The organism is Streptomyces sp. NPDC001292, from assembly GCF_042896465.1.
Taxonomy (GTDB): Bacteria; Actinomycetota; Actinomycetes; order Streptomycetales; family Streptomycetaceae; genus Streptomyces.
Map to the genome: position 1 here is coordinate 1 of NZ_JBIAXG010000008.1, position 114936 is coordinate 114936.

Sequence of the window (114936 nt, forward strand, 5' to 3'; positions counted from 1 at the left end):
TCGAACAACCCATCGCCACCACCCATACCAACATCATCCTGCATGAATGATCACGAACCGCAGGCGGGTTGCCGGTTACTGAGACACGCTCCTAGCCCGGCCCGCCGGACGAGTCGCCGGTCACCGGATGTGCGGATCATGGGAGACTCGCCCCCATGAGCGGCAAGGCGGACCCCCGGACGCCGGGGGAAGGGAGCACCTCCAGGACACGGCTGGACCGGGGGCGCGGCGCGCTCGGGCCCGCGTTGGAACTCGTGCACACCGGGCGCGCCCCGACCCGCGCGGTCCTCACCGCCGAGCTGGGGGTGACCCGGGCGACGGCCGGCGCGGTGGCCGCCGAACTGGAGGCACTGGGCCTGATCCGGGTGGACCCGCGGCCCGGCGCGGCGGCCGGTTCCCAGGGGCGCCCCTCGCACCGCCTGGCGGTCGCCGAGGACGGGCCCGTCGCCCTCGCCGCGCAGGTGCACGCCGACGGATTCCGCGCCGCTCTGGTGGGCCTCGGCGGCCGGATCGTGGCGACCGCGCCCGGCTGCGGGACCGTCGACGCCGACCCGGCCAAAGTGCTCGGCTCCGTCGTCGAGGCCGGCGCCGAGCTGCTGCGCGCGACCGGACGGCGCTGCGTCGGCGCCGGACTCGCCGTGCCGTCCGCGGTCGCCGAGCCGGAGGGCCTGGCCCTCAACCCGCTCCATCTGGACTGGCCCGCCGGAGCGCCGGTCCGCCGTATCTTCGCGCAGTGCGTGCGCACGGCCGGGATCACCGGACCGGCCTTCGCCGCCAACGACGTCAACCTCGCCGCGCTCGCCGAGCACCGGCACGGCGCCGGGCGCGGCGCGCGCGACCTGCTGTGCGTGGCGACCGGGCACCGGGGTGTGGGCGGCGCGCTGGTCCTGGACGGGCGGCTGCACACGGGCAGTTCGGGACTGGCGCTCGAGGTCGGCCACCTCACCGTCAACCCCGAGGGCCGCCCCTGCCACTGCGGCAGCCGCGGCTGCCTGGACGTCGAGACGGACCCGCTGGCGTTCCTCACCGCCGCGAGCCGGGAACCGGGCCCCGAGGTGTCCCTGCTGCGACAGGCCGAGGACCTGATCCGCCACCACTACGACGACCCGGCCGTCCGCGGAGCCGTCGAAGCCCTCGTCGACCGCCTGGGCCTGGGGCTGGCCGGCCTGGTGAACATCCTCAACCCGGACCGGATCATCCTCGGCGGACTGCACCGCACCCTGCTCGACGCCGCGCCCGACCGCCTGCGCGCCGTCGTGGCCGACCGCAGCCTGTGGGGCCAGAGCGGCGTCGTCCCGATCCTCTCCTGCACCCTCGACCACAACAGCCTGGTCGGCGCGGCCGAACTGGCCTGGCAGCCGGTCCTGGACGACCCGCTGGCAGCCCTGACCTGACCCGGCCCCGGCGCCCTGGAGCCGCGCGGACGCGGCCCCGTGCACGGCGGCCGGCGACCACGAGCGCGCGCCCCCGCGCCGCCGCGCGCCCCGACCTGTTCCCAGGGCGTGGCCGGGCCGCCCGGTACTTCCCGCGCGGTAGGCCGCACCTCCCCGCCCGTCAGCCGGAGAGCGGCCCGCGCCGGATCCGCCCCGGAAGCCGAGGCCGCACGGAGCAGTCGCGGTCCCGCGCCCGTACTCCCCGGGAGGTAGCCGCACTGCCGCTGGCCGTACGACGACTCGGAGCCCCTCCCCGAGCCACTGTCGACACAGCACCGGAGAACCCTCCGCAGCCCTTCGGCAGACCCTCAAGGGAGATGAACCAAGATGCAGACCCTGGCGAACTGGGACGGCGGCCCCGGGCCGTGGATCCTCTTCTTCCCGCTGTTCTGGACGGCCGCCGTCGTCGGCGCCGTCACCCTCCTGCGCCGCACCGCCCGGCGCGGCCGCGGCACACCCTGGCGCGGCATGGACACCGGGCCCTGGCGCGGCCCGGACGGGCGTCCCGCCGCCGACTCGCCGCTCGCCGTCCTCGGCCGCCGCTTCGCCTCCGGCGAGATCGACGAGGACGAGTACTGGCGCCGGCTGTCGGTGCTGGAGGAGCAGTTCGGCCGCGCCGGCGAGGGCGGTGCCCGGTGACCACCACGCCCGCCTCCACCGCCTCAACCTCTTCGAACACCCCCACCACGTCCGCCATCAGGACGGCCGCGCGGGTCGTCGACGCCGTGAAGGTCCACGGCGCCGGCGACACCGCCGTACGGGCCCTCGACGGCGTGAGCGTCGGCTTCCCGGCCGGACGCTTCACCGCGATCATGGGGCCCTCGGGCTCCGGCAAGTCGACCCTGATGCACTGCGCGGCCGGGCTCGACACGCTGACCTCCGGCACCGCGTACATCGGCGACACCGAACTGGGAGGCCTCGACGACCGCCGGCTGACCCTGCTGCGCCGCGACCGCGTCGGCTTCGTCTTCCAGGCGTTCAACCTGGTGCCGACCCTGACCGTCGCCGAGAACATCACGCTGCCCCTCGACCTGGCGGGCCGACGGGGCGATCCCGAGTGGATCGACGCGCTCGTCGAGGTCGTCGGCCTGCGCGACCGCCTGCACCACCGGCCCGCCGAACTCTCCGGCGGACAGCAGCAACGCGTCGCGGTGGCCCGCGCGTTCGCCGGCCGCCCGGACGTCGTCTTCGCCGACGAGCCCACCGGCAACCTCGACTCCCGCTCCGGCCAGGAGGTACTCGGCCTGCTCGACCGCGCCGTGAAGCAGACGGACCGCACGGTCGTCATGGTCACCCACGACCCGGTCGCCGCCGCCCACGCCGACGAGGTGCTCTTCCTCGCTGACGGACGCCTGGTCGACCGTATGGAGTCCCCGACCGCCGACCGGGTCCTGGACCGTATGAAGGCCTTCGAGGTGCGGACATGAACGCCTCCCTCCGCCTGAGCCTCTCCTCCCTGCGCGCCCACCGACGGCGCTTCGCCGGCACCTTCCTCGCCGTGTTCCTCGGCGTCGCCTTCCTGGCCGGGACCCTGGTCATGGGCGACACCCTGCGCGCCAGTTTCGACTCCATGTTCGGCAAGGCCACCGGCGGCACGGACGCCGTCGTCCGCAGCGCCGACGTCATCACCGCGCCCGGCGAGGGCCAGGGCGTGCGCCGGCCGGTGGACACCGGGCTGGTGAAGACCATCGAGCGGCTCCCGGGTGTCGCGGCCGCCGCCCCGGACATCCAGGGCGCGGGCCAGCTCCTGGGCCGCGGCGGCGAGCCCATCGGCGGCCAGGGCCCGCCCACCCTCGCCGGCAACTGGATCACCGACCCGCGGCTCAACCCGTACCGGCTCGCCGAGGGCCGTGCCCCCGCGAAGTCCGGCGAGGCCGTCGTCAACCGCGGCGCCGCGAAGAAGGGCGGCCTGGGGATCGGCGACACCACGACGCTGCGCACCCCCGACCCGGTCAAGGTGACGATCGTGGGACTGGCGACCTTCGGCGGCGAGGACGGCATGGCGCAGGTGACCTTCACCGGCCTGACCCAGGCCGACGCCGAGAAGTACCTGACCGCCCGGCCCGGGGAGGCGGCGGGCATCCAGGTGCGGGCCGGGCCCGGGGTGAGCCAGGCCGAACTGGTGCACCGGCTGACACCCGTGCTGCCCAAGGGCGTCGAGGCGCTCACCGGACAGGAGTCCGCGCGGGAGAACACCGACATGATCTCCAGCCAGTTCCTGACCGTTTTCACCACGTTCCTGCTGGTGTTCTCCGGCGTCGCGCTGCTGGTGGCGACCTTCTCCATCCACAACACGTTCGCGATCGTCGTGGCCCAGCGCACCCGCGAGAACGCGCTGCTGCGCGCGCTGGGCGCCTCCCGCCGCCAGGTCACCGCCGCCACCCTCGTCGAGGCGAGCGCCGTCGCCCTGACCGCGTCCGCCGCCGGGCTGGCGGGCGGCATCGGGATAGCCGCCGGGCTCCAGGCGCTGTTCCCGGCGATCGGATTCCCCTTCCCGGAGGGCAGCCTGGTCGTCGAGCCGCTGTCGATGGCACTGCCGCCTGTGGTCGGTGTCGTGGTCTGCCTCGGCTCCGCGCTGACGCCCGCCGTACGGGCCGGCCGCACCGCTCCCATGGCCGCGTTGCGCGAGACGGCCGTCGACACCTCCGGCGCCTCCCGTCCGCGCGCCGTGGCCGGAGCGGTCCTCGCCGCGACGGCCGTCGCGGTCACCCTCGCCGGGGTCCTGGTCTCCCCGTCCGTATGGGCGGCCGGACTCGGTGCCGTCCTCGCCCTGGCCGCCTTCGTGGTGCTCGGCCCGGTCGCCTCCGCCACCTCCGTACGCCTGCTCGGCAGCCCCCTCGACCGGCTGCGCGGCATCACCGGCGGCCTGGCCCGGCGCAACGCGCTGCGCAGCCCGAAGCGCACCGCGGCCACCGCGAGCGCGCTGATGATCGGGGTCGCCGTGGTGTCGCTGTTCACGGTCTTCGGCGCCTCGCTCAAGGCCACCATGGACCAGACCGTCTCCCGGTCCTTCGCGGGCGATCTCGCCGTGAGCACCCCCTCCTTCGGGGCCGGCGGCAGCGGTCTGAGCCCCCGGCTGGCCGGGGCGATCCGGCGGCTGCCCGAGGTGGACACGGCGGTCGGACTCGGCCGGGGGGTCGCCGAGGTCGACGGCGAGGGGCGGGCCCTGACCGTCACCGACCCGGTCGCGCTCGCCCGCACCTTCGACCTCGGCACCGTGCGCGGCTCCCTGAACGGCCTGGGCACCGACGGCATCGCCGTCACCCGCGACGAGGCCGACCGGCGGGGCCTGACGACCGGGGACCGGGCACGGCTCGCCTTCACCGACGGCACCACGAGGACCTTCACCGTCCGGGCGGTCTACGGCCGGTCCGAACTCGCCGGCGACTACGTCGTCAGCCGCTCCGCCTGGGCCCCGCACCGCACCCAGGACTCCGACAGGCTCGTCGCGGTCTCCCTCCGGCCCGGCGTGAGCGCGGAGGCGGGCAAGGCAGCCGTCGAAGGGGTCACCGCCCGGTACGGCGACCCGCAGGTGCAGACCCGCGACGAGTACGCGCGGTCCTCGGCGGGCGGCATTGACATGATGCTCACGCTGGTCTACGCGCTGCTCGCCCTCGCGGTGTTCATCGCGCTCCTCGGCATCGCCAACACGCTCACCCTGGCGATCCACGAGCGGACCCGCGAACTCGGTTTGCTCAGGGCCGTCGGCCAGACGCGGTCCCAGCTGCGGGCCATGGTCCGCTGGGAGTCGGTCCTGGTGGCCGCGTTCGGCACGGCGGGCGGGCTCGCCCTGGGCGCCTTCCTCGGCTGGGTGCTGGTGAGGGCGTCCGACGGCGAGAGCGGTACCGCGTTCGCCTTCGCGGTGCCGCCGGCGCAGCTGCTCGTGGTGGCGCTGGTGGGGATCGCGGCAGGCGGGCTCGCGGGGCTGCGCCCGGCCCGGCGCGCCGCCCGGCTGGACGTGCTGAGGGCCATCGCCACCGAGTGAGCGCCGGAGCCGGGGGCACGCGGTGACGCCGGCCCCGGCGGTCACCGCGTGACTCCGGCACACCACCGGGCGGTGACCGGGCCGCGCCCCGGTCACCGCCCGCGGTCCGTCACGGCCCCGGCCGCCGCCAGGTCGACGATGGCGGACGCGGTCAGCCGACCACGGCGGACGCGGTCAGCCGACGACGGCGGACCCGGCCGGTGCGTGGAGGGGCCGGACGCCGTCGAGCGCGGAGGCGGCCTCGGCCAAGCGGCGCGCGGAGTGCTCCGGGGTCACGAGCGCCGGCACCCGGGCCGGTACCGCGATCGAGGGGGCGGCGGTCGGCAGGGTGAACCAGACGACCTTGCCCCGCTCGCCGTCCGGCCGCGCGCCCCAGCTCTCGCTCATCGCGGCCACCATCGCCAGCCCCCGTCCTTCGGTGGCCAGCGGCGCGATGGCACCCATCTCCTCCACCACGGGAAGGCGCGGGTCGTGGTCGCGCACGGAGACCGTGAGCCGGTCGAGCAGCAGTTCGAGCTCCACGGTGCACAGCTTGTCCGGTCGGGCGTGCTGGTGGACGTTGGTCAACAGCTCCGTCACACCGAGCGCGGCCCGGTCTATCAGAGGGTCCAGATGCCAGTAGCGCAGGTGCGCCGATACGATTCTGCGGACCTGGCCGATCCGCGACGGCAGGGCTTGGAGCTCCACCGTGCAGTGCCTGCTTGGGTGACTGATCACGGCTGCGACTCCCCGACGTTGAGGTCCGGAAGAACACGACGTTTCGGATGCAGCAGGACGCCTGCGTGACATTGCCGCCTGCTGTCTGGCCGGCGGGCTGGTTCGCAGCGTTATCGCCGGTAAACCCTGAGTGACGTGAGACCAGCGTGACCCACGGGGTGGGGTCACGCAACTCGCCTCGCTCAGCCGCCGCGCCGAGCCGCCCGGCGCACGGCCTCGACGAACCGGCGGGCCGCGGGCGGCCCCGGCTCGCCCGGTGCGGGGTCGTGGTCGCCCAGGGTCAGCAGGTACCGATTGCCGCCCAGGTCGGCCAGCGCCCGGTCGTCCGGGGCGTACCAGGGCTGGGACGCGCGCACCGACTGCACCGGCGCGCTGTCGATCTCACTGCCGTAGCTGGTCAGCAGCTCCAGCCTGCCGTCGCGGATCCGGACCCGTCCGGCCCGGGTGAGTGAGCGAAGTCGCTTGTCGATCCGTACGCCCGTGGCCGTGAACTCCGGTTCGGCCATCTCCCCGCCCCTTCGTGCGTGTCGCCTTCGTACGTGTCGCCGGCTCCCGCCTGGTCCATGAGCCGGCCCGGCTCGTTCGAGATCCCCTGTGCCCCCGTCGGGCCCTTCTTTCCGCCGCGGTGCAGTCTGCACGCCTTCGGCACGGAGCACCAGTGCGCGGGGAGCGCTCGCGGGCGGCGCCCGGAGCACTCGCGAATGCGCCCCCACCCGCGCGCCCCCTCGCCGCGGACCGGCCCCGGCGAGGCGTGCTCCCAAGCCTGTCCTTGAGCCGCTCAAAGATGCGTTTATGCAGGTGAGAAGCGCGTTGAAGGTGTCTATGATCGAGGGCGTCCGGCCGCGCGGGACGCCGCCGGCGCACAGTGTAAGGAGCCCCGCCGTGAGCACCACCGAGCAGCGCCGGACCGGCGACACCCTTGACGTCGACCGCAGCGACGGCGGATACCGGGACTGGCTGAAAGAAGCCGTCCGCAAGGTGCAGGCCGACGCCAACCGCTCGGCCGACACCCATCTGCTGCGCTTCCCGCTGCCCGAGGAGTGGGGCATCGACCTGTACCTGAAGGACGAGTCGACGCATCCGACCGGCAGCCTCAAGCACCGGCTGGCGCGGTCGCTGTTCCTGTACGGCCTGTGCAATGGCTGGATCCGCCCGGGCCGCCCGGTCATCGAGGCCTCCAGCGGCTCGACGGCCGTCTCGGAGGCGTACTTCGCGAAGCTGATCGGCGTGCCCTTCATCGCGGTGATGCCGCGCACGACCAGCGCCGAGAAGTGCCGCCTGATCGAATTCCACGGCGGGCGGTGCCATTTCGTGGACGACCCGCGCACGATGTACGAGGCCTCCGCCGCCCTCGCGGACGAGACCGGAGGCCACTACATGGACCAGTTCACCTACGCCGAGCGGGCCACGGACTGGCGCGGCAACAACAACATCGCCGAATCCATCTTCCGGCAGCTGGAGTTGGAGCGCTTTCCGGAACCGGCGTGGATCGTCGCCACCGCGGGCACGGGCGGCACCTCCGCGACCATCGCCCGCTACGTCCACTACATGCAGTACGACACCCGTATCTGCGTCGCCGATCCCGACAACTCGTGCTTCTTCGAGGGCTGGACCACCGGCGATCCGGACGTCACCTGCGACAGCGGCTCGCGCATCGAGGGCATCGGGCGGCCGCGCATGGAACCGAGCTTCGTCCCCGGGGCCATCGACCGCATGATGAAGGTGCCGGACGCCGCCGCCGTGGCGGCCGTACGCGCCCTGGAGCGGGCCATCGGCCGCAAGGCGGGCGGCTCCACGGGGACGGGCCTGTGGAGCGCCCTGAAGATCGTCGCCGAAATGCTTCAGGAGCGCCGCCGCGGCAGCGTCGTGACCCTCCTGTGCGACCCGGGTGACCGCTACCTCGACAAGTACTACTCCGACGCCTGGCTGACCGAACAGGGCCTCGACAGCGCCCCGTACACGCGGGCGCTGGAATCGTTCCTGGCGACCGGGGTGTGGCCGGGCTGAGAGGGCCCGCACGGCCGTACGGGCCAGGCCCTCGGACCGGCCGGACTCGCGATGGGCACGGACGGCCTTCGCCGACGGGCCCTCAGATGTCGGCCTCGTCCCCGGGCTCGCCCGCCACCACCAGCCGCAGGTGCTCCGAGACCTCGGCGCGTGCTTCCGCGGGCAGCCCGGCATCCGTCACCAGCGTGTCGATCCGGTCCAGCGCGGCGAACGAACTCAGACCCACCACACCCCACTTGGTGTGGTCGGCGACCACCACCACCCGGCGCGCCGAGTGCACCAGCCGCCGGTTGGTCTCGGCCTCCGCCAGGTTCGGCGTGGACAGGCCCGCCTCGGCCGATATCCCGTGCACACCCAGGAACAGCACGTCGAAGTGGAGCGCGGCGATCGCCTGGTCGGCCACCGGACCCACCAGCGAGTCGGACGGCGTGCGCACCCCGCCGGTCAGCACGACCGTCGCCGCACCCTGCCGCTGACCGGAGGTGCGCTGCGCCGAGTGGAAGACGTCGGCGACCCGGACCGAGTTGGTGACCACCGTCAGATCGGGCACGTCGAGCAGGTGCTGGGCCAGCGCGTACGTCGTCGTACCGCCCGAGAGGGCGATCGCCGTGCCCGGCACGGCCAGCCGGGCCGCCGCACGCGCGATGTCCTCCTTGGCGGTCAGCTCCAGGCCCGACTTGGCCTCGAAGCCCGGCTCGTGCGTACTGGCCTCCACCACCGGTACCGCGCCGCCGTGCACCTTCTCCAGCACTCCCTGCCGGGCCAGCGCGTCCAGGTCGCGGCGCACCGTCATGTCCGACACGCCGAGCTTCCGGGTCAGCTCGTTCACCCGAACACCGCCGCGGCGCCGGACCTCGTCCAGGATCAGGGCGCGCCGCTGCTCCGCGAGGAGGCTCTGATTCTCACTCACGTGGGCTCCGGTTCCTTTCGCGTCAAGCCGTCCGACCCGCCCCGCGCACCCGCCGGCGACGAGAAGGTCCGTCATGTCCTCCGGTGCGCGGAAGTCCCATCCTTTCACGGGGCGGTCCCCACCGCGCCATCACCCGACCGACGCGCACATGCCACCTTTGTCCTCCCCGTGCGCGGCTATCGTCACCCGGATCGGGGAGATTCGGTGACGAGGGGTGTGCCGCGTGCCGCGGGAGGCGATCCTGGTGTCCGCACGCACACAGACCGACGGACGCGGCACGGGGGAAGTGCGAACAGTGAAACGTGCGCAGCGGCATCCGGAGACCGCCGGGGCGGACGGCCCCGCCGCGCCCGCCGAGCCGACCGGATGCGCCCTGGAGCTCATGGTCCACGGTGTCGGCGGCACCACGCCCGAGAAGATGCTGGACGCCCCGCGCACGGTGCGGATCACCGGCGACGACACCGCGGCCGTCTTCCGGCGCGCCGAGGACGTCGACGCCGAGAGCCGGCCGGAGGAGCACCGTGGCACACCGGTGCCCGAGGCGTACGTCTGGAGCAACCTCACCTCCGGCAACGGCGCCCGCGCCCTGTGGCTGTTGCTGCTGCCGTTCATGGTCGTCAACCTCGCCCACTGGATGCGCCCCGGCGCACCCGGCCGCCCGCGCGTCGTGAGCCTGTACGGACTGCTGGTGCGGCTGGCGGGTCTGACCCTGACGGTGCTGCTCGTCGCCGCCGCCTGCGAGGTCGCCCTCGACCTCACGGCCTGGCAGTGCGCGGGCACGCACGCGTGTGCCGCACGGCACTCCTGGCTGGGCTTCCTGTCGCCCGCGGCCGGCGGCTGGTGGAGCACGCCCGGCCGCCGCCTCGCCCTGGCCGCCCTGGTGCCCGCCGCGCTCACCGGGCTGCTGTGGTACCTGGCGCACCGCACCTGGAGCGCCTACGAGTCCCAGCAGCCGATCTCCCGCGACCCGGAGCCCGAGGACGACACCGGCAACGGATCCCTGAGCCGTCCCGGCTTCTGGTACGGGCGCCGTCTGGTGGCACGGCTGCGCGCCGCGCACACCGCCGCGGGCCTGCTGACGGTGGCCGCGACGATCGCCGTGCCCACGGCGGCCCTCGACCGCGGCCCCGGTGGTCCCCAGATCCTCGACACAGCGGGCCGGCTCCTGCTCACCGTCCTGCTCGTCTGGTCCGCCGCCGTGGTCTGGGTGGTCTGCCGCCGGGGCCGCACGGAGCACCTGCTCGACCGGCAACTGGACCGCCACCTCGTCCGGCGGCTGCCGCTCGGCGCGCTTCTGCTGCTCCTGCTCACCGCCCTGTACGCCGGATGGTCGCGCCCGGGCTGGCAGTCCACCGGCCGGCTGGCGGGCGACACCGCCTTCGGCGGCATCGCGCTGGGCCAGGGCCTCCTGGTCGTCGCCCTCGCAGCCGTCGCCCACGTGCTGTACCGCACCCGCCCCGACGCCCGGGCCGCGCTGCGGGGCCTGGGCGGTCCCGCGGTCGCGATGCTGGCCTGCGCGCTCGGCGGCGTGATGTCCGGCGGGGTCTGCCAGCGCGTGGCCGACTGGCTGGACGGCACCGGCACCTCGATCCCGGGCCCACCGGTCATGCTCACCTGGCAGGCGTCCGTCATCCCGCCGCTGCTCGTCGTGCTGCTGGTGCTCTGCGGCCGGATGGCCCGGCGCGCCCGGCGGCTGGCCCGGGCCGAGCGCCCCGCGGTGGAACGCGACCACCCCGGCGAGCCGGCCGACCCCGAGCGCACCCGCCGGATCGCCCGCACCCGGGCGATGGCCACCCTCACCGACGACGGACCCATCGTGGTCGGCGCCACCTCCGCCGTCACCCTCCTCCTGGGCGCCGCCGCACTCGTCGGCGCCCTCGGCACCGACCGGACACCGGCCGGGGCCGCGGCCGGAACCCACCCCGTCCTGCACGGCGCGGCCCAGACCGCGCAGGCACTGGGCTCCTGGCTCATCGGACTGGGCTTCATACTCTTCGTCACCTGGGGCCGGCGCGCCTACAAGGACGCCTCGGCCCGGCGCACCATCGGCATCCTGTGGGACGTCGGCACCTTCTGGCCGCGCGCCGCCCACCCCTTCGCCCCACCCTGCTACGCCGAACGCGCCGTGCCCGACCTCACCTGGCGGATGGCGACCTGGATCCGGGCCACCGGCGGACGGCTGGTGCTGTCCGGGCACTCCCAGGGCAGTGTGCTGGCCGCCGCCGCGGCCTGGCAGCTCACCCCGCAGGTCCGCAAGCGGGTCGCCCTGCTGACCTACGGATCCCCCCTGGAACGGCTCTACGGCCGCTGGTTCCCGGCCCACTTCGGCCCGGCCGCGCTCGGCGCCCTGCACCGGGACGTGGACTGCTGGCGCAACCTGTACCGGCTCACCGACCCCATCGGCGGCCCGGTCCGGCTGCCCGGCGACTGCGGCCCCGAGGTGGACCGCGCCCCGCTCTCGGACCCGCTCGCCTACGGCCGCACCGCACGCCATCCGCTGCCCGCCCCGATCCTGGGCCACTCCGACTACCAGGCGGACCCGGCCTTCGACGAGGAACGCCGGTGGCTGCTGGCCCGGCTGCGCCCGGACCTGCCGGCGCCTCGCCAGGGGCAGCCCGACGTCCCGGCCGGTGAACCGCACACCGGACCGGAGCCGCCGGGCGGGCCCGGCTCTCAGGGCAGCGCGGGCAGGTCCTCGGCGTAGAGCAGCGTCAGATCGTCCGTGCTCGGTTCGGCGAGCTGGGCGACCCGGCCGGCGTGCCGCTCCACCATCGCCTCGAAGGTCTGCCGCGCCGTGCGGCCGTTGCCGAACGCGGGGCCCTTGGGGACCGCGGTGAAGTACGCCAGCAGGGCCTCGGTCGTGTCCGGAGCCAGCCGGTACTCGTGCTCCTCGGCCTGCTGTTCCACGATCCGCAGCAGTTCGTCGGGGCCGTAGTCGCTGAAGGTGATGGTGCGGGAGAAGCGGGAGGCCACACCCGGGTTGACGGACAGGAAGCGCTCCATCTCCGCCGTGTAGCCGGCGACGATCACCACCACCGCCTCCCGCTGGTCCTCCATCAGCTTCACCAGCGTGTCGATGGCCTCCTTGCCGAAGTCACGCCCGGCGTCCTCCGGGGAGAGCGCGTACGCCTCGTCGATGAACAGCACTCCGCCGCGGGCCCGTTCGAAAGCCTCCTGGGTGCGGATCGCGGTGGATCCGATGTGCTCGCCGACCAGGTCGACGCGGGACACCTCCACGAGATGGCCCTTCTCCAGGACACCGAGGGCGGCCAGGATCTCGCCGTACAGGCGGGCGACCGTGGTCTTGCCGGTGCCGGGGGAGCCGGTGAAGACCAGATGTCTCTTGACCGAGGCGGCCTTCAGCCCGGCCTGCTGACGGCGTCGGCCCACCTCGATCATGTCGGTCAGGGCACGCACCTCCCGTTTGACACTGTCCAGGCCGACCAGCGTGTCGAGTTCGCCGAGGACGTCCTTCGCGGTCCGCGTGGGCGGCTCCGGTTCACCGGCGGTCACCAGCGGCTCCTGCTCGGTGGTGCGCTGCCCGGGGATCGCGCCCAGCAGACCGGAGGACGGGGGCGCGGTCTGCACGGCCGTCTCCCGGGCCACGAGCGGGCGCACGCCGCCGCTCTCGTCGCTGGTGCAGTCCTCGACCACGGGGCCCGACCCGGCGCCGGTGTCCGGTCCGCCGTCCGCGAACTCGTAACCCCCGCGGGCGCACCGCTCCGTACGGCACTTCCTCAGCGTCGTACGGCAGCCGTCGATCACGTGGAAGCCGTAGCCGCCGCTGCCCGTCACCCGGCAGTCCAGGAAGCTGCCGCGGCCCCCGGCGGAGACGTAGAAACCGGCCTCGGCGGGGGAGGCGACCGTGCACCGCTCGATGGTGGGGTCGGCGCCCTTGGTGACGATCACCCCGGTCTGGGTGTCGTCCAGGGTGCAGTTGTTGAGCGTGCCGCCGCTGCCGTGGTCGCGGAACCAGGCGCCCGTGGCCGCGTCCTTGATCCGGCAGTCGTCGAGCTGCGCGGTGGCGCCGTCGCTCACCGACACCGCCGTGTTGCGCACCTGGTACAGGTCGCTGTCGACGACGTCCGCGCGGGAGCCGCGGTCCAGCACGAACAGCGCGTCGGGCACGTCGTGCACCCGGCAGGAGTCGAGCACCGCGGTGGCACCGTCGCTGACCCACACAGCGGGGTAGTCGCCGGTGCTGTCGAAGATCTCGCACTGGTTGGCGTCCACGCGCGTGCCCGGGTCCCACACCGACAGTCCGTTGCGCCCGAACTGACGCACCGTCGTCCGCGTCAGCGTCAGCACGGACCGGGAGCGCAGGTCCACCGCGTTCTCCGGGATGTCGTGGATACGGCAGTCGGCCAGCGTCAGCACGGCGTCGGTGTCGAGCGTGACACCGTCCGCGGCGGTGCGGTGCACATCGCAGTCGGTGAGGTGCCCGGTGGCCCGGCCGGTGATCTGGACGCCGCTGCCCCGTACCTCGTAGACCTCGCAACCCACCGCCTCAAGGGCGGAGTTGTCGCCCGTCGCCGTCAGACCCGCGCCCGAGGTGTGGTGGACACGGCAGTTCTCCAGCCGGGGGTGCCCGCCACCACGGACCGCCACGCCCGACTGCCCGGCCGCGACGACCTCGCACTCCTCGAACACCCCACCGCCGCCGTCGAGTACGGCGATGCCGATACCGGCCGGGTTGTCGACCGTGCAGCGCCGCACGGTGGGCCGGGCGCCGCCGCGCACCTCGATGCCGGCCGCGGACCGGGTCACGATCCGCACGTCCCTGAGTTCCGGCGCGCCCTCCTCCACCAACAGGGCGGGCGCGGCGGCGTCCTGGCCCTCGACGTGCAGGTCCTGGACGACCGCGGAGGCGCGCACGGTCAGGGGCACCCCCTCCGTGGGGGCGATGCGCACCGAGCCGGGGGCGCCCTCGGGGCCTCGCAGGGTCACCGCCCGCTGTACGACGAGGTTCTCCCGGTAGGTGCCCGGGGCGACGGTGAGCACGTCACCGTCGGCCGCGGCCTCCAGGGCGGCGGCGAGCGATGTGTACTCACCCGTGCGGCGCCGCCACCGCGATGTGCCGGTGTGCGTCACCTGGACCGTGCCCTGTGCCATGGCGCTGCTGTGCCCCCACCTCGTCGTACGCGGGTTGGTTGATGCCGAGTGCGTCGGCCGGTCCACCGTAGCGTGCGCGCGGACGCTCGGTTGACCAGAGCCCACAGGCCGTCAGCTGCCGGTGCCGGTACGGCCCCAGTCCGGGCCCGCGCGGTCCCAGGCCTGGTCCCAGCGCGCGTACCGGTGGCGGACCAGGCGCCAGACGATCAGCCGGCGTATCCCCTCCACCAGGCCCGCGGCCAGCATGGCCGCGCCGCATCCGGCCAGCACGGCGTGGGCCGTGGCCGTCGTGGAGTCCAGGGGGCGGGTCACCGTGCGGCCGTGCTCGTCCGTCCACAGCGTGAAGTGGTCGCCGGGACGGGGGGACCTCAGGCTCGTCGTGACCGGACCGTGCTGCCGGGTGCCGTCCGGTGCCGTCCAGTTGGCGAGGACGCGGCTGCGCAGGTCCCGTCCCGTGGAGATCTCCGGGTCGGGATCCAGCCGGTTGAGTCTCTGCACCACCGTGGCCGTCACCGGGTGCCGGGACTGGCGCTGCTCGCGCACGGATTGCTGAAGGGCGTCCTGGGCGACGGAACCGACGAGGAAGCCGATCACGGGGGCGGCGACCAGGACGAGCAGCAGCGCGGCCAGGGCCACCCAGGCCTCGACGAGGTCGGTCCTGCGCCGCAGCGGGTTGTGCCGCCAGCGCCACAGTCCGCTGATCGCTCGCACGGTTGCCGCACCCCCTTCCCCTCCGTGATAACTCCGGCTGGAACAGTTCGCCCCCTCGCCGGCCGAAGAGAGAGGGAAATCACCTCGGGCGGGGGATTCTCACGAACTCCTCACGAAAACCCAACGACCGGGCCCCGCTCCGGGGTTCCCGCCCGTGGCCGGAGGTCATTCGAGGACGGTGACCGGGTCGCCGAGCCGGATGGTGCCGGTGGACTCGGGCACCAGGTTCTGGCCGAAGACGAGTTCGCCGCCGAAGCGGCGGTGGCGGCCGAGGGTGCGCAGCGGCTCCTTGCCGCGGGTGCCGGTGTCCTGGTCGGTGGTGGTCACCACGCACCGTCCGCACATCTTGACGACCCGGAAGGAGACCTCGCCGATCGCGATGCGCGACCAGTCGTCCTCGGCCCAGGCGGGGGTGTCGGCCACCACCACGTTGGGCCGGAAGCGGTCCATGGGCAGCGGGCCCTCGCCGGCGTGATCCCCCTCGGCGATCAGGGAGTTGAGGGAGGCGAGGGAGGAGAGCGTGGTGAGCAGCAGCGGGAAGGCGTCGGCGAAGCTCACCGTCTCGCCCGGCAGGGCGTAGTCCGGGTCGACGGGCCGGCGTGTGGCGGGGTCGTCCAGGTGGACCAGGCGGACGTCCTCCCCGGCGAGGCCGCTGCACCAGGCGTGGGCGGCCTCCTCCGCCGGGACGGCCTCCACCTTCTCGCCGAAGATTTCCACGGTCACCGTGTCGCCCGGCGGGGGGACGGGGACCGTGACCGGGGCGCGTCCGGGCGCGGAAAGGCGGAGGCCGCCGCCGGGCTCGGGCTCGGCGGCGGCCAACGCGAGGTGTGGCTGCTGGCGTTGCGTGACGACCTTTCCCCCGTCGTCGATCAGCGCCCAGCGCCGGTCCCCGGCCAGCCCCCAGGGCTGGACGACGGCTTCCGCGAGCGTGACGGCTCGCAGCGCCTTGATCGGGTGGATGTGCAGCGCGTGCAGTTCCGCGTTCCCCATGACCTCATCCTGCCAGGGGGCGGGGACAGCCGGGGAGCGGATCAGTAACCGCGGTACTGCTGGTTCCCGTACGGGTCCTGGTAGGGCGCCGGGGCGGGACGCGGGGTGGCGGGACGCATGGCCTCGTAGCCGGTGCCGTTCGCCATCGGACGCGGTGGCTGCGGCTGCTGCGGGCCGGGATACCCGCGCGGCGCTGCGGCCTGTTGCGGGATGTAGGCCGTGGGCGCCGGCTGCGGGGGAACGGGTTGAGGCGCCTGCGGGTAGCCGTAGGACGGCTGGGACGGGGCCGCCGGGAGGGCGGGCAGCGCAGAGGGCAGCGCGGGCAGGTGGCTGCCGGTGCTCAGCGGGCTGCCCGTGGACAGGTGGCTGCCCGTGTCGTACGGCGCCGGAACACGGATGGGGGCGATCTGAGGGGTACCTCGCTCGGCCACGAGCGAGTCGTAGATCGGGGTGTCCGGGAAGGAGGCGGAGTAGTAGCCGCCGCCATAACTGGAGCGGGGGGAGGTCATGGCCATAAGTAAAGCCCACGATGTGCTGGTTGGGGAGACCGATAAGAGGGTTGTTTTCCGTGTCGGCGGTGACGTGAGGTCCCCAATATGAGCGAACTTGGCTAAAAAGGGGCGCCGGGCAGGGATCGGATGGTGTATAAGCCGATCCTCAGGCCGGGTTACCGGCGGTCGGCCAGGCGTGTTCCGGTGCTTCTCATGGGAGTTCGGCGTCACCGGGCTTAGGTTGGTCGGGTAGCGAGCCGACGGACTGCCGGGGCACGGCCGGTCCGACACGTGATGGGGGCGAAGAGATGTCCATGCCGAAGGGGTCGAACACGCCGGTGCCCGCCACCGCCCTGCGCGTCGAGGTGGGCTGGCGCCGCGGTCCGGGCGTCCCCGACGCGGACGTCTCGGCGCTGCTGCTGGCGGGCGGAAAGGTCCGCTCCGACGCGGACTTCGTCTTCTACAACCAGCCGGCCCACCCCTCCGGCGCGGTCAGGCACGAGGGCAAGAACACCCTCGATGGCCAGGTGACCGACACCCTGCTCGTCGACCTCGCGCGCGTGGAGCCCTCGGTCGAGAAGGTGGTGCTCGCCGCCTCCGCGGACGGCGGCTCCTTCGGACAGGTGCCCGGCCTCTACATCGAGGTCCGGGACACCGCTCGGGGCACGGTGGCCGCGCGGTTCGACAGCACCGGCGCGAGTGTCGAGACGGCGTTCGTGCTCGGCGAGTTCTACCGTCGGCAGGGCGCCTGGAAGTTCCGGGCCGTGGGCCAGGGCTACGGCAGCGGACTCGAGGGCCTGGCCACGGACTTCGGCATCACCGTGGACGAGCCGCAGCACACGCCGCCGCCCCCGGCGCCGGCCCCGCCGGCACCCGGCACGCGGACACCCGGCATGGCGCCGCCGCCCGCGCCGGCCCCCTTCCCGTCGACGCCCCCGCCGCCGGTGGGCCCGCCGGTTCCCCTCCCGCCGCCGGCCGCACCCCCGGTCACCAGGCCGCAGTCCGGCACACCCGCGTCCCCGTACGGCACACCCGCGTCCGTCACGCCCGCGCCCGCCGCGGCCCCGGTCCGGCTGAGCAAGGTGACGCTCACCAAGGCGGCCCCCTCGGTGTCGCTGACCAAGCAGGGCGGAACCGGGGGCGCCATGCGCGTGAACCTCAACTGGCAGGTACGCAAACAGTTCTCCGGCTGGGGCAGCAAGCGCGGCCGGGCGGCGGCCATGCACAGCGACCTCGACCTCGACCTGTGCGCCCTCTACGAACTGTCGGACGGCCGCAAGGGCGTGGTCCAGGCCCTCGGGAACGCCTTCGGCGCGCTGCACCGGCCGCCGTACATCCACCTGGACGGCGACGACCGCACCGGCGCCGTCGCGGACGGCGAGAACCTCACCATCAACCTCGACCACAGTGGCGACTTCCGCCGCATCCTCGTCTTCGTGACCATCTACGAAGGCGCCCGCTCCTTCGCCGATCTGCACGCCACGGTCACCCTCCAGCCGCAGCATGGCGCTCCCGTCGACTTCTCCCTCGACGAGTGCACGGTGCCCTCCACGGTGTGCGCACTCGCCCTGATCAGCAACATCGGCGGCGATCTCGTGGTCCAGCGGGAGGCCCGCTACCTGGTGCCCGAACGCGGGGTGAGTCCGCAGCGCACCATCGACCGCGCCTACGGCTGGGGCATGAACTGGACCCCCGGCCGCAAGTGAACGGTCACCCGCTCACCCCTCGTCGGGCACGGCGTCCGGACGTGCGTAGGTGCGGCCTTTCCAGGCCGCACCGCGGCCCCGGTAGTGCTGCACCGCCGAGTCGACCGTCATCAGCAGATAGAGGAACGCGGTGAACGGCAGCAGGGGAGCGAGCCACAAGGGCTGCCGGTAGTGACGGAGCATCGGGACGTACGTAGCCGTCATCACCAGCCAGGCCGGACCACCGGCGAGCGCCGCGCCCGCGTCGCCCGCCACCAGGCCCACGGCCAGCGCCACCGGCGGCACCAGGTACACCAGCGCCAGCCCGGCGACCGTGCCGAGCAGCAGCAGCGGGTTGTGACGCAGCTGCGCGTAGGCGCTGCGCGAGACCATCCGCCACAGGTCGCGCAGTCGCGGATAGGGGCGCACGCTGTCCACCCGCTCGGCGAGCCCGAGCCAGATGTGGCCGCCGCCGGCCTTGACGGCCCGGGCGAGGGCCACGTCGTCGATCACCGCCTGCCGGATCGCGTCCGGGATCCGCGCCCGCTCGGCGGCCTCGGCGCGCAGCAGCACGCAGCCGCCCGCGGCCGCCGCCGTCCGCGCGCCCCGGCGGCCGATCCGCCGGAAGGGGTACAGCTGCGCGAAGAAATAGACGAAGGCCGGTACGACGAGCCGCTCCCACCGGCTCTCCGCGCGCAACCGGGCCATCTGCGAGACGACGTCGAAGCCTCCGGTGCGCGCCGCCGCCACCAGATGGCGCAGGCTGTCCGGGGCATGGGCGATGTCGGCGTCCGTCAGCAGCAGGTAGGCGGGGTCGCGCGCGCGTGCCAGGCCGATGCCGTGCCGTACCGCCCACAGCTTGCCCGTCCAGCCGGCGGGCGGCTCGCCCGGTGAGGCCACGGTGAGCGGCAGCCCGCCGTGCCGCCGCGCCAGTTCGCGGGCCGACTCCCCGGTGCCGTCGCGGCTGCCGTCGTCGATCAGGAAGACCTCCGCCCGCCCCGGATAGTCCTGGGCGAGCAGGGAGGGAAGGGTCTCCGGCAGGACGGCGGCCTCGTCCCGCGCGGGGACGACGACGCACACCGACGGCCAGTCGTCCGGGGCCGGGTCCTCGCGGGGCGGAAGCCTGACGTCCGTACGCCAGAAGAAGCCCTGGCCGAGCAGCAGCCACAGCCAGGCGGCGAGTGATCCGACGGCACTCCACTCGATCACGCTCACCCGCGCAGTCTGCCCCACCCAGGGCGGCCGGTTCGAGGGCATCGACTATCGTGGCCGGGTGAAGATCGCGCTCATGGACTCCGGGATCGGGTTGCTGGCGGCCACCGCCGCGGTACGGCGGCTGCGTCCCGACGCAGATCTCGTGCTCTCCCTGGACCCCGCGGGCATGCCGTGGGGTCCGCGCACGCCGGAGGACCTCACCGCGCGCGCCCTGGCCGTCGCCGAGGCCGCCGCCGCGTATCGCCCGGACGCCCTGATCGTCGGCTGCAACACCGCGACCGTGCACGCGCTCACCGCCCTGCGGGCCGCTCTCGAACCGGACCTGCCGGTCATCGGCACGGTGCCGGCGATCAAACCGGCCGCGGCCGGCGGCGGGCCCGTCGCCATCTGGGCGACGCCCGCCACCACCGGCAGCCCTTACCAGCAGGGCCTCATCCGCGACTTCGCCGGCGGTGTGCCGGTCACCGAGGTGCCCTGTTGGGGCCTCGCCGAGGCCGTGGAGCACGCGGACCAGACGGCGATCGACGAGGCCGTCGCAGCGGCCGCCGAGCTCACCCCGGCGGGCGTGACCGTCGTCCTGGGCTGCACCCACTACGAACTGGTGGCCGACCGCATCCGGGCCGCGGTCCGGCACCCGGACGGCCCGCCGCCGGCCCTGCACGGCTCGGCGGGCGCCGTCGCCGCCCAGGCACTGCGCCGGATCGGGGCCCGGCCCGAACCGGAGGGCCCGGCCGAGGGCGACGTGACCGTGCTGCTGAACGGACGGGAGGGCGTCCTGCCCACCCCGGCCCTGACCTACGCGGAAGGCCGCCTCCTCCAGCAGGTCGCCCCCGTCCGCTGACCCGGGGCCTGCCACCGGACGAGTCCCGTCCGGGGGCGGCCGCCCGGTCCCGTCACCCTGTGCTACGCGCTACCCGCGCAGGGAAACCTGAGTAACCTCGTGGGTATGAGGGACGACCTCCACCCCGAGAACACTTCCCATCCCGAGGTGTGGACCGGACGGGCCACCAACCGGATGCAGTGGCTGCTGGCGCTCGCGGGCGCCGCCTGCATGGCACTGGGCATCGAGCTGGCCGTCGACTCCGCCTGGACCTCCGGCATCGCCCCGCTGGTGATGTCCGTCGTGGGCTGCATCGCGGCCGGGCTGCTGGTCCTCTTCGGCACCCTCGCCTTCGTGCACGTCGCCGTGCGGGTCGATCACGAGTCGCTGGAGGTGCGCTGCGGACACATCGGCCTCCCGCGCCGCCGCATCCCGCTCGCCCATGTCGCGGGCGCCGAGTTCGCCCCCCACGTCACCCCGCGCCACTGGGGCGGCTGGGGCTACCGGTGGCGGCCCGAGAAGGGAACCGCGGTCGTCGTACGGCGCGGCGAGGGCCTCGTGCTGCGCCTGTGGGACGGCCATACGTTCACGATCACGATCGACAACGCAGAGACGGCGGTGCACGTGATCAGGGACCGCCTCCACCCGTCGGCCCCCGGTCGGGCCTGACCGGCCCGACCAGCCCGTGGAAGACGACCGGCCTGATCGTCCGTGGAAGACGACCGGCCGTACACTCCCGGAGTGACCGTCACCGCAACTTCCGTCGACGAGTCGGACCGGCTGCGACCGCAGGCCGCGCCCGCGCCCTGGAGTGCGAGACTCCTCCGGCTCGTGCCCGCCGCCGCGGCGGCCCTGTCGGGCGTCCTCCTCTATCTGAGCTTCCCCCCGCGCCCCCTGTGGTGGCTGGCCCTGCCCGCCTTCGCGATCTTCGGCGGGGTGCTGCGCGGGCGCACCTGGAAGGCGGCCCTCGGTCTCGGCTATCTCTTCGGCCTCGGATTCCTGCTGCCGCTGCTGGTGTGGACCGGCGTGGAGGTCGGCGCCGGTCCGTGGCTGGCGCTCGTCGCCGTGGAGGCGGTCTTCGTCGCGCTGGTGGGCGCCGGTGTCGCGGCGGTGTCCCGGCTGCCCGTCTGGCCGCTGTGGGCGGCGGCCGTGTGGATCGCCGGCGAGGCGGTACGCGCACGCGTGCCGTTCCACGGCTTCCCCTGGGGCAAGATCGCCTTCGGGCAGGCCGACGGCGTGTTCCTGCCGCTGGCCGCGGTGGGCGGCACCCCGGTGCTGGGCTTCGCGGTCGTCCTGTGCGGCTTCGGCCTGTGCGAGGCCGTGCGCCTGGTGGTGCGAGCGCGGCGCGGAGGAGCGGTACGGCGTCCTGCCGCGGCGGCGGCCCTGCTGAGCGTCGCCGTACCGGTGGTGGGCGCGGTGGCCGCCCGGCCCCTGGTGAGCGAAAAGGCCGAGAACGGCACCGCGACCGTCGCCGTCGTCCAGGGAAACGTCCCCCGGGCAGGCCTGGAGTTCAACGCCCAGCGGCGTGCGGTCCTCGACTATCACGCGCGTGAGACGGAGCGGCTGGCTCAGGCGGTGAAGGCGGGCAAGGCCGCCAAGCCGGACTTCGTGCTCTGGCCGGAGAACTCCTCCGACATCGACCCCTTCGTCAACCCCGACGCGCGTGCCGTCATCGGCATGGCCACCAGGGCGGTCGGGGTGCCGGTCTCCGTCGGCGGCGTCGTGGACCGGGACGGCGGACTGTTCAACGAGCAGATCCTGTGGGACCCGCTCCAGGGGCCCACCCAGACGTACGACAAACGGCAGATCCAGCCGTTCGGCGAGTACCTGCCGCTGCGCCCGCTGCTCGGGGCGATCAACAAGGACTGGACCTCGATGGTCCGGCAGGACTTCAGCCGCGGCGACAAGCCGGGCGTGTTCACCGTCGACGGTGCCAAAGTGGGCCTGGCCACCTGCTACGAGGCGGCCTTCGACTGGGCCGTGCGCGACACCGTCACATCCGGCGCGCAGATGATCTCCGTACCGAGCAACAACGCGACCTTCGACCGCAGCGAGATGACCTACCAGCAGCTCGCCATGTCGCGGATCCGCGCGGTCGAACACAGCCGTACCGTCACCGTCCCGGTGACCAGCGGCGTCAGCGCGATCATCATGCCCGACGGGCGGATCACGCAGAAGACCGGCATGTTCGTGCCCGGCTACCTGGTCCAGAAGGTGCCGCTGCGCTCCTCCGAGACGCCCGCCACCCGGCTGGGCACCCTGCCGGAGATCGCCCTGGTCCTGGTCGCGGCCGGCGGCCTGGGCTGGGCCGTCGGTGCCGGACTGCGCGGGCGACGCGCCCGGAACGTGTAACCGTACGCCGGACGTACGCCCCCCGGACGCCCCGGACCGCGCCATAGCCGGGGCACCAGCCCGTTAGGGTCGGCTCCATGGCCACTCCCGACTTCATCCGTACCATCCGGGCCTCGGCCGGCAGCCAGCTGCTGTGGCTGCCCGGGGTCACCGCCATCGTCTTCGACGACGACGGCAGAGTGCTGCTGGGCCGCCGTTCCGACACCGGCAGGTGGTCGGTGATCGGCGGCATCCCGGATCCGGGCGAACAGCCGGCCGCCTGCGCCGTGCGGGAGGTCCACGAGGAGACCGCGGTGCACTGCGTCGCCGAGCGGGTGGTACTCGTCCAGGCGCTGGACCCCGTCACCTACGGCAACGGCGACATCTGTCAGTACATGGACATCACCTTCCGCTGCCGTGCCGTGGGCGGCGAGGCACGGGTCAACGACGACGAGTCGCTGGAAGTGGGCTGGTTCGCGGTGGACGCGCTGCCCGACCTGAACGAGTTCGGCCTGTTCCGGATCAAGCAGGCCATGTCCGATGCACCCACGTGGTTCAACCCCACGGAATTGAACTGAAGTATGGGCCCTGCCCATATGTGGTGCGGTGGGCGGCCTGCCTAGGGTCACCCCATGACCTCGCCGCTCCCCGCTCCGCACACCCCCTCGCTCGACCTCGGCGGCCGCACCGCGCTCGTCACCGGCGCCGCCGGCGGCATCGGCCGCGCCTGCGCGCTGCGGCTGGCCGCCGCCGGGGCCAGGGTCAGAGCCGTCGACCGGGACGCGCCGGGACTGGACGCGCTCGCCGAGCGGGCGGGCGCACTGGCCGGCTCCCTCGAACCGCTGGTGCTCGACCTCACCGATCTCGACGCCGCCGAGCGGGCGGCCGCCGGGACCGACGTGCTCGTCAACAACGCCGGGCTGCAACTGGTGCGCCCCATCGAGGAGTTCCCGCCCGAGGTCTTCCACACCGTGCTCACCGTGATGCTGGAGGCACCCTTCCGGCTCATCCGCGGCGCCCTGCCGCACATGTACGGGCAGCGGTGGGGCCGGATCGTCAACGTCTCCTCGGTGCACGGCCTGCGCGCCTCCGCCTACAAGTCGGCCTACGTGGCCGCCAAGCACGGCCTGGAGGGGCTGTCCAAGACCACCGCGCTCGAAGGCGCCCCGCACGGAGTCACCTCCAACTGCGTCAACCCCGGCTACGTGCGCACGCCCCTGGTCGAGGCGCAGCTCACCGACCAGGCGCGGGCCCACGGCATCTCCGAGGAGCGCGTGCTGTCCGAGGTGCTGCTCAAGGACAGCGCGGTCAAACGGCTGCTCGAACCGGAGGAGGTCGCCGAGGCCGTGGCGTACCTGTGCGGCCCGCAGGCCTCCTTCGTCACCGGCACCTCGCTGGTCCTGGACGGTGGCTGGACCGCGCACTGACCGACCGCCCCGGTCCCTGTCCGCATCCAGGTTTTCCACAGGCTCCACGAGAGGACCGGCCGATGGGTGATCCTGTGGGCATGTCCAGCGATCACGTGCAGTCCGCCCGGCGCCCCGCCGCCAGGACTCCGGCCGGCAGTGCCGAGACGCCCTTTCTCGAGCTGCTGGCCCGGGGCGCGCCCACCGCCGCCTACGAACAGCCGGTGCTGCTCGCCCGCGCCGAGGGCCGGCCGGCCGAGTGGATCGACGCGCTCGAACAAGCCAGACTGCTCGCCCTGCGCGTGCGCGCGGAACTGGAGGGCCGACGGCGCCGCGAGGCGGAGCTGTCGGCGCTGTTCGAGACCGCGCACGACCTGGCCGGCCTGCGCGACCTGGACGCGGTGCTCCAGGCCATCGTGCAGCGAGCCCGCTCGCTGCTCGGCACGGACGTGGCCTACCTCACCCTCAACGACCCCGCCCGCGGCGACACCTACATGCGCGTCACCGAGGGCTCGGTGGCCGCCCGCTTCCAGCAACTGCGCCTGGGCATGGGGGAGGGGCTGGGAGGTCTGGTCGCGCAGACGGCCCGCCCCTACGTCACCGACGACTACTTCAAGGACGCCCGCTTCCAGCACACCGGAACCATCGACGCGGGCGTGCGGGACGAGGGCCTGGTCGCGATCCTCGGCGTGCCGCTCATGCTCGGACCACAGGTGATCGGCGTGCTGTTCGCTGCCGACCGGCGGGCCCGCGTCTTCGAACGGGAGCAGATCGCCCTGCTCGGCTCGTTCGCCGCCCTCGCCGCGGCGGCCATCGACAGTGCCAACCTGCTCACCGAGACCCGCTCGGCCCTCGCCGGCCTGGAGCGGGCCAATGAGATCATCCGCGACCGCAGCGGCGTCATCGAGCGCGCCTCGGACGTCCACGACCGGCTCGCCGAACTGGTCCTGCGCGGCGGCGGAGTGCACGACGTGGCCGCCGCCGTCTCCCAAGTGCTCGACGGCACCGTCGAGTTCACCGAGGCCGCCGCAGCACCCGCCGACGCCCTGGAGGCCTCCCGGGCCGAGGGACACGCGGTACCGCACGGCCCGGACTGGATCGCCGCCGTCGCCGCGGGCGGCGAGCTGCTCGGCGCGCTCGTGCTGCGCGGCCACCCCGGCCTCGACCCCGTCGACCAGCGCACGCTGGAGCGGGCCGCGATGGTCACCTCGCTGCTGCTGCTCGCCAGACGGTCCGCCGCCGAGGCCGAACAGCGCGTCCGCGGCGAACTGCTCGACGACCTCCTGGACGCCCGCGACCGCGATCCCCGCCTGCTGCGCGACCGCGCAGCCCGGCTGCATGCCGACCTCGACGCCACGCACGTCGTGCTCGCCGCCCGCCTCGACGCCCCGTCCGCCGACGCCGAGCAGGAGGCCGCCGCCCGCCACCGCCTGTGGTCGGCGGCCTTTCACCTGGCCGCCACCCGGCACGGCCTGGCCGCCGCCCGCGACGGCGGCACGGTCCTGCTGCTGCCGCTGCGCCGCGGGGACAGCGCGACCCAGTTGGCCCGCCGCACCGCCCGTCACCTCGGCACCGGGGTGCACGAGGCGGTCACCGTGGGCGCCTCCGCCCCCGTCGAGAACCTGGCCGCCCGCCCCGAAACCGTCGCCGCCGCCTACGAGGAGGCGCGGCGCTGCCTCGACGCCCTGCGGCTGCTCGGCCGCACCGGCGACGGCGCCGCCGCCCAGGACTTCGGCTTCCTCGGCCTGCTGCTGGCCGGCGACCGGGACATCGCCGGCTTCGTCGACCGCACCGTCGGCCCGGTCGTCGCCTACGACGAGCGGCGCGGCACGGAACTCATACGCACCCTGGAGGCGTACTTCGCCTGCGGCACGAGCCCGGCCCGCACCAAGGACGCACTGCACGTCCATGTGAACACCGTCGCCCAGCGCCTGGAGCGCGTCGGCCGGCTGCTCGGCCAGGACTGGCAGACCCCGGCCCGCGCCCTGGAGATCCAACTCGCCCTGCGCCTGCACCGCTTGTCGGCACGGGCGCGGAGCTGACCCCCGTACGCGAGCGGGCGTACGGGGGCCGGCCGGACCAGGGGAGCGGGCGGGGATCAGACGGTACGCGCGCCGGCGGCGCGGGCGGACGTTGTCTTGGCGCCCGCGGAGGCCTCGACGTCGGCGAGGTCGCGGTGCCGGGTCTCCTTGGCCACTCCCACGGCGATCAGTGTCAGTACGGCCGCAGCGATCACGTACAAGGCGATCGGGGTGGAGCTGCCGTAGTCGGACAGCAGAGCGGTGGCGATCAGCGGAGCGGGCGCGCCCGCGGCGACGGAGGCGAACTGGGCGCCGATGGAGGCGCCGGAGTAGCGCATCCGGGTCGCGAACATCTCGGCGAAGAAGGCCGCCTGCGGGGCGTACATGGCCCCGTGCAGTACCAGGCCCACAGTGACCGCGAGGATGAGGTAGCCGAAGCCGCCGGTGTCGGTGAGCCAGAAGAACGGGAACATCCACAGGCCGACCCCGGCGGCCCCCAGCAGGTACACCGGCCGGCGCCCGATCCGGTCCGACAGGGCACCCCAGGCCGGGATCACCGCGAAGTGCACCGCGGAGGCGATCAGCACGGCGTTGAGCGCGGTCTGCTTGGAGACTCCGGCGGAGGTGGTGGCGTAGACGAGGATGAACGCGGTGATCACGTAGTAGCTGATGTTCTCCGCCATACGCGCCCCCATCGCCACCAGCACATCACGCCAGTGATGCCGCAGCACGGACACCAGCGGCAGCTTCTCGGTCCGGTCCCCGGCCGCTTCCGCCGCCTTGCGGCCCTCGGCCTGCGCCAACGCCTGCTGGAACACGGGCGACTCATCGACGGAGAGACGAATCCACAAACCGACGACGACGAGTAGACCGGAGAGCAGGAACGGAATGCGCCATCCCCAGCTGCCGAAGGCGCTGTCGGAGAGCACGGCGGTCAGCAGCGACAGCACACCGGTGGCCAGCAACTGCCCCGCGGGCGCCCCGGTCTGCGGCCAGGAGGCCCAGAACCCGCGCCGCCGCGCGTCCCCGTGCTCGGACACCAGCAGCACGGCCCCGCCCCACTCACCGCCCAACGCGAAGCCCTGGACCAGACGCAGCACGGTGAGCAGCACCGGAGCCGCGGAGCCCACCGTCGCGTGGGTGGGCAGCAACCCGATCGCGAAGGTGGCCCCGCCCATCATGAGCAGGCTCAGGACCAGCAGCTTCTTGCGACCCAGCCGGTCACCGTAGTGCCCGAACACCAGCGCGCCCAGCGGCCGCGCCGCGAACCCGACCGCATACGTCAGGAACGAGAGCAGCGTCCCCACCAGCGGATCCGAGTCCGGGAAGAACAGCTTGTTGAACACGAGCGCGGCAGCCGAGCCGTACAGGAAGAAGTCGTACCACTCGATGGTCGTGCCGATGAGGCTGGCGGCGACGATGCGGGGGAGGTTCGCCGGGGGTGGGGGAGAGGTGGTCGGGGAGGCCATGTACGCCACTTCCTCGTGTGCGGTGGGGACGGTACGTGTCGGCACACGGTAGGAAAGCGCACGTCAGGCGCACATGTGGCGAACCAACATAGTCTGGCGAGTGGCTATGCGTGCGGCCACCATGCCCGCCCGTGGAGCGGTGGTTCTGGGGCTCGAAGAGAGCCGAACCGAGCACCGTCCGGTAAGCGTAGTTAGAGGTGATTTGGTGGCCTTGCTGACCCCGTGCCGACTTGGTGCTGACTACGGTGCGTTGAACTCGGACATCTCCCGCAACCTCGGCGCGTTCGCCGTGGTTTCCGAGCTTCCGCACGCGCGGACCCTGAGCGGCTACAGGGCCTGGCCCGCCGCCCAGGACTGGCCGCCGTGCTGGTGGTGTGCCTGCTCGGCCTGGTCGGCACCCGCCGATTCCGGCTCCTCGGCGAGCGGCTGCCCGACGGGCAGCCGGCCGTGACCGTCGGTTTGGCGCCTCGTTGCTCGGCGACCGATTCGGGCTGGCCGCCCGCAAACCCCGGCGCCTGACCAACATGCCCGCCTTCCGTTCGCGCTGCCCGGCGTACGGGATGCCACGGACTGGTACGGGCGCGCCCTGCTTGCCTGAGCCTGCCTGAACAACTCGGCAGTCACCTGGGTCAATACACGGTCAAGGTTTGACGGGGCTTTTCTGACCGCCTGTTCACTCCTGGGCCATTGCGGCTCCGCCGGGCCGCCCGCTGTCCGGCCGAGCATCCCGAACCGTACGCGCATCACCATCTGTGTTTCGGAGGAGAACTGGCATGTCCGACAACGGAAGAAAAGCAACGATCCGGCGCCTGGGGGCGATCGCGGGCGCGGCCGCGCTCGCGGTGCTGGGCAGCAGCGCGCCGACATGGGCGGCCGCCCCACCCGCCGGCCACTCCTCGACCGCCACGCCGATCAAGCACATGGTCGTGCTCTTCGACGAGAACGTCTCTTTCGACCACTACTTCGCCACATACCCGAAAGCCGCCAACTCCGACGGCACGAAGTTCACCGCGTCGAAGAAGACGCCGAAGAACATCGACACCCTGGCGAAAGCCGGGCTCCTGACGAAGAACCCCAACCAGTACCTGCCCAGGCGACTCGCTCCGGCGCAGGCGATGACTTGTGACCAGAGCCACTCCTACGGACCCGAGCAGTACGCCGCGAACGGCGGCAAGGCCGACCAGTACGTCCAGAACACCGAGGTCAACAAGTGCTCCGGGGGCCTGTTCGGCGAGCCCGGGCTGGTGATGGACTACTACGACGGCAACACCGTCACCGCACTGTGGAACTACGCCCAGAACTACGCGATGAGCGACCGCTCCTACAGTTCGGTCTACGGTCCCTCCACGCCCGGCGCCCTCAACCTGATCTCCGGCCAGACGCACGGCGTCGTGTCCGTGGACCCCTCCACCGGCAGCGAGAACCCCAGGCAGACCCGGACCCCAGACGCTTACACCGTCAAGTCGCCGGACGCGAACGGCGTCGGCACGGTCATCAACGACCCCGATCCGGCCTACGACGACTGCTCCGGCAAGGACCACACCAGCACCAACGCGCTGGCGGCCATGCACGGCAAGAACATCGGAGACGTCCTCAACGCCAAGCACGTCACCTGGGGCTGGTTCCAGGGCGGCTTCCGTCCCTCGACCGCGTGGGACGGGCAGCAGGACCACTATGCCAAGTGCGACACCACGCACACCAACATCGGTGGCGCCTCCGTCGTCGACTACAGCCCGCACCACTCGCCGTTCGAGTACTACAAGTCGACGTCCAACCCGCACCACCTGCCGCCCGAGAACGTCGACGAGATCGGCCACAACGGTCAGGCCAACCACAACTACGACCTGACCGACTTCGACGCCGCCCTGAAGGCGGGGAAGCTGCCGTCCGTCAGCTTCGTCAAGGCCCCCGAGTACCAGGACGGCCACGCTGCCTACTCCGACCCGATCGACGAGCAGCACTTCCTCGTCGACCAGATCAACGCCATCCAGAGCTCTCCGCAGTGGAAGTCGACGGCGATCGTGATCGCGTACGACGACTCCGACGGCTGGTACGACCACGCCTACGTCCCCCCGCGCAACGGCTCCACCGACACCGCCCTCGGCTCCAACGGCAAGGCCACCGACAGCCCCGCCTGCCAGGCCGGCCCGAAAGCGTCCGGCGGCTACGCCGACCGCTGCGGCCCCGGGCAGCGCCAACCGCTGCTGATCGTCTCTCCCTACAGCAAGGTCAACAAGGTCGATCACACCCTCACCGACCAAGCGTCGATCATCCGGTTCATCGAGGACAACTGGCACACCGGCCGCGTCGGTGACCACTCCTTCGATGCCACCGCCGGCTCCCTCAAGGGCATGCTCGACTTCCGGCACCCCAACAACAAGCAGGTGCTGCTGAACACGGACGGCTCGGTCAAGTCGGTCGGCCCCATCCACCAGGTGGCGCCCGTCTCCACGAGCATCACCCCGGGCCCGGCGATGCAGAACACCGCCGCGACCGCCGGCACCTCGCAGTTCCCCACCCTCCCGGTGGGCCTCGCCACGGGTGCCCTGCTCGCCGCAGGCGCCACGGGCACCCACCTCACCCTGCGCCGCAGGCAGCGCGGCAGCCTCTGACGCCGGCGGCATGACCGGCTCGGTGCGGTCCTCCGAAGGCAGCGAGCTCAGCTCGACGTCACCGCGGACGGCCGGTTCGTGGCCGACGGCGACGGACCGAAGGCAGTGAACGGCTACTTCCTGGTGCGCACCCCGACCGGGGACGCACCGAACCCCGCTCTGGCAGTTCGACGGCGACGTCGAGTTGCTTTCCACCACCCCGAAGGGATGACTCAATGCAGGTAATACGGCAGCGTCGGATCAACGAGAAGGAGCAGACCGGCCTTTTCGGCAGACGCGTCGGCCGCCGGACCACTCTGGTAACGGCGGGTATCGCTGTCGCCCTCGCCGTCACGGGCACCGCTGTTGCCCAGACGCACCAGTTCGGCACCCAGCAGGTCGGCCAGGTCACCGCTGACGGCCAGGTCATCTCCAGCGACCAGTACCTGGCCCCGTACGGCAGCCGTACCGTCATCAACGACGGCAAGATCATGTCGTCCTCGGTCAGCCCGGACGGCACCCACCTCGCGGCCTCGGTCGCCGACGGTGATGCGGCGCTGGTCGTCATGGACCTCAAGACCGGGCAGGTGAAGCAGCGCGTTGGCACCGCCTCGAACGACGACCTACGCATCAAGAGCAACGCCGTCGGGCAGGAGGGCCCGACGTACTCGCCCGACGGTTCGCAGCTGTGGCTGGGCCAGGCCGACGGTTACACCAAGTTCACCGTGAACCCGGACGGCACCCTCTCCGACCCGGCGACCATCTCGATCCCGGCCGACGGCTCCAAGCGCGCACTGGTGGGTGCGGCGGTGTTCTCGGCCGACGGCTCCACCGTGTACTCCGCGGTCAACGGCCAGAACCGGGTGGTCGCCATCGACGCGGCGACCGGGACCATCAAGCAGAGCTGGACCGTGGGCAACGCCCCCCGTGGCATCGCCATGGTCGGCGACAAGCTCTACGTGAGCAACGAGGGCGGGCGTCCGGCCAAGGCCGGCGACACCACGTTGAACTCCTACGGCACCCAGGTGCCGGCCGACCCGGACACCGGTGCCACCACCACCGGCACGGTCAGCGTCATCGACCTGGCGGACCCGGCCGCCGCCGTCGGGAGCATCGACGTCGGTCTGCACCCGACCGCGGTGTACGCCAAGAAGGGGGCGGTGTTCGTCACCAACACCGCCGACAACAACGTGTCGGTCATCGACACCGCCAACGACAAGGTCGTGCAGACCATCGCCACCCAGCCGTGGCCGGAGGCGTCGGTCGGCTACGAGCCCAACGCGGTGACGCTCACCGACGACGGGCACCTGCTGGTGACCCTCGGCCGCGCCAACGCGGTCGCCGTCTACCGGTACACGTCCCCGCAGGAGCCGGCCAGTTACGTCGGTCTGCTTCCGACGGACTACTTCCCCGCGGAGATCGCCACCGTGGGCAAGAGCGTGGTCGTCTCCAACACCCGGGGTATCGACGCCCGCCGCCCCAGCAAGGCTGGGCACGGTACTCACGACACGACGTCGAGCCTGACGCAGTTCACGCTGCCGGACGACAGCGTCATCAGGTCCGAGACGGGCAAGGTCTTCAAGCAGAACGGCTGGAACGGCGGCTCGGTCACGCTGGGCGAGGGCAAGGGCGACGCGAAGCCGGTGCCGGTCCCGCTGCGGCTCGGCGACCCTTCGACGATCAAGCACGTCTTCCTGATCGTGAAGGAGAACCGGACCTACGACCAGGTCTTCGGTGACATGCCGCAGGGCAACGGCGACCCGTCGCTGACGCAGTTCGGCGAGAACGTGACGCCGAACCAGCACGCGCTGGCCAAGCAGTTCGGTCTCTATGACAACACGTACGACATCGGCACGAACTCCGCCGAGGGTCACAACTGGCTGATGCAGGCCGACGACCCGGAGTACACCGAGTCCTCGGCGGGCGAGTACGCGCGCAGCTACGACACCGAGGACGACGCCCTCGGCCACCAGAAGTCCGGCTTCGTCTGGACCGGTGCGCAGGCGGCGGGCAAGTCCGTCAAGGACTACGGTGAGTTCCAGTCGATCGAGAGCAAGCCGTCCGGCGCGAGCTGGCAGAACCTGTACTGCGACACCAAGAACATGCAGGCAACCGGTCAGAAGACCGCCTACCCCATTCAAACGGGTTCGGCGATCCCGTCGCTCAACGATGTGTCGGTGCCCGGCTTCCCGAAGTTCGACACCAGCGTCCCGGACATCTACAAGGAGGAGATCTGGAAGCAGGACTTCGAGAAGAACGGTCCGGCGAACCTGAACATGTTCTGGCTCTCCAACGACCACACCGGTGGTCCGGCGAACGCGGCCGCCCAGGTCGCCGACAACGACCTCGCGGTCGGCCGAATGGTTGACGAGATCTCGCACAGCAAGTACTGGAAGGACTCGGCGATCTTCGTCGTCGAGGACGACTCCCAGGCCGGCCTCGACCACGTCGACGGCCACCGTGCCCCGATCCAGATCATCAGCCCCTGGGCCCAGCACGGCAAGGTCGACAGCCACTACTACTCGCAGATCACGATGATCCGCACCATCGAGCAGATCCTCGGGATCCACCCGATGAACCAGAAGGACAGCGCGGCCACCCCGATGTTCGGGGCGTTCACCCAGAACGCGAACAACACGCCGTTCACCGCGCTGGCCAACCGGACCTCGCTGACCGATGGTCTGAAGACGTCGCCCTCCTGCGGCCTGGACACCCCGGCGCCGCAGAACCCCAGTGCGGCGGCCGCGCCATCGACGAAGGTGCCGGCGGACGAGCAGGCGCTCGCGGCGAAGTGGGATGCCTGGAAGTCCAAGCAGCGGCTGACCGGACCCAACGCGGTGCCCGACTTCGCCAACCCGGCGCAGATGAACCACTTCACCTGGTACCAGACGCACAACTGGACCAGGCCGTACCCCGGCGAGAACAAGATCTACGCGCCGAACGACGTACCCGGCGCCTACATCCCGTCGTCGGAGTCCGACGGCTGACGCAGGCTCATCGCGTCAAGGGCCCCTGGCCGGCATCATCGCCGGCCAGGGGTCTCTTCTGCCTGAGGACAGCGAGAAACCAGGGAGTGTCCAACCAACGGCTCGCGCCGTGAGGCGCTGTGGTTCGGGCGGAGGTGAGAGACCGCCGCCTGGGGCCTGTCGCAGCAGGTCATTGGAGCTGGGGCCACCTGATCCGGGTGGTGCCGGGGAGGGCGGGAGCGGCCCTGACGAAGTCGGGATGCCTCAGAGCAGTCCGGGGCGGGTCCGTCTGCTGCCCTACGGCGCACCCGTCCAGGACGCGCGACGACTCCACTCGTTGAAGGGGCGGTCCGGTAACTGGCGCTGCATCCCGGCCGAGGTGGTGCCCTTTTTGACGAAGCCGGTGTCGTCGATGCAGTGGGGCTAATCGTTCACGATGAGAGGCAGACGCAATCGAGACCGCCAGAGGGCCTCGCTTGGATGTGGTTGGCTCAAGCTCTGCCGGACGGCTCGAGCCCTCGAGGACGCCGGCGACGAAAACCGCACGAATCAGACATGAACCAAGTACTTCAGGAGCCAGCTTGTCCGGGATCCACCCTCGCAAGTTCTCTCGTTCTGAGACCACACGGGCTGAGGCCTTCAGCGATGGTGTCTTCGCCATTGCCGTCACGCTTCTGGCCCTCAATCTCGCTGATCCGCCGCACAAGCCGGGCGGCCTTGGCCAGGCTTTGCTGGCTCAGTGGCCTGCCTACCTCGGCTACCTGGCGTCCTTCGGCTATGTTTCGGTGATCTGGCTCAACCACCATCAGGCCTTCGTGCGCATCAGGGCCATGGACCGCGGACTACATGCTGCCAACCTGTTTCTACTGCTCACCACGGCGGCGCTTTCCTTCCCCACCGCAGTGGTCGCGAACGCACTGCAGACCGACCCTACTGACTCCGACGCGCGGGTGGCCGTCGCTCTCTACGCCGGCCTCGCCGCAGCGATGTGCCTGAGCTGGGTGGCCTTCTACCAACAGATCGCCCGCCGACCCGAGTTGCTGGACCCTGACGTGGAGGACACGTACGTACGGCACGGACAGGTTCGTTCCTGGGCTGGAGCCGTTGCCTACACCGTCGCCGGCCTCCTTGGGGTGTTCGTCGCACCGTTGCTGGCGATCGCGGTGTTCGTCATGCTCCCTGTCTTCTACTTCGTCACCAGCGAAGGTCTGCCCGGTGGCCGGGACGGCTCTCCTGATCCAGGGACCCATGCCGACGAGGGAGGTCGTGGCGGTGCGGTCTAACGCGTCCTGACCCTCTCCCAGGGTCTGGCGCCTCCAGGGACGCGTAGGATGGGCCACTCGGAGGCAGAGTGGCCGTAGAAGCCGCGAAACACCCGGCAGGGATGATGCGGTAGCCAGCAACTCCTTGACACGCTCCCGCAGACGGACCGCCAGGCGCCTGCACCGCTTGGGGGCCTGAGCCGGGCCGGGGGCCCACCTGAGCCCGGAAGTGATCGTCGACATCGTCCCTCAGGTTATGACGGACGACACCACAGCGGTGTGGCGATGCCCCGTCATCAAGGCGGCCCCTGTGGCCTGCCAGTCATTCGGCCGGAACAGTTCTTCGGCCCCGGCGACGGAGGACTCGGCTTCGGCATGTCCGCCGCCATCGGCGTCCAACTAGTGCCCCAACAGGCAACGTTCGCCCCGTCGCGACGCCCGGCACGCACTCTCGCCGCACCGCCCGAAAGCCCAAGTACGCCCAGTACGAGGACTTCCGGTCGGCACGCCGAGAGCACGCACCGGACGCCGCTCCTCAACGGGCAAACGTTGCCTGCCGGGGCACTAGGGTGCCCCGGCACACCGGTCCTGGGCATCGTCGGCGACGGTTCCTTCCCGTATACCGTTGTGAACGGCCCCTGACCAGGCGAAACGGTCAGGGGCCCTTGGGTTGCGCGATGCCCGCCAGCCACCGTGGTTCCCTTCGGCTCCCCGCACGATCGGGCACGGATGGGGCACGGACGACATCTGATCCGTAGCTATAGCCGGATCGGTCAGCGACGGCCACACCGGCCGCTGCACGGCCCCGGGGGACGCTACCGGACGGGGGTGGTTGCTGGGGTTGCGGTACGGCGCTGCTGTTCCACCCCAAGCGGGGCCAGGCTCAGCGACGGCCGACTCAGTTGTGATCGATCCACTCGCTGAGTCTGATCCTCATCTGGTGTGCTGTGCGATGGTCCTGGTCGGCGCGTAGCGCTTCCTCCAAGTCGCGCTCCGCGGCACGTACACGCTCGCGCCCTACCGCGATCTCTCGGGTCTCGCGCGGCGCTCAAGTCCACGAGGAGGAATTCCGTAGACCCCACGCAGGGCGGGAAGCACGCGCGTCGGCGCCCGGCGATAGGCCGGTCGCGCCTCAGCCGCAGCACGAGGGCTTGTTCCATGAGCCGGACTGGACGCCGGTCGACGAAGACGCCGAGGGCGATGTCTGAACCGTCTGTGGCCTCGCCGGGCCCCGACAGCGTGATGTCAGGGCTGTGACACTGCGGACGCCCCCGCTTCCCTGCCTGGTGGCAGGGAAGCGGGGGCGTTTCGCGGTTTGTGGTCAGGCATGTGCGACGGCTTCGAGGGCAAAAAACAGTCCCCGGTAGTGCTGCACGTGTCCTGAAGCTTCAGTCGTCACTGTCGCCTCGGTATCGCGCCGGCTTGCCGGGGGCCTAGACCATATCCTGTCGAAGTCACTCCGCCGACTAGACGTCCTGATCGACTTTGTAACCTTTTCGGTGTTATGGCGTATAAACAACCAATCGCACTCCGTGTTCCGAGTCAATAGGTTTTAGGTAAATTTTTGGGCGGCTGGTGGGTGAAGGCGCCGTAGGCTGGATTGACCTGCTGGGTTGCCATGTCAGGGTGATTGCATACAGCCTCAAGATCATCGATCTTCGGAAACGGGGCACTCGCGCGTCTTCACCACATGGTCATCCCCCTCGCCGCCGCCACGGCAGCGCTCTCTCTCACCCCGCGGCGCCGGGCCGACCGAGCCGTCCCGGCGGGCGTCACCTGTTCTCCTCCGAGCACGACTCGAAGGCCGCCAACACGATGAGCGCCGCGAACGGCATCAACTGAACCTTCTGGAACTGACCGAATCAAGGCGAGGCAGGTCCAGCGGCGAATCGTTCACACGTTCGATTCTACGCGAGCTGAGGCCGCACTCCACCGGGCAACGGTAGTCGCGTGACAACGACGTTGATCGTTGTCACCGAAAGCTTCACTCCCTGCCTGGCGGATTGGTCCCTTTCCCCGCGGCGTCGATCCGGCTGATCCTGCCGCATGCAGCGTGTTCCGGGATCTGCGGGTGGGGGCGCCGGGCCGGCGTAGGCGGCCAGGTGCCCTGCGCCGGCGAAGCCGCTGCCGTCACCGACATCGATGAGGATCCTGGCTGCGGTCCTGACCCCGATGCCGGGCCTGGAGGTCAGGACCGCGGCAAGTCAGTCCCTGAGGGCACCTCCCGGAAACGACGGAACGCCCGCCTGGGGAGCCAGGTGGGCGTTCGTCGAATGCACTGAAGCCGTCAGGGAATCAGACGGACGATCTGGGGGTCGTGGTCGCTGGCCTTGTCGGCGAACTCGGCGTTGATGTGGGCGATGTCGTAGTCGTACGAGGACAGCGAGGGGCTGGTCAGGATGTGGTCCAGGACCTGGGAGTTGCCCTGGTACACATAGGTGTAGCGCTCCCCGGCCGGGAGCGTGGCGGGCAGGTCGGTGAGGCCGGTGCCCGAGGTCAGGGTGGACAGGGTGCCGGAGAACTCGAAGTCGTTCAGGTCGCCGAGGACCACCACCCGGGCGCTGGGCTGGACGGCCAGGACCTGCTTCACGAAGCTGTTGACCTGGGTGGCCTGCTGGGCGCGCTGGGTCTCCGAGCTGCGGGTGGGCGGCTGGACGCGGGCGTCGAGTGGCTGGTCGCCACCCTTGGACGTGAAGTGGTTGGCGATCACGAAGACCGTCTTGCCCTGGAAGGTGAACTCACCGACCAGAGGCTTGCGGCTGCTGCTCCACGCGGAGTCGGTGGGGTTGATCCGGCCGGGCGAGAACGACAGCGCGGCGGTGCCGCCGTTGTTGACCACGGACACCGCGTTGGTGGAGGTGCCGCCGGAGCGGTCCGTGAAGCCCACGCGGGCGGGGTTATAGAGGAAGCCGACGCGGATGTTGCCGCCGGGCTCGCCGCCGTCCCGGTCGTCGACCGGGTTGATCTGGCGGTAGGCGTACGTCGGGCCGCCAGCCGCGGTGATCGCGTTGATCAGCTTGGTGTAGGTCTCGTCGGCGGCCACGACACTGTCGTTGATGGGGCCGTTGTTGTCCTGGATCTCCTCCAGGGCCACGATGTCGGGCGAGGAGAGGTTGGTGACGATGCCGGCCGCGAGCCGGTCGAACTTGGACTGCGGATCGGTCGGGTCCAGGTTCTCCACGTTGTAGGTGGCGACGGCCAGCTCGCCCGCGGTCTTGGCCCGGGTCGTCTCACGGGCGAGGTTGTTGTCGGTGAGCATGCCCAGCGTGGTGGCCTGGATGGTGTAGCCGCCGAAGTTGTCGTAGTCGAGCGGGCCCGCGGTGCTGCCACCCAGCACATCGCCGACGTCGGCGGTCGGGAAGGCACCGGTCAGCGACATGATCTTGACGCGTCCGGTGTTCTGCGAGGTGTACGAACCGTAGACGGTGCCGCCGCGGGGACTGGGGTTTTCGTCCGGCTTGGTGGTGACGAAGAGCTCGTTGTACTGGCTGCTGGCCCCGACGACACGGGCGTTGTCGACTTGGACGCGCATGCCCTCCAGCGACTCGTACAGGTCGAGGGCGTAGCTGGAGGGGGCCAGCGTGAGGCTCTCGAGGTTGCCGCTGGGGGCGTAGACGGCGGGGATCGATGCGGCGTTGAGCACCATGGGGGCGGGCAGGGGGTTGCCGGTGGAGGCGGTCGACTGGATCTGGGGCTGGGTCAGCTCGGTAAGGGACTGTCCGCCGGCCGAGGAACCGCCCGGGTAGTACTCGGAGACAACGGCCCTGACGGTGATCTTGTTGCCGACCTTGGTGGAAGGCGCGGAGGACCCGGTGTACACGAAGATGGCCTCACTGGTGGCCGGGTTGCCGTCGCCGACGGGGTCCTGGATCCAGTAGCCGCGCGAGGACCCGGTGGAGCGGATCGCTGTGACGATCCCACTGACCGTCACCGTCTGCCCGCTGTAAGGTGATTTGCGCGTACTGCCCTGCACGGTGGCAATGGTGACGGTGGCAGCCGACGCCGGTGCAGGCAAGGCAAGCAACGTGGCCGTCAGCGCGCTGGTGAGCGCGGTGGCCGTCAACAGGCCAGTGCGCGAGGGGCGGTGGGATCTGAAGTGAGACTTCATGACGGTGCCTTTCGCGAGGCGGAAGGGACGGGTCGCGAGCACCGCTCCCGCGCGTCTCGGGGGAACGCGCCGTGGCGGCACAGATGTTGTAAAGTCGTCAGGTTTCCACCGGGCAACTGACAGGTGTTCTACGCGTGTCACCTCTGCGTGCGCCGCAACAGCGTGCACCAAACAGCGCGTCTGATGGAAGTGCGCCGACGACGATGACGGCGGCGCTGACGGCAACGAACGCGGGACGGCGACGGCGCCCGGCGACTTGTCGCCGAATTGGAACGGGTCCGCGGGCCCGGACCGCTGGGGTGTGCCCGCATCTTCGGCTGTCCATGACCGCACGACCAACGTCCTGGTCCGCAGTGGCCCATTGATCTCGGCCCCGGTGCCGGGGTCGACCGGCCTGGCGCTGTCCCCGGGGATTTCAAGGCGGCCATCCCGGGCGAAACGCACCACGTCAATCCGCCCAACTCACGGATGCCGCAGGATGGTTGCGCATTCCTCGCAGAGTTCTTGACGGGGCCCTGACAACATCTGACAATCGAACCCACTTCACGCCACCTGGAGGACCGTTGACTCACGGCCCATCTCGCCGCGCCGCGCTGCTGGCGGCAGCCGGCGGTGCGCTGGCACTGCCCGTCATATGTTCCGGACCCGTGCGTGCCGCGACCTCCCTCCCGGCGGCGAGCCGCGAGCTCCCCATCGTCACGCACCCTCGCCACGCCGGCGCCGTCTATGGCCCCGACGCGGCGCGCAACGCCCACGCCGAGCCGTTGAACGCCACCGTCAGTTGTGCCCTGGGCCGAGGAGGGAGGGGCTGATGGCCACGTTCGTCACCCGCTCCCAGTGGGGCGCCCGGGCGCCGAAGAGCGTCAGCAGCGACATCACCCCGGAACAGGGCGGCGTGGTCGTCCATCATGTCGACGCCGTGAAGGTGGCCAGGGCCGACCACGCCGACTGCGCCAGCCAGGTGCGGGGCATCCAGAACTTCCACATGGACTCCAACGGCTGGTCGGACATCGCCTACAGCCACCTCGCCTGCGTCCACGGCTACCTTTTCCAGGGCCGCGGCGAGTATGTCCGTACCGCCGCCCAGGGCACCACGCAGGGCAATGACGACTGGTACGCGGTCTGTGCGCTGACTGGCGGCACCAGCAGCAACTACGACACCATCACGGCCGGGCTGATCGACGCCATCCGCTACGGGATCAACCGCCTGCGGGTGTCGGGCGGCGCCGCGCAGGCCATCACCGGCCACCGCGACCACCACGCGACTGACTGCCCGGGCAACCTGTACTCCCGAGTGCTCAGCGGCGAGGTCAACCCCGGTGGCGGGCCCTTGCCCCACCCCGGGGTGAATTTCCGCCAGCCGCCGACCTTCGTGCACGCCAGCGTGGCGACCTGGCAGTACCGGATGAACAGCGCGCACGGCTACTCCCTCACCGTGGACGGGCAGTACGGGCCGGGCTCCGACTCCGCCTGCCGCAGCTTCCAGTCGAGCAAGGGCCTGAGCGTGGACGGCATCGTCGGGCCGGCCACCTGGGGCGCCACATTTGCCTAGAACCAGTGCCGCATCAGTCAACGTTCGCCCCGCGATGAGGCGTCACTCCATTGCTGCGCTGGGCGGACCGGGCGGCCAGAATGATCACTTGGCTGAGTGCGGGTCCGGGAGAGCGATGACGACGAGGGCAGGCGGTCGCTTCGGACCGTCCGTAGAGGCACCGGTTCGGTGGTGACCTGGCGGCGGGCCCAGATGGTGCTGTTGTCCGCCCAGGGCACGTCTGTCACGAAGCACCTGCGCCTCGGCCTTCGACAGCCCGCCCACGCGGGCGTTGATCCGGCCTCGGTTGGCGACGACCGCGATGACCACCAGTTCGGCGGGGTGCGGGGCGTCCGGGAGGTGCACGGTCATGGCGTCGTAATGGCTGCGCACCCAGATCTCGCCCTTGACAGCGAGCGGCACATCGATCTTGCCGTAGCTCTCCGGAGCGGAGCCGAGCCGGCGGAGCGCTTCCTGCCCGAGGCAGGTGCCGATCTCCTCCGATGCCTCCACGATCGATGAGAGATCGCTGACGTAACCCTGGCCGGCGAAGGGGGCCGGTCCCAGCTCTGATCGAATGAGTCGTCGTACCACCCGGTGGTGGTGCCGATGAGGCCGGCGGCGACGATGCGAGGGAGGTTCGCCGGGGGTGGGGGAGAGGTGGTCGGGGAGGCCATGGGTGCCACTTCCTCGTGTGCGGTGGGGACGGGTAGGTGTCGGCACACGGTAGGAAGGCGCACGTCAGGCACACATGTGGCTGACCGACATGGTTCGGGGGCTAGGCGTGCAGCCACCATGCCACGCCTGCGGAACGGTGGTTCAGGGCTTTGCGTTGGGTCTTCACCGCGCCGCGTGCGGCCGCCGCGACGGCGTCGCCGAGTGCGGCCGTGGCCGACGGAGTGCGTTGGATGGCGATCATGGCGGCGTCGTCGGCCAGGCGTCCGCCGACGTGGGCCAGCAGGTCTTCGCTCAGGTGGTGGACCAGCTCCGGGGGGTTGCCCTGCGCCCAGGCGGCGACCCGCTCGACCAGCGGATAGAAGGCGCCGCTTCCGTTCCGGGCCTCCACGACGCCGTCGGTGTGCAGGAGCAGGAGGTCTCCGGGCAGCAGGGTGAAGGTGTCGACGTGGTAGTCGGGGACGGTCAGTTCGCCCAGGCCCAGCGGCGGGGCGGGGCAGGTGGCGTGCAGCGTCCTGACCTGCCGGTCGCGCAGCAGCAGGGGAGGCGGATGTCCGCAGGTGACCATCCGCAGCTGTGGCAGTGCGTCCGGGATGTCGATGACGGCGGCGGTGATGAAGGACTCTCCCGCCTCTTCCTGCTCAGTGGGTTCGGCCAGATTCCAGCGCACGCTGTGGTCGAGGTAGGCCACGAGGCCGGGCAGGGTGGACTGGCGGTGCCCGGCTTCCCGAAAGGCGCCGAGGAGCAGTGCCGCGTCGCCGACGGCGGTCAGGCCCTTGCCCATGACATCGCCGATGATCAGCCGGGTGGCATCCGTGGTACGGACGGCCGCGTACAGGTCGCCGCCGATCAGCGCCTGTTCCTCGGCGGCCAGGTACACCGAGGCGACCCACAGCGGGCCGATCCGGCGGGGCAGCGGCCGCAGAAGCGCCCGCTGTGTGGCCTCCGACACGGTCCGTACCTGCGCCAGCTCACGGCCGCGCCGCTCGCGCAGGTACCGGAACAGAGTGACGATCACCGTGACCACCAGCAGGGAGATGATCTGCGAATCGAAGTACATCCCGCTCAGGTGGTGCTCCGGGTGGGTCAGATTGACGACGAGCAGGGCCACCACCGATATGGCTCCGATCACGCCGGTGAGGAACGTGCCCGCGAAGGACGCGGTGATCGCGGGCGCCACGATCAGCAGGGGGCCCAGCGGCACACCGTTCGGGGTCAGCGCGTCGACCAGTGCGATGGCCGCGATCAGCGCGAGCGGCAGCGCCAACAGCGCATCGCTGGTCCGCCACGAGCGCTGGCGGTGAGGAATCGGCCACCGCAAACTCATACCATCGGCTTACACCTTCCAGGGCAGGGCCGCAGATCGTGGAGGACGGTCACCGCACGATGAGGACGGTCAGCTTGCGGGGGCCGTGGACGCCCTGGACGCGGATCATCTCGATGTCCGCGGTGGCCGAGGGGCCGCTGATCCAGGTGATCGGACGGCGAGCGTCGAGCCGGGTGATCACCTCGGGCAGGGAAGAGCCGACCTGCTCCTCGCGCACGATGCAGACGTGGACGTCCGGCACCAGCGTGGGGGCTCGCCGGCCCTGGCCGGGGCCGGCGTCCAGGACGATGGTCCCGGAGTCGGCGATGGCGGCGGCGCAGGTGGTCACGACGGCATCGGTGGCGTCGAGTTCCGCCTTCGACAGCTCAGGTGCGTCGTCGCGGCTCTGGCCGGACCACTGGGACAGCCAGGCTGCCGGGAGGCCGTCGGGGATGACCGCGGAGCGCGCCGCGCGCTCGTCGAGGGCATGTGCCACCGCCGCGGGCAGGGCGGTTTCCGGTATGCGGCGCACCGTCGCCCCGTACTCCTCGAGGCGTTCGATGAGCAGCGCGACGGTGGCCTCCCGGTCGCCAGGAGCGATGCCGGGGGCGGTGCGCAGATAGGAGCGGGGCACCTCGACCGGGTCGGAGGGCAGGTCGGCGATGGCCGCGCGGATGCGGCTGAGGATGCTGTCTCGGGCACTCATTCGGTGTCTCCGTCCGTGCGCTTCCACCAACTGCGGAAGGACTCCCTGGGGATGTCGGGGATGCGCCGGCTGTCGGTCCAGCCGTGCAGGGGACCGGGCAGGCTCATGTTCTTGGGCACGAGCGCGCCGGCCTTGCCGGCCGACTTGACGGCGATGTTCCACAGCGAGTGGTGGTCCATGACGGCCTCGACGGCCTTCATCGCGGCCCTTTCGGCGGGGTGCTTGATCTCGGCATCGCCTTCGGCGACGTCCGAGCGCAGCTTGAGCAGGACGTCGGTGAAGCGGATGCGGACGGGGCAGACGTCGTTGCAGGCACCGCACAGTGTGGAGGCGTACGGCAGCGAGGCGGTCTGGGGGTCGTCGGGCCCCTTGAGCAGGGGGTTGAGGATCGCGCCGATGGGTCCGGGGTAGACCGAGCCGTAGGCGTGGCCGCCGGTGCGTTCGTAGACGGGGCAGATGTTCATGCAGGCACCGCAGCGGATGCAGCGCAACGCCTGCCGTCCGACCGGGTCGGCCAGTGCGCGAGTGCGGCCGTTGTCGACCAGGACCAGGTGGAAGGTGCGCGGCCCGTCGCCGTCCGTGACTCCCGTCCAGCTGCTGGTGTAGGGGGCCATCCTCTCGCCGGTGGCGTTGCGGGCCAGCAGTTGCAGGAATACTTCCAGGTCGCGCCAGGTGGGCACGATCTTCTCGATGCCGACCACCGAGATCAGGGTGTCGGGGAGGGTCAGGCACATGCGCCCGTTGCCCTCGGACTCCACGATCACCAGGGTGCCGGTCTCGGCGACCATGAAGTTGGCGCCGGAGACGGCGACCTTCGCCTCGAGGAATTTCTCCCGCATGTGCAGGCGTGCGGCCTCGGCCAGCTCCTCGGGGTCATCGGTGAGGTTCTCCGGGGCGGGACGGCCGTGCTTGCCCATCTCGCGCAGGAAGATGTCGCGGATCTCCGTGCGGTTACGGTGCAGCGCGGGCACCACGACGTGCGAGGGAAGGTCGTCGCCGAGCTGCACGATGGTGGCCGCGAGGTCGGTTTCGCGGGCGCTGATGCCGGCTTCTTCCAGGGCGCTGTCGAGGCCGATCTCCTCGGTCAGCATGGACTTGACCTTGATGATCTCCGTCTCGCCGGTCTGCTTGACCAGGTCGGTGACGATGCGGTTGGCCTCCTCGGCGTTCTCGGCCCAGTGGACGGTGCCGCCGGCCTCGGTGACCCTCGCCTCGAGGTGTTCCAGGTAGGTGTCGAGGTGGTGGAGGACTTCGTCCTTCAGGGCGGCCGCGCTCTCGCGCAGGGCCTGCCAGTCGGGACGCTCCGCGGCGAGAATGCCGCGCTTGCCTCGGATCGTGTGGGTGGCCCGGCGCACGTTCGCGCGCAACTGCTCGTCCCGCGTGGAGGTCTCGGCCGCCGTGGGGAACTTCGGCCAGTCCAGGAAGACCTTGCTCATCGCACGACCTCGATCCCCGCCACCGGCACGCCGTCCAGCGGCCCGTCCTCCTCGGTCCTGGCCAGGATCTCCACCAGATGCAGGGGGCGCACCGTGTGGCCGTCCTTGGCGAGGCGGCCGCCGATGTTCATCAGGCACGAGTTGTCCACCGCCACCAGGACGTGCGCCCCGGTCTCCAGCACATGCCGGGCCTTGTCACCGTTCATGGCCCCGGAGACGGCGCCGTTCTTGACCGAGAAGGTGCCACCGAAGCCGCAGCATTCCTCCTGCGCGGGCAGCTCGACGAAATCGATGCCCTTCACCGCCTGCAGCAGCCGGTAGGGCCGGTCGCCCAGCGCCGAGGCGCGAAGGCTGTGGCAGGTGGGGTGGTAGGTGACGCGGTGCGGGAAGTAAGCACCCACCTCCTCTACGCCGACCGTGTCGGTGAGGAACCTCGTCAGCTCGTACACCCGCGGCGCGAGCGCGTGGACGTCCCGCAGCAACCCGTGGTCCCCAACGGACTCGGCCGCAATCGCGTACGCCTCCGAGGGCAGCCCGCCACACGACGCGGAGGGCACGATGATCCGGTCGTAGGCGCCGAAGACCTCGACGAAGTGACGGGCCAGTTTCGCGGTCTCGGCCCGGTAACCGGTGTTGTAGTGCATCTGGCCGCAACAGCTCTGCGCGGTGGGGAACTCGACCTCGATCCCGAGCCGTCGCAGCAGCTTGACCGTGGCCTTTCCCGTTCCCGGAAACAGCGTGTCGTTGAGGCACGTGACGAACAGCGCGGTGCGCATCGCGTCACCCTTTCTCGTCTGGACGGGTGCTGGCCCGCTGCCGGGGATGGGGCCGCCATCCAAGTGGAGAAAACCACCCGCCAACATGTGTGCAAGGTTAAACACAAGCTTGTATGCAAGCAACTGTGCATGCTGCTCGGAACCTGGCATGCATCAGGCACAATGGCCTGCATGACCAGCCAGCCGAAGGCCGCCGACCGCGCCTATGCGCACATCCGGGACAGGCTCCTCGACGGCGTCTACACGAGCGGGCACCTGCTCTCCGAGGGCACCGTCGCAACAGACCTCGGGATCTCCCGCACCCCGGTAAGGGAGGCTTTCCAGCGGCTTCAGAACGAGGGCTTCCTGCGTGTCTATCCCAAGCGTGGGGCGGTGGTCGTCCCCGTCGGCCCCGACGACGCGCATGGTGTGCTGCAGGCGCGTCTCCTCCTGGAACTGTTCGCCCTGGACTCACTGGCCGCCCGCGGATCGGAGGCGATACGAGAGGTCGGCTCCGCGCTGCTCCGGGACTGCGAAGGAGAGCAGGAGCACGCCACCTCGGCTCGCGCCCGGGAGTTCGGCCGCGAATTCCACAGCCGCCTCATGCGCGCCGCCGGCAACCCCGTCCTGGCCGAGCTCTACGACACGCTCTGGAACCAGCAACTACGCATCGCCGCCGCCGCCACAGCCGGTCCCGCCCATGCGGCCACGGACATGGCGGAACACACTGCGATCGCCGTCGCGCTGCACGATCAACGCCCGGCCGAAGCCCGGGAACTGCTCACCGACCACCTCGCAGGCGTACTGCACCGCACCGGTTTCAGCGGACGGCCAAGCCTGCCGCCGGTGGCCGGGGCGGGGGTGCACCCCGCGGAGCAGGGGCGTGGCACATAGCGGATGCGGCCCATGCTGCGCGAGGCGATCGTCGGCGGCCGGCATCCCTGACGAACCGCGCACACCAGGCCGTGCGCGGTTCGTCAGGTGTGCTCTCAGCGCAGGAAGGCGGCGGCGACGCCGGCGTCGACGGGAATGTGCAGCCCGGTGGTGTGACTGAGGTCGCCCGCGGTGAGCGCGAAGACCGCGTTCGCAACGTGCTCCGGCAGGACCTCGCGCTTGAGCAGGGTGCGCTGGGCGTAGAACTCGCCGAGCTTCTCCTCTTCGATCCCGTAGGTGGCCGCGCGCTGCGCGCCCCAGCCGTTCGCGAAGATGCCGGAGCCGCGCACTACGCCGTCCGGGTTGACGCCGTTGACGCGGATGCTCTCCTTGCCGAGTTCGGCGGCGAGCAGGCGGACCTGATGTGCCTGGTCGGCCTTGGTGGCGGAGGAGGCGATGTTGTTGGGGCCGGCGAACACGGCGTTCTTGGAGGCGATGTAGATGATGTCGCCGCCGAGCTGCTGGTCCTTCAGGATGCGGGCGGCCTCGCGGGAGACCAGGAAGGAGCCGCGGGCCATGATGTCGTGCTGCAGGTCCCAGTCGCGGGCGGTGGTCTCCAGCAGTGGCTTGGAGATGGAGATGCCGGCGTTGTTGACCACCAGGTCGACGCCGCCGAAGGCCAGCAACGCCTGCTGGAACGCCGCGGCGATCTGCTCCTCGGAGGTCACATCCACGGCGACGGCGACGGCCTTGTCCGCGCCGCCCAGTTCCTCGGCGACGGCAGCCGCGTTCTCGGCGTTCAGATCGGCGACGACCACGCACGCGCCTTCGGCCACAAGGCGGGTCGCGATCGCCTTGCCGATGCCGGAGCCGGCCCCGGTGACCAGCGCGACCGCGCTGCTGCTGCGTTTCTCGCGGTTCCCGCAGTTCATCGATCCGGCGGGCGGCTGGCGGCCGCCGCTCAGGCAGGGCTTGCCCGGCACGCTCCGCATGACGGCCTGCGCCGTCGTCCACCTCGCCGTTGGCGTGCTCGCCAGCACCGTGCCGAAGACTCGGCCGTCGAAGACCCGGCTGTCGGAGGCCCGGCTGTCGGAGGCCCGGCTGTCGGAGGCCCGGCTGTCGAAGACCCGGCTGTCGGAGGCCCGGCTGTCGGAGGCCCGGCTGTCGGAGGCCCGGCTGTCGGAGGCCCGGCCGTCGGGGGCCCGGCCGTCGGGGGCCCGGGGGAGGCGAGAAGCCGGAGCAGCCGGCGCCGGTCCTGGAGTGAAGGCCGCGGCTCCGGGCACCACCCCGGTCAGTCCCAACCCCACCGTGAGCGCGACACCGAGCCCCACGCCGTCGCCCAGCGAGTCGACGTCTCAGGCCCCGGCTGCGGACACCGTGGGAAGGCCGCCGGCGAGGAGGACGAGGGCGGCTCGACCAGGCTGGTGATCGGCGGGGTGGTCGTGGGGCTGGCCGTCCTTGGCAGTGGCGGCTGGTGGCTGGCGAAGCGCCGGGCCTCCGCGCCCCAGGGGCTGATCCGCGATACCCGCGTCATGGCGGCGGATCGCTGAGCAGCGCCGCGAGTCCGCCCAAGTTCACTCCGACTGGTGGCCTGCTCAGGCGGGATACGGGTCGTAGCAGTCCAGAGCCGGGTGGTACAGCACCTGCCAAGTGCGGCCCTCGATGACACCGCTCTGCGGCAGGCCGTGGCAGCCCTGGATCCACTTGAGCTTCTTCAGCATGACTGAGTCGAACACCCCGTCGAGGGCCAGTTTGGGCGGCTGACCTCCCCACATGTTGCTCAGGCACTGCGCCTGCTTGACCGCCGTACCGGTGTCACCGTGCGTAAGCGTGGGTCGAGACGTCGATGGTGCGTAGGAACAGTGGCCGGGGGCGGCCGGCGCGGGATGCGGCGCTGCCAGGCTCAGTGCTGCGGCGGCGCCCAGACCTGCCCCCAAGGTGAGCATTCCGCGCTGTCTCATGCCGCTCCTTCCGCTCCGGCCACTTGCCGGCGAGGCCCGGCGTCCGGGGGCGATGTACACCCCTCATCATGCCCAGGCTCAGCAACGACCGCGAGTTACGAACCGCACGCACAGAGGGTGTCCCGCCGGCCGGGCGGCGGAGTCGGTCGTGCGGAACCTCCCTCGTCGTTGCTGAGCTCCGCGACCGTGACGGGACGCCAGGGGAACGACTGGCCGCGGTGCTGGAGGCCTACGCGTTCATCCAGCAGCAGCGGCATGGTCATGGGGGGAGAACTCTCGGCGCTTGTGCACAGGGGTGACCACGTGGCGCATGCAGAGCAGCATCTGCGCCGGTTCATCCGAGGCCTGCTCGTGGAGGGTGTGGAGGCCGGCGATGTGCGGGACGATGTCGCGTCCGACGAACTGACCGGTTACTGCCTGCACGCTCTCGCGGGCGCCGGCAGCCTGACCTCCAAGGCCGCGGTCAGGAGGCTCGTCACACCCTGTCCGGGCTGCGCCCCCAAGCTTGATCATCTGATGACGCGTGATGGGGGCGCCTGCGCCGGTGTGGTCCAGGGCCGATGCGGCGAACAAGGCCTGGTAGGCCCGGAGTTCGTGGGCCGCACAGCCGACCGGCCCCTGCTTTTGCCTCCAACCGGGGGACGGCGACCGCGAAGTACGATGCTGCTCGGGTTTCGTGGACGGAGGCGGCCGGGGTGCGGGGATTCGGTGAACTCGAACAGGAGATCACGGACATCGACTGGTCGACCGGGGAACCGGTGACGGTACGCCAGGTGCTGGAGCAGACGAACGGCGAGCGGCCGCAGCCGCCGGCGTACAACACGGTGCACACCGTCATGGAGGTCCTGCACCGCAAGGGCCGGCTGGCCCGGGCCGAGGACGGCCGCGCCTTCCGGTACGAGGCGGCCAAGAGCCGGGAAGAGTACGCAGCCTCGCTGATCGACCAGGTGTGGGCCACGGGCGCGGACCGTACGGCGACGCTGGTGAGGCTGTTCGACGCGATGGGCGCCGACGAACTCACCGAGTCGCGGGCCGCGCTCACCGTACGCGCCGAGGGAGGCCGGGCGTGAGGGTCGCGGTGCTGGTACTCGGGTACGCCGCCGTGCTGGGAGTTCTGGTCCCCGCCTGGCTCGCTCGTGCCTCGTGGGTGTCGAGAGCGCCCCGCCTGGCGATCTGGGCTTGGCAGGCGCTGAGCATCACCGTGGTCGTCTCCGTCGTTCTCGCCGGGTTGGCCGTCGCAGTGCCCACCGTTCCGGTCAGCGGGAACCTCGCCAAGGTGCTCCAGGCGTGCGCGATGGCGTTGCGTGAGCAGTATGCGGCTCCGGGCGGGGCTGCGGTGGCGGCCGGTGGCACGGTTCTTGCGGGTGCCCTGGTGAGCCGCGTCGCCTGGTGCCTCGGCGCGACTCTGCTCCATGCGCGACGGGAGCGGTCCCGGCACGCCGAGGTACTGGCCCTGGTGGGCAGCCACCGGTCCGACCTGGGGGTCACCGTGCTGGACCACGAGCGGCCGGCGGCGTACTGCCTACCCGGCTTCCGCCACCGGATCGTGCTGACCACAGCGGCCCTCGAGGCTCTCGATCCGGCCGCGCTGCAGGCGGTGATCGCCCATGAGCGGGCGCACATCCGGCAGCGCCACCACCTGGTGCTGGCCTTCGCGGAAGGGCTGCACCGGGCATTCCCGCGCCTGCCGCTGTTCCGTATGGCGGCCGAGCAGACGCGGCAGCTGGTGGAACTGGCCGCCGACGATGAGGCCACGTCCCGATCGGGGGCACTGACCCTCGCCGGGGCACTGGTGGCAATGGCAGGTGCCGGTGCACCCGCGGCGTCGCTGGCGGCATCCGGTGGACATGTCGCCGGGCGGGTAAAACGCCTGCTCGACCGTCAACGCCCCCTGCACCGCGCGGTCGCCTGGGGCGGGGCGCTGGGGGCGGCCGCCGTCCTCGCACTCCCGCTGGTGCTGGCCGCGGTACCCGCCGTGGCGGTGACCGGCATGAACGCCTGCCTTCTCCCGGCCGTACCCCCGCTGTCCCCTTAATGCGATGCGCCGCCACTTCGCTTACTGTGCGGGGATCCTGCGGTGCCCCGCCACTGGGGCCCGCAATGCTGATCATCAGCGTGCCGCCGCCGTGGGCGTCACAGCGCGGACGGGCCCGGGAACATCGAGGTACGTCATAGGTGCTCCTCGCCCGTCTCGGGAATCATGAGCGGTCGGCGGCAGGCTCGCCGAGCGGCTCGGCCGCAAACCCGTGATCCTGACCGGGTGCGTGCTGCGACCGTCGGCTTCCGCTCGCTCGGCGTCGTCAGCTCACCGACACAGAACTGCATTCGTATGCCGCGGTCCAGCGATACCCCACTGGGGTATACTCGGCGAATCCTGAGTCCTGACAGATGAAGCAGGGGTACGGAAAGCGATGACGACAGCCACGGGCCGGCGGGCGGGATCCCGCGTCAGCGCCGTGCGCTGCGCGTGGACCGTCGTCGCGCTGCTCGCCGCACTCGCCGTACTCATCCACCACGACACGACGTCCGGGGCCATGCCCGCCCGTGCCATGAGCGCGATGACCGGCGTGGACCACACCGCGGCGGCCCTGCCCATGACGACGGCGGACGTCTCGGCCGGGCACGACACGGCACTCCAGGCCGCGAATACGGCCATGGACGATGACAGCGGCGCTTGCTCGGGCTCAGCCATGCAGCACTGCTCGGCCGGGGACGTCGCCACGGCGAAACCCGCGCCCCCTCCGGCCGTGGCCGGCGTGGACCGATCGGACGCTTCCCACGGCGTGTTCGCCCGGCAGGGGCCGACCGGCACGCCACACCGTGCGCCACCCGATCTCTCCGTCCTCTCCCGACTGTTGATCTAGACCGCACCCTGCGAGCCGCCGCCGCGTTGCTGACGCGCACGCGAGCGGTGCTGCCCGCGCGCGGTCCGACCGACAGCACATTGAGAAGAGGACTTTCCCCATGAACAGCATCAATCGCCGCTCCGTCCTGCTGGCCGGGCTCGGCGTCGCGGGTGCGGGCGCGCTCGCTGCGTGCAGCAGCGGCTCCGGCAGCTCCGGCGCCGCTCCCTCTTTGGTCAGCCCCGACGCCGCGGCGGTCGCCGCCGCGGAGAAGAAGCGCAAGAGCACCGGCCGGGTCGAGAAGGTGACCCTGACCGCCGCGCGTGCCACGCTCGATCTCGGCGGCGGAGTCATGGCCAACACTTGGGCCTTCGGCGGCCGCACTCCGGGCAAGGAGTTGCGGCTGTCCGTCGGCGACACGATCGCCGCCGAACTCTCCAACCAGCTGCCGAACAAGGCCACGACCTCGATCCACTGGCACGGCCTCGCCCTGCGCGGCGACATGGACGGCGTGCCCCCGGTCACCCAGACCGCCGTCCGGGCGGGCGGCAACTTCACCTACCGCTTCATCGCCGATGCTCCCGGCACCTACTTCTTCCATCCGCACGTCGGCCTCCAGCTCGACCGCGGCCTGCACGCCCCGCTGATCGTCGAGGACCCCAAGGAGCCCCTGTCCTACGACGACGAGTGGGTCGTCGTCCTCGACGACTGGGTCGACGGAGTCACCGGCACCCCCGACGAGGTCTTCGCCGAACTCGAGCAGGGCATGGGCCACATGGACATGGGGGACTCGCACATGGGCTCCGGCTCCAGCTTGTCCTCCCACGACGTGGGGGACATGGGCGGGATGGACATGAGCGGCGGGAGCATGGACGGGATGAGTGCCTCTCCGTCCGCTTCCAGCCACGGTACGTCCATGAAATTCATGCTCATGAGCGCCGACAGTGAACTGCTCGGCGGTGACGCCGGCGACGTCAGGTACCCGTACCACCTGGTCAACGGCCGTGTCCCCGCCGACCCGGACGTCTACACCGGCAAGCCCGGCAAGCGCGTCCGGCTGCGGATCATCAACGCCGGTGGCGACACCGCGTACCGCGTGGCGCTCGGCGGTCACAAGATGACCATCACCCACACCGACGGGTTCCCGGTACGGCACCAGCAGGTCGACGCGCTGCTGGTCGGCATGGGGGAGCGGTATGACGTCCTGGTGACCCTGACCGACGGTGTGTTCCCGCTGGTCGCGCTGGCCGAGGGCAAGAACGCGACCGGCATGGCGCTGGTGCGCACCGGCTCCGGGAGTACGCCGAAGCCGACGGTACGACCGGCGGAGCTCAACGGCGTGATCATGACCGCCGCCCAGTTGAAGGCCGCGGACGACGTGCGGCTCGCCCCCAAGAAGGCGGACCGGGTGCACCGCATCGAACTGACCGGCGGGATGGACATGTACGACTGGGGGATCAACGGCAAGCGGTTCGACATGAACAACCCGACCGCGAACCCGATCGTCGTCGAGCAGGGGCAGCGGGTCCGGCTGGACTTCGTCAACAAGACCACCATGTGGCACCCGATGCACCTGCACGGTCACACGTACCAACTCGGCACGAACGGTCCGCGCAAGGACACCACGATCGTGCTGCCGAAGAAGACGGTGTCCGTCCATTTCGACGCCGACAACCCCGGCCGGTGGATGCTGCACTGCCACAACGCGTACCACCAGGAGTCCGGGATGATGGCGTTGGTGGCGTACCGGGCCTGACAGAGTGAGGGGGAGCGAGACGGTTCGTCCGCTCCCCCTCGGGCCGCGGAATTGGTCAAGGGAGGCCACCGACGAGCCCTGACGGCCGGCAGCGCCCGTGGTTCATCCGGCACGATCGAGGCCTCGGTTGCCGCTTCCCGCGCCCCGCCGGCGACCTTCGTCAGCGGCGGGGCGTCATGTCGTGAGCCGGCCGGCCCCACCTACGACCCTCTGGCGATGAGCTGTGGATCAGTGTGGGCCGGCGGGCGTCATGCGTTCGGGTGGCTCACAGCATCGATCTCGGAGGGAGCCAAGGTCATACGCGGACGCCGAACATGAACGGGCCGCCGATGGTGTTCATCGACTCGTATCGCACGCCCGTCCCGGGGCGCGGGGCGTGCAGCACCTGGCCGTTGCCCGCGTAGAGGCCGACGTGGTGCAGGTCGTTGAAGAAGAAGACCAGGTCGCCGACCTGGAGCTGGCTCTGCGAGTAGATTCGGGTGCCTATGTTCGCCTGCGACTCGGATGTGCGCGGTATGGAGACACCCGCCTGCGCGTATGCCCAGGAGGTCAGGCCCGAGCAGTCGAACGAGGACGGGCCGGTGGCGCCGTAGACGTACGGCGTGCCCAGCTTGGTCTGGGCGGCGGAGAACGCGGCGCCGGCCCGGCCGGATGCGGGGGTGGCGTTGCCGAGTTGCACGCGCTCGACGGAGGCCCGGCTGGCGCGGTCCTGCTCGGCGGCGAGCGCCGCCTTCTCCTGCGCCGTGAGGGTGTTGAGGAGCTTCTGTGCCTCGGCGAGCTTGCCCTGGACTTCCTTCTTCTTGTTGCCCAGCTCGGTGCGGGTGGCGGCGAGGTCCTTGAGCTTCGAGGAGGCTTCGGACCGCTCCTGGGCGAGCTCGCGCTGCTTGTCCAGGATCTTCTTCAGCGCCCTGGCCTGCTGGCCGCTCAACTGGTCGAGGGTGGAGGCCTTGTCGAGGTAGTCGTCCGGGTCGGAGGACAGGAAGAGCTGGAGCGAGGGGTCGATCCCGCCGGTGCGGTACTGGCCGGCGGCCATCGAACCGAGGCCGTCGCGCAGCTTGTTGAGCTCCTGCTGGCCGCGGGCGACGTTGTCCTGGATCGTGGAGATCTCCTTCTGGAGCTTCTCCTGCTTCTCCTTGGCCCCGTTGTACTTCTCGGTGGCCTGCTCCGCCAGCTCGTAAAGGTTGTCGACCTTCGACTTGACCTCGTCCTTGCTCGGCTTCGCGCTCGGGGCGGCGTTCGCGGCCTGGGCGCTGACGGCTACGGCCGCTGCTGCCACGGTGGTGAGCACGCTCACACGTGCACGGCTCGGCTGCTTGGGTCGACGGTGGGACGCCACGGGGGCGAGCTCCTTCTTCCTCCAGCCGCCTACCGACACACCGGCGGGCGGTGCCCTCCGCCGTCACTCACCCGCTGTGAGTGATCACCTGTGCGGAGTTCGAACTAGACCTTAGTGATTTTCATGTAGTCAGTTCAAACCCTGGAGCTAAAAGGCTTAGTAGCCAAGCGCTTTCTCTGTCGTGAAGTCACTGGAAGTGGGGGAGAGTTGACACTGCGTCGCATGACTGGTCGACTCGGGGCATCTCTGGCGAACAGCGCGCTCTGTCCGGTTGCTTACTAATCTCTTTCACAGCGCCGCCGTGCCGCCGCGTGTGACCGCCTGCTCCAGCGGCTGGACCGCGGTCCGGTCCTGGAAACAGTCCGCCTGCCTGGGAAGCTGGCCGACCTGGTGCGGCCGGGCCACTGCCGGATGTGATGCGGCGCAGTAGGAGACGTGTCCGCCACCAGCGACGTAGCCGATGGCCACGCTGCCGCCCTGAGCATGGGCGGAGAATCCGCCGGGCCAGGCGGATGCGGCAGGCCTCCCATCCTCGGGGCACCGTAGCGCTGCCTCCGTTCCCGCGCAGCTTCATACGTCCGTCCTCCCGGTCGTCGCCGTCGTCCGTGTGCGGCTGGAGAAGCGGGCGCACTCCCGGCCCCGGTGACCGGGTGAAGGCGTAGGGGCCGAGGAAGTCGATGTGGTCGTACCGGAACGGAGAGAGCCGACGACCTGCACGACCAGGCGAGCCGATGCCAGTGGCGACGTCGACCGCAACTGCCGGCGAGCCGAGGACGCCGTCGGCGATTCCGGATCGCGTCGCGAGCGTCGACGCGCTGTCGCGCGGCTTCCGGTGGCTGCGGATGTGAGCGAGGTGGCGCATGACGGCACCAGCCGACAGGGCTTTCTCTGTCTCAAGAAACATGTGTTGCGGCACAGTCACACAAATTGAGGCTCGGACGCCGCAGCAGGGATTGTGGACGTCGGTGATCAAGCCTTCTGTTCGGCGTAGGCGACGAGTACGGAGGCCGTATTCACGTGTCCGTGCGCTTTCCTGCCTGGCGCAGGGCCTTGCGCAGTGCGGCGAGTTCGGCGGGTGACATCTGGCCGACGAAGTGCGAGAGCGCCACGGGGCGGTCCTCGCTGGCGCTGAGGGCGTCCTCCATGAGGGCGGCGGAGTATTCCTCCCGGGTGCGGACCGGCTCGTACAGCCAGGCGCGCCCCTCTTTCTGCTCCCGCAGGAGCCAGCCCTTGGTGTGGAGGATGTTCGCCACGGTCATCACGGTGGTGTATGCGACGGGCCGCGTCCGGTTGATGTCGTCCACTATCTCGCGTACGGTCGCCGGGCGCCTCCACCGCCACAGGCGGTCCATGATCTCTGCCTCCAGATCACCCAGCCGTCGCATGCCCAGCGTCTCCCTCTGCACCGCGGTATTCGCAGTCATCGTAAGGGGTATTGGGCGACTGGCGGCGCGGTCCGCGCACGGACGGGACGCGCCGAGAGTTCCGGCCGGGTCCTCGGAGGTCGCTTGCACGGACGCACTCCGATTTCGGCTGTACGGATCCTCGACCCGTGGCGTCGAATGCCGCGCTGAATCAATCGGCACCAGAGTGAATCAACCGACGAAGCACGCCGATGATTACTGGCGCAGGAAACCCTCAAAACCACGCCCGTTTCTCGCCCCTGACGACCCGGAGCAGCACCGGAGTCACGTTGCTTCCCCGGCCGGGAGGCGGGCACAACAAGCGGAATTTTTTACCTCAGGTGTGCGGCCTTTGCTTCCAGGTCGCCGACAACTCCCCGCCTGCCTGCTGGGCGTTCAGCGGCGTAAAAGCCGGACCTGCCCCGGCCGGGCCGCCTGCCGGGGCCGCCTGCGTCGTGGGCGCCGTTTCAGGTATGTCGTCGCGTCCGGGCCGCAGGGGAGCGGGCACCTCGTTCTCGGCGTTCTCGGCGTTCTCGGCGTAACGGTCGGCATGAATCCCGATCATGCAGAAGGCGGTCAGCGTCGCTGCGACCGCGGCCGCCGCACCGCACACGAGGCAGGCGGTGCTGAAGCCGCTGCCCAGGGCGTCCGGAGCGACACCGTGGGCCGCGGATCCCGGGGCGCCGGGCGGCAGGCTTTTCACGGCGGTGGGCCCTCCGGTCCGGGCGATCTCGCGTGCCGCTGCCGCCTGACCGGCGGGCAGGCCGGTGTCGGGCAGGTTCTTCATGAACGCCGAGCCCGCGTTGCTGAGGGCGACCGCGCCGACGACGAGGGACCGACACGAACTCCTGGAAGGGAGGCAGTTCGCGGCGTGCACGCCGCCGTTGACGACGTTGAAGTGCGGCACCGGCAGGCGCGGGGGTGCCCGTGACCCAGGTGAGGTGCTGCCACACCTCCCGTCCGGCGAGGGAGACACCGACGACGGCGTCGGCGCCCGGCCGGGACTTGGTGCCGGGGCCGTCCAGCTCGATCATCCCGCGGGCGACGTCGGCGGCCGCCCGCGCCTGCCGGTGCCACACCTCCCATCCGGCGAGGGAGACACCGACGGCGGCGTCGGCGCCCGGCCGGGACTTGGTGCCGGGGCCGTCCAGCTCGATCATCCCGCGGGCGACGTCGGCGGCCGAGGCGAAGCCGCGGCCGGGCAGGGCCTGGGCGATCTCGCCGTTGACGTGCCCGACCGCTCCCACGCCCTGCCCGCCGTATCGGGACCGGTCGTCGTCGCGCAGTTCGGCGGCCTCCCGGGAGCCGGTGGACGCACCGGAGGGGACACCGGCCCGGACCCGGGTCCGTCGCTCGCGGTGAGGGTGACGGCGAGAGCGGGGCGGGCACGGGAGTCGAGGATCCCGACGGCACGCGGCGAGTGATCTGCAACGTCATGGGCTTCCTCCCCCGAACCGGTCCCGGAACACCCCTCAGCCGTGGACAGGCGCATGCTCGCCGGTGGCACGGGCGCGGGAGGCGTCGATCTCCGCGTAGGCCCGCTCGCGGCCCTCCCAGTGCGAGCCTTCGACGGACTTGCCGGGTTCAAGGTCCTTGTACACCTCGAAGAAGTGGGTGATCTCCAGCCGGTCGAACACGGGGATGTCGTCGATGTCCTGCACGTCCGCGTAGCGCGGGTCGTGGGCGGGGACGCAGAGGATCTTCTCGTCGGGGCCGCGTTCGTCCTTCATGACGAACATGCCCACCGCCCGGCACTCGATGGTGCAGCCGGGAAACGTCGGCTCCCCGGTCAGTACGAGCGCGTCCAGCGGGTCACCGTCGCGGCCCAGCGTGCCGTCGATGTAGCCGTAGTCCGCCGGGTACTGGGTGGAGGTGAACAGCAGCCGGTCCAGCCGGATGCGATGCAGTTCGTGGTCCATCTCGTACTTGTTCCGGGAGCCCTGGGGGATCTCCACGATCACGTCGAACTCCATGGTGTCCTCCTGATGGCGGGAGCCGTCTCGCCGTGCGGCACCAGGGCGTGCGGCCGTACTTGCCGGGCGGGCATGGGCGGACCGGGCCGTGGCCGGGGGCGCGGGTCGGTCGGCATGGGCATCGTTCCTCCTGGTCACATTCGTTGGACCAGGGACCGTCGGCGGCATCATGCCGCGGTTGCGGTGAGCCCCGTCACCGACGCGCTCGGCGCGCTCATCATGTGCCCGGCGGATCGCCGTGGCAGGCATCCAGCGTACGCCGAAGGGGCCTGATCGACACGCGACCAGGTCGGCGCCGCGCACACCTCACGACCGGCGCCGAAGCCGGTGTCGAACCGGCCGAAGGCGGAGGCCCGCCGGTCCGGGCCGACCATGCCGGTGACGGCGGCCCTGACCACGGACTCCTGGACGGCCGCCCCCAGTCCCCACAGCACCACACCGATCACCGCCGGTACCGCGCCGTCGGGAAACACCAGCGGCGCGAAGCACGCCGTCAACGAGGTCGCCGCCACCACCGTCCGCAGACCCCACCGGACGAACGCGCGGCCGAGCGCGAGGGGCCACTGCCTCGGGGCCGCTCCCACTCCGGGCCCACAGGCCGGCCCGGTACGGGTGCGGCCGGGCAGGAGGGTGCGAGGCGGCGGCTTCGAGCCCCTGCCGTATGAGCCGGTGCGCTGCCCCTGGACCGGGTACTCGGACGGTCCTCCGGTGAAGGAGCGATGGGCTCATGGCAGGAGACGACGACTTCCACGCCCGGGACCGCCCGGAGAACCCCGACCTCGAGGAGGACCGCCCGCGTGGTGGCGGCCCAGAACGCGGGCCCGGCAGCACCCGTGCCCTCAGGTCGACCTGGATCTTCTACATCGTGGCGGCGGTGGTGATCGTGGTTCTGTTCCTGATCTTCCTCTGACGCGGGGTGGCCTGCTCAGGGACGACGTTCAGCGGCACTCACAAGGCCGTGGGTGACGAGTCCGTACAGCAGGTGGGGCACCGCGTCCGACCCCCGGTCCTTGGCCGGCCAGCTCGCCGGGTCACTCACTCCCAGCCGTGCCATCGGCAGGTCCGTGGCGGCCATGGCCAGTGCACCGGTGACCACGCCTCCCAGCCACCAGGGCATCCGGACCCCGGCACGACGGGCCAGGGCGACGGCCGCTCCTGTCCCGCAGAAAACGGCGATGCCGGACAGCGCACCGAGGCCGGAGAGCCGGTTGTCCCGGCTGCTGTCCGTGCCGGGGACCGGATGTCCCACGTCCTGTGCGATCTTGTCCACCATCTTGGGGGATCTCGCTGGACGGCCTTCCCCGCCACGCCATGTCGGCGTAGGTCACGGCGTTCAGCACGGTCGTTCCGGCTGCAACGGCGGCGCCACCGCGCACAAGGATCCCGATCATGTCGGGCCGGGTTCACCCGCCGGTTGGTACGAATCGCACGATCCGTGTGGGGCGGGAAAGGCCACCGCGGGTGGCCGGGGGTGGAATACCCCTTGCCGACCTTGGGCACTCGGGCCTCGTCATCGAGGGGCGGACGGCTGCGACCAGTGACCGCGCCACGAACCGTGACGATCACCGGCGGCTGCCCGGCTCCAGGGATTCCGACTGTGGGAGGAGAGCGTGATGACGAGCAACACCGAGACCGGCAAGGTCACCGGCACCCTCGACAAGGACTACAACCTGATCTGGTACGTCGAGGCATGCCTGGGCAACGCCCTGCGTCTGGAGACCTACATCGGCGACGCGGAGCGCGAGAACGACACCGAGCTGGTGGAACTCTTCCGCAAGGCGCAGGCCGACAGCCGCAAGGGTGCCGAGATGGGCAAGGAACTGCTCCGCAGCCGGCTCGCAGGCTGACGTCCCCCTGCCCTCCCGTGACTCCCGCACCTGTGCCACGTCCCGCCGCGTTGAACGTGGCCGGGCTGGAAGCCGCCCTGCTCGCCGAGGCCGACGCAGAAGTACGCTTCGACGCCGGCAGCAGGGGCGCGTACGCCACGGACGGGTCGAACTACCGGCAGGTCCCGATCGGGGTCGTGGTCCCGCGCGACGTCGAGGCCGGTGCCCGGGCCGTCGAGGTGTGCGCGCGGTTCGGCGCTCCGGTCCTGTCCCGTGGCGGCGGGACCAGCCTGGCGGGTCAGGCGACCAACGCGGCGGTGATCGTCGACTGGACGAAGTACTGCCACGGGCTCGTGTCGGTCGATCCCGGCGCCCGCACCTGCGTCGTGGAGCCGGGGATCGTCCTGGACGAGCTCAACCGTCAACTGTCCGGCCACCGTCTCCAGTTCGGTCCCAAACCGTCGACGCACACCCATTGCGCGCTGGGCGGCATGATCGGCAACAACTCCTGCGGGGCGTCCGCGCAGGCGTACGGCAAGACCGTGGACAACGTACGCCGCCTGGAGATCCTCACCTACGACGGCGCACGGATGTGGGTGGGGCCCACCTCGAGGGCCGAGCGGGCCCGGATCGCGGCGGAAGGCGGCCGCAGGGCCGAGATCTACGCCGGCCTCGACCGCATCGTCACCGAGTACCTCGCCGACGTGCGGCACGGCTACCCGGACATCCCGCGCCGCGTCTCCGGCTACAACCTGGACTCGCTGCTGCCGGAGAGGGGATTCGACGTCGCCAGGGCCCTGGTGGGCAGCGAGGGCACCCTCGTGACCGTGCTGCGCGCCGAGCTCGACCTCGTACCCGTGCCGCCGTTCCAGTCGCTGCTGGTCCTCGGATACGACGACATCTGCTCCGCCGCCGATGACGTCCCGCGCCTTCTGGAGCACAGCGAGCCCAGCCAACTGGAGGCCCTGGACGACCGGATGGCGCAGTTGATGCGGGAGGAGCACGCCTATCTCGACTCCCTCCGCGCCCTGCCCGGGGGGAACAGCTGGCTGCTGGTGCAGTTCAGCGGCGACAGCCAGGAGGCCGTCGACGACCAGGCGCGGGAGTTGCTGCGGGCGCTGGGCCGCAGCGAGAAGGACTCCGCCGTGGCCTTCTCCGACGACCCGGAGCGCGAACAGGAGATGCTCAAGGCGCGCGAGGCCGGGCTGGGGGTGACGGCCCGACCGCCGGACGGCCGGGAGACCTGGGAGGGCTGGGAGGACTCCGCCGTCCCGCCCGACCGCCTGGGGGACTATCTGCGCGACCTGAAGGGTCTGTTCGACGAGTTCGACTACGACCATCCGTCGCTCTACGGCCACTTCGGGCAGGGCTGTGTGCACACCCGTATCCCCTTCGCGTTGAAGACCGCAGAGGGCGTCGCCGAATTCCGCCGCTTCCTGGAGCGCGCCGCCGACCTCGTGACGTCCTACGGCGGATCCCTCTCCGGAGAGCACGGCGACGGACAGGCGCGGGGCGAACTGCTGACCCGCATGTTCGGCGAGCGACTCGTCACCGCCTTCGGCGAGATGAAGGCCCTCTTCGACCCCGGCGACCACATGAACCCGGGGAAGGTCGCCGAGCCGAACCCGGTCGACGGACAACTGCGGCTGGGTCCCGCGTGGCGGCCCGCCACCGTACGGCACCATTTCGGCTACCCCGAGGACGAACACTCCTTCACCCGCGCCGTGATGCGGTGCGTCGGCATCGGCAACTGCCGCAGCCACCACGGGGGCGTGATGTGTCCCTCCTACCGGGCCACCAAGGAGGAGGAGCACTCCACGCGCGGCCGGGCGCGGCTGCTGTTCGAGATGCTCGACGGCCATGCGGACTCCGCCGTCCAGAACGGCTGGCGCTCCACCGAGGTCCGTGATGCGCTGGACCTCTGCCTGGCCTGCAAGGGCTGCCGGTCGGACTGCCCGGTGGGCGTCGACATGGCCACGTACAAGGCCGAGTTCCTCGCCCACCACTACGCGGGCAGGCCGCGCCCGGCCGCCCACTACTCGATGGGCTGGCTGCCGCTCTGGGCCCGCCTCTCCCGCCTCGCCCCCTCCCTGGTCAACACCGTGCTGCACGCACCCGTCCTGTCCGGCGCCGGCAAACGGCTCGCCGGCGTCGACGGCGCGCGCCGGGCCCCGGTGTTCGCGCGGGAGTCCTTCCTGCAGTGGTGGCGGGCCCGGGGCAGCGAGGAGCCGGAGCCCGGCGACCCCCGGGCCGTGGTGCTGTGGCCCGACACCTTCAGCACCTACTTCCACCCCGCGATCGCCCGATCGGCCGTCCGCGTCCTGGAGGACGCCGGATTCCGTGTCGCCGTCCCCGGCGGGCCCGTGTGCTGCGGATTGACCTGGATCTCCACCGGGCAACTGCGCACGGCCGAGAAGGTGCTGCGGCACTCGCTCGACGTCCTGCGCCCCTGGATCGAGGCGGGCACCCCCGTCATCGGCCTCGAACCCTCCTGCACGGCCGTGTTCCGGGCGGACGCCCCCGAACTGCTGCCGGACGACCAGGACATGCGGCGCCTTGCCGGCCGGTTCCGCACCTTCGCCGAGCAGCTCGTCCACCACGCGCCGGAAAGCTGGCAGCCGCCCGCCCTGTCCCGGCAGGCGACGGTGCAGACCCACTGCCACCAGCACGCGATCCTGCACGACGACGCCGACCGCGAACTGATGCGCCGCGCCCACATCGACGCCGACGTCCTCGACGAGGGCTGCTGCGGCCTGGCCGGCAACTTCGGGTTCGAGCGCGGCCACCACGAGGTGTCCATGGCCGTCGCCGAACAGGGCGTCCTCCCGGCCGTCCGGGCGGCGCCCCCCTCCAGCCTGCTCCTCGCCGACGGCTTCAGCTGCCGCACCCAGATCGAACAGGCCGGCACCGGCCGCGAGGCCCTGCACCTGGCCGAGGCACTGGCACTCGGGCTCGACGGGGCACTCCCCGGCCACCTGCCCGAACGCCTCGCGCAGCGCCCCCCGAAGCCGTCACAGGCCGGCGGCCGGGCGGCCACGGCCGTCGCCGCCGCTCTCGCGGCCACCGCCGCGACAGCGGCCGGCCGCGGCGCGGTGCGCCGACTGCGCCGCACCCCCTAGCCCCCGCACCCTCTCCGCTCCACCGGAAAGGCTCCCCGCATGTCCATCAAGGTCTCCGACTACCTCCTCCAGCGCCTGCGCGAGTGGGAGGTGGAGCACGTCTTCGCCTACCCCGGCGACGGCATCAACGGCCTGCTCGCCGCCTGGGGCCGGGCCGACAACCAGCCGAGGTTCATCCAGGCCCGCCACGAGGAGATGGCCGCCTTCGAAGCCGTCGGCTACGCCAAGTTCTCCGGCAAGCCGGGCGTGTGCGCGGCCACCTCTGGACCCGGAGCCATCCACCTGCTCAACGGCCTGTACGACGCCAAACTGGACCACGTGCCCGTGGTCGCCGTCGTCGGCCAGACCAACCGCAGCGCCATGGGCGGCTCCTACCAGCAGGAGGTCGACCTGCTGACCCTCTACAAGGACGTCGCCTCCGACTTCTGCGAAATGGTCATCGTCCCAGAGCAACTGCCCAACGTGCTCGACCGCGCCATGCGCACCGCCATGGCCCGGCGTTCGGTGACGGCCGTCATCGTCCCCGCCGACGTGCAGGAACTCGACTACTCGCCGCCGGAGCACGCCTTCAAGATGGTGCCCTCCAGCCTGGGCATGCCCCACTACGCGCCGGTGCCCTCCGAGGAGGATCTCGCCCGGGCGACGGAGGTCCTCAACTCCGGGAACAAGCCCGCGATCCTCGTCGGTCAGGGAGCCCGCGGCGCGCGGCAGGAGGTCATGCAGGTCGCCGACCACCTCGGTGCCGGGGTCGCCAAGGCACTGCTGGGCAAGGACGCCTTCGACGACGACCTGCCCTACGTCACCGGCGCGATCGGACTGCTCGGCACCCGTCCCTCGTACGAGATGATGCGGGACTGCGACACCCTCCTGGTCATCGGCTCCAGCTTCCCGTACACACAGTTCCTGCCCGAGTTCGGCCAGGCGCGGGCGGTGCAGATCGACATCGACCCCCACATGATCGGCTTGCGCTACCCCTTCGAGGTCAACCTGGTCGGTGACGCCGCCCTGACGCTGCGCCGGCTGCTGCCGTCGCTCAAGGTGGCCAAGGAGCAGGGCTGGCGCCGGAAGATCGAGCAGGACACCGCGGGCTGGTGGGAGGTCATGCGGCGGCGAGCCGCGGTCGAGGCCGACCCCATCAACCCCGAGCACGTCACCCACGCACTGAACGACCTGCTCCCCGACAACGCCATCCTGGCCTCGGACTCCGGCTCCGCCGCCAACTGGTACGCCCGCCACCTCAAACTGCGTGGTGCCATGCGTGGCTCGCTCTCGGGCACCCTCGCCACCATGGGACCGGGCGTGCCGTACGCCATCGGCGCGAAGTTCGCGCACGGCGACCGGCCTGCGATCGCCCTGGTGGGCGACGGGGCCATGCAGATGAACGGCATGGCCGAGCTGATCACCATCGCCAAGTACTGGCAGGACTGGGCCGATCCGCGGCTGGTCGTCGCCGTCTTCAACAACCAGGACCTCAACCAGGTGACCTGGGAGATGCGCGCCATGGAGGGTGCTCCGCAGTTCCTGCCGTCGCAGTCGATCCCCGACGTCGCCTACGCCGACTTCGCCCGCTCGCTCGGGCTGGACGGCATGAGGATCGAGAAGCCCGGCGAGGTGACGGGCGCCTGGGAGCACGCCCTCGCGGCGGACCGGCCCTGCGTGCTGGACTTCATGACCGATCCGGCCGTGCCCCCCATTCCCCCGCACGCCACCCTCGACCAGATCGAAGCCGCCGCGACCTCCGTGCTCAAGGGCGACAGCGACCGCGCGGCCGTGGTCCGCCAGGGGTTCAAGGCCAAGGTGCAGGAGTTCCTGCCCAGTCACCGTGAGCGCGGGAACCGGCCCCGCACACAGGGCGGGCGCTGACCGCACCCGCGGGGGCGGCGCCACCCTCGTCGCCGTTCCCGCGCGGCAGTTCAGGCCACCGTCCGCCGCGGCGATGCCGGCGGCCGGTGACGGCCGCCGGCCATGCGCCCGGCCGTCAGCGCGTCGAATGCCGCCCCGCCGCCGTCCGGCCCGCCTCGGACAGCGACCAGTCCCACCACCGGTCCAGGACCCGTGGCGTCAGCGTGTCCGCCGCCACCAGCGCGGGCCACCCCGCGGCCCGTGCCTGGGCGCTGACCTTGGCACCTCCGGCGACGGGATCGACGGCGATCGCGGGCGTACCCGCGCGCAGGGCCAGCACCAGACCGTGCAGCCGCGTGGTGACCACCAGGTCGCAGCGGGAGACGAGCGCCAGGAACTGCTCACCCGTGGCGCACAGCCGCCAGTCGTCGGCGGCGAGTCGGGTCTCGGCCGGCACGCGCGCGCAGTCCTTGGCCACCAGCCAGCCGGTGAGGCACGCGTTCACCTCCGCGTGCCGGCGACGGCCGCCGTACTCGCCCTGACCCTCGGAGAGCACCACTCCCACGACGGGTGGCAGCGGGCCGACCGGCGCGGTCGCCGCCAGGTCGCGGCGGGCCGGGGCAGGTGTGCCGTCCCGCGCCAGCACCTCGCTGAAACCGGTGACCGCCGGGTCCGCCGGATCGACGACGGTGACACCGACCGCCAGCCTGCGACAGGACCCGAATCTGCGGTGCAGGAGGTCGAACTGCGGTCCGTGCACGGGACCGCACACGAAGACGAGGGTGTCGTAGCGCTGCGGATCCGCGGTCGTCAGCGACAGCGCGTCCGGCCGGAAGACGGGGCTCCACGCCGTGTCGTGCGGGATGCCCGCCCGGGCCAGCGCCGTTGACACGTGCTGCTGGGCGAGCACGTCACCGGCTGTCGCCTCGCCGTCGCGGAAGCTGAACCAGCCGGTGAGCAACAGCCGCCCGGGAGGCCGCCGCGGCGCGCGCAGGGCGGCTAGCAGCCCTGCCACGAGGTCGTCGGCCGTGGGCCTCCACCCTGCGTCCATGGTCTCTCTTCCGGCTGCGGTGACTCACAGGCGTCACGCGAGTACCCGGACGCCGAAGAAAGAACCAACGTGTGAAGCCAACCGCCAGGGGAACTTGGCTGTCGACGGCGGGCGACCACCAGGGCGGTCCTCCGGATCGGCGGAACCGAGCCCTTCCCGTCTTCCTTCTCAACGGGCCGAAGACACGGCCCGGCGACACAGAGGCGTCCCAAGCGCAGGCCAGAACGTTCCCAGAGCCCCACGTGGACGTACGCACGAAGGAGTGTCCCTGATGGTTGGTGACATCCTGCCGTTTCCCTGGAAACGGGCGGTCGTGACCGGTGGTGCCGGTTTCCTCGGCTCCCATCTGTGCGAGCGGCTGCTGGATTCAGGGGTCGAAGTCGACTGCGTGGACAACCTGGCCTGCGGGCGGCGCGAGAACGTCGCCCACCTGGAGGGCCGGCCCGGCTTCCGGTACCTGCACTGCGACGTGTCCGCGCCCGACTGCGTGGAGCCGCTGCTTGGCCCGTACGACCTCGTGCTGCACTTCGCCTGCCCCGCGTCACCCGCCGACTACCTCAGGCTGCCCCTGGAGACCCTCGACGTGGGCAGTCTCGGCACCCGCAACGCCCTCGCGATCGCCGAACGCTGCGACGCGCGCTTCCTGCTCGCCTCCACCTCGGAGGTGTACGGCGACCCCCTCGTCCATCCCCAGCACGAGGGCTACTGGGGCAACGTCAACCCGATCGGTCCGCGCAGCGTCTACGACGAGTCCAAACGGTTCGCGGAGGCGCTGGTCACCGCACATGCCGGAACCCGGGGAACCAACGCCGGGATCGTCCGGCTGTTCAACACCTACGGTCCGCGCATGCGCGCCCACGACGGCCGTGCCGTTCCGACCTTCATCAGCCAGGCCCTCGCGGGCGAGCCGCTCACCGTCACCGGCGACGGCAGTCAGACCCGCTCGCTGTGCTACGTGGACGACACGATCGACGGTGTACTGCGGGTGGCGGCGAGCCGGTCCGTGCGGCCCGTGAACATCGGGGGCTCCGACGAGATCACCATGGTCGACCTGGCCCGCCGCGTGGTCGCGCTGACCGGCTCCGACTCGCCCATCGACTTCATCGACCGGCCCGCCGACGACCCCTGCCGGCGCCGCCCGGACACCACCCTGGCGCGCGAACTGCTCGGCTGGTCGCCGCAGGTGCCGTGGGAGGAGGGCCTGAAGCAGACGATCGCCTACTTCACGTCCCCGCCCTCCGCCGCTTCTCCGGCCCGGCAGCCCTGACCACCGGCCCGGCAGCCCTGACCACCGGCCCGGCAGCCCTGACCACCGGCCCTCCGCCGCCGACCTGGAGACAGCGCATGCACGTCCTCGGTATCAACGCACTCTTCCACGACCCCGCCGCCGCTCTCCTCACGGACGGCAGGGTCGTGGCCGCAGCGGAAGAGGAACGGTTCTCCCGCCGGAAGCACGGCAAACGGCCCGTTCCCTTCGCCGCCTGGGAACTACCGGAACAGTCGGCCCGCTGGTGCCTGGAGCAGGCCGGACTCGCGCCGTCCGACCTGGACGCCGTCGCCTACTCCTACGACCCCTCCCTCGCCCGTCCCGCCGAGCGGATGGGGCTGCACGACCCCTGGGACCACCTGCGCCAGGAGTACGCCCGCCAGGCACCCGGCTTCCTCGCCGAGGCGCTGCCCGGCCTGGACCCGGCCAAGGTCCGGTTCGTCCCGCACCACGTGGCGCACGCGGCCTCCGCCGGGCCGGTCTCGCCCTACCCGGACTGCGCCGTGCTCGTGCTGGACGGCCGCGGCGAATGCGGCTCCCATCTGGCCGGCCGGTACACGGACGGACAGCTGACCGTCCTGGGCACGCAGGAACTGCCCGACTCACTGGGCCTGTTCTACGAGGACCTCACCGAGCACCTCGGATTCCTGCGCAGCAGCGACGAGTTCAAGGTGATGGCGCTCGCCTCCTACGGCACCCCGCGCTTCGCCCTCCGGCTGCGCGAGTACGTCCGGGCCGACGACCGCGGCGGCTTCCGGGCCCGTCCCGTGCCCTGGGCGTCCCTGGTGCCGCCGCGCCCGGCGGGCGGCGCCTGGAGCCAGGACCACGCCGACCTCGCGGCCAGCGCCCAGCTGTGCCTGGAGGAGGCCCTGCTCGCCCTCGCGCGCTCGCTGCGCGAACGCACCGGCGAGGACGCCCTCACCATGGCCGGCGGTGTCGCGCTCAACTGCGTCGCCAACACCCGCCTGTACCGGGAGAGCGGCTTCCGGCACGTGTGGGTGCAGCCCGCCGCCGGGGACGCCGGCACGGCGCTCGGCGCGGCCGCCCACGTGGCGGGGGAGAAGGACACGGTGGAGCCCATGCCCACCGCCGCGCTCGGCCGCGGCTGGAGCGACACCGAACTGCGTGACTGGCTGGAGCGGGCGGCGGTGCCGTACGAGGAACCCGCCGACATCGCCGAGACGGCTGCCGAGGCTCTGGCCGACGACGGGATCGTGGCCTGGTTCCAGGGACGCAGCGAGTACGGACCGCGCGCGCTCGGTCACCGCTCGCTGCTCGCTCACCCCGGTCACGCGCGCAACCTGGAACGGCTGAACGCGGTCAAGGGACGTGAGGAGTTCCGGCCCGTCGCGCCCATGGTCCTCGCGGAACGGGCGGCCGAGATCTTCGACGGCCCGCTGCCCAGTCCCCACATGCTGTTCGTGCACGACGTGTCGGCCGGCTGGAGGGACCGTATCCCCGCCGTCGTGCACATCGACGGCACGGCCCGCATCCAGACCGTGGACCGCGCGGACGAACCCCTCGTGGCCCGCGTGATCGACGGCTTCGAGCGGCGGACCGGACTGCCGGTGGTCGTCAACACCAGCCTGAACACCGCCGGCCGGCCCATGGTGGACGACCCCCGCGACGCCTTGGAGTGCTTCGGCTCGGCCCCCGTCGACCTGCTCGTCCTCGGGAACTTCGCCGTCCGGCGCGGAAAGGCCTTCGCATGACCGCCGCCCACTCCTACACCGTCGTCGTCCCGACGATCGGCCGCCCCTGCCTCGCCGCGTGCCTGCGCGCGCTCGCCGCGGCGGACGGGCCCCCGCCGCAGGAAGTGGTCGTCGTCGACGACCGTCCGGGACCCGGCCCCGAACTGCCGCTGGCGGCGGCCGGACGGCTCCGGGACCGGGTCCGCGCCCTGCGCACGGGCGGCCGGGGACCCGCCGCCGCCCGCAACGCCGGCTGGCGGACCGCCGCGACCGCCTGGACGGTCTTCCTCGACGACGACGTCCAGGTGCTGCCGGACTGGTCCCGGCTGCTCGCCCAGGACCTGCGCGAGGCCGGCGAGGACGTCGGCGGTGTCCAGGGACGGCTGCGGGTACCGCTGCCCGCGGACCGCCGTCCGACCGACTGGGAGCGCAACACCAAGGTGCTGGAGGGGGCGGCCTGGGCCACCGCCGACATGGCCTACCGAACCGCCGTGCTCGGCCACGTCGGCGGCTTCGACGAACGCTTTCCGCGGGCGTTCCGGGAGGACGCCGACCTCGCGCTGCGAGCGCTGCGGGCCGGCTGGTCCCTGCGGCGCGGCCGGCGCGTCACCCGCCATCCCGTCCGGCCGGCCCCCTGGTGGGCCTCGTTGCCCGCCCAGCGGGGCAACGCCGACGACGTCCTGATGAACCGGCTGCACGGACCCGACTGGTGGACCCGCGCCCAGGCGCCCAGGGGACGGCTGCGCCGCCACCTGGTGGTGACGGCCGCCGCGCTCGCCGCGGCCTCCTGCGTCCTGACGCGCCGTCACCGGGCCGCCGCCGCCTGTGCGGCCCTGTGGACACTGGGCACCGCCGAGTTCGCCCTCGCCCGCATCCTGCCGGGCCCCCGTACCGCGCGTGAGATCGCCGGGATGCTCGGCACCAGTGTGCTCATCCCGCCCCTCGCGGTCGGGCACCGGCTGCGCGGAGCCGTTCTCCACCGACACGCCGAACCTCTGCGAGGCACTTCATGAGCAGCCGCCGACCTCCTGTCCGCGCCGTCCTGTTCGACCGGGACGGAACCCTCGTGGTGGACGTGCCGTACAACGGCGATCCGGACCGCGTCCGTCTGCTGCCCGGTGCCGCGGAGGCCGTCGGGCTGGCATGCCGCGCGGGGCTGGCCACCGCGGTGGTCAGCAACCAGTCGGCGATCGGCCGCGGTCTGCTCACGGACGAGCAGGTCCGCCGCGTCAACGCACGCGCCGACGAACTGCTCGGTGGCGTCGACGTCTGGGCCGTCTGCCCGCACGCGCCGGACACCGGCTGCGCCTGCCGCAAGCCACGGCCGGGCCTCGTCCTCGCGGCCGCGGCCCGGCTCGGCGTCGCTCCCGCCGAATGCGTGGTGGTCGGTGACATCGCGGCGGACGTCCTGGCCGCGCGAGCGGCGGGCGCGCGGGGCCTGCTCGTGCCGAACGCGGCCACGGTGCCCGCCGAGGTGAAACGTTTCGCCGACGATTGCGCGCCGGACGTCCTCGGCGCGGTGCGCCTGGCGGTGGCGTCCGCCCGGGGCGGCGTCCCGGAGGGGAGGGGACCCCGATGAAGGTCCTCGTCGTCCGACTCGACAGCTTCGGGGACGTGCTGCTCGCCGGACCGGCGGTGCGTGCGGTGGCCGCTCACTGCGCCCACGTGACCATGCTGTGCGGTCCGCGTGGCGCCGACGCGGCCCGGCTGCTGCCCGGCGTCGACGAGGTCCTGGTGTGGGAGGCGCCCTGGGAGGGCTTCGACCCGCCTCCGGTGAGCGCCCCCGACATCGACGGCCTGCTCGCGCGCCTGCGGGCCCGGGACTTCGACACCGCGCTGATCCTCACCTCCTTCCACCAGAGCCCGCTGCCGACCGCGCTGCTGCTGCGGCTCGCGGGAATCGGCCGTATCGGCGCGGACAGCGTCGATCACGCCGGGCGGTTGCTGGACGTGCGCCACCGGCGGCGGCCGGGCCGCCACGAGGCGGAGGCCGCGCTCGACACCGCCGTCGCCCTGGGCTTCTCCCCACCGCCCGGGGACGACGCCCGGCTGCGGGTCCTCCCGCCGCCCGACACCAGCGCCCTGACCGGCTGCGGACCCTACGTCGTCCTGCATCCCGGCGCCAGCGCCCCCGCCCGTGCCTGGGGCCCCCATCGGTGCGAGGAAGCCGTCGCCCTGCTCGCGGACGCCGGGCACCGCGTGGTCGTCACCGGCGGCCCGCAGGAGCGGGCACTCACCCGCAGGGTGAGCGCGGACACCGCGGTCGACCTCGGCGGGCACACCACCCCGCGCACCCTCGCCGGGGTACTGAGCACGGCCGACGTCGTGATCAGCGCCAACACCGGGCCCGCCCACCTGGCCGCCGCGGTCGGCACGCCGGTCGTCTCACTGTTCGCCCCCGTCGTACCGGCCGGCCGCTGGGCGCCGTACGGCGTGCCCGTCATCCTCCTCGGCGACCAGGCGGCGCCGTGCGCGGACACCAGGGCCCGGGTCTGCCCGGTCCCGGGACACCCCTGTCTGAACGAGGTCACCGGACAGGACGTCGTGCGCGCGGTGCACAAGCTCATCCAGGAGCGGAACTCATGAACATCCTCGTCTGGCACGTGCACGGATCCTGGCTCACGGCCTTCGTCCAGGGTCCGCACACCTACCTGCTCCCGGTCACCGAGGACCGGGGCCCGGACGGCCTGGGCCGTGCGGTGACCTGGGACTGGCCGGCGAACGTGCGGGAGCGGACCCCGCGGGAGCTGCGGGACTGCGAGCTCGACCTGACGGTGCTGCAACGCCCGCACGAACTCGACCTGGCGCTGCGCTGGACCGGACGCCGGCCCGGGGTGGACGTGCCGGCCGTGTACGTCGAGCACAACAGCCCCGACGGCTCACCCGCGGACACCCTCCATCCGCTGGCGGGGCAGAGCATGATCCCCATCGTCCACGTCACCCACTTCAACCGGTTGATGTGGGACAACGGCAAGGCCCCGACGGAGGTCGTCGAGCACGGCATCGTCGACCCCGGCCACCTGTGGACCGGCACCGAGCCGCGGGCGGCCGTCGTGGTCAACGAACCCGTGCGCAGGGGCCGCACCACCGGAACGGACCTGCTGCCCCGCTTCGCCCGGTCGGCGCCGCTGGACGTGTTCGGGATGCGCACCGAAGGACTCGCCGACCACCTGGGACTGCAGCCCGAGCGGTGCCGTACCCGCGACCTGCCGCAGCACCGGCTGCACCACGAGATGGCCCGGTGCCGGCTGTACCTGCACCCGGTGCGCTGGACCTCGCTGGGCCTGTCCCTGCTGGAGGCCATGTTCCTCGGCATGCCGGTGGTCGCCCTGGACACCACCGAGGTCCGCGAAGCCGTACCGGAGGGAGCCGGAGTGGTCTCGAACCGCCTCGACGTGCTGGAGGACGCCGTGCGCGGGTTCCTCGCCGATCCGGAGCACGCGCGGCTGACGGGGGAGACGGCCCGGGCCGCGGCACTGGCCCGCTACGGAGGACGGCGCTTCATGGACGACTGGGAGCGCCTGATCAAGGAGGTCACCCGATGACTCGCACCCTGACACCGGCCGGGCACGTCGCCATGGTCTCCGAGCACGCCAGCCCGCTGGCGGCGCTCGGCGGACCCGACGCCGGCGGCCAGAACGTGTACGTGGCGCAGGTCGCCCGCCAACTGGCCGGAAAGGGATACCGGGTCACCGTCTACACCCGCCGTGACTCGACCGGTCTGCCGGACCGCGCGACCCTCACCGACGGGGTCCGCGTGGTCCATGTGCCCGCAGGACCGCCGGTACCCGTACCCAAGGACGAACTCCTGCCCTACATGGGCGAGTTCGGGGCCTTCCTCGCTCGGGAGTGGGCCGTCGCCCCACCGGACGTGGCGCACTCCCACTTCTGGATGTCCGGTCTGGCCGCCCTGTCCGGCGCCCGCGGCCTCGGCATCCCCGTCGTGCAGACGTACCACGCCCTCGGCACGGTCAAGAAGCGCCACCAGGGCGCCGACGACACCAGCCCGCCCCAGCGCGTCATCATCGAGAAGGCCGTCGGACACGCGTGCGCGCGGATCATCGCCACCTGCTCCGACGAGGTCGCCGAGCTCCGGGCGATGGGCCTGCCGCCGGACCGGACCGCGGTCGTCCCGTGCGGCGTGGACCCCGAGCAGTTCACCCCGCTCACCCGGACCCGCCCGGCCGACGGCCGCAGGCGGCTGCTCGCCGTCGGCCGGCTCGTGCCCCGCAAGGGCTTCGACCGGGCGATCCGCGCCCTGGCCGGCATACCGAACGCCGAACTCCTCGTCGCGGGCGGCCCCGAGGCCGACCTGCTCGGCGCCGAACCCGAGGCGGAACGGCTCCGCGCCATCGCCGCCGAGTACGGGGTCTCCGACCGCGTGACCCTGCTCGGCGGGGTCAGCCGCGCCCGGATGCCCGGGCTGATGGCCGGCGCCGACCTCGTCCTGTCGCTGCCCCGCTACGAGCCCTTCGGCATCGTGCCGCTGGAGGCCATGGCCTGCGCCAAACCCGTCGTCGCCAGCGCGGTCGGCGGCCAGCTCGACACGGTCGTCCACGACAGCACGGGCGTCCTGGTCCCGGCCGACGACGACCGCGACCTCGGCGCCGTCATCGGCGCGCTGCTCGACGACCCGCACCGGCTCGCCCGCTACGGCGACGCCGGACGTCAACGGGTCCTGGCCCACTACACCTGGGACCGCGTGACCGAGCTGATCGCCGGAGTCTACGGCGCCGTGTCCTCGACCGCCCCGCTCTCGGAGGTCGTCCGATGAAGACCGCCACCGGCACCGCGCACTGCGACGACCTCATCAAGGCCCTGGAGACGTTCCGCGACCGCGGCCCCGTCGTCGAGCGATGGGGACGGGAACTCGCCCGGCGCCTCGGCTCCGGTGCCCGGCTGCTCGTCGCCGGGAACGGCGGCAGCGCCGCGCAGGCGCAGCACCTCACCGCCGAACTCGTGGGCCGCTACCGGGACGACCGGCCGCCGTTCTCCGCCGTCGCCCTGCACGCCGACACCTCCTCCACCACCGCGATCGCCAACGACTACGGCGTCCAGGAGGTGTTCGCCCGTCAGACCGCGGCCCACGGCCGGCCCGGGGACATCCTGATGCTGCTGTCCACCAGCGGCGCGAGCGCCAACCTGCTGGCCGCCGCCGAGCGGGCCCGCCGCCTCGGCATGACGGTGTGGGCGCTGACCGGTCGGGCGCCGAACCCGCTGCAACTCGGAAGTGACGAGTCGCTGTGCGTCGACGCCCCCGTGGCCGCCACCGTGCAGGAGCTCCACCTGGTGGCCGTCCACATGCTCTGCGAGTTCTTCGACGCGGCGGTGCAGCGCGGCGAGGCGGGCCGGGCACGTCCCGCGAGCCGGTCCGTCGTCTCCCGGAAGGGCTGCACATGACTGCCTCCCCCACACCCCTGCTCGTGGTCGGCGACGCGCTGCTCGACCACGATCTGCGCGGCCGGGCCGAGCGGCTGGCCCCCGACGCGCCGGTGCCCGTCGTGCACGGCGCCCGGCGCAGCTCGCGCCCGGGCGGAGCGGCTCTCGCCGCCCTCCTCGCAGCCGCCGACGGCCGGCCCGTCACCCTGGTCTCCGCGCTCGGCGACGACGAGGCGAGTGGCACCCTGCGGGACCTGCTGGCCGGCCGCGTCGATCTGGTCGAGGTGCCGTTGGACGGCTCGCTGAGCAGCAAGACCCGTATCCTCGCGGGCGATCGGCCGCTGCTGCGCCTCGACGACGGCGAGGGACGCGCCCGCGAGGCGACCGCGGCCGCCGCGGAAGCGGTCGCGGCCGCCACCGGGATCCTGGTCGCCGACTACGGTCGGGGCACCGCCGAAGTCCTCCGGGACGCCCTCGCCACGGCCGCGGGGCACGCACCCCTCGTATGGGACCCGCACCCGCGGGGCAGGCCCCCGGTCCGCGGAGTGCGGCTGGCCACGCCGTCCGCGCGGGAAGCCCGCACGTTCGCCGGGCGGGCGGACGGGCACACCGAGCCCGCCGACGCGGACGGGCTGCGCTCGGCCGGCCGGGACGCCCGCGCCCTGATCCGGGCCTGGCGGGCGCAGAGCGTCGCCGTGACCCTGGGGGAGCGCGGTGCGCTGCTCTCGCACGGCGAGACACCGCTGCTGGTGCCGACCCCGACCACCGCGGCAGGCGACCCGTGCGGCGCCGGGGACCGGTTCGCCGCGACCGCGGCCGGACTCCTGGCCGACGGCGCCTTCACGGAGACCGCCGTGCAGGCCGCGGTCCACGCCGCCACCCACTACGTCGTCGAAGGCGGCGCCCGGTCGGTCGCCGTCGGGACCGAGCCGCAGGCCGGACCCCGGGAAACGCCCGCCGCGGCGGAGGGCACGGCCGATGCCGTGCGCACGGCTGCCCGGGTCCGGGCAGCCGGGGGCACCGTCGTCGCCGCGGGCGGCTGCTTCGACGTGCTGCACGCCGGTCACGTCGCCCTGCTCCAGGCGGCACGCCGCGTCGGCGACTGCCTGATCGTCTGCGTCAACTCGGACGACTCGGTGCGCCGGCGCAAGGGTGCGGGCCGCCCTCTCGTCCCGGCCGTCGACCGGGTACGCGTGCTGCGGGCCCTGGAGTGCGTCGACGCGGTCGTCGTCTTCGACGAGGACACCCCGGAACGGGTCCTGTCCGAACTGCGCCCGCACATCTGGGCCAAGGGCGGCGACTACGCCCTGACCAGCCTTCCCGAGCAGCCTCTGGTGGAGAGCTGGGGCGGACAGGTCCTCCTGCTGCCCTACCTCGACGGCCGCTCCACCACACGGCTCGCCCGCCGCGCCGCGCAGGCACCCGTCCGAGGAGGCGCCCGGTGACGCCTGCCGGCCACACCCCGCGGCCTCCGCGTGTCCTGGTGCTGCGCGCCCTGGGCCTCGGCGACCTCCTGGCCGGCGTGCCCGCGCTGCGAGGCATCCGCCGGGCCCACCCCGGCTGCCAGGTCGTCCTGGCCGTGCCGCCCGGCCTCGCCGAGGCCGCGCACGCCACCGGCGCGATCGACGCCGTCCTGCCCGCCGAGGCGCCCGGCAGGGCCGTGCCGTCGCTCGCGCACTGGCCCGGCCCACCTCCGGACCTGGCGATCGACCTGCACGGCAACGGCCCCGAAAGCCGCGACGCCCTGGCCGCCCTCCACCCGCGCCGGCTGCTCGCCCACGCCTGCCCGGACGGCCCGCCCTGGCGGCCCCACGTCCACGAACGGGAACGCTGGTGCGCCTTCCTGCACGCCTACGGCATCCCCTCCGACCCCGCCGACCTGCTCCTCGCCCGTCCGGCCAGGCCCTCCCCGGCGCCCGGCGCGGTCGTGGTGCACCCGGGTGCGGCGTCGGGCTCCCGCCGCTGGCCGCCCGAGCGGTTCGCCGCCGTCGTGCGGTGCCTGCGCGCCGCGGGACACCGCGTGGTGGTCACCGCCGGCCCCGGTGAGGACGACCTGGCGCGCTCGGTCGCCGCGCGCGGCGGCCTGCGCGCGGCCGACGTACTGGCCGGGGGACTGCCCTTCGGAGAGCTGTCCGCGCTGGTGGCGCAGGCGTCCCTGGTCCTCAGCGGGGACACCGGGCTCGCCCATCTCGCGGTGGCGCACGGCACGCGCTCCGTCACCCTGTTCGGGCCGGTCTCCCCGTGCCTATGGGGTCCGCCGCCCGGCTCCGGCCATCTCGCGCTGTGGAGGCCCGGGCCGCCCGGCGACCCGCACGGCTGCACGGTCGACGCCCGGTTGCGGCGCATCGGCCCCGGAGAGGTAGCCGCCGCCTGTCTGGCATCGCTGCTGCAGGCGGACCCCCGCTCGCGGCGCCGAGGAGCGGAGGCGGCCCGTGTCCACTGACCCGGTCACCGCCACGACCCCCGGCACCGCTCCCGGACCCGATCCCAGGATCACGGTGGCGGTGATCACGCGCGACCGGTGCGCCAGTCTGCTGCGCACCCTCGACGCGCTGGCCGCACTGCCCGAGCGGCCGCCGGTCGTCGTCGTCGACAACTCCCGCGGCGACAGCACATCGAAGGCCGCGCGGGGCCACCCGGCGGTCACCCGCCTCCTGCGCCCCGCCGAGAACACCGGCGCCCTCGGCCGGAACCTCGCCGCCCGTCACGCCCGCACCCCCTACGTCGCCTTCAGCGACGACGACTCCTGGTGGACGGCCGGGTCCCTGCGGCACGCGGCCGACCTCCTGGACCGCCATCCACGCCTGGGCCTGCTCGCCGCCCGCACCCTGGTGGGTCACGAGGCCGCCGACGATCCGCTGAACGCCGTCCTCGCCGACTCGCCCCTGCCCAGCGAGCCGGATCTCCCAGGCCGCCCGGTGCTCGGTTTCCTCGGCTGCGCCTGCGTGGTGCGCCGGGAGGCCTTCCTGCGCGTCGGCGGCTACCACCCGCTGCTGTTCTTCGGGGGCGAGGAGACCCTGCTCGCCTACGACCTCGCCGCCGACGGCTGGGGCGTCGTCTACGAGCCGGACCTGCGCGCCTGCCACCACCCGGATCAGGGAGAGCGCGGCGGCCGCTCGGCGGTCGTCCGCCGGAACCATGTGCTGACGACCTGCCTGCGCCGCCCCTGGCCCGTTGTCCTTCGGGCCGGCGCCGACCTGGCCCTCGCCGCTGCCATGGGTCGGCCCGGCGCCCGCCCGGCCTTGAAGGAGGCCGTCGCCCGGCTGCCCGCCGCCGTCGCCCGGCGCCGCACCCTGCCGCCGCACGTCGAACGGGCCGCCCGCCTGCTGGACGGGCGGGCGGACGGTGGAGGCGCCCGATGACCGAGCACGACCGGGACCGGGCCGACGGCCGGACCACCGTCGTCCTGATCACCCGTGACCGCAGGGACGAACTGCTGCGCACGCTCGGGCAGTTGCGGCGGCTGCCCGAACACCCTCGGGTGATCGTCACCGACAACGCCTCGACCGACGGCACCGCCGAAGCGGTCCGCCGCCACTTCCCGGAGATGACCCTGCTGAGTCCCGGACGCAATCTGGGCGCGGTCGGCCGCAATCTGGCGGTACGGCAGGTCCGGACGCCCTATGTCGCCTTCTGCGACGACGACAGCTGGTGGGAGCCGGGCAGCCTGCGCCGGGCAGCCGACCTGCTCGACGGGCGGCCACGGCTCGCCGCGGTCACCGCGCGGATCGTCGTCGAACCGGACGGCACCGAGGATCCCGTGGTGCGCGAGTTGCGCGAGTCGCCCCTGACCGGACCCGACTGGCTTCCCGGCCCCGCCCTCGGGTCGTTCCTCGCCGCCGCCACCGTGCTGCGCACCGAGGCGTTCCGGTCCGGCGGCGGCTTCCACCCCGGTCTGTGGCTGGGCGGTGAGGAGGAACTGCTCGCCTGCGACCTGCTGCGCCAGGGCTGGTGGCTGAGCTACGCCGAGGAACTCACGGTCCACCATCAGGCGTCCTTGCTGCGCGACAGCACCGAGCGCCGGGTCCTCGGGTTGCGCAACACGCTGTGGTTCACCTGGCTGCGCCGCCCCCTGCTGCCGGCCCTGCGGCGGACCGGCCACCTGCTGCGCACCGTGCCCCGGGACACCGCTTCCGTCCGCGCGTTCGCGCACGCGGCGGCCGGGATGCCCTGGGTGCTGCGCGAGCGCGAGCCCGTGCCCAGAGAGCTGGAACTCCGCCTGAACCGACTGGAGATGGCCCGCAGGACCTCGCCCGCGCGACGGTACGTCGGCTGAGGGGCCGGGCCCGCCGCCGTCGGGCGGCTCGGTCCGGCACGGGTGCCGGACCGAGCCGACCGACGTGGCCGTCGAGCGCCTCCGCCGTCCCGCCGCAGGTCAGCGGGCGGCTCCGAACTCCTGGGTCCAGTAGTTGCCGGGCTGGGCGAGACCGACGCCGATCTCCTTGAAGGAGCAGTTGAGGATGTTCGCCTTGTGGCCGGCGCTGGACATCCAGCCCGCCATGACCTGCTCCGGAGTGGCGTAGCCGTAGGCGACGTTCTCGCCGTAGCTCTGCCAGGTGTAGCCGGCACGTGTGATCCGGTCGCCCGGGGCGGACCCGTCGGACCCGGTGTGCGACATGTTCCGGTGGGCGGCCATGTCCTCGCTGTGCGCCTGGGCGGCCTTGGTCAGCTTCGCGTTCACGGTCAGGGCGGAGCAACCGGCCTTGGACCGCTCGGCGTTGACGAGTTCCACGACGCGAGCCGTGGGCCCGGACGACGTGGCGGTGTCCTTGGACCCACTCGGCTGGGCGGGCGCGGCGGCGTCCGGCGCACTCGGTTGGGCGGGCGCGGCGGCGTCCGGCGCACTCGGTTGGGCGGGCGCGCCGGCGTCCGGCGCACTCGGTTGGCCCGGGGCGGACGGCTCGGCCGGGGACATCGGCGAAACGGGGCTCATCGGGGAGAAGGGGTTGCCCGGCCGGCTCCCGCCGGGGTGGCCCGGCTGGTGCCCGGCGCCGTAGGAGGGACGTTCTCGGTGGGCGGGCGGCCAGCCGTTGCAGGCCAGGGCGGTGGAAGGTATGGCGACGGCGCCCGTGGCGACGGCGGCGACGACTATGCGCCGGTAGTGCTGCTTCTTGCGGTGCGTGCCCATGCGTGACCTCGCTCGGGGTGGGGGGTCGTCATTGTCTGGACGGCTCCGCAAAGGGCGCAAAGGGCCCCTGGTACTAGGCCACCTCGTAGGTTCGCGAGGCCCTTGCGAAAGCGAATACGGGCGTGCTGCTCCCGGATTCCGCGGCCTCCGGTTTCCTGGCGTGCCGTCAGATGTCCCTGGACCGCGCGGGACGGGCGGGAGAGGCGGGGGAGCGCAACGCTGTCGACCCCACCGTGAAGCGCGCTTGCACGAAGACGGACATATCCCATATGTCATCGGAGCGGCATCTACTATGCGGCATGCTTAGTTACCAGATTCACGTGATGGATGTCACGAATTTGTGGTTTCAGGGCACGTCCCGCGTGATGATCGACGGGTCCCGCGTGCTGCGAGGGGCGCGGAGACACGCCAGACTTTTCACTCTTCGTTTTCTTGAGTCGTTCGTGTTTACCGCGTAGGTTCGGCGCATGACCGGACCTCGGACCGAGGCCGCCGCCCGGGAGCTTCGTGGCGCCGGCCTGCGCGTGACCGCCGTGCGGGTGGCGCTGCTCGAGACCGTGCGGGCAGGTGATCACCTCGATGTCGAGGCGATCGCCTCCGGGGTGCGCGAACGCGTGGGTCACGTCTCCCTGCAAGCCGTCTACGAGGCGCTGCGCGCGCTCACCGCGGCCCGGCTCGTGCGCCGTATCGAACCGGCCGGCAGCCCGGCCCGGTTCGAGGGGCGCGTCGGGGACAACCACCACCACGTCGTGTGCCGCTCGTGCGGTGCCGTCGCCGACGTCGACTGCGCCGTCGGGGACGCGCCCTGTCTGACCGCGTCCGAGGACCACGGCTTCTCGATCCACGAGGCCGAGGTCATCTACTGGGGCCTGTGCCCCGCCTGTTCCACCTCCGGCAGTACCTGAGCTCGCGATCCGCCCAGTCCGGAAGGAAGACCATGTCCGAGAACCCCGATGCAATCGTCACCGACGCGAAGACGGAGGGAGCGGGCGGCTGCCCGGTCGCACACGGTCGTGCGGCGCACCCCACCCAGGGCGGTGGAAACCGCCAGTGGTGGCCGGAGCGCCTCAACCTGAAGATCCTCGCCAAGAACCCCGCAGTGGCCAACCCTCTCGGCGAGGACTTCGACTACGCCGAGGCGTTCCAGAGCCTCGACCTCCCTGCCGTCAAACGGGACATCGCCGAGGTGCTGACCACCTCGCAGGACTGGTGGCCCGCGGACTTCGGCCACTACGGCCCCTTCATCATCCGGATGGCGTGGCACAGCGCCGGCACCTACCGGATCAGCGACGGCCGGGGCGGCGCCGGCGCCGGCCAGCAGCGCTTCGCACCGCTCAACAGCTGGCCGGACAACGGGAACCTGGACAAGGCACGCCGTCTGCTGTGGCCGGTGAAGAAGAAGTACGGCCGGAACCTCTCCTGGGCCGACCTCATGATCCTCGCCGGCAACGTCGCCCTGGAGTCGATGGGCTTCAAGACCTTCGGATACGCCGGCGGCCGTGAGGACGTGTGGGAGCCCGAGGAGGACGTCTACTGGGGTCCCGAGACCACCTGGCTCGGCGACGAGCGCTACACCGGCGACCGCGAGCTGGAGAACCCCCTGGGCGCGGTCCAGATGGGCCTGATCTACGTCAACCCCGAGGGCCCGAACGGCAACCCGGACCCCCTCGCCGCGGCCCGCGACATCCGTGAGACGTTCCGCCGCATGGCGATGAACGACGAGGAGACGGTCGCCCTGATCGCGGGCGGTCACACCTTCGGCAAGACCCACGGCGCGGGTCCCGCCGACCACGTCGGCCCCGCCCCCGAGGGCGCCTCGATGGAGGAGCAGGGCCTGGGTTGGCGGAACACCTACGGCACCGGGAAGGGCGGCGACGCGATCACCAGCGGCCTGGAGGGCATCTGGACGGACACGCCGACCACCTGGGACAACAGCTTCTTCCAGATCCTGTTCGGCTACGAGTGGGAGCTGTTCAAGAGCCCGGCAGGCGCCTACCAGTGGCGGCCGAAGGACGGCGCCGGCGCGGGGACCGTCCCCGACGCCCACGACCCGTCCGAGCGGCACGCGCCCACGATGCTGACGACGGACCTCTCGCTGCGGGTCGACCCGGCCTACGAGCCGATCTCGCGGCGCTTCATGGAGAACCCCGAGGAGTTCGCGGACGCCTTCGCGCGCGCGTGGTTCAAGCTGACCCACCGCGACATGGGCCCGGCCGTGCGCTACCTCGGCCCGGAGGTTCCGGCGGAGACGCTGCTGTGGCAGGACCCGCTGCCCGAGGCGGCGTATGAGCAGATCGACGCCGAGGACGCCACCCGGCTCAAGGCCGAGGTCCTCGACTCGGGTCTGTCGGTGCGGCAGCTGGTGTCCACCGCGTGGGCGTCGGCCTCGACCTTCCGCGGCAGCGACAAGCGCGGCGGTGCCAACGGCGCCCGCATCCGGCTTCAGCCGCAGAGCGGCTGGGAGGCCAACGACCCCGACGAGCTGGCGAAGGTGCTGCGCACCCTGGAGCAGGTCCAGGAGTCCTTCAACGCCGCCCAGAGCGGCGGCAAGCGGGTCTCGCTGGCCGACCTGATCGTGCTCGCCGGTGGTGCGGCCGTCGAGCGGGCCGCCAAGGAGGCCGGCTTCGACGTCGAGGTGCCCTTCACCCCGGGCCGCGTGGACGCCTCGCAGGAGCAGACCGACGCGGAGTCCTTCGCCGCGCTGGAGCCCACCGCCGACGGGTTCCGCAACTACCTCGGGAAGGGCCACCGGCTGCCGGCCGAGTACCTGCTGCTCGACCGGGCGAACCTGCTGACCCTGAGCGCCCCCGAGATGACGGTCCTCGTCGGTGGCCTGCGTGCCCTGGGCGCCACTTACCGGGGCTCGCAGCTCGGCGTCCTCACCGCGACGCCCGGCGTGCTGACCAACGACTTCTTCGTCAACCTGCTCGACCTGGGCACGACGTGGCGGGCGACGTCCGAGGGCGCCGGCACCTTCGAGGGCCGCGACGCCGCCACCGGCGAGGTCAAGTGGACGGGCAGCCGTGCCGACCTCGTCTTCGGGTCCAACTCCGAGCTGCGCGCGCTCGCGGAGGTCTACGCGAGCGACGACGCGAAGGAGAAGTTCGTCGAGGACTTCGTCGCGGCATGGGTCAAGGTCATGAACCTCGACCGGTTCGACCTCGCCTGATCGCGGGTGACCACAACCGAACACGCCTGATCACGCCCGACATCGGCTGATCATGACATCGAGGCCGGCCGGCCCGCTCCGGCCGGCCTCGACGTGCTCCCGCTTCCCGCGTCCCGAGGGATTGTTTCGTCCTACACATAAGTGCATAATGCACTTATGCATAAGCGGGTTATGGACCCAGCGGGCCCCGAGGTGTCGCCCGAGGACCTCATGATCGCCGTCGAGCAGATGGTCCGTTACGTACGCCGCAGCGCCACCGCCGGCGGACTGAGCACCGCCGCCTCCTCGGCGCTGTCCCGGCTGGGCCGCGAGGGCCCGCACCGGCTGACCGAGCTGGCGCGGGCGGAAAGCGTGTCCCAGCCCAACATGACCCAGCTCGTGACCCGGCTGGAGCGGGCGGGCCTGGTACGGCGCTCCGCGGACCACAGCGACGGCCGGGGCGTGCTGGTGGAGGCCACCGACGCCGGCCTGGACCTCTTCCAGCGGCGCCGCGCCGAACGCGCCCGGGCCCTCCAGCAGCTCGTCGAGGAACTGCCCGAGGCCGAGCAGCGCGCGGTGCGGGTCGCGCTGCCGGCCCTGGCCCGCGTCATCGAGGACCGCCGGGCGCGCTCCTGACCCGCCAGGCCACCACCGCCCACCTCACAGGAGAGGCGCACATGAGTGCACCGCACGGAAAGGCCGCCGGTCACGGAAAGGCCGCCGGTCACGGAAAGGCCGCCAGTCCTTTCAAACAACCCAAGGCCGTCTGGGCCGTCGCGTTCGCCTGCGTCATCTCGTTCATGGGCATCGGCCTTGTCGACCCGATCCTGCCCGCCCTGGCCGAGAGCCTGCACGCCTCACCCAGCCAGGTCTCCCTGCTGTTCAGCAGCTATCTGATCGTCACCGCGGTCGCGATGCTGATCGTCGGCTGGTTCTCCAGCCGCTTCGGAGCCAAGCGCACCCTCGTCACCGGCCTGGCCGTCATCGTCGTCTTCGCCGCCCTGGCCGGCTCATCGGCATCCATCAACGGCATCGTCGGCTTCCGCGCCGGCTGGGGACTGGGCAACGCCCTGTTCATCGCCACCTCGCTGGCCGTTATCGTCGCCTCGGCCAGTGGCGGCTTCGGCGGCGCGATCATCCTCTACGAGACCGCGCTCGGCCTCGGCATCGCCGTGGGCCCGCTGCTCGGCGGCGAACTGGGCGCCATCAGCTGGCGCGGCCCCTTCTTCGGCGTCGCCGTCCTCATGGCCATCGCCCTCGTGGCCACCCTGGCCTTCGTCCCGAACCTGCCGAAGCCCGAACGCCGCACCTCGCCCCTCGCCCCCCTCAAGGCGCTGCGCCACCGCGGCCTGCTGACCATGGGCATCATGGCCCTGCTGTACAACTGGGGCTTCTTCACCATGCTCGGCTACGCGCCGTACCCGATGGAGCTGGGCGCCCACCAGCTCGGGCTGGTCTTCACCGGCTGGGGCCTGCTCGTGGCCGCCTTCAGCGTCTTCTTCGCCCCGCGCCTCCAGGCCCGCTACGGCACCGCCCCGGTGCTCTACGCCAACCTGCTCGGCCTGAGCATCGTGATGGCCGTCATAGCGGCCGGCGTCGCCACCCCGACGGTCGTCATCGTGGCGGTCATCGTCAGCGGCGCGTTCATCGGCATCAACAACACCCTGACCACCCAGGCCGTCATGCTCGTCTCCCCGGCCGAGCGGCCCGTCGCCTCTTCCGCGTACGGCTTCCTGCGGTTCATCGGCGGCGGCCTGGCCCCCTACGTCGCCGGCAAGCTCGCCGACGCCACCGACCTCAGCGTCCCGTTCTACCTCGGCGCCGCCACCTTCCTCCTGGCCATTCCGGTGCTGGCCTGCGGCCACCCGCTGCTGCGGCAGGCCGAGTCGCGCGCCGGCGAAGGGGAACCCGTCACTGCGACCTTCACGCCCGTCGGCCCCGTGCCGTCCACCGGCACGCCGCCCGTGGTCGTCGCCGTCGGCGCCCACGAAGGGGCCGCCGTGATCGTCGACGCCGCGGCACGGCTCGCCCGCGACACCGGCAGCCCCCTGGAGGTCGTGCACGTCCAGCAGACCGCCGTCGTCGAGGAACAGGCGGCCGACGCCGAGGACTTCGAGCAGGCCCGCGCCACCGTCACCGCCCACCTCGACCGGCTCGCCGCGCGCGGCGTCGTCGCGCGCGGCCAGATCCTCGGCAGCGTCGGCGACCACGCGGCGGCTGGCCGCGCCCTGGCCCGGCACGCCGCCGAGGTGGGCGCGCGTGCCGTGGCGGTGGGCCGTTCGCCGCGCGGCCCGCTCGCCCAGTTCGCCGACGGCAGTTTCACCGCGGCCCTGACCCACGCCGCCACCTGCTCGGTGGTCCTGGTCGACCCCGGCAGCGCGCCTCGGACGTTGACCGCGGCCAATTTGTCCGAACTCCGCGGCGCGGCGAGCTGACCGGCGCCGGGCGCACTGACGGGGACCGCGGGGCGGCCGTCCGCCGCGCGGTCCCGGCCGCGCGGCGAGCGCTACCGGTCGCGGGGCCCGCCGTGCCTGTGGGTGCGGGGGTCGACGGTCAGGGAGCCCGCGGTGACCTCCTCGGGGTCGAGCTCCTTCTGTCCGGGCCGGTCGCCGAGGACCAGGTCCCCGTACAGGTCCTCGAGCCAGGAGGCCTGGTAGATCGTGTCGAGGTAGCGCTCTCCGAGGTCCGGGGCGATGGCCACGGCGGTCAGGTCGCGTGCGTCGTTGCGCGACAGCCACTCCATCGCGCCGCTGACCACCGTTCCGGTGGAACCGCCGAAGAGGAAGCCGCGCCGGGCCAGCCGATGACAGGCGCGGATGGTGTCCGCCTCCTCGACCCGGATCACCTCGTCGACGAAGGACTCGTCGAGGAGCGGTGGGCGCATGCTCATGCCCAGTCCGGGGATCATCCGCCGGCCCGGCTTGCCGCCGAAGGCCACCGAGCCGACGGTGTCCACCGCGACGATCCGCACCGGCCGGTGCCACTCGCGGAAGAAGCGGGCGCAGCCCATCAGCGTGCCCGTGGTGCCCGAGCCGACGAACAGCACGTCGAGACGGGGGAACTGGCGGGCGATCTCCGGCGCGGTTCTGCGGTAGTGGGCCCCCCAGTTGTTCGGGTTGGTGTACTGGCTGAGCCAGACGTACCGCTCGTCGGAGGCGCACAGCGCGCGGACGTAGTCGATCCGCGCGCCGAGGAACCCGCCGTTGGCGTCCAGGTCGGCGATGACGTGCACCTCGCTGCCCAGCGCCTCCATCAGCAGCCGGGCCGACAGATTGCAGCGGGAGTCCGTCACGCAGAGGAACCGGTAGCCCTTGCTGGCCGCGATCATGCTGAGCGCCACACCGAGGTTGCCCGACGAGGACTCGATGAGGATCGAGCGGGGCGTCAGGAGGCCGTCCCGCTCCGCGGCCTCCACCATCTCTGTCGCGGCCTTCATCTTGATCGAGCCGGCGAAGTTGAAGCCCTCGCACTTCAGGTAGAGCGAGCGCCCGAATATCGACCGGAGATCAACATAGAGTTGGCCTTCGTTGAAGGCGTGGGGGGCGGATATGACGGGCACGCTGGCCTCCTGATGCCTGGGCCGAGGGAAGAGACGTTCAGCCGTACCGGCGCAGCTCATGGAAGAAGTCGTCGATGACGTGCAGGTTTCCGGCGCGGGCCACCTCGTCGTAGACGTACTTTCCGACGGCGAGGTCGAGGACCCCCAGGCCGAACGGCGAGAAGATCACCGGCCGGTCGGTGGGCGGATCCACCCGCCCGGTCATGACGTCGTCGAGGGTGCCGTTCAGGAAGTCCCGCCCGCCGGTGAGCTGCTCGGTCAGGTGCGGCGAGGTGCCGGCCTTGAGGCAGTGCTCGACGTCGTCGACGAAGTTGGCCGCCGAGAGCAGCACCTGGGGGGCGAGATCGCGCAGCGACACGTGCAGGACGACCGGATGGTGGGTGAACCAGGCCGGGTCGGTGACGTGCGGTTCGCCGGCGATCGTCGCGAAGACCACCAGGTCGCTGGAGCGGATCAGGTCTTCGGCGCTCTCGTGGACGGTGACCTCCGGGGCGTGCCCGGCGGCACCGGTCTGGCGCAGATAGCCGCAGAACCCGGCGGCGCTGTCGGCGGACACGTCGTACACGCCGACGCTGTCGAAGCTGAAGCCGGTGCCGGTCAGGAAGGTGTGGACGTAGCGCGCGATCAGGCCGGTGCCGAAGAAGCCGACCCGGGTGGGGCGGGGCCGGTTGCGGGTGAGCCAGTCGGCGGCCAGTGCCGCGGACGCGGCGGTCCTGGTGGCGCTGATGATGGAGCTCTCCAGACAGGCGAAGGGGTAGCCGGTGTCGTGGTCGTTGAGGACCAGGACCGCCGAGGCCCGGGGCAGGCCGGCGCCGACGTTGGCCGGGAAGCTGGAGATCCACTTCAGTCCGTCCACGCCCACCGGCCCGCCGACGGAGGCCGGCAGCGCGATGATCCGCGCCGCGGGACGGTCGGGGAAGCGCAGGAAGTACGACGGCGGGTTCACCGTGCTGCCGGAGCCGTGCAGCCGGTAGGTCGCCTCGACCAGCTCCGTGAGCTCCTTCTCGCGCCCGTCGAGCGCTTGTTGGACCTGGGCGCCGGAGATCACGGCGAAGGTCGGCACCGGGGCCGGCCGGGAGGCGGTCGGGTCGGTGGCGGGGGAGGTCACGGGAGTCATCGCCGGCTTCCTTTCGGGGTCGGGCCGTACTCGGCCAGGCGCTGTGGCTCGGCCATGGCGACGAGCACCTGCCGGTCGCCGGTGAAGGCCTCTCTGCTGTGCGCGGTGCGGATGTTGTCGACCACCATCAGGTCGCCGGACTGCCAGGGCTCGCGCCGGGTGTGCGCCTCGTAGGTCTCGTTGAGCAGCTGGACGACGTCCTCGCCGATCGGTGCGCCGTCGCCGAAGCGGGTGTTGAACGGCAGCCCGTCCGTGCCGTACTCGTCCACCAGGTACTCGCGCACCTCCGGGGCCAGCGTCCACTCGTTGAGGAAGGCGATCTGATTGAACCAGCAGCGCCGGCCGGTGACCGGGTGCCGTACCACGGCGCAGCGCCGCTGCCGGGTGCGCAGGCCGCCGTCGGGCTGCCAGGCGAAGTCGATGGCGTGGGCGCGGCAGTAGTTCTCGACGGTCTCGCGGTCGTCGGTGCCGAACGACTCCGCCAGGGACGCCCCGATCTCGTCGTTGTAGCTGCGCGTGAGCAGCCAGCCCTCGCGCTCGAAGCGCTCGGTCAGCTCCGCGGGCAGCGCGTTCAGCACGGCCTCCGCGTCGGCCACCGCGGTCGCCCCGCCCTCGGCGGGCGCGGTCGGGCACGCGAACAGCATCAGCCCTGGCACCTTCAGCGCGTAACTCAGCTCGTGGTGCATGCACATGGGCTGGTTGGCGGGCCAGGCGGTGGAGGAGTACAGCCCGGGGCCGTAGGACTCGCGGGGGGCGAAGGCCTCCCGTTCCGGCATCAGCGGGCCGGCCAGTTCCGTGAAGACGGAGGAGATCTGCTCGGGCTCCCGCAGTCCGAGACCGCGCACGAGCAGTGCTCCGTGCTCGGCGACCCGTGCCCGCAATCCCTCGCGGTGCTCGGCCGCCCATCCGGTCGCGTCCGCAGGGGGCTCGACGCGCAGTACGGGCGGTCTGCCCGGTCGCAGCTCCACCTCCAGGACCGAAGCCGGGGACGAGAACGACATCTCGGATTCCTTTCGTTCGTCACCAACGAGGCCAGGGCGGGCCTCAGCGGTGTTCAGGAGGAGGTCAGCAGTTCGGCGGCGTCCAGTACGGCCGCCGCCGCCGCGGCCGGGCGGGTGCGTGGGAAGTAGTGGCCGCCGTCGGCGAGTTCACGCAGGTCCACCTGTTCGGCCAGGAGCTCCCAGTCCCGCCAGTGGTCACGGAAGCCCGCGGTGCTCGGGTCGTCGGCGGCGACGACCACGGTGACGGGGGCGGCCAGTCTCACCGCCGGAGGGCTGTCCAGGGCGTCGGCGAAGCAGCGGTGCGCCGACACGCAGTCGTGCCGGTAGGCGGCCCCGACGCGCTCGGCGTGCTCCGTGTTCAGCTCGCCCAGCTCCAGGTAGCCGCCGTCCGCACCGAGCCGGGCGGCGATCTGGGCGTCGCCGAGCTGTGTCAACTCGGCGGCGGCGGCGCGTCGTTCGGCGGCCGTGCCGAGCAGTTGGGCGCCGAGGAACACCCGCGTCACCTCCACACCGAGCGCGGAGAGTCTCCGGGCGGTCAGCAGGGCGGGCGCGGCGCCGGAGGAGTGGCCCCACAGCATGACCCGCTTCGGACCGCGCCCGGCGATCTCGGCGGCGACCCGCTCCACCACCTGTTCCAGCGGAGCGAACGGCTCCTCGCCGGCGGCCAGGTCGTGGCCGGGCAGGTCCACGGCGTGGACGGCGACGCCGCTGCCGGCCAGGGCGCTCGCCAGCGGCTGGAAGTTGACCGCGTTGCCGCCCGCGTGGGGGAAGCACACCAGCGCGCACTCGGGGGAAGCCGCGCCCGCCGACAGTGGCTGGAGCAGCTCCGGCCGCTGCCGGGCCGTGCCGTCGAGGCACGCGGCGAGCTCGGCGAGCACCGGGTGCCGGGTGATGTCCTTGAGGGACACCTCGCGGTTCAGGGCGATGGTGAGCTTCACCGCCGACAGGGAGGTGCCGCCGAGGTCGAAGAAGTGGTCCCGCCGGCCGATCGTCTGCCGGGACAGCCCCAGCAGTTCCGCCCACGAGGCCGCCAGCCGCTGCTCGGTCGGGGTGCGCGGGGTGTCGTCGGACTCCCCGGAACCGGCTTGCTCCGCAGCCGGCGCGCTCCGTTCGGCCAGCGCGGTCAGCGCCTTGCGGTCGATCTTGCCGTTGGCGGTCAGCGGCAGCCCGTCCTGCCAGTGGAAGGCCGACGGGACCATGTATGCGGGAAGCGCGGCACCGAGCGCCTCGCGCAACTCCTCCGGCTCAAGTCGCCGGCCGGTGTAGAAGGCGATCAGATGCGTGCTGCGGCCCGCGAGTTCGGCGACGACCACCGCGCCGTCCCGGACCCCGGGAACGCCCAGCAGGGTGTTCTCGATCTCCCCGATCTCGATGCGGAACCCGCGGATCTTGACCTGGCCGTCCCGGCGGCCGAGGAACTCCAGCTTCCCGCCGGGGTGCCAGCGGCCCCAGTCGCCCGCCAGATACAGCCGCTCGCCCGGCCGGTGCGGATCCTCACGGTAGGCCTCACGGGTCCGCTCGGGATCGTTGACGTATCCGCGTCCCACGCACACGCCGGAGAAGGCGATCAGCCCGGGGGCACCGAGCGGTACCGGGGAAAGGTGCTCGTCGACCACGTAGACGCGCACGTTGCCGACCGGGCGTCCCAGCAGCACCCGTTCCGGAACCGCGTCCATGACCTCGTGGTTGGTGTCGTCCGAAGTCTCCGTCAGCCCGTAGGCGTTGACCAGCTTGATGCACGGCTGGAGGGCGAACCAGCGCTGGACGAGCTCCCGCTTCAGCGCCTCGCCGGTCACCGACACACAGGCCAGGTCGGGCAGTTCGCGGGGGTGCCGCTCCAGGTACGAGACCACCACCTCCAGATAGGAGGGAACGACCTGCGCCACGGCGACCCGGCCGCGCACGAGCGTGTCGACGAACCGTTCCACGTCCACGACGGCGTCCTGCTCGACCAGCAGGGTCCGCCCGCCCACCAGCAGCGCGGCCAGCAACTGCCACAGCGAGATGTCGAAGCACTGCGGAGCTGTCTGCGCCACCACCCGCCCGGGACCGATCCCCAGATCGTCGATCTTGGCGTACAGGTGGTTGAGCATGCCCGCGTGCTCGCACATCGCCCCCTTGGGCTCACCGGTGGAGCCGGAGGTGAAGTAGATGTACGCCAGCTGGCCGGGGGAGACCTCCACCCCGAGGTCGTCGTCCGCGTGCGTCTCCGCGTACGCCGTTTCGATCAGCAGCTTCTCGGTTCCCGGCGGCAGCGCGGCCAGCGCGGCGTCCAGAGTGCCGGTGCTGCCCGGTTCGGTCAGCACCAGCCGGCAGCCGGCCCGTGCGAGCGTCGCCTCGATGCGCCCGGCCGGGAAGTGCGGCTCGATCGGCAGGTAGGCACCGCCGGCCTTGAACACCGCCAGCACCGCCGCCAGCCAGTCGAGATTGCGCTCGGTGACCACGGCCACCACGTCCTCCCGGCTCAGACCGCGCGCCAGCAGCGCCCGGGCCAGCCGGTTGGCCCGAGCGTTCAGCTCTCCGTACGTCCACGAGCGCTCGCCGTGCACCGCGGCCACCGCGTCGGGGTGGGCCTGTACGCGCTCCTCGAAGAGCTCGTGCGCCCGCGCGGACGGCAGTTCCCGGCGGGGTCCGGCCAGTCCCTCCAGCTGGTCGCGCGTCTCCTCGGGCGACAGCAGGCTCTGCCGGGTGTGCTCGGCATCCACGTCGGCGGTCATCAGCCGCAGCGCGGTCAGGTGGTAGCCGCAGACCCGGGCCGCGGCCTCGGCGTCCAGTGCGTCCGTGCGGTACCGCAACCGTGCCGTCAGCAGCCCGTCCGGCTCGCCGAAGGCCACCCGCAGCACCGCCTCGGCGGGCAGGGCGCCGCCCCCGGTGTCCGCCAGGTCGAGGACGGCCTCGAACGACGGTCCCGCGAGCCCCAGCTCCCGGCGCAGCTCGTCCACGGGGAAGTCCTGGTGCGTGAGCAGGTCCGCCGCGACACGGTGGGCGTCGAGCACCAGCCGGCGCCAGGACTGCGGCGCGACGGACAGCCGGCAGGGCAGCGGGCCGGAGTCGCGGTTCGTGACGCAGCCCGTCATCACCTCCGGCTCACCGGACAGCGCGGCCAGCACCTTGGCGTGCGCGGCCAGCAGGACCGCGCTGGACGGCACCTTCAGCTCCGCCGCCAGGGCGCGCACCGCCCGCGCCGTCCCGGCCGGCACGGTCTCCTCGTGCTCGGCCTCACCAGCCACCGGCTCGTGTGCCCACCGCGGTACGGCGGTGAAGCCGCCGGCGGTCAGCACCTCGCTCCAGAACTCCCTGTCCGCTGCCTCGAGCGCTCCCATTGAATGGCCTTTCCTCACTTAGCCGTCGGCGCGGCGGGGTTTCCGCCCCATTCCGCGTTCGCTGGGACTTCCTCGCCTTTCATGAGGAAGGAATCGGGCGCCAGTACGGCCCCGTCGCCCAACGTCACGCCGTAGTGCACGTGCGCGCCGACCCCGAGCGTGCAGTCGGAGCCGAGCGTGATGTGGTCCGACTTGAAGGTGCCGTCCTCCTGCGAGTGGCACTGGATCTTGCTGCCCGCGTTCAGCGTGCAGTCGTCCCCGATGGCGGTGAGCGTCCGCTCCGTGATGTAGCAGCCGTCGTCGAAGACCCTGCGGCCGATGCGCACGCCCATCAGGCGCCAGACCAGGCTCTTGAACGGGGTCCCGTTGAAAACCTCGAGCCATTCGTCCGGCACCTTCCACAGCCGCTCGTGCCACCAGAAGTACGGGTCGTAGATGGAGCACAGGCGGGGGCGCAGGGCGCGGAAGGCGGCGACGGCCCGCTCCACCAGGATGAAGTAGCCGGCGGTGACGGCGAGTGTGAGGGCCAGATAGCCGGCGATCACCGCGTGGCCCAGCGTGCCGTACAGGTCGACACAGGCCAGACCGAGTCCCGTGAGCATGGCGGCGAGCACCCAGCGCAGCAGCAGGAAGAGCGCCATGGAGCGGAGGTTGTAACGATTCTTCGCGGTGATGTTACGGCGCAGGGCATCGCCCGTCCTGAGGTGGTCGAAGCGGGTGTCGCGCTCCACCGAGCGGGGGATCTCGAAGCACGGCGAGCCGAGCAGCCCGACGCCCTCGCGCAGTTCGCCGTCGAGGGGGACCATCACCTTCGTCGCGAGCAGGCAGTTGTCGCCCGTCCTGGCTCCCGCCGGATAGGCGATGTTGTTGCCGACGAAGTTGTGCGCGCCGATCGACGCCCGGCTCACCTTGAAGGAGGTGCTGGAGTAGTCGGCGTTGAGGATGGAGAGCCCGTCGGCCACCATCGTCCCGCTGCCGACGGACACCAGGAACGGCGTCTCGTGCTGCACCTCGGTGCCGAAGTTCGAGCCGGTCTGCTCCACCCGGGACAGGTCGTACCCGAGCCGGCGCAGGTAGGGGACGATGTACGAGCTGTCGCCGAAGAGCCAGAGGAAGAACTTGATGTTCGTCAGGCCGGCCACCGTCCGGTGCACCGCGTACTGGAAGCTGTAGAGCGGGTAGACCCGGTCGGGCTTGACGGCCAGGCTCAGCAGCCGGGGCACCATGAACAGCAGGGCCAGGCCCACGACGACCGCGCCGAAGAACAGCACGGCGGACACGGCCAGGGTGTCGGTGAGGAGCTCCGGCACCGTGGACAGGGTCGTCCCCGCGTCCAGCCGGCCGCGCAGCGCCGGCACCTCCGAGAACAGCATGTAGACGCCGCCGACGCCGAACGGCAGGTACAGCAGGAACAGCTGGAGCAGGGAGGTCACCCCGAAGGCGGCCCGCCGCAGCGTGCTGCACCGGGTCGGCTCGACCCTGATGTGGTCGACCGACGTGGGCTGTGCCGGGGAGCCGTGCCGGCGTTCACCGGCCGGTACGTGCTGGCCCCGGTACAGGGCGGAGGCGTGGCCGAGCTGTGAGCGGTCGCCCATCGAGGTGTCGATGTCGAGCACCGACTTCTCGCCGATGAAGACGTCCCGGCCGATGTCGATCCGGCCGGTCTGGATGTGCCCGGCGTGCGCGCGGTAGCACAGGAAGAAGGAGTCCTTGCGGATCACCGTGCCCGCGCCGATGGTGAGCAGGTCGGTGCAGACCGGCACGGAGTGGGAGAGGATCGTGACGTCCTTGCCGATCCGCGCGCCCAGGGCCCGCAGGTACATCACGTACACGGGATTTCCGATGAAGAGAATCATCGGGTTCGCGTGCAGAAGCGCCTTGACGATCCAGAAGCGGAGATAGGCCGCACTCCACACCGGGAACTCGGCCGGCTTCCAGCGGCCGACGAGGATCCACTTGGCCGCGATCGGGAAGACGCACACGAGGAGAAATCCGCCGGTCCCGAACACGAGTGACCGGAGATAGATGTCGACGAAGCCCGATGCCGAGGCGATCCACTCGTAGGCCCGGACGGTGGCCATTCCGACGACGACTGAATATCCGAGGAAAATGAGCAATTGGGCTGTTCCGCACAGCACGTAGCGCGTCGTGCTCGGTGCCGTCCCGGCCGGTGCCGACGTCCCGCTCGCGGGTGCCGCCGGGGCCGCAGGTACCGGTGAGTCCTCCACGGGGGGTGGAGTGGTGTCCGCGAGGGCCGCCGCCAGGCTGCGGACCGTGGGGTTGCGGTAGATGTCCTTCATGGACACCGACGGCAGATCGGGTCTTTTCCGGACCCGTGCGCAGAATTGTGCCATGACCAGGGAGTTGGCGCCCAGGTCGTCGAAGAAATTGCTGTCGGGTGGAACGTGTTCGGCGTGTACGACGTCCGCCAGCATTCCTGCGAGTTCCCTCTCGGTCTCTGCCGTCGCCGGGATGGTGCCTGCATGCCCGGCGATCACCGGTTCGTCCGGCCCGGGCATCACGATGTCGGCAGACTTCTCCACCATGCGAGCTCCCTGAAAGAAAGGTCGAAAACCATCGGCCAGCGGTGCCCGGTCTCCGGGACCGTGCGTTTTCGCCTGATCACGAAACCATGGATCAGTCTTGTTCGGTCACCGCGGGGGTGCCACTCGGATTCGGTGGCGCGGAGGCGGCCGGAGCGTTCGGTGAGCCGCCATTCCTCGGTTCTTCGCACTGACGGGATGAGTAATGTCACCCGTATGGGGGTTCACCCTCCAGGGGGATCCGGCACCCGTGCAGGGTGTGTGCCGGGTGCCGGGGACGTCGCAGCCGGTGTCCCGCACCGGGCCGAGTGGCCTCGGTCCGGACCGGCGCGCAGACTGGGCAGTGAGGCCGCCGCCCGGGACTGGGCGGTAACGCGAGGCCGCCTTGTGCAGGGCTGTGCAGGCCGTTCGCCGGACTGTTCGTTGAGGGGGCCGATATGGCCGTGGAAATCCCGCCCCTGCTGAGACCGTCACGGCTCAGGCGCCGTGGTGGGATCTGGGGCGAATGCATGGCAGAGTTCCTGGGGACGCTGGTCCTCATCGCCTTCGGATGCGGCTCGGTGGCCATGGCGGTCGCGGCGCTGCCCGGCTCGGGACGCACCGCGGGGCCCACGACGTTCTTCATCAGCGCCGGTGACTGGCTGCTGATCGGCTGGGGCTGGGCCCTTGGGGTTGCCTTCGGCGTGTACGTCGCCGGAGGCGTCAGCGGGGCGCACATCAACCCGGCGGTGACGCTGGCGTTCGCGGTGCGCCGCAAGTTCCCCTGGGCGAAGGTGGTTCCGTACTGGATCTCGCAGGTGGCGGGTGCCTTCGTCGGCGCGGCGCTGGTGTACGCCGTCTATCACGACGCGATCAACACCTTCGACAACGCGATGAAGGGACCGAAGACGCACGGGCACACGGTTGCCTCGTTCTCGATCTTCGGCACCTTCCCTGCGGCCTACTTCCACGGCGGTTACTGGGGGCCGCTCGTGGACCAGATCGTCGGTACCGCGTTCCTGGTCATGCTGATCGTGGCGGTCATCGACCTGCGCAACACCGGCGTGAAGGCCAACCTCGGACCGCTGGTCATCGGCTTCGTGGTGGCCGCCATCGGCTTCTCCTACGGAGCGAACGCCGGGTACGCCATCAACCCTGCCCGTGACTTCGGGCCGCGCCTGTTCACCTTCTTCGCCGGGTGGGGAGACCTGGCTCTACCCGGCAGTCTGGCCGGGTCGTTCAGCCACTACTGGTGGATCCCGATCGTCGGACCGCTCGTCGGCGGGGTCGTCGGTGTCCTGGTGTACGACCTGTTCATCGGCGACGTACTGCACATCCGTGCCCAGCAGGGCGAGCTCCCGGAGCCGGGACGCACCCGCCCGAGTGAGGAGAGCGACACATAGCCGTCGCCGTCGCCGGACGGGTGCGCGCAGGCCGCCGTCCGGCGAAGGGCCGGTTGCTGACGCGCCATCAGGAGCAGTGCCCCCGGGAGGCGTTGGAACGGCACGAGCACGTGATCGGCGTGCGGGGCCGGTACGAGGGCAGGCCGCCGTGAGCTTCGCGGCGGCTGGCCTGCCGGATCGGCGCGGGCTCAGCCGTGGTAGCGGATGTAGCCGTCGCCGTCGCGGTCGTCGCGGGCCTTGTTGGTGTAGGAGTGGACGTCGGCGCGGGCACCGGAGGGCTTGAGCAGGTAAATGGTGTCCTTGTCGTTGTTCCAGACGAAGTTGCAGTTCTGGCGGTAGACGACGTTCTTGGCGTCGGAGCCCGTGCCCTTGCCCCCGCGCAGCTTCACGTAGTCGCCAGCGGAACGTGAACCGGTTGCCGGAGGCGTCCTTGACCGCGTAGCCCTTGAGGCTGACGGTCGCGGTGCGCGAGTAGTTCTTGATCGTCAGGTACTCGTTCTTGGTGTTGCCGGTACGGCAGTTGTTGGAGTCCCGTCCGGGCGCGTCGTACTGGACGCCCTTGATCTTCAGCGCGGACGAGTATTCGGCGGCCTGCGCCGGAGCGGCGACGACGACGGCGACGGTCCCGGCCGTGACGGCCACGGCCAGAGCGGTGCGTATACGCGTGGCCGAACTCCTGGAGCGGGCCGGGCTGGTCGTCACGGCCCGGTTGGTGCAGGAGCCCGCCGGGCGGCTGACGCGGCAGCACGCCTGCCTTCTGGCCCGGAAGGCCTGAAGCCCCACTTGGTGCAGGGGCCGGGCCAACCGGCCGTGGTCCTGCGCCGGTTGGTCATCCGGTCGTGAGCACCATGCGGAACCGAGCGGCACCGGCGAGCATCTTCCGGTAGGCCTCGCCGGCCTGGTCCAAAGGCACGACCTCGGTCATCGGACGGATCCCGTGCAGGGCGCTGAACGCCATGGTGTCCCGCACGTCCTGCGCGGTGCCCGACGGGTGGCCACGGACGATCCGGGCAGCCGTGATCAGCTGGAGCGGGCTGATCCCCAGCGGCTCGGGCGCCGCCCCGACGACCACCAGCTCACCCCGGTGCGACAGGCCGTCGACGGTCGCCGCGATCGCCTCGGAGCTGCCGGCCGTGGCCAGTACGACCTTGGCACCGCCCAGCGATTGCAGCGCGTCGGCGACGGGGGTGTCCGTCGTGCTGTCGACGTAGTGGTGCGCGCCGAGCCGCTTGGCGAAGTCGGCCTTGTCGGCCCCGCGTGCGATCGCCACCGTCTCGAAGCCCATGGCCACCGCGTACTGCACCCCCAGGTGCCCCAGGCCTCCGATGCCGAGCACGGCCACCAGATCACCCGGCTGCGCGGAGCTGCGCCGCAGTCCGTTGAACGTGGTCACACCCGCGCACGCCATCGGCCCGGCGTCGCTCGCCGCCAGCGCGTCGGGGATCCGGGCCGGCGCGTCGACCGGCACGATCACCCGCTCGGCGAAGCCGCCGTCGTAGGTCCAGCCTGGGACCTTCAGATTCGGGCACACGATGAAGTCGCCCTGCCGGCACGGGGTGCAATGGTGGCAGCTGCCGCCGAACCAGCCCACCGCCACCCGGTCGCCCACCTGCCAGTCCTGGTCCTGCGCCCCCTCGCCGAGCTGCTCGATCCGCCCGGCGATCTCGTGCCCGGGAACCACCGGGAAACTGATCCCGGGCAGCGCGGCGTCCACGAAGAAGCTGTCGCTGTGGCAGACTCCGCAGGCCTCAACGGCGATCGCGACCTGGCCGGGGCCCGCATCCGCCGCCTCACGCTCGACGATCTCGAACGGACCGCCGGCGGCGGTCGCCTGCGCGACTTTGCAGGTGCTCATCTGTATCTCCCGGAAAGCGGGTACGACGGACCCCCGCAACCAGGACATCAGCTATGCCCCGATCGCGCGCGCCGTACGGGACGGGGGCCGTACGGGACGGGCGGCGGGCCCGCGACCGCGCCCGGCCGCGGTCAGCCGCCCGGCATGGGACGCACGGTCAGGATCTGCTGGGCGTGCCCGACCGGGCCGTACAGGTCGTGCAGGACCGTGCTGGTCAGGCCCACGCCGGTCGGGCCGAAGGCCACGGTGGTGTCCAGACCAGTCCAGCGGCCCTCCGGGCGGCGGTGCAGATGCACGGTCAGGTCGACGTTGGGGAACATCCACGCGGTGGGCGGCTGGCGTGCGGCGATGCCGTTCGCCGTGTCGACGAGGGAGAGGTAGGAGGCGAGCGGGCTGCTGGGCTCGCCGGCGACCAGGGTGAGCGGGGTGGAGACCCAGGCGGTGGTGCGGCCGGGGCTCGGCGGGACCAGCGGACGGACGTCCAGGGACGCGATGTAACCGCCCGGCCAGAGCTCGCTCATTGCCCAGGGCTTGAGCCCGTCGGGCGGGGTGAGCCGGTCGCCGGCGCCCCCGGCGACGGCCGCGGTGTCCTGGGCCGACAGCAGCCAGACGCGGGCCCGGACCACCGGACGGCCGGCGATGCGCACGACGGCTTCCAGGAGTTCGACGGTGCGGCCGGGACGGAGGGTCTCCACCTCGATCTCGCACTCGTCCAGGGCCGGGCGGCCCAGGATGTCGTAGCTGATCCGGGCCGGTATCAGGGCGCTGCCCCCACGCGCGGCCAGATGGTCCTCGACCGCGTGGACGACCAGTCCGCCCAGCGGGCTGAAGTGCTGCTCGCGCGCGTCCCAGGCGCCACTGGCGTGTGCGGTGGGCTTGAAACGGTGCTCGTCGATGCGTTCGTAGTAGCTGCCGGGAACCGGGGCGCCGGTATTCAACGCGTGCTTCTCCTCGGGCTGTTCACAGGAAGCCGAGCCGGCACGGGTTTCTCGCGCCGGCTCGGCCGGGCAGCCCCATCATGACCCAGCCGATGCTTGGCACGTACACCCACCTCCCGCCAGGAGGCCCCGTGCTCTTGCGCGACGTCACCGCCGACGACGTGGACGCGTACATCCGGATGCGCTGCGACCCGGTCATGATGGCCGAGCTCGGCGGTCCCCTGCCAGCCGGCGGCATGCCGGACAAGGTGCGCCGCGACGCCCGGCAGGCGGCGGCCGACGCCGCCTGGATCAAGATGATCGTCCCCGACCCGGAGAACCCCGAGGAGGTGGCCGGGACGGTGACCAGCTGGACCCACGACGGCGACGACGGCCCGATGTCGGAGACCGGCTGGATGGTGCTGCCGCGCCACCAGGGCCGCGGCCTCGACGGCGGGCGGCCCGCGCGCTGCTGGAACGGGCGCGGGACGAGAACCGCCGGGGAGTGGTGCACGCATTCCCGGCCACGACCAACGCGGCCTCGAACGGCATCTGCCGCTCGCTCGGCTTCCGGTTCGTCGGCCAGCGCGAGGTGGCGTTCGCAGGCCGGGTGCTGCGTGCCAACCACTGGGCGATCAGCCCGCGTACGGGCCTGGCGCCAGGATGAGGCGGTGCGGGTCAGCCGAGGGGCATCCACGTGTGGTCCTCGGCGGAGCGGGTCATCGCGTCCAGGGCCACCGCGGCGGCCACGGCGTCGTCGAGGGTGGCGCCGTGGGTGCCGCCCTCCGTGACCGAGCGCAGGAAGTGGTACGCCTCGATGACCTTGAGGTCGTCGTAGCCCATGGCGTTGGCCGCACCCGGCTGGAAGGCCTCGTACTCGCCGTGGCCGGGGCCCACGTAGACCGTGCTGACGGGCTGGTCCTGGTACGCGGTGCCGCGGCTGACACCGAGCTCGCCCATGCGCCGGAAGTCCCACCAGAGCGCGCCCCTGGTGCCGTGGATCTCGAAGCCGTAGTTGTTCTGCTCGCCGACCGAGACCCGGCACGCCTCCAGCACGCCGCGCGCGCCGGAGGCGAAACGCAGCAGACAGCTGACGTAATCGTCGTTCTCGACCGGACCCAGCTCGCCGCCCGCCGCCCGGGTGTGACCGGCGGTGGCACCGGCGGGCCGGGCCCGTTCGGGCACGAACACGGCGGTGTCGGCGGCCAGCGACTCGATCTCGCCGAGCAGATGGCGGGCCAGGTCGACCCCGTGCGAGGCCAGGTCGCCCAGCACCCCGCTGCCGCCGCGTCCACGCTCGTAGCGCCAGGTCAGGGCACCCTCCGGATGGGCCGCGTAGTCGCTGAACAGCCGGATGCGGACATGGGTGACCCTGCCGATCTCGCCGGCCGTGATCATCTCGCGTGCGGCGGCGACGGCGGGGGCGTTGCGGTAGTTGAAGCCGACCGTGCCCCGCACACCGGCCCCGGCGGCGGCGACGGCGACCGCGCGGGCGTCGTCGGCGCTCAGGCCCACCGGCTTCTCGATCCAGATGTGCTTGCCCGCCTCGGCCATGGCGAGACCGATCTCGCGGTGCAGGAAGTTCGGGGCGGTGATGCTGACCGCCTCCACCCGGGGGTCGGCGGCGACCTCCCGCCAGTCGCGGACGGCGGAGTCGAAGCCGTACCGCTCGGCCGCCTCCTCGGCCCGGCCGGGCACCTCGTCGGCGACGGCGACCAGGTGCGGACGTACCGCGAGCCGGGGGAAGTGGTGCGGCACCCGGGCGTACGCCTGTGTGTGCACCCGTCCCATCCAGCCGAATCCGACGACGGCGACGCCGAGCGTAGGCACCATGACAGCCCCTTTATGGACCGATCCAAAACCTGGTGGCTCACGATGAGGCCGTCTCCCGTCAGGTGTCAAGCCACCGTGTGACGCACCCAGCCCCGACTCTCCGGACAGCTTCCGGCCTCTTTACAAGGCCCTCGCTCTCATGGAACGGTCCACACCGTGCGACCGCCCACCATCCGCGACGTCGCCGCACGCGCTGGTGTGTCCAAGTCCCTGGTCTCACTGGTGCTGCGCGGCTCCGGCAGTGTGCGCCCCGAGAAGCGGCAGGCGGTCCTCGCCGCGGTCGAGGAACTCGGCTACCGGCCCAACGCCGCCGCCCGCAGCCTCAGCGAGCGCCGCACCCGCACCGTCGGCGTGCTGCTGAACGACATGCGCAACCCCTGGTTCGTGGAACTCCTCGACGGGCTGAACTCCCGCCTGTACGACTCCGGCCTGCACATGCTGCTCGCCGACGGCCACCTGAACCGGCGCCTGGGGGAGGACCTCACCCGCACCTTCACCGAACTGCGCGTCGACGGCCTGGTCGCCGTCGGCACCCTGCGGGACCCGCGGGCGCTGCGCGTCGCGGCCGGCCGCGTGCCCACCGTCGCCGCCGGCACCCGCGAACCCGAACTGCCGGAGGTGGACGTCGTCGCGGGCGACGACGAGCAGGGTGCCCGGCTGGCCACCGAGCACCTCATCTCCCTCGGCCACCGGCACATCGCCCACATCGCCGGCCGGGGCGCGGTCGGTGACCTGCGCCGCCGCGGCTTCGAGGACACCATGCGCGCACACGGGCTGGCCGGCACGGCGGTCGTCGAACAGGGCGACCTCACCGAGGAGGGCGGCTACCGGGCCACCGTACGGCTGCTCAGCCGCGCCCCACGGCCCACCGCCGTGTTCGCGGTCAACGACATGGCCTGCGTCGGCGCGCTGTCCGCCGCTGAGGAGAGCGGCCTTCGGGTCCCCCGGGACCTCTCCCTGGCCGGCTACGACAACACCTATCTGTCGCGCCTGCGCCACCTGTGGCTGACCACCGTGGACAACGCCAGTCACGACGTGGGACGGCGCGCCGCCCAGCGGCTGCTCGACCGCATCGACAACCCGGACCTGCCCCGGACGGTGGATCTGACCAGCCCGGTCCTGGAGGTGCGCGGCACGACCGCACCACCCGCCGGAACCGGCTTATGAGCACCCGCCCGGCGCCCCGGGGGTCCTGGGCCGACGCCGGCCGGGTGGATCCGGGAGCCGGAGTGGGGGGCCGGCCCGCCGGGTTCCACGGGCGGGACGGCCCCGGCGCATCGGCCCGGGGCCGCTGGTTACCCGGACACCGGGGTTCGGAAGTGAGCCCCCGGGGTCCTCCGCGCCTCGCGCGTCGCGGAGGGCCCGCGCCCCGGCACCGTCCACCGCCCCGAGCCCCCGCCCCCGGCCTGCGGGAAACAGTGGCCTCGCCGGGCGGGCCCCGGGGGTGAGAACATGACGTGTGTCGCTACTGGACCTACGGCGCTCACCATCGGGACGGGTACTGATCGTCATCCCCCTGGTACTGATCGCTGTGGTGGGCGTCGTGGACGGCCTGAGCCCGCCGGACGTGCACCTCGGCCCGCTGCTGGTCGCGGCTCCCGCGTTCACCGCCGCGTTCTCCGGGCCCTGGCTCACCGCCCTGATCGGTGCGCTGGCCGCCGGGACCGAGCTCTTCATCGGGGGCGTCCAAGGAACGCTGGGCACACAGCACCTCCAGGCGCAGGTCGCGTCGCTGATCATAGTCTCGGGTCTGATCGTGGTGTACTGCCTGTTCCGGGACCGGCGCGAGCACCAGCTGACGCAGAGCCGGGTCGTGGCACAGGCCGTCCAGGACGTGCTCTTCCCACCCCTGCCCGAGCGCAGCGGCCCGCTGCGGATCGCCTGCCTGTACCTCGCCGCCCAGGACGAGGCCACCATGGGAGGAGACCTCTACGCCGCGGCCCGCACCGGACACAGCACCCGGCTGCTCATCGCCGACGTGCGGGGCAAGGGACTGCCGGCGATCAGCCATGCCGCACTGCTGCTCGGCGCCTTCCGCGCGGCCGCGCACGGCCGGCCCTCGCTGCCGCGTCTGGCCGTGCACCTGGACGGCGCCATGCGCTGGGAGTTCCGGCAGTGGCAGACCGCGCAGATGCTCGACATCGACGAGTCCTTCGCCACCGCCCTGCTCGTGGACATCCCCGACAGCGAGCCCGTGCTGCACCTCCTCAACTGCGGCCACCCGTCCCCGCTGCTCATCGGCGCGGAAACCGCCGTCCCCCTGACCGCGCAGCTCGTCGCACCACCACTGGGCCTGGGTGAACTGTCCGACGCGGTGGACTACGTGGTCGCCTCGTTCCCCTTCCTGCCCGGCGACACACTGCTCCTGCACACCGACGGCGTCCTGGAGGCGCGCAACGCGCGGGGCGACTTCTACCCCCTCGCCGACCGGGCCGGCGCCTGGGTCGCCGAACCGCCGGAACTCGTGCTGCGCCGGCTCCACGACGACCTCGTCGCCCACACCAACGGCCGCTTGGGCGACGACGCCGCGGCCGTCGCGATCCGCCGCGGCCCGTCGTGACACCGGCGCCGCCTCGGCGACCACCGGTCAAGGCCGTCGGCCGGACGGCTCGTGGAATCTCCCGGCGCCTGGTGATTGCGCCGTGTGCGATCGGGTACGCGAGCAGAACCCATGCCCGGCCGGTCAGCTCCCGGGCGGGCCGCTCGACTGCCGCGACCAGGGAAAACCGTCATGCAGACACCAGCGAACGACAACACCCCGACGCCCGCCCAGCAAGCGCTGGACGTGCTTGCCGAGAACGCCGAGGACACGGTGGCACTGGAGACGCTCGCGAGCAGCGACGTGCTGGTCCCCGTGCCCGACGACGCGAGCGAGGAGGACGCCACCAACCCCACGGCGGTGGCCCTGCCCGTCCTCGAACAGCCGGGAGGGGTGCCGGTGGTGCCCGTCTTCACCTCCGAACTGGAGATGTCCGACCTCCTGCCCTTCGTCTCCCGTTACCGCCTCGTTCCGCTCGGCGCGCTCGCGTCCCAGTGGCCGGCCGACGACCTGTCGCTGACCATAGACGCCAGTTCGCCGCACGGGCTGACGCTCACCTCGGAGGGAGTGCGCAACCTGCTCGCCCGGCCGCAGGGCTGAGCGGCGCCGCGAGGACCAGTCCGACCGGTCTGGCCGTCCGCGGTGCGCGGTACCACCGCGGCGGCCGGCTCAGGCGTCCTGGAGAAGGCCGATGAGGTTGCCGTCGGCGTCCTTCGCCGAGGCGATCAGCCTGCCGCCGCCGACGTCCTGCACGTCCTGAAGCACCTCGGCGCCCGCGGACACCAGCGCCGCCAGCCGGGCCCTGATGTCGTCCACGTGCCAGTACGGCACCGGCCCGGTCATGCCCTTGGCGTGCCCGTTCGGGTCGAGCCCGACGTCCTGCCCGGCGTCCTTGAACCCGACGTAGTAGGGCGCGTCGGCGTACGGCTCGACCTCCAGCAGCGCGCTGAACAGGGCCTTCGCCTGTTCGAGGTCCTTGACGGGGTAGATGATCGTCTTCAGTCCGGCGGTCATGGCGTACTCCTTCGTATGCGGCTCTGCATGTATGCGGCCCTGTACCCGGCAGGGGAAAGGGCCGACGTGTGCGTCGGTGGTTCCACGCTAGGGCGGCCGGGCGTCGTGCGGCTTCTCCGATCCTGACCGGTTGCCGGGAGGCGTCACCCGCCTTGCCGTACACACCCCGGTCGGTGCGTGCGGTGCGGATCCGGTGGGGGTTAGCCTGTAGCCCGGCCGCGATGGGTTCGCGGCGCGGCGGTGGGGCCCGCCGTACCGAAACCGTGGCACTGGTGCCGCCAACGGTCCCTACTCGCGTCGTAGGAGCGCTCCGGGATGTCCGGGCGCCGGCGAGCAGGAGACGTAGGAGCATGACAGCCCCGGAAACCGAGAGCCTTCGGACGCGGACCAGTCCCGTGCGGCGGCGTGCCTGGCGGGCGCAGACGCCGGTGGTCGCGGTGGTGGCGCTCGGGGGAGCGTTCGGGGCCACGGCCCGGTACGCGGTCTCGCAATGGCTGCCGGCGCCGGCCGGGGGCTTTCCCTGGGCGATCTTCTGGATCAACGTCTTCGGCTGCGCGGTGATCGGTGTCTTCATGGTGGTGATCACCGACGTGTGGGGCGCCCACCGCCTGGTCCGCCCGTTCTTCGGCACCGGCGTGCTCGGTGGTTTCACCACCTTCTCCACCTACGCCGTCGACATCCAGCGGCTGGTGGACTCCGGCCACGCCCGCACCGGGCTGGCGTACCTCGCCGCGACCCCGTGCGCGGCGCTCGCGGCGGTGTGGCTGGCCATGACGGCGGCCCGCCGTGTTCTGAAGTGGAGGCAGCGATGACCAGGCTCACCGGCAGCGCGCTGCGCGTGACCGTCTTCATCGGAGAGAACGACACCTGGCACCACCGGCCCCTGTACTCGGAGATCGTCCACCGGGCCCATGCGGCGGGCCTCGCGGGCGCCAGCGTCTTCCGCGGTATCGAGGGGTTCGGCGCGAGCTCCCTGATCCACACCTCACGGCTGCTGTCGATGAGCGAGGACCTGCCGGTGGCGGTGGTGATCGTGGACACCGAGGAGCGGGTGCGGGCGTTCCTTCCGCAACTGGACGAACTGGTCGCCGAGGGTCTGGTGATACTCGACGACTGCGACGTCATCCGGTACGTCGGCCGCGCGGCCGGCTTCGGAGGCGCGGGCGCGAAGGGCGGGAAGCCGTCGTGAACTGGCTGCTGGTGGTCGTCGGGGCCGCGGTCGGGGCGCCCCTGCGCTACCTCACCGACCGTACGGTGCAGTCCCGGCACGACTCGGTGTTCCCCTGGGGCACCTTCGTGGTGAACGTCACCGGGTGTCTGATACTCGGCCTGCTGACCGGCGCGGCAGCGGCGGGCGTCGCCGGACCGCACCTGCAACTGCTCCTGGGCACCGGTCTGTGCGGGGCCCTGACCACGTACTCGACCTTCTCCTACGAGACGCTGCGGCTCACCGAGACCGGTGCCGGCTCCTACGCCCTCGCCAACGTCGTCGCCAGCGTCGCCGCAGGCCTCGGCGCGGCTTTCGCCGGGGCTTGGATCGCCGGAAGCCTCTGACGGTTGCCGCAGGATTCCGCTGCCCGTCACCGGGCCGTCACCTCGGCACCGTAAGTGTGTGACCACCACTGTCGATCGCCATCCCCAGAACTGGATCCCATGAGCGCCATCTCCGTCGGTCAGGCCGTCGTCCTCGGAGTCGTCGAGGGGGTGACCGAGTTCCTCCCCGTGTCCTCCACCGGCCACCTGAAGATCGCCGAGGGGCTCATGGGCATCCCCGTCGACGACAAGTCGGTCGTCGCGTTCTCCGCCGTCATCCAGGTCGGCGCCATCGCCGCCGTGCTGGTGTACTTCTTCAAGGACATCGTGCGGATCATGTCCGCCTGGTTCCGCGGGCTGGCCAACCGGGAGGAGCGCTACCACCACGACTACAAGTTCGCCTGGTGGGTCATCTTCGCGACGATCCCGATCGTGGTGGTGGGCCTGGCAGCCAAACCCTTCATCGAAGGGCCGCTCGGCTCCCTGTGGGTGGTCGCCGGTTCGCTGATCGTGGGCAGTGGTGTGATGTGGTGCGCGGACCAGATGGGCCGGCACAAGCGCGGTGAGGACGACACCTCCTTCAAGGACGCGATGCTGGTCGGCAGCTCGCAGATCCTCGCCCTGCTCTTCCCCGGCTTCTCCCGCTCCGGCGCCACCATGTCGACCGCGCTCATCCTGGACCTGGACCGCGTCGCCGCCACCCGCCTGTCCTTCTTCCTCGGCCTCCCGGCCCTGACCGGCGCCGGCATCTACGAGCTCAAGGACGCTCTCGGCGCGAGTGTGGGCGCCGTCCCGCTGGCCGTCGGCACCGTCGTGTCCTTCGTGGTGGCCTACGCCTCCATCGCCTGGCTGCTGAAGTTCGTCGCCAAGCACTCCTTCAACGCGTTCGTCGTCTATCGGATCCTGGTCGGCCTGCTGCTGTTCGGCCTGCTCGGCACGGGTGTTCTCAGCAGCTGAGCACCGGCTGGCGGCCGAGGCCCGCCGCCCTGCCGCACCCGCCCCCCGATCCACCTCCGCAGCGCACCGGGACCGGCCCGGAGGCAGAATGGCGATCATGACATCGTCCCCGACCTACCTGCCGGTCCTGGAGCGCATCGCCGAGGAGATCGAGCACACGCCCGGCCGCGGGCGTGCGGCCGACTACATCCCGGCGCTCGCGGCCCGCGACGCCCGCGCCTTCGGCATGGCCGTCGCGGAGCTGGACAGCACGGTGTACGGGGTGGGGGACTGGCGGGAGCCGTTCTCCGCGCAGTCCATCACCAAGGTGTTCACCCTCGCCCTCGATCTGGCGCGCGAGGGCGACGAACTGTGGGAGCACGTGGGCCGCGAGCCCTCCGGCAACCCCTTCAACTCCCTGGTGCAGCTGGAGTACGAGAACGGCATCCCGCGCAACCCGTTCATCAACGCCGGCGCCCTGGTGGTCACCGACCGGCTCCAGACCCGTACCGGCGACGCGGCGGGCGAGCTGCTGCGCTTCCTGCGCGCCGAGAGCGGCAACGCGGAGCTGGACTTCGACGAGGAGGTCGCCGCGTCCGAGACCGCGCACGGTGACCGCAACGCCGCCCTCGCCCACTTCATGGCGTCCTACGGCAATGTCGACAATCCGGTGCCGGTCCTGCTGGACCAGTACTTCCGCCAGTGCTCGATCGCGGCCTCCTGCGCCGACCTGGCGCTGGCCGCCACGTTCCTCGCCCGGCACGGCATACGGGCGGACGGCACCCGGCTGCTCGCCAGCAGCCAGGCCAAGCAGGTCAACGCGGTCATGCTGACCTGCGGGACGTACGACGCGGCCGGCGACTTCGCCTACCGTGTCGGCCTGCCCGGCAAGAGCGGCGTGGGCGGCGGCATCATCGCCGTGGTACCGGGCCGGTGCGCGCTGTGCGTGTGGAGCCCCGGCCTGGACGAGCGGGGCAACTCGGTGGCCGGCGTGGCGGCCCTGGACCGCTTCACGACCCTCACCGGCCTGTCGGTGTTCTGAAAGGCGCCCCCGGCGACGTCGTCCGGACCATGCCCGGGTCGGCGGCCGGTCAGATGCGCGAGGCACGCTTGTACTTGAACCACAGGCCGAGCAGGAGGACCCCCGCGCCCAGCCCGACGGCGCCCGCGATGGTTCCCGTGTCCGGCCAGTCCGACTCGGCCGGCCGGGACGCCCTCGCGGATGCCACGACCGCAGCTCCGGGCTTCGTCCCGGGCTTCGCCCCGGTCGCCGTCTCGTGCGAGACGGGCCGCAGGGCGTCGAGCGAGCCGACCGGATCGACGTGCCCGGCGGCGTCGAATCCCCAGTCCAGCAGCGCGCGCGCCTCCTCGTAGACAGCGTGGCCGGCGCTCTCCTGAGGGTTCATCACCGTCACCACGAGGGTGCGCCCGTCCCGGTGGGCCGCGGCGACGAGCGTGTTGCCCGCCTTGGTGGTGTAGCCGTTCTTGATGCCGATCAGACCCGGATACGGCTGCACGCCGTCCGCGCCGGTCAGCAGGCGGTTGGTGTTCGCGATCCGGTACGTGCCGTCGTTGCCGGGGAAGGCGGCGTAGGCGGTGGAGCAGTACCGCGCGAAGTCCGGGTCGTGCAGCCCGGCCCGCCCGAACACGGCCAGGTCGTACGCCGAGGAGTCCTGCCCGTCGGCGTCGTAGCCGTCGGGGGAGACGACCGTGGTGTCCAGGGCACCCAGGGAGCGGGCCTTGGCCTCCATCTGCCGGGCCGTGTGCTCCCAGCCGCCGTTGAGCGCGGCGAGCACGTGCACGGCGTCGTTGCCGGAGTTGAGGAACACCCCGCGCCACAGATCGGCCACCTGGTACGTGTGGCCCTCGACAACCCCCACCAGGCTGCTGCCCTCGCCGACGCCCTGCAGTTCCTCGGCGCTGACGGTGTGCCGGATGCCTCCGGGGAAGGCCGGCAGCACGGTCAGGGCGAAGAGCGTCTTGAGCGTGCTCGCGGGCGGCAGCCTGCGGTGCGCGTCGTGCGCGGCCAGCACCTCGCCGGATTCGGCGTCGGCCACCACCCAGGACAGCGCGGAGACGTCCGGAACCGCGGGCGCCCCGCTGCGGAGCCGGACCTGTGTGCCCTCGCGGTCCAGCACGCCTGGCTGCGGCACCGTCGCCTTCGGCTGCACTATCGTTCCCGGTCCCCCGACGGTTGGGCCGACCGCCGCGACCGGAGAGGTCAGCGTCAGGGCGGTCGCGGCGCAGAGTGCGCAGGCCGATGCGATGGTGCGCATAGAAAATCTGATCTTCATATCGCAAACCTAGGGATAAATCGGCGCAGGCGGGACGCTGCCGGAGCCGAACGGGATCCGCGAGCACCCGGATGTCCTAGCGCATGACCTGACGGGCGCACAGCGGGCGCGAAGGTGAGGGTGCGTCGAGCGCTCGGCCGGCTAGCCGGTGGGCAGGGTCGGCTGGACGCGCCGCAGGAACGTGGCGTTGTCGGGTGTGTCGCGCAGCCGTTCCAGGAGTGTTTCCAGGCCGGCCATGCCCTCGCGGCTGCGCAGGGCGCGTCGCAGACCGCGAACCGCCGCCAACTCGTCCGGGCTGCAGAGGAGTTCCTCACGGCGGGTGCCCGAGGAGTCGATGTCGACGGCCGGGAAGACGCGGCGGGCGGCGAGTTCGCGGCTGAGCCGCAGCTCCATGTTGCCGGTGCTTTTCAGCTCCTCGAAGAAGAAGTCGTCGGCGCGGGATCCGGTCTCCACCAGCGCGGTGGCGAGGATGGTGAGCGAGCCGCCCTCCTCGGCCGACCGCGCCGCTCCGAAGAACCGCTTGGGCCCCTGGAGCGCGCCCGCGTCGACACCGCCGCTGAGGGTGCGGCCGCCCGCCGCGGCCGCGTTGTTGTGGGCCCGGCACAGCCGGGTGAGGGAGTCGAGGAGGACGACCACGTCCTCGCCGGCCTCGACGAGCCGTTTGGCCCGCTCGACGACGAGTTCGGCGAGCGCGATGTGCTGCCTCGGGGACCGGTCGAAGGTGGAGGCGTACACCTCGCCGCGCACGCGGCGCCGCATGTCGGTGACCTCCTCGGGGCGTTCGTCGAGCAGCACCACCATCAGCCGGCACTCGGGGTGGTTGCCGGCGACGGCGGCGGCGATCTGCTGGATCAGCACGGTCTTCCCGGTCTTCGGCGGCGCCACGACGAGCCCGCGCTGGCCCCTGCCGACGGGCGCGATCAGGTCGGCGACACGGCCGGTGAGCCCGGCGGCGGGGTGTTCGAGGCGCAGCCGCTCGCGCGGGTGCAGCGGAGTGAGGTCGTGGAAGCGGCGCCGGGCCCGGGCCTCGTCCGGCGAGCGGCCGCCCACGGTCGTGATCTCGGTGACGGTGTGCTGCTGACCGAGTACGCCGGCGACGGCATCGCCCTTGCGCAGGCCGTGGCGGCGGATCAACGCCGGGGAGATTCGGGGGTCGGCGGGGGTGGGCAGGCAGTCCTCGCCGCGCAGATGCCCCTTGCCGGTCGCGTCGATGTCCAGGACACCGGTGACGGACCGGGGGGCAGCGGACGGCTGCCGCGGTGCGGCGGGGCGTTCGAGTGTGGTGGTCATGGGTGAAAGTCCTTTCACGGACGGACGGCACGGGGCGTGCGAGGGGAAGGGGAAACCGCGACGGGGAGGCGTGGAGCACGGCCTCCGGCGGAAGACACCGCCTCGGCCGCCGCGCGCTGCCCGAGAAGGGCAGAGATCGCCGCTCACGGAGAGGGTGAGGAGAAGCAGATCGCGCCGGCCGCAACAGGTGCGGCGACCCGGCGAGCTGATGAAGAACCGCACCGGCGCCCACAACGGGGCGTACACAGGTGCTTACCCGAGGGTACCACCCAGCTCGCGTCCGGTGGCGGTTCTGCCGGAAGGAGAGCACACCGCCACGCGTCGGCGGTAGTGATCTGCGCCACTGTCGCCCGTCTTTCCGTGACGTTCGCCGACCGCGAAGCGCTGAAAGAACTGGCCACCCCAGTGACGGGTGTGCCTCCCGACTTTCTTCTCTGGGCCGTTTTGGGCCCTGTGGGGGTGGATTCACCGTGAGCCGCCGTACGTCGCACGCGTACCGACCGCTGAGCATGAAGAGACGGGCGTGGCTGACGCTCGGTGCCGTCGTCCTCGGGGGCGGGGGCATCGTGACGTATGCCGTCGCCAGCCCTTCGGGCGACGACGGCGCCACGGGCCGGGCCAAGCGTCCGCTGAAGATCTACGACCTCGCGCTGAAGGGCGACACGGACGCCCGGCGTGAGCTGCCGCGCACGGACACCCAGGAGTTCTCGCTGCTCGGCGTCACCTGGACGGGTGCCACCCAGCGGTTGCACGGCACGGCGCAGGTGCGCACCCGGAGCAAGGCGACCGGCGAGTGGAGCGCCTGGCACGACCTCGAGGACGCCGACCCGCTGGAGAAGCCCGGCCCCCGTGTGCGCGGCGCTTCCCAGCCGCTGTGGGTCGGGCCCTCCGACGGCGTCCAGGTGCAGGTCGTCCGCAAGGACGGCACCACCGGCCCGCTGCCCAAGGGGCTCAAGGTCAACCTGGTGGATCCGGGCGTGGTGACCGACGCCGAGGCCAAGGCGACCACTGGCAGCGAGCCGGCCGCCTTCGTCGCCGCGGAGACTTCCGGCGCCACGAGCGACGCGCCCACCGACTCCACCACGCCCAGCGACGGCACCACCGCCACGCCGACGGACGGCGCGACCACCACGTCCCCGGCTCCTACCGACACCACTCCCGAGGCCACCCCCACGTCCGGGTCCGCCTCCCCCTCGACGAGCGCGTCCGCCAGCGCGTCGGCCACCGCGCCGTCCGCGCCGCCGTCCACCGTGCCGCAACCGCCGATCGTCTCGCGCGCCGGCTGGGGCGCGGACGAGTCGATCAGCCCGGAGGCGCCGGAGTACAACGCGGACGTGAAGGCCGTGTTCGTGCACCACACCGACGGGGCCAACGACTACTCCTGCACCGACTCACCCGCGATCGTGCGCGGCATCTACGCCTACCACGTGCAGGCCAGCGGCTGGAAGGACATCGGCTACAACTTCCTCGTCGACAAGTGCGGCACCGTCTTCGAGGGCCGCAAGGGCGGTGTCGACCAGCCGGTCCTCGGCGCCCACACCTACGGCTGGAACCGCGAGTCCGCGGGCATCGCCGTACTCGGCACCTACACCTCCACCAGTGCCTCCAACGCCGCGCTGACCTCGATCGCCCGCGTGGCGGCCTGGAAGCTCGGTCAGTACGGCGCCGACCCCGCCGGCACCGTCCAGCTCACCGCGGGTGCCACCCAGAAGAACTACTTCGCCAACAGCTTCGTCGCGGGCAGCAAGTACACCTTCAACCGCATCTCCGCCCACCGCGACGGCTTCAACACCGTCTGCCCCGGCAACTCCCTCTACGCCCAGCTGCCCACCATCCGCTCCTGGGCGGCCGGCCCGGTGCAGGGCCTGAAGGTCAGCTCGGTCACCGGCGCGACCCTGTCGGGCTCGACGTACTACACCAAGGGCGCCCTCACCGTGAAGTGGACGGCGACCACGCCAAGCTCGCTCATCAAGAACTTCCAGCTGCTGGTGGACGGCAAGACGGTCGCCACCACGTCCGGCACCGCCACCTCCGCCTCCGCCACGCTGGCAGCGGGCAACCACACCGTCGCCGTGCGGGCCGTGCACCAGTCCGGGAAGACCACGACCAGTGCCGCGCTGAACGTCACGGCGGAGACGACCGCCCCGACGTTCACCACCACGCCGAAGCTCGCCCTGCGCGGCGGCACCGTCAACACCGCCGCCGTCCCGGTCACTCTCAGCTGGAAGGCCACGGACGACACGGCCCTGCGCTCCGTGCAGCTGCTGTCCCCGACCACGGCCACCTTCGGCCCGACCACCACCAGCTCCAGCCGCACCGCCACGTCCGGCACCGCCTCCACCTGGTCGATGCGCGCCAACGACTACGCGGGCAACTACCGCACGTCGTCCCCGTCGTACACGCCCGTGATCCTCCAGGAGAGCTCCGCCGTCAAGTCCGGCAGCTGGACCACCCGCTCCTCGAGCAGCTACCTCGGCGGCAAGTCGTACTCCAGCGGCTCCAAGGGCGCCAGTCTCACCTGGACCTTCACCGGCCGCTCCGCCGCCTGGGTGGTCTCCCGCGCCTCGACCTCCGGCCAGGCCTACGTCTACGTCGACGGCACCAAGGTCGCCACGGTCGACCTGAAGTCCTCCACCACGCAGTACCGGCAGGCCATCTGGACCAAGACCTGGTCCAGCAGCGCCAAGCACACCGTCAAGATCGTCGTCGTCGGCACCTCCGGCCGTCCCACGATCACCACGGACGGCCTCGTCTACATCAAGTAGCCCGTCCCCCGCACCCAGTGCGGGCAACACCCCGAGCCCGGCAGCCGCCACCAGCGGCTGCCGGGCTCGCGGGCATCTCGGGAGTGCCCCGGGGCGTCAGGCGTACGACCGCAGCCAGCGGAGCTTGGCCGCGTCCTGGTAGGGGCCGCCGCCCTCGTGGTCGTTGAAGTCGTACACCTCGATCTGCTTGTCCCGGTGCGCCCAGGCGTTGAACGCGGCGAACACCGTGGAGGGCGGGCAGGTCTGGTCCTCCAGGGCCGCGGAGAAGAGCGCGGGCGCGCGGCCGCGGACGGCGAAGTGCACGCCGTCGAAGTACGACAGCGTGCGCAGGGCGCCCTCGGTGCGGCCGCGGTGGGTCTTGAGGTAGAGGCCGATCTCCCGGTACGGGTGGCGGTCGGTCAGCGTCGTCCCGCGCGGGTAGTCGCACAGGAACGGCACGTCCGGGGCGATCGCGACCAGGTCCGGCACCAGACCTCCCACCGCGATCGTGATGCCGCCGCCCTGGCTCTCGCCGATCGCCACGGTCCGTCCCGCGTCGGTCAGCGGGTGTGAGCGCGCCGCCTCGATCGCCCGCACCGCGTCGGTGAACACCCGGCGGTAGTAGTAGTTCTCCGGCGCGTCCAGACCGCGGGTCATGAAGCCGGGGTACGCCGGCGCGCCGCCGACCGGGTCGGGGGTGCCGCCCCCGCCGCCCCAGGCGCTGCCCTGCCCGCGCGTGTCCATCACGAAGTGCGCGCGGCCCGTCGACGCCCACAGCAGGTGTTCGTGCGGCAGGCCGCGCCCGCCGCCGTAGCCGACGAACTCCACGACCAGCGGCAGCGGCGCGTCGACCCGCGCGGGCAGCGTCAGCCAGCCCTTGACCGGGTGCCCGCCGAAGCCGGCGAAGGTCACGTCGTACACCTTCACCGTCGTCAGTCCCGCGTCCACCAGGTCGAACCGGGCGTCCAGGTCGTGCTCGCGCGCCTCCTGGAGCGTCTTGGACCAGAAGGCGTCGAAGTCCTCGGGCTCGACGGACGAACTGCGGTACTCGCGGAGTTCGTCGAGGGGAAGGTCGAACAGGGCCATCAGCAACCGCCTTTGCGAAGAGACTGTGGAGGCCACACGGTACGGCGTCGGCTCGGCCCGCCGTCATCCGAGGTGTTCGGACCCGGATGCGCTGCACGGGCAGCGCCGGGCGCGTCAGGTGCCGTCCTCGTCCCGGCCGTACCAGGCGTTGTAACGGGTGAGGTAGCCCGCGAACCGCTCGAGGTCGTCCTCCGGCCAGCCGGCCAGGCGTTCGTGGAAGGCCGCACGGCGGCTCTCGGTGACCCGGGCGAGGATCCGGCGGCCGGCGGCCGTCAGGTGGAGGACCTGGACGCGGTGGTCGCCGGGATCGGTACGGCGCTCGACGAGGCCTGCGCGCTCCAGGGCGGACACCTGCCGGCTGACGGTGGACTTGTCCAGCGCGTAGTGCGCGGCCAGGTCGGTGGCCCGGCAGCCGCCGCTCTCCTCCAGGTGCCCGAGCAGCGTGTACGACACCAGCGACAGTTCGGGGTGCATGCGACCCGCCGAGGCCCGGGCCCGGCGGGCGAAGACCGTCATCTCGCGGTGGATGGTCTCGACGGCCGTCTCCCCGGCGGGCGTCCGCCGCGTGACGCCGCGCTCGTCCGGTTCTGCAGCTGCGCTCACCGAATGCCTCCCCTGCTGCTCCAGTTGCATACTACAACTGACCTGGGAGGGTGCGGCCCGGCCACCGGAGGGGCCGGAGAGGGGGGTCGGCCTCCGAGTGTTGGGGTAGGGTGACCTGCGGCCGCGGAGGGTCCCGGTCGCAGGAAGCCGAGGGGGTGAGACCCATTACCGCTGTGTCAGCTCGGGTGCTCTCCCCTCGCAACGGCGCGGATCACCGTCAGTAGGTGGCCGCGGGAGCGCCCTTCGGCTCCCGAAAGGTTTCGGCATTCCATGCCCGTACTTCCTCCCCCCTCCGCCTCGTCCTCCTCTTCCGCTTTCCCGCCCCCGCGTGCCGGGGTGGTCGCCGCTCTGCGAGCCGCCGGCTGCGTGTTCGCCGAGGAGGAGGCGGAGCTGATCCTCGCCGGTGCGCGCACGCCACGGGAACTCGCCGCGCTGGTGGACCGGCGCGTCGCCGGCTTCCCCCTCGAACAGGTCCTCGGCTGGGCCGGGTTCCACGGTCTGCGGATCGCCGTGGAACCGGGCGTCTTCGTACCGCGGCGCCGTACCGAGTTCATGGTCGACCAGGCGGTGGCCCGGTTCCCGGGGGCGTCGGTCGTCGTGGACCTGTGCTGCGGCTCGGGCGCGGTGGGCGTGGCGCTGGCCGCCGCGCTCGGCCCGGTCGAACTGCACGCCGCCGACATCGACCCGGCCGCGGTGCGCTGCGCCCGGCGCAACGTCGTCCCCAGGGGCGGCACGGTCCACGAGGGAGACCTGTTCGACGCGCTCCCCGGCAGTCTGCGGGGCCGCGTCGACATCCTCGCCGCCAACGTGCCCTACGTCCCCACGGAGGAGGTCGGCCTTCTGCCGCCCGAGGCCCGTGACCACGAACCGCTCGTCGCCCTGGACGGCGGCGCCGACGGCCTCGACGTCCTGCGCCGTGTCACCGCCGAGGCCCCCGACTGGCTCGCCCCCGGCGGCTGCCTCCTCGTCGAGACCGGCGAACGCCAGGCCCCGCAAGCACTCGCCGCCTTCACCCGAGCCGGCCTGACCGCACACTTCGCCGTGTCGGAAGACCTCTGCGCGAACGTGGTGACAGGGATCAAGTGACGGGTTCCTGGTGAGTGTGCGGTCCGTGCCGAGCGCGTTGCGCGACCGGGCCGCTGCTTCGCCGGTGGCCGGGTGGGCGTTACGGCAGTTCCTGGGCGCGGGCGACGAGCAGGGCCACGTCGTCGTGGTTGTCCGGCTGGTGGAGGGTGCGCAGCAGGAGGTCGCAGAGTTCCTCCAGGGGCCGGGCCGGGCCGCCCAGCAACGTCAGCAGCGTCGCCAGGCGCTGGTCCAGGGACTCCCGGCGCGTCTCGACGAGCCCGTCGGTGTAGAACACCAGCTGGTCGCCCGGCTCCAGGTGCACCGTCGTGGTGGAGAACGGGATGCCGCCGACGCCCAGCGGAACCCCGGTGGGCAGGTCGAGCAGCTCCGGGGGACGGCCCACCGGGATCCGGGCCGGGGGCAGGTGCCCGGCGTTGGCGATCCGGCACCGCCGCAGGTGCGGGTCGTGGACGGCGTAGAGGCAGGTGGCGATGGAGAGGTCCAGGCCCTCGGTGATCCGGTCCAGGTGTTCCAGCAGCCGCGCGGGATCGAGATCGAGCGAGGCCAGCGCCTTCGTCGCGGTGCGCAGCCGCCCCATCGTGGCCGCCGCGTTGATGCCGCTGCCCATGACGTCGCCGACGACGAGTGCCGTCCTGTCGCGCTCCAGCGGGATCACGTCGAACCAGTCGCCGCCCACCTCGACGGTGGCGCCCGCCGGCTGGTAGCGGGAGGCGACCTCCAGCCCGCCCGTGACCGACGGGTGCCGGGGCAGCAGGCTGCGCTGGAGGGTGAGGGCGGCGTCGCGGGCGTTCTGGTACCAGCGGGCGTTGTCGATCTGCACGGCCGCGCGGGCGGCCAGCTCCCCGGCCAGCAACACGTCGTCCGCGCTGAACGGCTCCGGATTGCGGGTGCGCTTGAGGTCCAGCGCGCCCAGCACCTCGCCACGCGCGATCAGTGGCACGGCCAGATACGAGTGCACGCCCGCGCGGCCCAGCAGCACGGCCGCCTCCGGGGACCGGGCGATCCTGGGCAGGTCCTCGTCCCTGACCCGCGCGACCAGGACTGGG

At 71.9% G+C, this 114936-nt stretch carries 92 protein-coding genes and 9 pseudogenes (1 of these 101 only partly in view); 58 read left to right on the plus strand and 43 right to left on the minus strand.

Translation table 11 applies throughout. From position 1 onward, the window contains the following. Positions 1 to 155 precede the first annotated feature (155 nt). The 4 genes from ACFY4A_RS11490 (at position 156) to ACFY4A_RS11505 (ending at position 5418) form a co-directional block, all read left to right on the plus strand. Entirely contained in the window at positions 156 to 1394 is a 1239-nt protein-coding gene (locus tag ACFY4A_RS11490; protein ID WP_390829199.1) for an ROK family protein, read from the plus strand. 366 nt (positions 1395 to 1760) lie between these two features. Next, positions 1761 to 2072 carry an SHOCT domain-containing protein gene (locus tag ACFY4A_RS11495; protein ID WP_390829200.1) on the plus strand — a complete coding sequence of 104 codons (312 nt, stop codon included), beginning with the start codon at positions 1761 to 1763 and terminating at the stop codon, positions 2070 to 2072. Further along, positions 2069 to 2860: an ABC transporter ATP-binding protein gene (locus ACFY4A_RS11500; RefSeq protein WP_390829201.1), complete on the plus strand. Its 792-nt coding sequence runs from the start codon at positions 2069 to 2071 to the stop codon at positions 2858 to 2860. Before ACFY4A_RS11495 ends, ACFY4A_RS11500 begins: the two co-directional genes overlap by 4 nt. After that, entirely contained in the window at positions 2857 to 5418 is a 2562-nt protein-coding gene (locus ACFY4A_RS11505; protein WP_390829202.1) for an ABC transporter permease, read from the plus strand. The genes ACFY4A_RS11500 and ACFY4A_RS11505 overlap by 4 nt, the downstream gene beginning before the upstream one ends. A gap of 174 nt (positions 5419 to 5592) precedes the next feature. On the opposite strand, the gene ACFY4A_RS11510 is transcribed toward ACFY4A_RS11505, so the two are convergent. Together ACFY4A_RS11510 and ACFY4A_RS11515 are read right to left on the minus strand one after the other, a co-directional pair. Continuing rightward, the gene (locus ACFY4A_RS11510; RefSeq protein WP_390829203.1) at positions 5593 to 6135 is read right to left on the minus strand and encodes an ATP-binding protein; all 543 of its coding nucleotides are present in this window, start codon (positions 6133 to 6135) and stop codon (positions 5593 to 5595) included. A gap of 182 nt (positions 6136 to 6317) precedes the next feature. Beyond that, positions 6318 to 6641 carry a hypothetical protein gene (locus ACFY4A_RS11515; protein WP_390829204.1) on the minus strand — a complete coding sequence of 108 codons (324 nt, stop codon included), beginning with the start codon at positions 6639 to 6641 and terminating at the stop codon, positions 6318 to 6320. 376 nt (positions 6642 to 7017) lie between these two features. Between ACFY4A_RS11515 and ACFY4A_RS11520 the strand changes: the two genes are divergently transcribed. Beyond that, positions 7018 to 8142 (plus strand): PLP-dependent cysteine synthase family protein, encoded by a 1125-nt coding sequence (locus tag ACFY4A_RS11520; RefSeq protein WP_390829205.1) that lies wholly within the window; start codon positions 7018 to 7020, stop codon positions 8140 to 8142. Positions 8143 to 8224: 82 nt separating this feature from the next. On the opposite strand, the gene ACFY4A_RS11525 is transcribed toward ACFY4A_RS11520, so the two are convergent. Beyond that, entirely contained in the window at positions 8225 to 9052 is an 828-nt protein-coding gene (locus ACFY4A_RS11525; protein WP_390829206.1) for a DeoR/GlpR family DNA-binding transcription regulator, read from the minus strand. A 295-nt stretch (positions 9053 to 9347) separates the two neighbouring features. Between ACFY4A_RS11525 and ACFY4A_RS11530 the strand changes: the two genes are divergently transcribed. Continuing rightward, on the plus strand, positions 9348 to 11756 hold the full coding sequence (locus tag ACFY4A_RS11530; protein ID WP_390829207.1) for a hypothetical protein: 2409 nt from the start codon (positions 9348 to 9350) through the stop codon (positions 11754 to 11756). On the opposite strand, the gene ACFY4A_RS11535 is transcribed toward ACFY4A_RS11530, so the two are convergent. From ACFY4A_RS11535 to ACFY4A_RS11550, 4 genes are all read right to left on the minus strand, one after another. Then, positions 11726 to 14164: a right-handed parallel beta-helix repeat-containing protein gene (locus tag ACFY4A_RS11535; protein WP_390829208.1), complete on the minus strand. Its 2439-nt coding sequence runs from the start codon at positions 14162 to 14164 to the stop codon at positions 11726 to 11728. The genes ACFY4A_RS11530 and ACFY4A_RS11535 overlap by 31 nt on opposite strands. A gap of 111 nt (positions 14165 to 14275) precedes the next feature. Then, positions 14276 to 14875: a hypothetical protein gene (locus ACFY4A_RS11540; RefSeq protein ID WP_390829209.1), complete on the minus strand. Its 600-nt coding sequence runs from the start codon at positions 14873 to 14875 to the stop codon at positions 14276 to 14278. 165 nt (positions 14876 to 15040) lie between these two features. After that, complete coding sequence (locus tag ACFY4A_RS11545; RefSeq protein ID WP_390829210.1) at positions 15041 to 15865, minus strand: MOSC domain-containing protein; 825 nt, start codon at positions 15863 to 15865, stop codon at positions 15041 to 15043. 41 nt (positions 15866 to 15906) lie between these two features. Then, positions 15907 to 16374, minus strand: coding sequence for a DUF6643 family protein (locus ACFY4A_RS11550; protein WP_390829211.1), 468 nt, complete (start codon positions 16372 to 16374; stop codon positions 15907 to 15909). 296 nt (positions 16375 to 16670) lie between these two features. Here ACFY4A_RS11550 and ACFY4A_RS11555 point away from each other — a divergent pair, with 296 nt between their 5' ends. Further along, positions 16671 to 18062 carry a TerD family protein gene (locus tag ACFY4A_RS11555; protein ID WP_390829212.1) on the plus strand — a complete coding sequence of 464 codons (1392 nt, stop codon included), beginning with the start codon at positions 16671 to 16673 and terminating at the stop codon, positions 18060 to 18062. Between the two features lie 12 nt (positions 18063 to 18074). Here the strand turns inward: ACFY4A_RS11555 and ACFY4A_RS11560 are convergent, their stop codons facing one another. Continuing rightward, the gene (locus ACFY4A_RS11560) at positions 18075 to 19298 is read right to left on the minus strand and encodes a glycosyltransferase (protein WP_390829213.1); all 1224 of its coding nucleotides are present in this window, start codon (positions 19296 to 19298) and stop codon (positions 18075 to 18077) included. 16 nt (positions 19299 to 19314) lie between these two features. Between ACFY4A_RS11560 and ACFY4A_RS11565 the strand changes: the two genes are divergently transcribed. The 6 genes from ACFY4A_RS11565 (at position 19315) to ACFY4A_RS11590 (ending at position 25855) form a co-directional block, all read left to right on the plus strand. Further along, positions 19315 to 20097, plus strand: a complete 783-nt coding sequence (locus ACFY4A_RS11565; protein ID WP_390829214.1) for a glutamate racemase — start codon at positions 19315 to 19317, stop codon at positions 20095 to 20097. Positions 20098 to 20202: 105 nt separating this feature from the next. Beyond that, positions 20203 to 20745 (plus strand): hypothetical protein, encoded by a 543-nt coding sequence (locus ACFY4A_RS11570; protein WP_390829215.1) that lies wholly within the window; start codon positions 20203 to 20205, stop codon positions 20743 to 20745. A 72-nt stretch (positions 20746 to 20817) separates the two neighbouring features. After that, positions 20818 to 22428, plus strand: coding sequence for an apolipoprotein N-acyltransferase (gene lnt / locus ACFY4A_RS11575; protein WP_390829216.1), 1611 nt, complete (start codon positions 20818 to 20820; stop codon positions 22426 to 22428). A 77-nt stretch (positions 22429 to 22505) separates the two neighbouring features. After that, entirely contained in the window at positions 22506 to 22985 is a 480-nt protein-coding gene (locus ACFY4A_RS11580; RefSeq protein WP_390829217.1) for an NUDIX domain-containing protein, read from the plus strand. Between the two features lie 54 nt (positions 22986 to 23039). After that, complete coding sequence (locus tag ACFY4A_RS11585; protein ID WP_390829218.1) at positions 23040 to 23834, plus strand: 3-hydroxybutyrate dehydrogenase; 795 nt, start codon at positions 23040 to 23042, stop codon at positions 23832 to 23834. A gap of 80 nt (positions 23835 to 23914) precedes the next feature. Then, positions 23915 to 25855, plus strand: coding sequence for a helix-turn-helix domain-containing protein (locus ACFY4A_RS11590; RefSeq protein ID WP_390829219.1), 1941 nt, complete (start codon positions 23915 to 23917; stop codon positions 25853 to 25855). Between the two features lie 56 nt (positions 25856 to 25911). Here ACFY4A_RS11590 and ACFY4A_RS11595 read toward each other — a convergent pair whose 3' ends face one another. Further along, positions 25912 to 27303 carry an MFS transporter gene (locus ACFY4A_RS11595; protein ID WP_390829220.1) on the minus strand — a complete coding sequence of 464 codons (1392 nt, stop codon included), beginning with the start codon at positions 27301 to 27303 and terminating at the stop codon, positions 25912 to 25914. 363 nt (positions 27304 to 27666) lie between these two features. Here ACFY4A_RS11595 and ACFY4A_RS11600 point away from each other — a divergent pair, with 363 nt between their 5' ends. The 5 genes and pseudogenes from ACFY4A_RS11600 (at position 27667) to ACFY4A_RS11620 (ending at position 34143) form a co-directional block, all read left to right on the plus strand. After that, complete coding sequence (locus ACFY4A_RS11600) at positions 27667 to 27822, plus strand: hypothetical protein (protein ID WP_390829221.1); 156 nt, start codon at positions 27667 to 27669, stop codon at positions 27820 to 27822. Between the two features lie 254 nt (positions 27823 to 28076). Next, positions 28077 to 29915: a phospholipase C gene (locus ACFY4A_RS11605; RefSeq protein ID WP_390829222.1), complete on the plus strand. Its 1839-nt coding sequence runs from the start codon at positions 28077 to 28079 to the stop codon at positions 29913 to 29915. A 48-nt stretch (positions 29916 to 29963) separates the two neighbouring features. Then, positions 29964 to 30126 (plus strand): annotated as a pseudogene (locus tag ACFY4A_RS11610) (ABC transporter permease); the annotation flags it as partial. 4 nt (positions 30127 to 30130) lie between these two features. Beyond that, on the plus strand, positions 30131 to 32881 hold the full coding sequence (locus ACFY4A_RS11615) for an alkaline phosphatase family protein (protein ID WP_390829223.1): 2751 nt from the start codon (positions 30131 to 30133) through the stop codon (positions 32879 to 32881). Positions 32882 to 33441: 560 nt separating this feature from the next. Next, positions 33442 to 34143, plus strand: a complete 702-nt coding sequence (locus tag ACFY4A_RS11620; protein WP_390829224.1) for a TMEM175 family protein — start codon at positions 33442 to 33444, stop codon at positions 34141 to 34143. A gap of 2003 nt (positions 34144 to 36146) precedes the next feature. Here the strand turns inward: ACFY4A_RS11620 and ACFY4A_RS11625 are convergent. Further along, positions 36147 to 36326, minus strand: a pseudogene (locus ACFY4A_RS11625) (transposase); the annotation flags it as partial. Positions 36327 to 36409: 83 nt separating this feature from the next. Then, entirely contained in the window at positions 36410 to 38230 is a 1821-nt protein-coding gene (locus ACFY4A_RS11630; protein WP_390829225.1) for an endonuclease/exonuclease/phosphatase family protein, read from the minus strand. A gap of 811 nt (positions 38231 to 39041) precedes the next feature. On the opposite strand from ACFY4A_RS11630, the gene ACFY4A_RS11635 reads away from it, so the two are divergent. Continuing rightward, a complete protein-coding gene (locus tag ACFY4A_RS11635; protein ID WP_390829226.1) occupies positions 39042 to 39782 on the plus strand; it encodes an N-acetylmuramoyl-L-alanine amidase in 741 nt (246 codons plus the stop codon). 96 nt (positions 39783 to 39878) lie between these two features. Beyond that, positions 39879 to 40013 (plus strand): annotated as a pseudogene (locus tag ACFY4A_RS11640) (IS630 family transposase); the annotation flags it as partial. Between the two features lie 39 nt (positions 40014 to 40052). On the opposite strand, the pseudogene ACFY4A_RS11645 reads toward ACFY4A_RS11640, so the two are convergent. The 5 genes and pseudogenes from ACFY4A_RS11645 to ACFY4A_RS11665 all read right to left on the minus strand — a co-directional run. Beyond that, a pseudogene (locus ACFY4A_RS11645) lies at positions 40053 to 40484 on the minus strand (amino acid synthesis family protein); the annotation flags it as partial. A 55-nt stretch (positions 40485 to 40539) separates the two neighbouring features. Then, positions 40540 to 41763 carry a PP2C family protein-serine/threonine phosphatase gene (locus ACFY4A_RS11650; protein WP_390829227.1) on the minus strand — a complete coding sequence of 408 codons (1224 nt, stop codon included), beginning with the start codon at positions 41761 to 41763 and terminating at the stop codon, positions 40540 to 40542. Between the two features lie 49 nt (positions 41764 to 41812). Beyond that, positions 41813 to 42448 carry a lactate utilization protein C gene (locus ACFY4A_RS11655; protein WP_390829228.1) on the minus strand — a complete coding sequence of 212 codons (636 nt, stop codon included), beginning with the start codon at positions 42446 to 42448 and terminating at the stop codon, positions 41813 to 41815. After that, positions 42445 to 43884, minus strand: coding sequence for a LutB/LldF family L-lactate oxidation iron-sulfur protein (locus ACFY4A_RS11660; RefSeq protein WP_390829229.1), 1440 nt, complete (start codon positions 43882 to 43884; stop codon positions 42445 to 42447). Before ACFY4A_RS11660 ends, ACFY4A_RS11655 begins: the two co-directional genes overlap by 4 nt. Continuing rightward, entirely contained in the window at positions 43881 to 44660 is a 780-nt protein-coding gene (locus ACFY4A_RS11665) for a (Fe-S)-binding protein (protein WP_390829230.1), read from the minus strand. The genes ACFY4A_RS11660 and ACFY4A_RS11665 overlap by 4 nt, the downstream gene beginning before the upstream one ends. Positions 44661 to 44831: 171 nt before the next feature. Here ACFY4A_RS11665 and ACFY4A_RS11670 point away from each other — a divergent pair, with 171 nt between their 5' ends. Beyond that, positions 44832 to 45533, plus strand: coding sequence for a GntR family transcriptional regulator (locus ACFY4A_RS11670; RefSeq protein WP_390829231.1), 702 nt, complete (start codon positions 44832 to 44834; stop codon positions 45531 to 45533). 95 nt (positions 45534 to 45628) lie between these two features. Here the strand turns inward: ACFY4A_RS11670 and ACFY4A_RS11675 are convergent. Continuing rightward, positions 45629 to 46408, minus strand: a pseudogene (locus ACFY4A_RS11675) (SDR family oxidoreductase); the annotation flags it as partial. Positions 46409 to 46502: 94 nt separating this feature from the next. Here ACFY4A_RS11675 and ACFY4A_RS11680 point away from each other — a divergent pair. Next, the gene (locus tag ACFY4A_RS11680) at positions 46503 to 46940 is read left to right on the plus strand and encodes a pentapeptide repeat-containing protein (RefSeq protein ID WP_390829232.1); all 438 of its coding nucleotides are present in this window, start codon (positions 46503 to 46505) and stop codon (positions 46938 to 46940) included. Positions 46941 to 47107: 167 nt separating this feature from the next. Here the strand turns inward: ACFY4A_RS11680 and ACFY4A_RS11685 are convergent, their stop codons facing one another. Further along, positions 47108 to 47473 carry a peptidoglycan-binding protein gene (locus ACFY4A_RS11685; protein ID WP_390829233.1) on the minus strand — a complete coding sequence of 122 codons (366 nt, stop codon included), beginning with the start codon at positions 47471 to 47473 and terminating at the stop codon, positions 47108 to 47110. Between the two features lie 695 nt (positions 47474 to 48168). Here ACFY4A_RS11685 and ACFY4A_RS11690 point away from each other — a divergent pair. From ACFY4A_RS11690 to ACFY4A_RS11705, 4 genes are all read left to right on the plus strand, one after another. After that, complete coding sequence (locus ACFY4A_RS11690; protein ID WP_390829234.1) at positions 48169 to 48543, plus strand: BlaI/MecI/CopY family transcriptional regulator; 375 nt, start codon at positions 48169 to 48171, stop codon at positions 48541 to 48543. Then, positions 48540 to 49508: a M56 family metallopeptidase gene (locus tag ACFY4A_RS11695; protein ID WP_390829235.1), complete on the plus strand. Its 969-nt coding sequence runs from the start codon at positions 48540 to 48542 to the stop codon at positions 49506 to 49508. The genes ACFY4A_RS11690 and ACFY4A_RS11695 overlap by 4 nt, the downstream gene beginning before the upstream one ends. Positions 49509 to 49884: 376 nt before the next feature. Then, positions 49885 to 50337, plus strand: coding sequence for a hypothetical protein (locus ACFY4A_RS11700; protein ID WP_390829236.1), 453 nt, complete (start codon positions 49885 to 49887; stop codon positions 50335 to 50337). 100 nt (positions 50338 to 50437) lie between these two features. After that, entirely contained in the window at positions 50438 to 52072 is a 1635-nt protein-coding gene (locus ACFY4A_RS11705) for a multicopper oxidase family protein (RefSeq protein WP_390829237.1), read from the plus strand. Positions 52073 to 52367: 295 nt separating this feature from the next. Here the strand turns inward: ACFY4A_RS11705 and ACFY4A_RS11710 are convergent, their stop codons facing one another. The 7 genes and pseudogenes from ACFY4A_RS11710 to ACFY4A_RS11740 all read right to left on the minus strand — a co-directional run bounded on the left by ACFY4A_RS11710 (position 52368) and on the right by ACFY4A_RS11740 (position 57368). Further along, the gene (locus ACFY4A_RS11710) at positions 52368 to 53408 is read right to left on the minus strand and encodes an NlpC/P60 family protein (protein WP_390829238.1); all 1041 of its coding nucleotides are present in this window, start codon (positions 53406 to 53408) and stop codon (positions 52368 to 52370) included. A 288-nt stretch (positions 53409 to 53696) separates the two neighbouring features. After that, on the minus strand, positions 53697 to 53876 hold the full coding sequence (locus tag ACFY4A_RS11715) for a hypothetical protein (protein WP_390829239.1): 180 nt from the start codon (positions 53874 to 53876) through the stop codon (positions 53697 to 53699). Between the two features lie 545 nt (positions 53877 to 54421). Next, on the minus strand, positions 54422 to 54793 hold the full coding sequence (locus ACFY4A_RS11720) for a BlaI/MecI/CopY family transcriptional regulator (RefSeq protein ID WP_390829395.1): 372 nt from the start codon (positions 54791 to 54793) through the stop codon (positions 54422 to 54424). Positions 54794 to 55148: 355 nt separating this feature from the next. Then, on the minus strand, positions 55149 to 55718 hold the full coding sequence (locus ACFY4A_RS11725; RefSeq protein ID WP_390829240.1) for a hypothetical protein: 570 nt from the start codon (positions 55716 to 55718) through the stop codon (positions 55149 to 55151). Positions 55719 to 55956: 238 nt separating this feature from the next. Further along, a pseudogene (locus ACFY4A_RS11730) lies at positions 55957 to 56097 on the minus strand (phosphopyruvate hydratase); the annotation flags it as partial. A 186-nt stretch (positions 56098 to 56283) separates the two neighbouring features. Further along, entirely contained in the window at positions 56284 to 56784 is a 501-nt protein-coding gene (locus tag ACFY4A_RS11735) for an inorganic diphosphatase (RefSeq protein WP_390829241.1), read from the minus strand. Between the two features lie 167 nt (positions 56785 to 56951). Continuing rightward, positions 56952 to 57368, minus strand: a complete 417-nt coding sequence (locus tag ACFY4A_RS11740) for a hypothetical protein (protein WP_390829242.1) — start codon at positions 57366 to 57368, stop codon at positions 56952 to 56954. A 143-nt stretch (positions 57369 to 57511) separates the two neighbouring features. Between ACFY4A_RS11740 and ACFY4A_RS11745 the strand changes: the two genes are divergently transcribed. Next, a complete protein-coding gene (locus ACFY4A_RS11745; protein WP_390829243.1) occupies positions 57512 to 57694 on the plus strand; it encodes a hypothetical protein in 183 nt (60 codons plus the stop codon). Positions 57695 to 57709: 15 nt separating this feature from the next. Here the strand turns inward: ACFY4A_RS11745 and ACFY4A_RS11750 are convergent. Then, positions 57710 to 58175 (minus strand): annotated as a pseudogene (locus ACFY4A_RS11750) (hypothetical protein). Between the two features lie 222 nt (positions 58176 to 58397). Here ACFY4A_RS11750 and ACFY4A_RS11755 point away from each other — a divergent pair. Genes ACFY4A_RS11755 through ACFY4A_RS11765 form a run of 3 tightly spaced genes read left to right on the plus strand, consistent with a single transcriptional unit; the run spans position 58398 to position 63592 of the window. Then, positions 58398 to 58631: a hypothetical protein gene (locus tag ACFY4A_RS11755; protein WP_390829244.1), complete on the plus strand. Its 234-nt coding sequence runs from the start codon at positions 58398 to 58400 to the stop codon at positions 58629 to 58631. 56 nt (positions 58632 to 58687) lie between these two features. Then, positions 58688 to 61729 (plus strand): FAD-binding and (Fe-S)-binding domain-containing protein, encoded by a 3042-nt coding sequence (locus ACFY4A_RS11760; protein WP_390829396.1) that lies wholly within the window; start codon positions 58688 to 58690, stop codon positions 61727 to 61729. A 39-nt stretch (positions 61730 to 61768) separates the two neighbouring features. Beyond that, a complete protein-coding gene (locus ACFY4A_RS11765) occupies positions 61769 to 63592 on the plus strand; it encodes a thiamine pyrophosphate-requiring protein (RefSeq protein WP_390829245.1) in 1824 nt (607 codons plus the stop codon). 115 nt (positions 63593 to 63707) lie between these two features. Here the strand turns inward: ACFY4A_RS11765 and ACFY4A_RS11770 are convergent, their stop codons facing one another. Next, entirely contained in the window at positions 63708 to 64622 is a 915-nt protein-coding gene (locus ACFY4A_RS11770; RefSeq protein ID WP_390829246.1) for a polysaccharide pyruvyl transferase family protein, read from the minus strand. 271 nt (positions 64623 to 64893) lie between these two features. On the opposite strand from ACFY4A_RS11770, the gene ACFY4A_RS11775 reads away from it, so the two are divergent. The 12 genes from ACFY4A_RS11775 to ACFY4A_RS11830 all read left to right on the plus strand — a co-directional run bounded on the left by ACFY4A_RS11775 (position 64894) and on the right by ACFY4A_RS11830 (position 77235). After that, positions 64894 to 65889 carry a UDP-glucuronic acid decarboxylase family protein gene (locus ACFY4A_RS11775; protein ID WP_390829247.1) on the plus strand — a complete coding sequence of 332 codons (996 nt, stop codon included), beginning with the start codon at positions 64894 to 64896 and terminating at the stop codon, positions 65887 to 65889. A gap of 77 nt (positions 65890 to 65966) precedes the next feature. Next, positions 65967 to 67601, plus strand: a complete 1635-nt coding sequence (locus tag ACFY4A_RS11780) for a carbamoyltransferase (RefSeq protein WP_390829248.1) — start codon at positions 65967 to 65969, stop codon at positions 67599 to 67601. Further along, entirely contained in the window at positions 67598 to 68593 is a 996-nt protein-coding gene (locus ACFY4A_RS11785) for a glycosyltransferase family 2 protein (RefSeq protein WP_390829249.1), read from the plus strand. The genes ACFY4A_RS11780 and ACFY4A_RS11785 overlap by 4 nt, the downstream gene beginning before the upstream one ends. After that, positions 68590 to 69159 (plus strand): D-glycero-alpha-D-manno-heptose-1,7-bisphosphate 7-phosphatase, encoded by a 570-nt coding sequence (locus tag ACFY4A_RS11790; RefSeq protein WP_390829250.1) that lies wholly within the window; start codon positions 68590 to 68592, stop codon positions 69157 to 69159. The genes ACFY4A_RS11785 and ACFY4A_RS11790 overlap by 4 nt, the downstream gene beginning before the upstream one ends. Further along, positions 69156 to 70166, plus strand: a complete 1011-nt coding sequence (locus ACFY4A_RS11795; protein WP_390829251.1) for a glycosyltransferase family 9 protein — start codon at positions 69156 to 69158, stop codon at positions 70164 to 70166. The genes ACFY4A_RS11790 and ACFY4A_RS11795 overlap by 4 nt, the downstream gene beginning before the upstream one ends. Beyond that, positions 70163 to 71125 (plus strand): glycosyltransferase, encoded by a 963-nt coding sequence (locus ACFY4A_RS11800; protein ID WP_390829252.1) that lies wholly within the window; start codon positions 70163 to 70165, stop codon positions 71123 to 71125. The genes ACFY4A_RS11795 and ACFY4A_RS11800 overlap by 4 nt, the downstream gene beginning before the upstream one ends. After that, positions 71122 to 72354 carry a glycosyltransferase gene (locus tag ACFY4A_RS11805; RefSeq protein ID WP_390829253.1) on the plus strand — a complete coding sequence of 411 codons (1233 nt, stop codon included), beginning with the start codon at positions 71122 to 71124 and terminating at the stop codon, positions 72352 to 72354. Before ACFY4A_RS11800 ends, ACFY4A_RS11805 begins: the two co-directional genes overlap by 4 nt. Beyond that, entirely contained in the window at positions 72351 to 72980 is a 630-nt protein-coding gene (locus tag ACFY4A_RS11810) for an SIS domain-containing protein (RefSeq protein ID WP_390829254.1), read from the plus strand. Before ACFY4A_RS11805 ends, ACFY4A_RS11810 begins: the two co-directional genes overlap by 4 nt. After that, complete coding sequence (locus ACFY4A_RS11815) at positions 72977 to 74404, plus strand: PfkB family carbohydrate kinase (protein WP_390829255.1); 1428 nt, start codon at positions 72977 to 72979, stop codon at positions 74402 to 74404. The genes ACFY4A_RS11810 and ACFY4A_RS11815 overlap by 4 nt, the downstream gene beginning before the upstream one ends. Next, on the plus strand, positions 74401 to 75402 hold the full coding sequence (locus ACFY4A_RS11820) for a glycosyltransferase family 9 protein (protein WP_390829256.1): 1002 nt from the start codon (positions 74401 to 74403) through the stop codon (positions 75400 to 75402). Before ACFY4A_RS11815 ends, ACFY4A_RS11820 begins: the two co-directional genes overlap by 4 nt. Continuing rightward, positions 75392 to 76321: a glycosyltransferase family 2 protein gene (locus ACFY4A_RS11825; RefSeq protein WP_390829257.1), complete on the plus strand. Its 930-nt coding sequence runs from the start codon at positions 75392 to 75394 to the stop codon at positions 76319 to 76321. Before ACFY4A_RS11820 ends, ACFY4A_RS11825 begins: the two co-directional genes overlap by 11 nt. Further along, positions 76318 to 77235 carry a glycosyltransferase family 2 protein gene (locus ACFY4A_RS11830; RefSeq protein WP_390829258.1) on the plus strand — a complete coding sequence of 306 codons (918 nt, stop codon included), beginning with the start codon at positions 76318 to 76320 and terminating at the stop codon, positions 77233 to 77235. Before ACFY4A_RS11825 ends, ACFY4A_RS11830 begins: the two co-directional genes overlap by 4 nt. Before the next feature lie 99 nt (positions 77236 to 77334). Here the strand turns inward: ACFY4A_RS11830 and ACFY4A_RS11835 are convergent, their stop codons facing one another. Further along, positions 77335 to 78087: a CAP domain-containing protein gene (locus tag ACFY4A_RS11835; protein ID WP_390829259.1), complete on the minus strand. Its 753-nt coding sequence runs from the start codon at positions 78085 to 78087 to the stop codon at positions 77335 to 77337. 467 nt (positions 78088 to 78554) lie between these two features. Between ACFY4A_RS11835 and ACFY4A_RS11840 the strand changes: the two genes are divergently transcribed. From ACFY4A_RS11840 to ACFY4A_RS11855, 4 genes are all read left to right on the plus strand, one after another. Then, a complete protein-coding gene (locus tag ACFY4A_RS11840; protein WP_390829260.1) occupies positions 78555 to 78992 on the plus strand; it encodes a Fur family transcriptional regulator in 438 nt (145 codons plus the stop codon). Positions 78993 to 79024: 32 nt separating this feature from the next. Continuing rightward, complete coding sequence (katG, locus tag ACFY4A_RS11845; protein ID WP_390829261.1) at positions 79025 to 81256, plus strand: catalase/peroxidase HPI; 2232 nt, start codon at positions 79025 to 79027, stop codon at positions 81254 to 81256. Positions 81257 to 81412: 156 nt separating this feature from the next. Then, positions 81413 to 81871, plus strand: a complete 459-nt coding sequence (locus ACFY4A_RS11850) for a MarR family winged helix-turn-helix transcriptional regulator (protein ID WP_390829262.1) — start codon at positions 81413 to 81415, stop codon at positions 81869 to 81871. A gap of 41 nt (positions 81872 to 81912) precedes the next feature. Next, complete coding sequence (locus tag ACFY4A_RS11855; protein WP_390829263.1) at positions 81913 to 83670, plus strand: MFS transporter; 1758 nt, start codon at positions 81913 to 81915, stop codon at positions 83668 to 83670. Positions 83671 to 83741: 71 nt separating this feature from the next. Here the strand turns inward: ACFY4A_RS11855 and sbnA are convergent, their stop codons facing one another. The 5 genes from sbnA to ACFY4A_RS11880 are packed head-to-tail and all read right to left on the minus strand — an operon-like array spanning position 83742 to position 92781. Next, the gene (gene sbnA / locus ACFY4A_RS11860; protein ID WP_390829264.1) at positions 83742 to 84794 is read right to left on the minus strand and encodes a 2,3-diaminopropionate biosynthesis protein SbnA; all 1053 of its coding nucleotides are present in this window, start codon (positions 84792 to 84794) and stop codon (positions 83742 to 83744) included. Positions 84795 to 84831: 37 nt separating this feature from the next. Then, the gene (gene sbnB / locus ACFY4A_RS11865; protein WP_390829265.1) at positions 84832 to 85911 is read right to left on the minus strand and encodes a 2,3-diaminopropionate biosynthesis protein SbnB; all 1080 of its coding nucleotides are present in this window, start codon (positions 85909 to 85911) and stop codon (positions 84832 to 84834) included. Continuing rightward, complete coding sequence (locus ACFY4A_RS11870; RefSeq protein WP_390829266.1) at positions 85908 to 86912, minus strand: TauD/TfdA family dioxygenase; 1005 nt, start codon at positions 86910 to 86912, stop codon at positions 85908 to 85910. The genes sbnB and ACFY4A_RS11870 overlap by 4 nt, the downstream gene beginning before the upstream one ends. Positions 86913 to 86965: 53 nt before the next feature. Beyond that, positions 86966 to 90235: an amino acid adenylation domain-containing protein gene (locus ACFY4A_RS11875; protein WP_390829267.1), complete on the minus strand. Its 3270-nt coding sequence runs from the start codon at positions 90233 to 90235 to the stop codon at positions 86966 to 86968. 14 nt (positions 90236 to 90249) lie between these two features. Continuing rightward, positions 90250 to 92781, minus strand: a complete 2532-nt coding sequence (locus ACFY4A_RS11880; RefSeq protein ID WP_390829268.1) for a Pls/PosA family non-ribosomal peptide synthetase — start codon at positions 92779 to 92781, stop codon at positions 90250 to 90252. Positions 92782 to 93215: 434 nt separating this feature from the next. On the opposite strand from ACFY4A_RS11880, the gene ACFY4A_RS11885 reads away from it, so the two are divergent. Beyond that, entirely contained in the window at positions 93216 to 94160 is a 945-nt protein-coding gene (locus ACFY4A_RS11885) for an MIP/aquaporin family protein (RefSeq protein WP_390829269.1), read from the plus strand. 188 nt (positions 94161 to 94348) lie between these two features. Here the strand turns inward: ACFY4A_RS11885 and ACFY4A_RS11890 are convergent. The 3 genes and pseudogenes from ACFY4A_RS11890 to ACFY4A_RS11900 form a co-directional block, all read right to left on the minus strand. Then, positions 94349 to 94820, minus strand: a pseudogene (locus ACFY4A_RS11890) (lamin tail domain-containing protein). A gap of 169 nt (positions 94821 to 94989) precedes the next feature. Next, positions 94990 to 96015 (minus strand): alcohol dehydrogenase, encoded by a 1026-nt coding sequence (locus tag ACFY4A_RS11895; protein ID WP_390829270.1) that lies wholly within the window; start codon positions 96013 to 96015, stop codon positions 94990 to 94992. Between the two features lie 131 nt (positions 96016 to 96146). Further along, on the minus strand, positions 96147 to 96953 hold the full coding sequence (locus tag ACFY4A_RS11900) for a thioesterase family protein (protein WP_390829271.1): 807 nt from the start codon (positions 96951 to 96953) through the stop codon (positions 96147 to 96149). 131 nt (positions 96954 to 97084) lie between these two features. On the opposite strand from ACFY4A_RS11900, the pseudogene ACFY4A_RS11905 reads away from it, so the two are divergent. Further along, a pseudogene (locus tag ACFY4A_RS11905) lies at positions 97085 to 97599 on the plus strand (GNAT family N-acetyltransferase). 11 nt (positions 97600 to 97610) lie between these two features. Here ACFY4A_RS11905 and ACFY4A_RS11910 read toward each other — a convergent pair. After that, entirely contained in the window at positions 97611 to 98765 is a 1155-nt protein-coding gene (locus tag ACFY4A_RS11910; protein ID WP_390829272.1) for a Gfo/Idh/MocA family protein, read from the minus strand. Between the two features lie 156 nt (positions 98766 to 98921). Here ACFY4A_RS11910 and ACFY4A_RS11915 point away from each other — a divergent pair, with 156 nt between their 5' ends. The 3 genes from ACFY4A_RS11915 (at position 98922) to ACFY4A_RS11925 (ending at position 101904) form a co-directional block, all read left to right on the plus strand. Then, positions 98922 to 99932, plus strand: a complete 1011-nt coding sequence (locus tag ACFY4A_RS11915) for a LacI family DNA-binding transcriptional regulator (RefSeq protein WP_390829273.1) — start codon at positions 98922 to 98924, stop codon at positions 99930 to 99932. A gap of 292 nt (positions 99933 to 100224) precedes the next feature. After that, a complete protein-coding gene (locus tag ACFY4A_RS11920; protein WP_390829274.1) occupies positions 100225 to 101325 on the plus strand; it encodes a PP2C family protein-serine/threonine phosphatase in 1101 nt (366 codons plus the stop codon). A 171-nt stretch (positions 101326 to 101496) separates the two neighbouring features. Further along, positions 101497 to 101904, plus strand: coding sequence for an SseB family protein (locus tag ACFY4A_RS11925; RefSeq protein ID WP_390829275.1), 408 nt, complete (start codon positions 101497 to 101499; stop codon positions 101902 to 101904). A gap of 69 nt (positions 101905 to 101973) precedes the next feature. Here ACFY4A_RS11925 and ACFY4A_RS11930 read toward each other — a convergent pair whose 3' ends face one another. Then, positions 101974 to 102318 (minus strand): VOC family protein, encoded by a 345-nt coding sequence (locus ACFY4A_RS11930; protein ID WP_390829276.1) that lies wholly within the window; start codon positions 102316 to 102318, stop codon positions 101974 to 101976. 350 nt (positions 102319 to 102668) lie between these two features. On the opposite strand from ACFY4A_RS11930, the gene crcB (ACFY4A_RS11935) reads away from it, so the two are divergent. From crcB (ACFY4A_RS11935) to ACFY4A_RS11955, 5 genes are all read left to right on the plus strand, one after another. Beyond that, a complete protein-coding gene (crcB, locus tag ACFY4A_RS11935) occupies positions 102669 to 103130 on the plus strand; it encodes a fluoride efflux transporter CrcB (RefSeq protein WP_390829277.1) in 462 nt (153 codons plus the stop codon). Then, positions 103127 to 103507 carry a DUF190 domain-containing protein gene (locus tag ACFY4A_RS11940; protein ID WP_390829278.1) on the plus strand — a complete coding sequence of 127 codons (381 nt, stop codon included), beginning with the start codon at positions 103127 to 103129 and terminating at the stop codon, positions 103505 to 103507. Before crcB (ACFY4A_RS11935) ends, ACFY4A_RS11940 begins: the two co-directional genes overlap by 4 nt. Then, a complete protein-coding gene (crcB, locus tag ACFY4A_RS11945; RefSeq protein WP_390829280.1) occupies positions 103504 to 103872 on the plus strand; it encodes a fluoride efflux transporter CrcB in 369 nt (122 codons plus the stop codon). Before ACFY4A_RS11940 ends, crcB (ACFY4A_RS11945) begins: the two co-directional genes overlap by 4 nt. Before the next feature lie 99 nt (positions 103873 to 103971). Then, a complete protein-coding gene (locus ACFY4A_RS11950; RefSeq protein ID WP_390829281.1) occupies positions 103972 to 104808 on the plus strand; it encodes an undecaprenyl-diphosphate phosphatase in 837 nt (278 codons plus the stop codon). Between the two features lie 88 nt (positions 104809 to 104896). Beyond that, positions 104897 to 105829 (plus strand): glutaminase, encoded by a 933-nt coding sequence (locus ACFY4A_RS11955; protein WP_390829282.1) that lies wholly within the window; start codon positions 104897 to 104899, stop codon positions 105827 to 105829. A gap of 49 nt (positions 105830 to 105878) precedes the next feature. On the opposite strand, the gene ACFY4A_RS11960 is transcribed toward ACFY4A_RS11955, so the two are convergent. Then, entirely contained in the window at positions 105879 to 107081 is a 1203-nt protein-coding gene (locus ACFY4A_RS11960; RefSeq protein ID WP_390829283.1) for a D-alanyl-D-alanine carboxypeptidase family protein, read from the minus strand. 141 nt (positions 107082 to 107222) lie between these two features. Continuing rightward, positions 107223 to 108371 carry a transcription termination factor Rho gene (rho, locus tag ACFY4A_RS11965; RefSeq protein WP_390829284.1) on the minus strand — a complete coding sequence of 383 codons (1149 nt, stop codon included), beginning with the start codon at positions 108369 to 108371 and terminating at the stop codon, positions 107223 to 107225. Positions 108372 to 108880: 509 nt separating this feature from the next. On the opposite strand from rho, the gene ACFY4A_RS11970 reads away from it, so the two are divergent. Then, on the plus strand, positions 108881 to 111136 hold the full coding sequence (locus tag ACFY4A_RS11970; RefSeq protein ID WP_390829285.1) for an N-acetylmuramoyl-L-alanine amidase: 2256 nt from the start codon (positions 108881 to 108883) through the stop codon (positions 111134 to 111136). Positions 111137 to 111232: 96 nt separating this feature from the next. Here ACFY4A_RS11970 and ACFY4A_RS11975 read toward each other — a convergent pair whose 3' ends face one another. Both ACFY4A_RS11975 and ACFY4A_RS11980 read right to left on the minus strand, forming a co-directional pair. Beyond that, positions 111233 to 112201 (minus strand): acetylxylan esterase, encoded by a 969-nt coding sequence (locus ACFY4A_RS11975; protein WP_390829286.1) that lies wholly within the window; start codon positions 112199 to 112201, stop codon positions 111233 to 111235. Between the two features lie 114 nt (positions 112202 to 112315). Continuing rightward, a complete protein-coding gene (locus ACFY4A_RS11980; RefSeq protein ID WP_390829287.1) occupies positions 112316 to 112804 on the minus strand; it encodes a MarR family winged helix-turn-helix transcriptional regulator in 489 nt (162 codons plus the stop codon). 270 nt (positions 112805 to 113074) lie between these two features. Between ACFY4A_RS11980 and ACFY4A_RS11985 the strand changes: the two genes are divergently transcribed. Beyond that, positions 113075 to 113890 (plus strand): putative protein N(5)-glutamine methyltransferase, encoded by an 816-nt coding sequence (locus tag ACFY4A_RS11985; RefSeq protein WP_390829289.1) that lies wholly within the window; start codon positions 113075 to 113077, stop codon positions 113888 to 113890. A gap of 79 nt (positions 113891 to 113969) precedes the next feature. Here the strand turns inward: ACFY4A_RS11985 and ACFY4A_RS11990 are convergent, their stop codons facing one another. Beyond that, a protein-coding gene (locus ACFY4A_RS11990; RefSeq protein ID WP_390829290.1) for a SpoIIE family protein phosphatase crosses the window boundary here: on the minus strand, positions 113970 to 114936 show its end. 1112 nt of this gene lie beyond the right edge of the window; 967 of the gene's 2079 nt are visible here — the last part of the coding sequence; the start codon falls outside the window, past its right edge — the gene reads right to left on this strand; its stop codon occupies positions 113970 to 113972.

Coding starts and splice junctions, on each gene's coding strand:
- ACFY4A_RS11490 (WP_390829199.1), top strand. CDS start 156: ATGAGCGGCAAGGCGGACCCCCGGACGCCGGGGGAAGGGAGCACCTCC.
- ACFY4A_RS11495 (WP_390829200.1), top strand. CDS start 1,761: ATGCAGACCCTGGCGAACTGGGACGGCGGCCCCGGGCCGTGGATCCTC.
- ACFY4A_RS11505 (WP_390829202.1), top strand. CDS start 2,857: ATGAACGCCTCCCTCCGCCTGAGCCTCTCCTCCCTGCGCGCCCACCGA.
- ACFY4A_RS11515 (WP_390829204.1), bottom strand. CDS start 6,641: ATGGCCGAACCGGAGTTCACGGCCACGGGCGTACGGATCGACAAGCGA.
- ACFY4A_RS11535 (WP_390829208.1), bottom strand. CDS start 14,164: ATGGCACAGGGCACGGTCCAGGTGACGCACACCGGCACATCGCGGTGG.
- ACFY4A_RS11545 (WP_390829210.1), bottom strand. CDS start 15,865: ATGGGGAACGCGGAACTGCACGCGCTGCACATCCACCCGATCAAGGCG.
- ACFY4A_RS11550 (WP_390829211.1), bottom strand. CDS start 16,374: ATGACCTCCCCCCGCTCCAGTTATGGCGGCGGCTACTACTCCGCCTCC.
- ACFY4A_RS11555 (WP_390829212.1), top strand. CDS start 16,671: ATGCCGAAGGGGTCGAACACGCCGGTGCCCGCCACCGCCCTGCGCGTC.
- ACFY4A_RS11560 (WP_390829213.1), bottom strand. CDS start 19,298: ATGCCCTCGAACCGGCCGCCCTGGGTGGGGCAGACTGCGCGGGTGAGC.
- ACFY4A_RS11570 (WP_390829215.1), top strand. CDS start 20,203: ATGAGGGACGACCTCCACCCCGAGAACACTTCCCATCCCGAGGTGTGG.
- ACFY4A_RS11580 (WP_390829217.1), top strand. CDS start 22,506: ATGGCCACTCCCGACTTCATCCGTACCATCCGGGCCTCGGCCGGCAGC.
- ACFY4A_RS11585 (WP_390829218.1), top strand. CDS start 23,040: ATGACCTCGCCGCTCCCCGCTCCGCACACCCCCTCGCTCGACCTCGGC.
- ACFY4A_RS11590 (WP_390829219.1), top strand. CDS start 23,915: ATGTCCAGCGATCACGTGCAGTCCGCCCGGCGCCCCGCCGCCAGGACT.
- ACFY4A_RS11595 (WP_390829220.1), bottom strand. CDS start 27,303: ATGGCCTCCCCGACCACCTCTCCCCCACCCCCGGCGAACCTCCCCCGC.
- ACFY4A_RS11605 (WP_390829222.1), top strand. CDS start 28,077: ATGTCCGACAACGGAAGAAAAGCAACGATCCGGCGCCTGGGGGCGATC.
- ACFY4A_RS11615 (WP_390829223.1), top strand. CDS start 30,131: ATGCAGGTAATACGGCAGCGTCGGATCAACGAGAAGGAGCAGACCGGC.
- ACFY4A_RS11630 (WP_390829225.1), bottom strand. CDS start 38,230: ATGAAGTCTCACTTCAGATCCCACCGCCCCTCGCGCACTGGCCTGTTG.
- ACFY4A_RS11635 (WP_390829226.1), top strand. CDS start 39,042: ATGGCCACGTTCGTCACCCGCTCCCAGTGGGGCGCCCGGGCGCCGAAG.
- ACFY4A_RS11650 (WP_390829227.1), bottom strand. CDS start 41,763: ATGAGTTTGCGGTGGCCGATTCCTCACCGCCAGCGCTCGTGGCGGACC.
- ACFY4A_RS11655 (WP_390829228.1), bottom strand. CDS start 42,448: ATGAGTGCCCGAGACAGCATCCTCAGCCGCATCCGCGCGGCCATCGCC.
- ACFY4A_RS11660 (WP_390829229.1), bottom strand. CDS start 43,884: ATGAGCAAGGTCTTCCTGGACTGGCCGAAGTTCCCCACGGCGGCCGAG.
- ACFY4A_RS11665 (WP_390829230.1), bottom strand. CDS start 44,660: ATGCGCACCGCGCTGTTCGTCACGTGCCTCAACGACACGCTGTTTCCG.
- ACFY4A_RS11670 (WP_390829231.1), top strand. CDS start 44,832: ATGACCAGCCAGCCGAAGGCCGCCGACCGCGCCTATGCGCACATCCGG.
- ACFY4A_RS11680 (WP_390829232.1), top strand. CDS start 46,503: ATGACGGCCTGCGCCGTCGTCCACCTCGCCGTTGGCGTGCTCGCCAGC.
- ACFY4A_RS11685 (WP_390829233.1), bottom strand. CDS start 47,473: ATGAGACAGCGCGGAATGCTCACCTTGGGGGCAGGTCTGGGCGCCGCC.
- ACFY4A_RS11700 (WP_390829236.1), top strand. CDS start 49,885: ATGACGACAGCCACGGGCCGGCGGGCGGGATCCCGCGTCAGCGCCGTG.
- ACFY4A_RS11705 (WP_390829237.1), top strand. CDS start 50,438: ATGAACAGCATCAATCGCCGCTCCGTCCTGCTGGCCGGGCTCGGCGTC.
- ACFY4A_RS11720 (WP_390829395.1), bottom strand. CDS start 54,793: ATGCGACGGCTGGGTGATCTGGAGGCAGAGATCATGGACCGCCTGTGG.
- ACFY4A_RS11735 (WP_390829241.1), bottom strand. CDS start 56,784: ATGGAGTTCGACGTGATCGTGGAGATCCCCCAGGGCTCCCGGAACAAG.
- ACFY4A_RS11745 (WP_390829243.1), top strand. CDS start 57,512: ATGGCAGGAGACGACGACTTCCACGCCCGGGACCGCCCGGAGAACCCC.
- ACFY4A_RS11755 (WP_390829244.1), top strand. CDS start 58,398: ATGACGAGCAACACCGAGACCGGCAAGGTCACCGGCACCCTCGACAAG.
- ACFY4A_RS11765 (WP_390829245.1), top strand. CDS start 61,769: ATGTCCATCAAGGTCTCCGACTACCTCCTCCAGCGCCTGCGCGAGTGG.
- ACFY4A_RS11770 (WP_390829246.1), bottom strand. CDS start 64,622: ATGGACGCAGGGTGGAGGCCCACGGCCGACGACCTCGTGGCAGGGCTG.
- ACFY4A_RS11775 (WP_390829247.1), top strand. CDS start 64,894: ATGGTTGGTGACATCCTGCCGTTTCCCTGGAAACGGGCGGTCGTGACC.
- ACFY4A_RS11780 (WP_390829248.1), top strand. CDS start 65,967: ATGCACGTCCTCGGTATCAACGCACTCTTCCACGACCCCGCCGCCGCT.
- ACFY4A_RS11785 (WP_390829249.1), top strand. CDS start 67,598: ATGACCGCCGCCCACTCCTACACCGTCGTCGTCCCGACGATCGGCCGC.
- ACFY4A_RS11790 (WP_390829250.1), top strand. CDS start 68,590: ATGAGCAGCCGCCGACCTCCTGTCCGCGCCGTCCTGTTCGACCGGGAC.
- ACFY4A_RS11795 (WP_390829251.1), top strand. CDS start 69,156: ATGAAGGTCCTCGTCGTCCGACTCGACAGCTTCGGGGACGTGCTGCTC.
- ACFY4A_RS11800 (WP_390829252.1), top strand. CDS start 70,163: ATGAACATCCTCGTCTGGCACGTGCACGGATCCTGGCTCACGGCCTTC.
- ACFY4A_RS11805 (WP_390829253.1), top strand. CDS start 71,122: ATGACTCGCACCCTGACACCGGCCGGGCACGTCGCCATGGTCTCCGAG.
- ACFY4A_RS11810 (WP_390829254.1), top strand. CDS start 72,351: ATGAAGACCGCCACCGGCACCGCGCACTGCGACGACCTCATCAAGGCC.
- ACFY4A_RS11815 (WP_390829255.1), top strand. CDS start 72,977: ATGACTGCCTCCCCCACACCCCTGCTCGTGGTCGGCGACGCGCTGCTC.
- ACFY4A_RS11830 (WP_390829258.1), top strand. CDS start 76,318: ATGACCGAGCACGACCGGGACCGGGCCGACGGCCGGACCACCGTCGTC.
- ACFY4A_RS11835 (WP_390829259.1), bottom strand. CDS start 78,087: ATGGGCACGCACCGCAAGAAGCAGCACTACCGGCGCATAGTCGTCGCC.
- ACFY4A_RS11840 (WP_390829260.1), top strand. CDS start 78,555: ATGACCGGACCTCGGACCGAGGCCGCCGCCCGGGAGCTTCGTGGCGCC.
- katG (WP_390829261.1), top strand. CDS start 79,025: ATGTCCGAGAACCCCGATGCAATCGTCACCGACGCGAAGACGGAGGGA.
- ACFY4A_RS11850 (WP_390829262.1), top strand. CDS start 81,413: ATGCATAAGCGGGTTATGGACCCAGCGGGCCCCGAGGTGTCGCCCGAG.
- ACFY4A_RS11855 (WP_390829263.1), top strand. CDS start 81,913: ATGAGTGCACCGCACGGAAAGGCCGCCGGTCACGGAAAGGCCGCCGGT.
- sbnB (WP_390829265.1), bottom strand. CDS start 85,911: ATGACTCCCGTGACCTCCCCCGCCACCGACCCGACCGCCTCCCGGCCG.
- ACFY4A_RS11870 (WP_390829266.1), bottom strand. CDS start 86,912: ATGTCGTTCTCGTCCCCGGCTTCGGTCCTGGAGGTGGAGCTGCGACCG.
- ACFY4A_RS11875 (WP_390829267.1), bottom strand. CDS start 90,235: ATGGGAGCGCTCGAGGCAGCGGACAGGGAGTTCTGGAGCGAGGTGCTG.
- ACFY4A_RS11880 (WP_390829268.1), bottom strand. CDS start 92,781: ATGGTGGAGAAGTCTGCCGACATCGTGATGCCCGGGCCGGACGAACCG.
- ACFY4A_RS11885 (WP_390829269.1), top strand. CDS start 93,216: ATGGCCGTGGAAATCCCGCCCCTGCTGAGACCGTCACGGCTCAGGCGC.
- ACFY4A_RS11895 (WP_390829270.1), bottom strand. CDS start 96,015: ATGAGCACCTGCAAAGTCGCGCAGGCGACCGCCGCCGGCGGTCCGTTC.
- ACFY4A_RS11910 (WP_390829272.1), bottom strand. CDS start 98,765: ATGGTGCCTACGCTCGGCGTCGCCGTCGTCGGATTCGGCTGGATGGGA.
- ACFY4A_RS11925 (WP_390829275.1), top strand. CDS start 101,497: ATGCAGACACCAGCGAACGACAACACCCCGACGCCCGCCCAGCAAGCG.
- ACFY4A_RS11930 (WP_390829276.1), bottom strand. CDS start 102,318: ATGACCGCCGGACTGAAGACGATCATCTACCCCGTCAAGGACCTCGAA.
- crcB (WP_390829277.1), top strand. CDS start 102,669: ATGACAGCCCCGGAAACCGAGAGCCTTCGGACGCGGACCAGTCCCGTG.
- ACFY4A_RS11940 (WP_390829278.1), top strand. CDS start 103,127: ATGACCAGGCTCACCGGCAGCGCGCTGCGCGTGACCGTCTTCATCGGA.
- ACFY4A_RS11950 (WP_390829281.1), top strand. CDS start 103,972: ATGAGCGCCATCTCCGTCGGTCAGGCCGTCGTCCTCGGAGTCGTCGAG.
- ACFY4A_RS11955 (WP_390829282.1), top strand. CDS start 104,897: ATGGCGATCATGACATCGTCCCCGACCTACCTGCCGGTCCTGGAGCGC.
- ACFY4A_RS11960 (WP_390829283.1), bottom strand. CDS start 107,081: ATGAAGATCAGATTTTCTATGCGCACCATCGCATCGGCCTGCGCACTC.
- rho (WP_390829284.1), bottom strand. CDS start 108,371: ATGACCACCACACTCGAACGCCCCGCCGCACCGCGGCAGCCGTCCGCT.
- ACFY4A_RS11970 (WP_390829285.1), top strand. CDS start 108,881: ATGAAGAGACGGGCGTGGCTGACGCTCGGTGCCGTCGTCCTCGGGGGC.
- ACFY4A_RS11975 (WP_390829286.1), bottom strand. CDS start 112,201: ATGGCCCTGTTCGACCTTCCCCTCGACGAACTCCGCGAGTACCGCAGT.
- ACFY4A_RS11985 (WP_390829289.1), top strand. CDS start 113,075: ATGCCCGTACTTCCTCCCCCCTCCGCCTCGTCCTCCTCTTCCGCTTTC.